Genomic DNA, 115343 nt, shown 5'->3' with positions numbered 1-115343 from the left:
CCGGAACAATAATACGGCAGGCGTAAACGCTCAGATGCTCATAGTCGGCGATATACACTTCTTTATCTTCAGCATTGAAGATAGCCATCAGGGTGGCGAACTCTTCTTCCGTAGTGCCGGAGAAATTCCAGTCAACGAACGGGTAGTCGGCATCCTGCTTGAACAGATCCCAGGAGATCAGGCCGCTGGAATCAATGAAGTGGGTTTCAAGGTTAGTGTGTTCCGCCACTTCTTCATCGTCGAACGTCGGCGGGGTGAAGACATCAAGATCTTTCAGACCACGGCCCTGCAACAGTTCAGTGACGGTACGCTCCAGCGCAACACCGAAATCCGGGTGCGCGCCGAAGGAAGCAAAGCAGGTACCGTTGGCTGGGTTGAACAAGACAACGCAAATCACCGGGTACTTGCCGCCCAGCGAGCCATCGTAGGCGAAAATTGGGAAACCTTCCGCTTCCAGTTTGGCAATGGACTCCACCACTGCTGGATAGCGCGCCATCACTTCAGCCGGGATTTCCGGCAGGCTGATGCTTTCCGCGATAATGCGGTTCTTCACATGACGTTCAAAGACTTCAGACAGGCCCTGAACACGCGCTTCGTTACGCGTATTACCCGCAGACATGCCGTTAGAAACATACAGGTTGCCGATAATGTTCATCGGAATATAGACAGTCTGGTTATCCGACTGGCGGGTAAACGGCAGGCCGCAGACGCCACGTTCTTCATTACCAGACTGTAGATCGATAAGCATGCTGCCGGTCAATTCGTTATCTGGATCGTAAAACGCACGCAGACGTGTATCCAGCAGACCTTCTGGTACGTCGTCATTTTCAGTCAGCGGGAACCATTTTTCGTTCGGGTAATGTACGAACGGGCCGTTGGCGATAGTTTCACCCAGCCAGAAATCCGCAAAGAAATAGTTAGTCGACAGACGCTCAAAATATTCGCCCAGCGCGGAAGCCAGCGCCGCTTTTTTCGTCGCACCTTTACCGTTGGTGAAGCACAGCGCGCATTCTTTGTCGCGAATATGTACCGACCAGACGTTAGGAACGGGATTCAACCACGAGGCTTCTTCAATTTGAAAACCGAGGTCGAGCAATTTTTGCTGGAAGCGAGCGATGGAGTCTTCCAGAGCGGCATCTTTGCCGGGGATAAATGTTTGCGTCATGAAAATCACTTTTGTCGTACGGAAAGCGCGCAATGATACGGGTTTTCAATGAACGGCGCTATCGTCGCCGGAGTTCAGGCGTAAATAAAAGTATTAGCTATGCTTTCCTACAGCCAACCACGTTTAGAGCATAATAATGAAAGCTTTCGATTTACACCGTATGGCGCTTGATAAGGTGCCCATGGATTTTCTGGGAGAAGTCGCGCTACGCAGCCTCTATACCTTTATATTGGTTTTTCTGTTTTTAAAAATCACCGGACGTCGCGGCGTACGCCAGATGTCGCTTTTTGAAGTCTTGATAATCCTTACGCTGGGTTCTGCGGCGGGAGACGTGGCATTTTATGACGATGTTCCAATGTTGCCGGTGCTGGTGGTCTTTATTACTCTTGCCGTGCTGTATCGGCTGGTGATGTGGCTGATGGCGCATAGCGAAAAAATGGAGGATTTGCTGGAGGGGAAACCCGTCGTGATCATTGAGGACGGAGAGCTGGCATGGTCAAAGCTCAGTAGCGCCAATATGACGGAATTCGAATTCTTTATGGAACTGCGTTTGAACGGTGTGGAGCAACTGGGGCAGGTGAAACTGGCTATTCTGGAGACGAACGGGCAAATCAGCGTCTACTTCTTTGCCGATGAAGACGTAAAACCGGGGCTCAGTATTCTGCCTAAACGCTGTACGCAACGATTTAAAGTCATACCTGAAGCAGGGGACTATGCCTGCATACGTTGTAGCGAAGTGGTGCACATGAACGCCGGAGATCACCAATTATGTCCGCGCTGTGCAAATCCAGAATGGTCGAAGGCCAGTCGGGCAAAACGGGTCACCTGACAGCGAAAATCTCGGTTTTTACCCGTCAATCCGATAGATTCTGTTGTGTGACGGATGACACATTTTTACCCTGGTCAGTTTTACCCATTGCGGCGCGTGTCACTGAATGATAAAACCGATATCCACAGGAATAACTTATACCAATGTCTGTCACCGGATTATCGTCAATGACAGGATGTTGATTGGACAACAACACAACGTGGTGAGGGGAAATGGCTCAGGTCTTCAATTTTAGTTCAGGTCCGGCAATGTTACCGGCAGAAGTTCTTAAACTGGCTCAACAGGATCTTCGCGACTGGAACGGTCTTGGCACGTCGGTGATGGAAATTAGCCATCGTGGCAAAGAATTCATCCAGGTCGCAGAAGAAGCGGAGCAGGATTTTCGCGATCTTCTCAGCATCCCCTCCAACTATAAAGTGTTATTCTGCCATGGCGGTGGTCGCGGACAATTCGCCGGTATCCCGTTAAATATTCTCGGTGATAAAACAACTGCGGATTACGTCGATGCCGGTTACTGGGCCGCCAGCGCAATTAAAGAAGCGAAAAAGTACTGCACGCCAAACGTTATCGATGCCAAAGTTACCGTTGACGGACTGCGCGCTGTTAAGCCAATGAGCGAATGGCAGCTTTCTGACAACGCGGCGTATCTGCACTATTGTCCGAATGAAACCATCGATGGTATTGCGATCGAAGAAACGCCGAATTTTGCCAGCAACGTGGTGGTCACGGCGGATCTGTCCTCTACCATTCTTTCCGCACCGCTTGACGTTAGCCGCTATGGCGTAATTTACGCCGGGGCGCAGAAAAACATCGGCCCGGCCGGGCTGACAATTGTTATCGTACGCGAAGATTTGCTGGGTAAAGCCCATGTGTCCTGCCCGTCAATCCTCGACTATACCGTGCTGAACGACAACGACTCCATGTTCAATACGCCGCCAACCTTTGCCTGGTATTTATCTGGCCTGGTCTTTAAATGGCTGAAAGAGCAGGGCGGTGTTAACGCGATGGATAAAATTAACCAGCAAAAAGCGGAACTGCTGTACGGCGTCATTGATAACAGTGATTTCTATCGTAACGATGTGGCGAAATCCAACCGTTCACGCATGAACGTCCCGTTCCAGTTGGCTGACAGCGCACTGGATAAACTCTTCCTGGAAGAGTCATTCGCTGCGGGTCTGCACGCGTTGAAAGGGCACCGTGTGGTCGGCGGTATGCGCGCGTCCATCTACAATGCAATGCCGCTTGAAGGTGTAAAAGCGCTGACCGATTTCATGGTCGATTTCGAGCGTCGCCGCGGTTAATCTGCTGTATTTTTCATCCCCACAGCCTGTCTGTGGGGTTTTTATGTCTGTTTTTGAGAGTCGAGTTTCATGGAATCCCTGACGTTACAACCCATTGCGCGGGTGGATGGCACCATCAATCTGCCTGGATCCAAAAGTGTTTCTAACCGCGCTTTGCTGCTGGCTGCATTAGCAAATGGCACCACTGTCCTGACCAACCTGCTGGACAGCGATGATGTCCGCCATATGCTTAATGCTCTGAATGCGTTAGGGATCAGCTATACCCTTTCTGCCGATCGCACGTGTTGCGAGATAATCGGTAACGGCGGTGCGCTGCACGCAGAAGGTGCAGTAGAGCTGTTCCTTGGCAATGCCGGAACCGCAATGCGCCCGCTGGCCGCAGCGTTATGTCTGGGCGCCAATGACATCGTGTTGACGGGTGAACCGCGCATGAAGGAGCGTCCGATTGGTCATCTGGTTGATGCGCTGCGCCAGGGTGGAGCGAATATTGAATACCTGGAGCAGGAAAACTATCCGCCTTTACGTTTGCGCGGTGGCTTCGCCGGGGGACAGGTTGAGGTAGACGGTAGCGTATCCAGTCAATTCCTGACTGCGCTATTGATGACTGCGCCGCTGGCGCCGCAGGATACGACGATCGCAATCAAAGGCGAACTGGTATCCAAACCTTACATTGATATCACACTGAACCTGATGAAAACGTTTGGTGTTGAAATTGAGAATCAGAACTACCAGCGCTTTGTCGTACAAGGGCAGCAGCAGTATCAGTCTCCTGGGGCATATCTGGTCGAAGGCGATGCTTCTTCCGCTTCCTATTTCCTCGCGGCGGGGGCCATTAAAGGCGGTACGGTAAAAGTAACCGGGATTGGTCGCAACAGTATGCAGGGCGATATTCGCTTCGCTGATGTACTGGAAAAAATGGGGGCGACTATTACCTGGGGCGATGACTTTATTGCCTGTACCCACGGTGAGCTCAATGCGGTAGATATGGATATGAACCATATTCCCGATGCGGCGATGACTATTGCCACGGCTGCGCTATTCGCAAAAGGGACGACCACATTGCGTAACATCTACAACTGGCGCGTCAAAGAGACCGACCGCCTGTTCGCGATGGCGACTGAGCTGCGTAAAGTGGGCGCGACCGTTGAAGAGGGCGAAGACTATATTCGCGTCACGCCGCCAGTGACGTTACAGTTTGCAGATATCGCGACCTACAACGATCACCGCATGGCGATGTGTTTCTCGCTGGTGGCGCTCTCTGACACGCCGGTGACCATTCTGGATCCGAAATGTACGGCCAAAACCTTCCCGGATTATTTCGAACAGCTGGCGCGTATTAGTACTCCTGCCTGATTCTCCCGGAACGCCGGTCCTCCAGGACTGGCGTTCCGAGGTCCGTAACCGCACTGTTTTTATGCTTTCAACTAATGCTAATTTGTTGATGATTTAACTTATTTATTTGTTTTTACTATAAATATCAACGGAAGATTAGCATGAAGCATAAATCACTCTTTTTGGCGTTAGCAGTTTCCGCCACGTTGCTGGCTGGTTGTAAAAATGGTGTGAATGGCGACCTTGTTGCCAGTTCCGGTATGGCTGCTTATAAAGCAGCGACACTTTCTGATGCTGATGTCAAAGCCCTCTCTAACAGTTCATGTAAGCAGATGGATAGCGAAAATCAGCTGGCGGGCGCGAAAAGCAAGTACACTAAGCGCCTGAATAAAATTGCGAAAGCGTTGGGGAATAACATTGATGGAACGCCGGTTAACTATAAAGTTTATATGACCAGTGATATCAATGCCTGGGCAATGGCGAATGGATGCGTACGTGTTTATTCGGGCTTGATGGACCTGATGACCGACAATGAAATAGAAGGCGTGCTGGGTCATGAGCTGGGCCATGTTTCTTTAGGGCACTCGCGTAAAGCAATGCAGACCGCGTATGCCACTCTGGCTGCGCGTGATGCTATTTCTGCGACCAGCGGTGTCGCTTCTCAGCTTTCCCAGTCTCAGTTGGGCGATTTGGCAGAAGGCGTGATTAATTCAGCGTTCTCCCGTAGTCAGGAATCAGATGCGGATGACTTTTCCTATGACTTGCTGAAAAAACGCGGTATTGACCGTCAGGGCTTAGTGACTGCGTTTGATAAGTTTGCCACGATGGACGCAGGCCATGCCAAATCGCTGATGGATTCTCACCCAGCATCTGACGATCGCGCTCAGCATATGCGTGAACGCATCGCTGCAGATAAAAAGTAAATCAGTGTCATCTTCCGGGCTGGTTTCTCACCAGCCCGCTATAATTGCGCAATTCTTCCTCATATCGTTACAGACTAATCGGGTTTTTACACTCTGTGTTAACGATTATTTGCGTTGGCGCGTATAATGCGCGGCGTTCACGTTAACGTATGCCCGTTTAAGGAGAAAAAGATGACGGCAATTGCCCCGGTTATTACCATTGATGGCCCAAGCGGTGCAGGTAAAGGCACCTTGTGCAAGGCAATGGCGGAAGCATTGCAGTGGCATCTGTTAGATTCAGGCGCGATCTATCGCGTACTGGCGCTCGCAGCGTTGCATCACCATGTTGATGTCACATCTGAAGATGCCCTGGTACCGCTTGCCTCACACCTGGATGTGCGTTTTATCTCAACGGACGGCAACCTTGAAGTCATTCTGGAAGGTGAAGATGTCAGCGGCGAAATCCGCACCCAGGAAGTGGCGAATGCCGCCTCTCAGGTCGCTGCGTTTCCTCGCGTACGTGAAGCGCTGTTACGCCGTCAACGCGCGTTTCGTGAAGCGCCCGGTCTGATCGCCGACGGACGTGACATGGGGACCGTGGTGTTCCCGGATGCGCCGGTGAAAATTTTTCTGGACGCCTCCTCGCAAGAACGTGCGCATAGACGTATGCTACAGTTGCAGGAAAAGGGCTTTAGTGTTAACTTTGAACGCCTTTTGGCCGAGATCGAAGAACGCGATTATCGCGATCGTAACCGTGCTGTAGCGCCGCTGGTTCCCGCTGCTGATGCTTTAGTTTTGGATTCAACCCGATTAAGCATTGAGCAAGTGATTGAAAAAGCGTTACAATACGCGCGCCAAAAACTGGCACTCGCTTAAGTGCGACCGAATTTGCAGTACCCCCGTTGCAATGGATTGACAGCGGGTATGTTAAACAACCCCATCCGGCATGGAGCCAGGTGGACGTTAAATATGAAACCTGAAGATTAAACATGACTGAATCTTTTGCTCAACTGTTTGAAGAATCCTTAAAAGAAATCGAAACCCGTCCGGGTTCCATCGTTCGTGGTGTTGTTGTTGCTATCGACAAAGACGTAGTACTGGTTGACGCTGGTCTGAAATCTGAGTCCGCCATTCCGGCAGAGCAGTTCAAAAACGCCCAGGGCGAGCTGGAAATCCAGGTTGGTGACGAAGTTGACGTTGCTCTGGATGCAGTAGAAGACGGCTTCGGTGAAACCCTGCTGTCCCGTGAAAAAGCTAAACGTCACGAAGCTTGGATCACGCTGGAAAAAGCTTACGAAGAAGCTGCAACCGTTACTGGTGTTATCAATGGCAAAGTCAAGGGTGGCTTCACTGTTGAGCTGAATGGTATTCGCGCGTTCCTGCCGGGTTCCCTGGTAGACGTTCGTCCGGTCCGCGACACGCTGCACCTGGAAGGCAAAGAGCTTGAATTCAAAGTAATCAAGCTGGATCAGAAGCGCAACAACGTTGTTGTTTCCCGTCGTGCCGTTATCGAATCCGAAAACAGCGCAGAACGCGATCAGCTGCTGGAAAACCTGCAGGAAGGCATGGAAGTTAAAGGTATCGTTAAGAACCTCACTGACTACGGTGCATTCGTTGATCTGGGTGGCGTTGACGGCCTGCTGCACATCACCGACATGGCATGGAAACGCGTTAAGCATCCGAGCGAAATCGTAAACGTTGGCGACGAAATCACTGTTAAAGTGCTGAAGTTCGACCGCGAGCGTACTCGTGTATCTCTGGGCCTGAAACAGCTGGGCGAAGATCCATGGGTAGCTATCGCTAAGCGTTATCCAGAAGGTACCAAACTGACTGGTCGCGTGACCAACCTGACCGACTACGGCTGCTTCGTTGAAATCGAAGAAGGCGTTGAAGGCCTGGTTCACGTTTCCGAAATGGATTGGACCAATAAAAACATCCACCCGTCCAAAGTTGTTAACGTTGGCGATGTAGTGGAAGTTATGGTTCTGGATATCGACGAAGAACGTCGTCGTATCTCCCTGGGTCTGAAACAGTGCAAAAACAACCCATGGCAGCAGTTCGCGGAAACCCACAACAAGGGCGACCGTGTTGAAGGTAAAATCAAGTCTATCACTGACTTCGGTATCTTCATCGGCCTGGACGGCGGCATCGACGGCCTGGTTCACCTGTCTGACATCTCCTGGAACGTTGCAGGCGAAGAAGCAGTTCGTGAATACAAAAAAGGCGACGAAATCGCAGCAGTTGTTCTGCAGGTTGACGCAGAGCGTGAGCGTATCTCTCTGGGCGTTAAACAGCTCGCAGAAGATCCGTTCAACAACTGGGTTGCACTGAACAAGAAAGGCGCAATCGTAAACGGTAAAGTCACTGCAGTTGACGCTAAAGGCGCAACCGTAGAACTGGCTGACGGCGTTGAAGGTTACCTGCGCGCTTCTGAAGCTTCCCGCGACCGCGTTGAAGATGCAACTCTGGTTCTGAGCGTTGGCGACGACGTTGAAGCTAAATTCACCGGCGTTGATCGTAAGAACCGCGCAATCAGCCTGTCTGTTCGTGCTAAAGACGAAGCTGATGAGAAAGATGCAATCGCAACTGTTAACAAACAGGAAGATGCTAACTTCTCTAACAACGCAATGGCTGAAGCTTTCAAAGCAGCTAAAGGCGAGTAATATCGAGTGCTCTTAAATCCTTTGTGCTGTTAACAGCACAAAGGGTGACGAGTAGCTTGACAGATTACAGGATTCGTCCTGTAATCAATGACAAAGGGCGGCTAAGGCCGCCCTTAATCAATGCAGCAGCTAATTATGCCTTTAAGGAACCGGAGGAATCATGACCAAGTCAGAATTGATTGAAAGACTTGCAACCCAGCAACCTCATATTCCCGCGAAAGCGGTTGAAGATGCAGTGAAAGAAATGCTGGAACATATGGCCTCGACTCTTGCGCAGGGCGAGCGTATTGAAATCCGCGGTTTCGGCAGCTTCTCTTTGCATTACCGCGCACCGCGCACCGGACGTAATCCGAAGACCGGTGATAAAGTGGATCTGGAAGGAAAATACGTTCCACACTTTAAACCAGGTAAAGAACTGCGCGATCGCGCCAATATTTACGGTTAAGTTTTTAGCGAGACTTAACGCCGAGAAAAGCACCCGCATGGGTGCTTTTTTCATTTCTGCCTGCCCATCCTGGAATCCTCCTCCCAGTTAATTTGTACGTTACATGCGCTGTTAAATACCAGCGGAACACACGCCGTATAACGCTAAATTGGCACCAGACAACCGGCGCATATTACCGCACACTTCCTGTTACAGGGAGGTGACTGATGAAAATAACAACGGTTGGTACGTGTGCATTATTCGGCATTCTCCCGCTTATGCTCTTACCTGGGCTACCTGACATGCTGTGCATCAGCGTCGTATTTTGCCTGTCATGCTTGCTCTGTCTTATTTCTCGCAGGCCTGTACGTTTCGCCGGAGTAACCCTGCTGTTTTTTCTTTGGGGCGTTCTCGCCGCGAAAGATGCGCTGTGGGCCGGTAATACGCTGCCTGCGAAAACCCAGCAGGCTATCGTGCGGATAACCGCAACCGATAACATGACAACGCACTACGGCCAGATCACGCATCTGCAGGGGAAGCGGATATTTCCCGCCATCGGAATTATTCTGTATGGACAGTACTTACCCGACGGCGTTTGCGCGGGTCAGACATGGGCGATGACGCTGAAGGTTCGTGCTGTACATGGCCAATTGAACGAGGGCGGGTTTGATAGCCAGCGTTACGCGTTGGCGCAGCACCTGCCGCTGACGGGAAGATTTTTGCAGGCTTCGGTTATCTCACCACAATGCAGTTTGCGTTCGCGGTATCTCTCCTCGCTGAAAACTGCGCTCGCCGATTATCCCTGGCAGCAAGTCATATTGGGTCTGGGAATGGGTGAGCGTTTATCGGTGTCACAAGAGGTGAAAACCATTATGCGTGATACCGGTACGACCCATTTGATGGCGATTTCCGGGCTGCATATTGCGTTTGCCGCACTTCTGGCTGCAGGGTTAGTTCGCGCGGGTCAATTTTTTATGCCAGCCAGTTGGATTTGCTGGCCGGTTCCTTTAGTGGGTGGGGTTGTCTGTGCAATATTCTATGCCTGGCTAACGGGACTACAGCCCCCGGCATTACGGACGGTTGTTGCGCTGCTGGTCTGGGGGGCGCTAAAACTCAGTGGCAGGCAGTGGAATGGATGGTCGGTTTGGGTCTGCTGTCTGGCAGCCATTCTGGTGGTGGATCCTGTCGCCGTTCTTTCACAGAGTCTGTGGTTGTCTGCTTTTGCCGTTGCGGCACTGCTGTTCTGGTATCAATGGGTTCCAATGCCAGATTGGCCGCTATCGCGCGTTGGACGCCAATTTCTGGCGCTTGCTCATTTGCAATTGGGAATTACGCTTCTGCTTCTGCCAGTGCAAATCGCGATGTTTCATGGTTTCAGCCTGACCTCATTTCTGGCGAATTTATTTGCCGTACCTCTGGTCACCTTTGTTTCCGTACCGTTGATATTAGCAGGCATGATCGTGCATTTAACCGGGCTGGCGATGATTGAATCGGGCTTGTGGTATTTAGCAGATCGCTCGCTGGCGCTGTTATTTTGGGGGCTCAGGAGCCTGCCTGAAGGGTGGATCAATATTGATGCACGTTGGCAATGGCTTGCATTTTTACCCGCACTCCTGCTCATCGTATATCGATTGAACGTCTGGCGAACGCTACCGGTAGTTTGTGTCACAGTGCCCCTTTTATTGAGCAGCCCGTTCTGGCAAACGTCACGTACTGACGTGTGGCAAGTGCATATGCTGGATGTCGGGCAGGGGCTGGCGATGGTGATTGCGCGTAATGGGAAAGCGCTGCTTTACGATACTGGTCTGGCATGGCCTGAAGGCGATAGCGCGCAACAGCTGATTATTCCGTGGTTACGCTGGCACAATCTGGAGCCGCAAGGGGTAATTTTAAGCCATGAGCATATGGATCACCGGGGCGGGTTGCGCTCGCTGCAGCAAGCCTGGCCGTCGTTATGGATAAGAAGTCCATTAGGTTGGGAAGGGCATCTTCCGTGCTTTCGTGGGGAGCGCTGGCAGTGGCAAGGGTTAACCTTCACTGCGCACTGGCCGGTACGTGGAAGCACAGATGCGGGGAATAACCACTCCTGCGTGGTAAAGGTCGATGATGGGAATCAGAGTATTCTGCTGACCGGCGATATTGAGTCTCCCGCTGAACAAAAAATGCTAAGTCACTATTGGCAGCATCTGCAGTCTACGGTGGTGCAGGTTCCGCATCATGGCAGCAATACCTCATCATCACTGGCGCTGATTCAGCGGGTGGGCGGACAGGCCGCGTTAGCCTCTGCATCCCGTTATAATGCCTGGCGTCTACCGTCCTGGAAAGTGGAGCAACGTTATCGACAACAAAATTATCAATGGCTGGATACACCACATCAGGGGCAGATTACGCTGGATTTTTATCCAAAAAACTGGCGAGTACGTAGCTTGCGGGATCAGATTTTACCTCGTTGGTATCATCAGTGGTTTGGCGTGTCGGATGATAACGGGTAGAATATGCGGCTATTCTAACAAATGCTGGTTTTTTGAATGCATAACGATAAAGATCTCTCTACGTGGCAGACGTTTCGCCGACTATGGCCAACCATAGCGCCTTTTAAATCGGGTCTGATCGTGGCGGGTATAGCGTTAATACTTAACGCGGCCAGCGATACCTTCATGCTATCGCTCCTTAAGCCATTACTGGATGATGGTTTTGGTAAAACGGATCGCTCGGTGCTGCTGTGGATGCCGCTGGTGGTCATTGGACTAATGGTTCTCCGCGGCTTTACCAGCTATGTTTCTAGTTACTGCATCTCATGGGTGTCAGGCAAAGTGGTCATGACCATGCGTCGCCGCTTGTTTGGTCATATGATGGGTATGCCGGTCTCCTTTTTTGATAAGCAGTCTACAGGTACGCTGCTGTCACGTATTACCTATGATTCAGAGCAGGTAGCGTCCTCGTCTTCCGGCGCGCTGATCACCGTGGTACGTGAAGGGGCTTCAATTATTGGCCTGTTTATCATGATGTTTTATTACAGCTGGCAACTGTCGTTGATCCTGATTGTACTGGCGCCAATTGTTTCAGTGGCTATTCGTATAGTTTCTAAGCGCTTTCGTAGCATCAGTAAAAACATGCAAAACACCATGGGGCAGGTTACGACCAGTGCGGAGCAGATGCTAAAAGGGCACAAAGAAGTTCTGATTTTTGGTGGTCAGGAAGTCGAAACCAAGCGCTTCGATAAAGTCAGCAACAAGATGCGCTTGCAGGGCATGAAGATGGTTTCTGCCTCTTCTATCTCCGATCCTATCATCCAGCTGATCGCGTCTCTGGCGCTGGCCTTCGTGTTGTATGCAGCCAGCTTCCCAAGCGTGATGGAAAACCTGACAGCAGGGACAATTACGGTTGTCTTCTCGTCAATGATCGCGCTGATGCGTCCATTGAAATCGCTGACCAACGTCAACGCGCAGTTCCAGCGCGGTATGGCGGCATGCCAGACCTTATTTACGATTCTGGATAGCGAGCAGGAAAAAGACGAAGGTACACGCGTAATCGAACGTGCTACCGGTAATCTTGAGTTCCGCAACGTGACTTTCACCTATCCAGGACGTGAAGTGCCTGCGCTGCGCAATATCAACCTGAACATTCCAGCGGGCAAAACCGTTGCTTTGGTTGGGCGTTCGGGTTCAGGGAAATCCACCATCGCCAGCCTGATTACGCGCTTCTACGATATTGATGAAGGGCAGATCCTGATGGACGGACACGATCTACGCGAATATACCCTGGCATCCCTGCGCGATCAGGTTGCATTGGTTTCGCAGAATGTGCACCTGTTTAACGATACGGTTGCCAACAACATCGCCTATGCGCGTACCGATTTGTACAGCCGCGAGCAGATCGAAAAAGCGGCGCAAATGGCCTACGCCATGGATTTCATCAACAAGATGGACAATGGCCTCGATACGGTGATTGGCGAAAACGGCGTCCTGCTTTCCGGTGGTCAGCGCCAGCGTATCGCTATCGCACGCGCCTTGTTGCGTGACAGTCCGATTCTGATCCTTGATGAAGCAACGTCGGCACTCGATACCGAATCTGAACGCGCGATTCAGGCTGCTCTGGATGAGTTACAGAAAAACCGTACTTCTCTGGTGATTGCCCACCGCCTTTCTACCATCGAACAGGCGGATGAAATCATCGTGGTGGAAGACGGTATTATTGTTGAGCGCGGAACCCATAGCGAGCTGATTGAGCAGCGTGGGGTGTATGCGCAATTACACAAAATGCAATTCGGTCAATGATCGCACGAATCTGGTCTGGTGAGTCGCCGCTGTGGCGACTGTTACTCCCACTCTCCTGGTTGTATGGCCTGGTGAGTGGCGGGATCCGTTTATGCTACAAGCTTGGGATTAAACGCGCATGGCGTGCGCCAGTGCCGGTTGTGGTGGTCGGAAACCTAACCGCCGGCGGCAATGGCAAAACACCGGTGGTGATTTGGCTGGTTGAACAACTACGGCAACGTGGGATCCGCGTGGGCGTGGTGTCGCGTGGTTATGGCGGGAAAGCGCCTGCTTATCCGCTGTTGCTGACCGCTGATACTACTACCGCAGAAGCGGGCGATGAACCGGTGCTGATCGCCCAACGTACCGGCGTGCCGGTGGCGGTATCCCCGGTAAGATCGGATGCGGTAAAAGCCATTTTGGCCCAACATGACGTGCAGATTATTGTGACAGACGATGGTCTACAGCACTATCGTCTGGCGCGAGATGTTGAAATCGTGGTTATTGATGGCGAACGTCGGTTTGGCAATGGCTGGTGGCTTCCCGCTGGTCCTATGCGGGAGCGCGCAGGTCGGCTTAAATCGGTTGATGCGACTATCGTTAACGGTGGCGTTGCGCAGCCAGGGGAAATCCCTATGCGACTTGAACCGGGGCTGGCCGTTAATTTACGCACGGGTGAACGCCGCGATGTGGCGCAGTTGACCAATATTGTCGCCATGGCGGGCATTGGCCACCCACCGCGTTTTTTTGCCACGCTGCAAGCGTGTGGTGCCAGCATACAAAAAAGCATTGCGCTGGCAGACCATCAGTCTCTGACCTACAGTGACGTCAGTGCGTTTGTAGACGCCGGACAAACGCTGGTAATGACGGAAAAAGATGCGGTTAAGTGCCGGGCATTTGCCGATGAAAACTGGTGGTATTTACCTGTTGACGCTCATTTGTCAGGCGATCGGCCTGATGTGTTGTTGGATAACTTAATCTCGCTGACTCGCTAACTGATTCACGCTGCGGCAGCGAATCATTTATGAGGCCATAAATGTCGTTGCCGCGTCTTTCTTTGACGGATGCCCGTCATCTTCACCTTGCCGCTCAAGGGCTGCTGAAAAAAACACGCCGTCGGGCAACCCCAGCAGATATTCTTACCACCATTTCTCGCATGTCGTTACTGCAAATCGATACCATCAATATTGTGGCGCGCAGCCCTTACCTGGTGCTGTTTAGTCGTTTGGGCGATTATTCCCCCCAGTGGCTGGATGACGCATTGCAGCAGGGCGCATTGATGGAATACTGGGCGCACGAGGCCTGCTTTTTGCCGCGCAGCGACTTTATGCTGATACGCCACCGCATGCTGGCCCCGGAGAAAATGGGCTGGAAATATAAAGCGGCATGGATGAAAGAACATGCGCATGAAATTGAGCAACTGCTCCAGCACATCCAACATAACGGACCAGTACGCTCTGCCGATTTTGAGCATCCGCGCAAGGGGGTCAGCGGCTGGTGGGAATGGAAGCCGCATAAGCGTCATCTTGAAGGGCTGTTCACTGCCGGGAAAGTCATGGTGGTGGAACGGCGTAATTTCCAGCGAGTGTATGATCTAACCCATCGCGTCATGCCGCACTGGGATGATGAACGCGACCTGCTTTCGCAGGAAGATGCTGAAAGCGCCATGCTGGATAACAGCGCCCGTAGCCTGGGGATTTTTCGCGAACAGTGGCTGGCAGACTACTACCGTCTCAAGCGCCCGGCGCTAAAAAATTGGTGTAACGTGCGCGCGCAGCAGCAACAAATTATTCCTGTCGACGTCGAAGGGCTGGGAACCCTGTGGCTGCACAGTCACTTTCAGCCGCTGCTGGAGCAGGCGCTGGCGGGTAAATTAACGGCGACCCATAGCGCAGTATTATCGCCCTTTGATCCGGTGGTCTGGGATCGTAAACGGGCAGAACAGCTATTCGATTTTAGCTACCGGCTGGAATGTTATACACCGGCGCCGAAACGTCAGTATGGTTATTTCGTCTTGCCGTTGCTGCATCGCGGGCAATTAGTTGGGCGGATGGATGCCAAAATGCACCGTAAAACGGGCGTGCTGGATGTGATTTCATTGTGGTTACAGGATGGCGTCAAACCTGGGGTTACTCTGCAAAAAGGATTGTTTCAGGCGATTGATGATTTTGCCCGCTGGCAGCAGGCAACACGCGTGACGCTGGGACGCTATCCTGAAGGTTTATTTGCTGATGTACGCCATGGTTGGGAAATAGACCCAGCCCTTTAAGCGATTATGTTAATATTTACGGATTCACAATCCGGTCCATCTGGAGGAACTATGGATCATCGTCTGCTTGAAATCATTGCCTGCCCGGTATGCAATGGCAAACTCTGGTTTAACCAGGAAAAACAGGAATTGATTTGTAAACTGGATAACCTTGCTTTCCCACTGCGTGATGGTATTCCCGTTTTACTGGAAACTGAAGCCCGCGTTCTGACTGCTGATGAGAGTAAATCATGAGTTTTGTGGTCATTATTCCTGCGCGATATGCGTCCACACGTTTGCCGGGCAAGCCGCTGTTGGATATCAACGGCAAGCCGATGATCGTGCATGTTCTGGAGCGTGCGCGTGAATCTGGCGCTGAACGTATTATCGTTGCGACCGATCACGAAGATGTCGCTCGCGCGGTAGAAGCGGTGGGTGGCGAAGTATGCATGACTCGCGCCGATCACCAGTCCGGTACGGAGCGTCTGGCGGAAGTCGTTGAGAAATGTGGTTTTAGCGATGATACCGTTATTGTGAACGTACAGGGTGATGAGCCGATGATCCCGGCGGTCATTATTCGCCAGGTCGCAGAGAATCTGGCGCAGCGCCAGGTCGGTATGGCGACACTTGCGGCCCCGATTCACAGTGCGGAAGAGGCATTTAACCCGAATGCGGTAAAAGTCGTTCTGGACGCCGAAGGGTATGCGCTCTATTTTTCACGCGCGACCATCCCGTGGGATCGGGATCGTTTTGCCAGGAGCCTGGAAACGGTGGGTGACACTTTCCTGCGCCATCTGGGTATTTACGGCTATCGCGCCGGTTTTATCCGCCGCTATGTTAACTGGCAGCCCAGCCCGCTTGAGCATATTGAAATGCTGGAGCAGCTACGTGTGCTGTGGTACGGCGAAAAAATTCACGTTGCCGTCGCCAAAGAAGTACCCGGTACCGGCGTAGACACTGCCGAAGATCTTGAGCGCGTTCGCGCCGAAATGCGTTAGTTTTTCTCACGACACTCCCCCTGGTAACGCGAATTTTTGGGAGGAGTGTCGTATCGTTACGCTTTCCCCCCACTTTTCTTTTCATCAATTGATCTCATCCGGGTGACATCTGTCTGCACGACGCTCATTATGAAAGCAGTAGCATTTATGAGGGCAATCTGAAATGGAACAGTTGCGTGCCGAACTCAGCCATCTGTTGGGTGAAAAACTCAGTCGTATAGAATGCGTGAATGAAAAAGCGGATACGGCCCTGTGGTCGCTGTATGACAGCCAGGGAAATCCGATGCCGCTGATGGCGAGGAGTTTCACCACGCCGGGTATGGCGCAGCAGCTGGCATGGAAAACCTCTATGCTGGCGCGCAGTGGTACGGTTCGAATGCCAGTCATTTATGGGGTCTTAACGCACGAGGAGCATCCCGGTCCTGATGTGCTGCTGCTTGAGCGTCTACGCGGCGTACCAGTGGAAGCGCCAGCCCGAACGCCTGAACGCTGGGAACATTTGAAAGATCAGATAGTAGAAGGTCTGCTGTCATGGCATCGGCAGGATAGCCGTGGCTGCGTGGGAATGGTGGATAACACGCAAGAGAATATCTGGTCATCCTGGTATCGTCAGCGCGTTGAGGTGCTGTGGACTACGCTAAATCAGTTCAACAATACCGGGCTGACGATGCAGGATAAGCGGATCCTGTTTCGCACCCGTGAGTGTTTGCCCGCCTTATTTGAAGGGTTCAATGATAACTGCGTGCTGATCCACGGTAATTTCAGTTTACGTAGCATGCTCAAAGACGCCCGCAGCGATCAGCTTCTGGCGATGGTGGGACCGGGGTTGATGCTGTGGGCGCCAAGAGAATATGAACTGTTTCGCCTGATGGATAATGCGCTGGCCGAAAGCCTGCTTTGGCAGTACCTGCAACGCGCGCCAGTGGCGGAGTCATTTATCTGGCGGCGCTGGTTGTACGTGTTATGGGATGAGGTCGCGCAACTGGTCAACACCGGACGTTTTAATCGCTCCAACTTTGACCTGGCGACAAAATCATTGCTGCCGTGGCTCGCCTGATGAACACGTGAACATCTTACGTGGCCTACAATTTTGCGCTGAACACGTAGGCCTGATAAGACGCGTCAGCGTCCCCATCAGGCAAAAATGCTATCAATGTTCCGATCCTTTTAGCCACTGCCAGATGCGTCCCAGGGTTTCATAACCCACACGATCGCTATGCATTAGCCAGACAGGTGAAGGAATTGCGCGCTCCCACGGATTAAGCGGTGAATCAATCGCTAACTGATTGGCCGGTGCTGGCAGCGGATGTAGCCCGGCCTGCTGGAAGAAAATCATGGCACGCGGCAAGTGCGAGGCAGAGGTTACCAGCAGGAACGGCGCGTTGCCGATGGCCTGCTTTACCGCTGCGGCTTCTTCTTCGGTATCTTTGGGTTGATCCAGGGTGATGATGTCATCGACTGGTACCCCCAGCGACTGCGCTACGCGGGCTCCCGCTTCTGCAGTACTGACGTTATTGCTCTTTGCCGCAGCACCGGTAAAGATAAGCTTCGATCCCGGGTTAGCACGCCAGAGGCGAATACCTTCATTCAGACGCGGAAGGCTGTTGTTGATCAGGTTAGAACTTGGCGCCCACTGAGGATTCCAGGTATACCCTCCGCCCAGCACTACAATGTATTCCACTTTTTGCGTATCCTGCCATGTTGGATAACTGTCCTCAATTGGTTTCAGCAGACTGTCGGCGACGGGTTGTAAGCTAAGAAGTAACAGCGCCAGCCAACTCAGGCTAATACACACTTTCCCCGTTTTCTGAAAGCGGCTGAACCAGACCAGCGCCAGGCCGATGCCCATCACAAGCAGCATCAACGGAAGCGGCAGCATCATACCGCCAATCACTTTCTTCAGCGTAAAAAGCATTCTTTTTGGTTCCTTTTTTAACCATACAGCAGGGGATCTGCAGGGATATTACACCAGGAAGGTTCATTCTCGGCGTGGGTGTGACAAAATAGCGGTTTTACTTAGTCACCCTAAAGCCAGTATGTGGAGAGCCCGATGCGGGACCGCAATTTTGATGACATTGCAGAGAAGTTTTCCCGTAACATTTACGGCACCACCAAAGGTCAGCTTCGTCAGACGATCCTCTGGCAGGATCTGGACAAACTTCTTGTCGGCTACGCGGGTCAAACATTGCATGTGCTTGATGCGGGTGGCGGAGAAGGGCAGACAGCTATTCTGATGGCGCAGCGGGGCCATCACGTTACCTTGTGCGATCTTTCTGCTGAGATGGTGGCGCGAGCGCAACGGGCGGCAAAAGAGCAAGGTGTGAGCGACAACATGCATTTTATACATTGTGCCGCTCAGGACATCCCACAGCATTTGGATTCTCAGGTTGATCTGATATTGTTTCATGCTGTGCTGGAATGGGTGGCCGACCCGCAAGCCGTCTTAAAAACACTGTGGTCGATGTTACGCCCGGGCGGTGCTTTATCGCTGATGTTCTACAATGCAAACGGTCTGTTGATGCGTAATGTGTTGGTCGGTAATTTCGGCTATGTACAGCAGGGAATGTATAAAAAGAAACGGCGCACGTTGTCTCCCGATTTTCCGCGCGACCCTCAGCAGGTCTATGGCTGGCTGGAGGAGATTGGCTGGGAGATAACCGGTAAAACGGGCGTGAGGGTGTTTCATGATTATCTGCGTGATAAACAAAAACAGCATGACTGTTTTGACGCTTTAACAGAAATAGAAACGCGCTATTGTCGCCAGGAGCCGTTTATCAGCCTTGGACGTTATATTCATGTCACCGCGCGCAAACCGCAGATGCAAGGATAATTTATGAGTGAATTTTCCCAGACAGTCCCCGAACTGGTTGCCTGGGCCAGAAAAAATGACTTCTCCATCTCTCTGCCGGTAGACAGACTTTCGTTCCTGCTGGCGGTTGCCACACTAAACGGTGAGCGACTCGACGGCGAGATGAGTGAAGGTGAACTGGTGGATGCGTTCCGCCATGTGAGTGATGCGTTTGAGCAAACCAGCGAAACCATCGGCGTACGCGCCAACAACGCGATCAACGATATGGTACGTCAACGTCTGCTGAACCGCTTTACCAGCGAGCAGGCGGAAGGCAACGCCATTTACCGTTTAACGCCATTGGGAATTGGCATCACGGATTACTATATTCGTCAGCGTGAATTCTCTACGCTACGTCTTTCGATGCAGTTGTCGATTGTTGCAGGTGAACTGAAACGCGCGGCGGATGCGGCAGCGGAAGGCGGCGATGAGTTCCACTGGCATCGCAACGTCTATGCGCCATTGAAATACTCGGTGGCGGAGATTTTCGACAGTATTGATCTGACCCAGCGCATCATGGATGAACAGCAGCAGCAGGTAAAAGACGATATTGCGCAACTGCTGAATAAAGACTGGCGGGCGGCTATTTCCAGCTGTGAACTGCTGCTTTCTGAAACGTCTGGTACGCTGCGTGAACTGCAGGATACGCTGGAAGCGGCGGGGGATAAGCTGCAGGCTAACCTGTTACGCATCCAGGACGCTACGATGACGCATGACGATTTACATTTCGTCGATCGGCTGGTATTTGACTTACAAAGCAAGCTTGACCGTATTATCAGTTGGGGTCAGCAGTCTATTGATTTGTGGATCGGCTACGATCGTCACGTGCATAAGTTTATCCGTACCGCGATCGATATGGATAAAAACCGTGTCTTTGCCCAGCGTCTGCGTCAGTCCGTGCAGACCTATTTTGACGAACCGTGGGCGCTGACCTATGCCAACGCCGATCGTCTGCTGGATATGCGTGACGAGGAGATGGTGCTGCGTGACGAAGAGGTCACCGGTGAGCTTCCGGCAGATCTGGAATATGAAGAATTTAACGAGATCCGTGAACAGCTGGCGGCGATCATCGAAGAACAGTTGGCTATCTACAAATCCAGACAAACACCACTGGATCTCGGTTTGGTAGTGCGCGAGTATCTGGCGCAATACCCACGTGCGCGTCATTTCGACGTCGCGCGTATTGTTATCGATCAGGCGGTACGCCTTGGCGTAGCGCAAGCAGATTTCACCGGACTGCCAGCCAAATGGCAGCCGATTAATGATTACGGAGCCAAGGTACAGGCGCATGTCATTGACAAATATTGAACAAGTGATGCCGGTAAAGCTGGCGCAGGCGCTGGCGAATCCGTTATTTCCGGCGCTGGATAGCGCCTTACGTTCGGGCCGTCACATCGGTCTGGATGAACTGGATAATCATGCCTTCCTGATGGATTTTCAGGAATATTTTGAAGAGTTTTACAGCCGCTATAACGTGGAATTGATCCGTGCGCCGGAAGGGTTCTTCTACCTTCGCCCGCGTTCAACGACGCTCATTCCCCGTTCGGTCCTGTCTGAACTGGACATGATGGTCGGTAAAATTCTTTGCTATCTCTATCTCAGCCCGGAACGCCTGGCGAATGAAGGGATTTTTACTCAGCAAGAGCTGTACGACGAACTGCTAACGCTGGCTGATGAAGCGAAGCTGCTGAAGCTGGTGAACAACCGTTCAACCGGTTCAGACGTTGATCGTCAGAAGCTCCAGGAAAAGGTTCGTTCTTCGTTAAACCGCCTGCGCCGTTTAGGCATGGTGTGGTTTATGGGCCACGACAGCAGCAAATTCCGGATTACGGAATCCGTCTTCCGCTTTGGCGCGGACGTGCGCAGCGGTGACGATCCGCGCGAAGCGCAGCGTCGCTTAATTCGTGATGGCGAAGCGATGCCGGTCGAGAACCGCCTGCAGCTCAACGATGAGCCTGAAGAGAATCAGCCGGACAGTGGAGAAGAAGAATAATGATTGAACGCGGTAAATTTCGCTCACTTACGCTGATTAACTGGAATGGTTTTTTTGCCCGTACGTTCGACCTTGACGAACTGGTTACCACGCTGTCCGGTGGTAACGGTGCGGGTAAATCCACCACCATGGCGGCATTTGTTACGGCACTCATCCCGGACTTAACGCTGCTGCATTTCCGTAACACCACCGAAGCCGGGGCAACCAGCGGTTCACGTGATAAGGGCCTGCACGGTAAGCTGAAGGCGGGTGTCTGTTACTCAATGCTCGATGTCCTCAACTCGCGCCATCAGCGCGTGGTCGTGGGTGTGCGTCTGCAACAGGTTGCCGGTCGCGATCGCAAAGTGGATATCAAACCGTTTGCCATTCAGGGACTGCCGATGTCGGTGCAGCCAACCCAATTGGTGACAGAAACGCTGAATGAACGCCAGGCGCGCGTGCTGTCCCTCTCTGAGCTGAAAGAGAAGCTTGATGAGATGGAAGGCGTGCAGTTTAAGCAGTTCAACTCAATAACTGATTATCACTCGCTGATGTTCGATCTGGGCATCATTGCCCGCCGCCTGCGCTCCGCGTCTGACCGTAGTAAATTCTATCGTCTGATTGAAGCCTCGCTGTACGGCGGGATCTCCAGCGCCATTACCCGTTCACTGCGTGACTACCTGCTACCAGAAAATAGCGGCGTACGTAAAGCGTTCCAGGATATGGAAGCCGCGCTGCGTGAAAACCGTATGACGCTGGAAGCGATTCGTGTAACCCAGTCTGACCGCGACCTGTTTAAGCATTTGATCAGCGAAGCGACCAACTATGTGGCCGCGGATTATATGCGCCACGCCAACGAACGTCGTATTCATCTCGATAAAGCGCTGGAATACCGTCGTGAGCTGCATACTTCACGCAAACAGCTGGCGGCAGAGCAGTATAAGCACGTGGATATGGCGCGCGAGCTGGGTGAGCACAACGGGGCGGAAGGCGATCTGGAAGCTGATTACCAGGCCGCGAGCGATCACCTTAATCTGGTGCAAACCGCGCTGCGTCAGCAGGAAAAAATTGAACGCTATGAAGCGGATCTCGAAGAACTGCAGATCCGGCTTGAAGAACAAAATGAGGTGGTTGCGGAAGCCGTTGACCGCCAGGATGAAAACGAAGCCCGCGCAGAAGCCGCCGAACTGGAAGTGGATGAGCTGAAAAGCCAGCTTGCTGATTACCAGCAGGCGCTGGACGTCCAGCAAACGCGAGCCATCCAGTATACTCAGGCGATCCAGGCGCTGAATCGGGCGAAAGAGCTTTGCCACTTACCGGATCTGACCGCCGACAGCGCTGCCGAATGGCTGGAAACTTTCCAGGCCAAAGAGCAGGAAGCTACTGAAAAACTGCTGACGCTGGAACAAAAAATGAGCGTGGCGCAAACTGCGCACAGTCAGTTCGAACAGGCTTATCAGCTGGTGGCGGCTATCAATGGCCCACTGGCGCGTGGTGAGGCCTGGAACGTGGCGCGTGAACTGCTACGGGAAGGTGTTGAACAGCGCCATCTGGCGGAACAGGTTCAGCCGCTGCGTATGCGACTCAGCGAGCTGGAGCAGCGTCTGCGCGAACAACAAGACGCCGAGCGTCTACTGGCTGAATTCTGCAAACGTCAGGGTAAACAGTTCGATATCGATGAGCTGGAAGCCCTGCATCAGGAGCTGGAAGCGCGTATCGCCGCCTTGTCGGACAGCGTTTCTTCTGCCAGCGAACAGCGTATGACGTTGCGCCAGGAGCAAGAGCAACTTCAGTCTCGTATCCAGCATCTGATGAAACGCGCGCCTGTCTGGCTGGCCGCGCAAAATAGCCTGAACCAGCTTAGCGAGCAGTGCGGCGAAGAGTTTACCTCAAGCCAGGACGTAACCGAGTATCTGCAACAACTGCTGGAGCGCGAGCGTGAAGCCATTGTTGAGCGTGATGAAGTCGGCGCGCGCAAAAATGCGGTTGATGAAGAGATTGAACGTTTAAGTCAGCCCGGTGGGGCGGAAGATCAGCGCCTGAACGCGCTCGCGGAACGCTTCGGCGGCGTGCTGCTGTCAGAAATCTATGACGACGTTAGCCTTGAAGATGCGCCGTACTTCTCAGCGCTGTACGGACCTTCGCGTCATGCTATCGTGGTGCCGGATCTGTCTCTGATTACCGAACAGCTTGAAGGGCTGACGGATTGCCCGGAAGATCTCTATTTCATTGAAGGGGATCCGCAGTCGTTTGATGACAGCGTGTTCAGCGTCGATGAGCTGGAAAAAGCGGTAGTGGTGAAAACCGCCGAGCGTCAGTGGCGTTATTCCCGCTTCCCGACGGTGCCGATTTTTGGTCGTGCAGCGCGCGAAAGCCGTATCGAAACTCTGCATGCCGAGCGTGAAGGGCTGTCTGAACGTTTCGCCACGCTCTCCTTTGACGTCCAGAAAACCCAGCGTCTGCATCAGGCGTTCAGTCGCTTTATTGGCAGTCATCTGTCGGTGGCGTTTGAAGACGATCCTGAAGCGGAAATTCGCCAACTGAATGGCCGTCGCGTTGAACTGGAACGTGCGCTGACCAATCATGAAAATGATAACCAGCAAAGCCGTATGCAGTTTGAACAGGCGAAAGAGGGAGTATCAGCGCTTAACCGCCTGCTGCCGCGTTTGAATCTGCTGGCGGATGACACGCTGGCCGATCGCGTGGACGAAATTCGCGAGCGTCTGGATGAAGCTCAGGAAGCGGCGCGTTTTGTGCAGCAGCACGGCAATCAGTTAGCCAAACTGGAACCTATCGTTTCTGTTCTGCAAAATGACCCTGAGCAGTTTGAACAGCTGAAGGAAGACTACGCGTATTCCCAGCAAATGCAGCGCGATGCGCGTCAGCAGGCTTTTGCCCTGACCGAAGTGGTGCAGCGTCGGGCGCATTTCAGCTATTCCGACTCTGCCGAAATGCTTAGCGGCAACAGCGATCTGAACGAAAAACTGCGTGAGCGCCTGGAACAGGCGGAAGCGGAACGTACTCGCGCCCGTGAAGCGCTACGCAGCCACGCCGCACAGTTAAGCCAGTACAACCAGGTCATGGCGTCACTGAAAAGCTCCTATGACACCAAAAAAGAGCTGCTTAACGATTTACAACGTGAACTGCAGGATATCGGTGTTCGTGCGGACAGTGGTGCCGAAGAGCGCGCGCGTATTCGTCGTGATGAACTGCATGCGCAGCTCAGCAATAACCGTGCGCGCCGTAACCAACTGGAAAAAGCTCTGACCTTCTGCGAAGCGGAGATGGACAACCTGACTCGCAGGCTGCGCAAGCTGGAACGTGATTATTTTGAGATGCGCGAGCAGGTGGTTACCGCAAAAGCTGGATGGTGTGCGGTGATGCGGATGGTGAAAGATAACGGCGTTGAACGCCGCCTGCACCGTCGTGAGCTGGCGTACCTTTCCGGTGATGAACTGCGTTCGATGTCGGATAAGGCGCTCGGTGCGCTGCGTCTGGCGGTTGCGGATAACGAACACCTGCGCGATGTGCTGCGCATGTCTGAAGATCCAAAACGCCCAGAGCGTAAAATTCAGTTCTTTGTCGCGGTTTACCAGCATCTGCGTGAACGTATTCGCCAGGATATTATCCGTACCGACGATCCGGTTGAAGCCATCGAACAGATGGAGATTGAGCTGAGCCGTCTGACGGAAGAATTGACTTCCCGCGAACAGAAGCTGGCGATCAGCTCTCGCAGCGTGGCAAATATCATCCGTAAGACCATTCAGCGCGAACAGAACCGTATTCGCATGCTGAACCAGGGACTGCAAAGCGTGTCGTTTGGCCAGGTAAACAGCGTTCGTCTGAACGTCAACGTACGTGAGACGCATGCTACCTTGCTGGACGTACTTTCCGAACAGCATGAACAGCACCAGGATTTGTTTAACAGTAATCGCCTGACCTTCTCTGAAGCGCTGGCGAAGCTGTATCAGCGTCTGAATCCGCAAATTGATATGGGGCAACGTACGCCGCAAACCATTGGTGAAGAGCTGCTGGATTACCGTAACTATCTGGAAATGGAAGTTGAGGTTAACCGTGGCTCTGACGGCTGGCTGCGAGCTGAATCTGGCGCGCTGTCAACGGGTGAAGCGATCGGGACCGGGATGTCTATTCTGGTGATGGTTGTACAAAGCTGGGAAGACGAAGGGCGTAGATTACGCGGGAAAGATATTTCTCCTTGCCGTCTGCTGTTCCTTGATGAAGCTGCGCGACTCGATGCGCGCTCTATCGCGACCCTGTTTGAACTGTGCGAGCGTCTGCAAATGCAGCTGATTATCGCCGCGCCGGAAAACATCAGCCCAGAGAAAGGCACTACCTATAAACTGGTGCGTAAAGTCTTCCAGAACACCGAACACGTTCACGTGGTGGGTCTGCGCGGGTTTGCGCCTCAGTTACCTGAGCCGTTACCTGGCACCGAAGATGCTTCCTCGCAGGCAAGCTAAACAAAAAGGCGGCTAAATGGCCGCCTTCTTTTTTTCCGAAAATTCTCAATACCTGGTGTAATTTCTTTAGACTTCTTTACATTAGGTTAGGCAAAAACTTTTTCATGTTTATATACTAAAGGTAAGCCTAACGCGTCACAGGCTTGCTCGTCATACTTCAGCTTGTATTGGCGTTTTACAGGTCCGACCCCGTTAAAATAAAAGGGGAATACATACGGCCTGGCTACTCAAAGTATGATAAAGAAAACAGGGGGCAAGGGATGTTGCTTAATAAAATGTGTGGTCGTCGGCTGTCGGCAATCAGTTTGTGCCTGGCCGTAACATTCGCTCCACTGTTCAATGCGCAGGCCGATGAGCCTGAAATGATCCCTGGCGATAGCTCAGCGACCGTCAGTGAACAGCCAACAGCGTTATCACAGCCGCAGGTTCAATCTTCCGCGACGGCTATCATGGCGGGTATTCAACCGCTGCCTGAGGGGGTGTCAGTTGATAACGCCCGCGCTGAACTACAATCTCAACTTCCAGCGGGCTATACGCCGGTGTATATGAGCCAGTTGGAACTGCTGTATGCCGCACGCGAAATGAAACCGATGTGGGAAAATCGTGATGCGGTAAAAGCCTTTCAGCAACAGTTAGCCGAGGTGGCGATTGCCGGTTTTCAGCCGCAGTTTACTACCTGGGTCGCACTTCTGACTGATCCGGCAGTTACGGGCCAGGCGCGGGACATCGTCCTCTCTGATGCGATGATGGGCTATCTGCACTTTATCGCCAACATCCCCGTCAAAGGTAATCGCTGGCTCTATAGTAATAAGCCCTATGCGCTGACGACCCCGCCAATTTCCGTGATCAATCAGTGGCAGGTGGCGCTGGATAATGGTCAACTGACTTCGTTTATTGCCAACCTGGCGCCTCAGCATCCACAGTATGCGGCAATGCATGAATCGCTGCTCAAGCTGGTGGGCGATACGCGCCCCTGGCCGCAGTTAACCAGTACCGCAACGCTGCGCCCGGGAGAGTGGAGTAACGACATCCCTGCGCTGCGTGAAATTTTACGCCGCACCGGGATGCTGGAATCCGTTGTCAGTCCGGCTGCCAAAGAAGGTCGTAGCGCTTACGATCGTGAACTTGTTGACGCGGTAAAGCGTTTTCAGACGTGGCAGGGGCTTGGAGCCGATGGTGCGATTGGCCCTGCGACGCGTGACTGGCTGAACGTGACGCCGGCTCAGCGTGCGGGGGTGCTGGCATTAAATATTCAGCGCTTGCGCCTGCTGCCTGGTGAGTTGTCTACCGGTATCATGGTGAACATTCCTGCCTACTCGCTGGTTTATTATCAGAACGGCAATCAGGTGCTGGCCTCGCGCGTGATCGTCGGGCGTCCCGATCGTAAAACGCCAATGATGAGCAGCGCGCTGAATAACGTAGTCGTTAACCCGCCGTGGAACGTGCCGCCAACGCTGGCCCGAAAAGATATCCTGCCTAAGGTCTGGAATGATCCGGGGTATCTTGAGCGTCACGGTTATACCGTGATGCGCGGCTGGAACAGCAAAGAGACGATAGATCCGTGGCAGGTAGACTGGGCTACCATCACCGCCTCCAATCTGCCGTTCCGCTTCCAGCAGGCTCCGGGAGCGCGTAACTCGCTCGGACGCTATAAATTCAACATGCCGAGTTCGGACGCTATTTATCTGCACGACACGCCGAACCACAATCTGTTCCAGAAGGATACGCGGGCATTAAGCTCCGGCTGCGTGCGGGTGAATAAGGCCTCTGAGCTGGCAAATATGCTGCTACAGGATGCGGGCTGGAATGATACGCGCATCTCGGATGCCCTGAAGCAAGGGGATACGCGGTACGTGAATATTCGCCAGAATATCCCGGTCAACCTCTACTATCTGACTGCATTTGTTGGCCCCGATGGTCGTACGCAGTATCGTACAGATATTTACAATTACGATCTGACAGCGCGATCCAGTGCACAAATTGTGTCAAAAGCCGAACAATTAATCAGATAAATGAAGCAGTTCGAGGAAAATGATTGTCGTAAGTTATGTTGGAAACGGGGCGAAATGGCTGCAAGCCCCGTATTTCCTGGGGTTGGGAGCCTTGACGTGGACTACTTAGCCAGATAAGGTTTCCTGCGTGCGCTAGAGCATACATACGATAACATTGACCTTGTAGACCTTAATACCATGGACAAATTTGACGCTAATCGCCGCAAACTGCTGGCGCTTGGTGGCATTGCCCTCGGCGCTGCCATCCTGCCTACGCCTGCGTTTGCCACACTCTCTACCCCACGTCCGCGTATATTGACTCTGAATAACCTGCATACTGGTGAGTCAATAAAAGCAGAGTTTTTTGATGGCAGGGGCTATATTCAGGACGAATTAGCAAAACTTAACCACTTTTTCCGTGATTTTCGGGCCAATAAAGTGAAATCCATTGACCCGGGACTGTTTGATCAACTCTTCCGTCTGCAGGGCCTGCTGGGCACGCGTAAACCCGTACAGCTTATCTCAGGCTATCGCTCTATCGATACCAATAACGAACTCCGTGCGCGCAGCCGCGGTGTGGCAAAGAAAAGCTACCACACTAAAGGCCAGGCCATGGATTTCCATATCGAAGGCATCGCATTAAGCAATATTCGCAAAGCTGCGTTATCTATGCGCGCAGGTGGTGTAGGATACTACCCCAGCAGTAACTTTGTGCATATCGACACCGGGCCTGCACGGCACTGGTGATCCATAAGCTTAATGAAACAGGAGCTGTATGAACTATCGTATTATTCCGGTCACTGCATTCGCCCAGAACTGCTCGTTGATCTGGTGTGAGCAGACTCGTCTGGCCGCGCTGGTCGATCCTGGCGGAGATGCCGAGAAAATCAAACAGGAAGTGGATGCCAGCGGTCTGACGCTTATGCAGATCCTGCTTACCCATGGTCATCTTGATCACGTAGGCGCGGCGGCTGAACTGGCACAGCATTATGGTGTACCAGTTATTGGCCCGGAAAAAGAAGATGAGTTCTGGCTACAAGGACTCCCTGCTCAGAGTCGCATGTTTGGCCTGGGCGATTGTGAGCCGCTGACGCCGGATCGCTGGTTGAATGAAGGCGACCGGGTAAGCGTGGGCAATGTAACGTTACAGGTGCTGCATTGTCCGGGTCATACGCCAGGACATATGGTCTTCTTTGATGAACAATCAAAGTTACTGATTTCAGGTGATGTGATTTTCAAAGGTGGCGTAGGGCGCAGCGATTTTCCTCGCGGGGATCACAGCCAATTGATTGATTCGATTAAACGTAAACTGTTGCCGTTGGGTGATGACGTGACGTTTATTCCGGGTCACGGCCCTCTTTCTACGCTGGGTAACGAACGGCTACATAACCCGTTCCTGCAGGATGAAATGCCCGTCTGGTAACACACAGATTAATAAAAAGGCCGCTATTGCGGCCTTTTTTGTGCGCGATAGATTACAGTACTGCGACAATCGCTTCGCACAGCGGCGCCATATTGTCTGGCGTCATCCCTGCCACGTTTACGCGTCCGGAAGCGACGGCATAGACACCAAACTCTTCACGCAGGCGCAGAACCTGCTCTTTGGTCAGGCCGCTGAATGAGAACATGCCGTTCTGTTTGATGATAAAGCTGAAGTCGCGGTTTGCACCTTTCTCCTGCAGCGTATTCACGAACAGTAAACGCATGCGCTGAATGCGTTGGCGCATATCAGTCAGCTCTTGTTCCCAGATGGCGCGCAGTGCGTCGTTGCTCAGAATTGTGGCGACTACGGATGCGCCGTGTGCTGGTGGGTTGGAATAGTTAGCACGAATGGCGGATTTCATCTGGCTAAATGCACGGTCGACGGTTTCAGCATCGGCAGCCACCAGCGTACAGGCACCTACGCGCTCATTGTACAGACCAAAGTTCTTGGAATAGGAACTGGCGACGATCAGCTCTTGGTGCAGCGCTGCGAATGCGCGCAGACCTTCTGCATCTTCTTCCAGACCGCGGGCAAAGCCCTGGTATGCGAAGTCAAACAGCGGCAACCAACCTTTTTCGACAGAAAGCTGAGCCAGCGTTTGCCACTGCTCCAGCGTAGGATCGATACCGGTTGGGTTATGGCAGCAGCCGTGGAATAACACCACGTCGCCAGCCTGCGCTTCGCTGAGGCTTGCCAGCAGCGCATCAAAATCTAATGAGTGATTCGCCGCATCGTAATAGTTGTATTCACGAACCTCCAGACCGGCAGAGTTAAAGACACTCTTATGGTTTGGCCAGCTAGGATTGCTTACCCATACGCGTTTAGCTGAGGTGTTTTTAGCCAGGAAATCAGCTGCCACACGCAATGCGCCAGTGCCGCCAGGGGTCTGAGCTGTACGTGCGCGTTTGTCGTTGATAAGCGAACTCTCTTTACCAAACAGTAATTCCTGAGTGCAGCGACCAAACTCTGGAATACCGTCGATGCCAAGGTAATTTTTGGTGGTTTCATTTTCCAGTATATATTGCTCGGCTTTTTTAACGCTGGTCAGTACCGGCGTTTTGCCTGTCTCATCTTTATATACACCGATCCCCAGGTTTATTTTTCCAGGGCGGTCATCGGCACGAAACAAATCAGCCAGACCCAAAATGGGGTCGGCAGGAGCGGCAGTAATGTTCTCAAACATGACGAGGTTCCATAGTGATAACAGAAGGGAAGTCCGCTATCAGGTTAACGGTAGATTTACAAAATGCCAACCGTTACTGACGAAAAGCTGAGGTGTTTTTTTAAGACGCAAGAATCCGCTAGCAGAGATAAAAAAACAGGACCGAAGTCCTGTTTTTTAGGCATTTAACAAAGAGGTCTGCTATTAGAACTGGTAAACGATACCCACTGCAACGGTGTCGTCAGAGCCTACGCCCAGTTTGTTGTCAGAATCGATCTGGTTGATGATGTAATCAACATAGGTGGACATGTTTTTGTTGAAGTAGTAAGTCGCACCCACTTCGAAGTAGTTCACCAGATCTACGTCGCCGATTCCTTCGATGTCCTTACCTTTAGATTTGGTATAGGCGAGGGACGGACGCAGGCCGAAGTCGAACTGGTACTGAGCAACCAACAGCACGTCTTCAGTTTTGTTAGCATAACCGTTAGAGATACGGGTTGCGTTACGGGTTTCGCTGTAGTTCGCTGCCAGGTAAATGTTGTTCGCATCGTACTTAACACCGGTCGCCCACTGCTCAGCTTTCGCGCCGCGGCCATAGGCCAGCTGCTCTTGCGCGTTGGTACGGTCAGCTGCACCGTAAGCACCGACGATACCGAAACCATCCATTTCGTAGCTTACGGAACCGCCAACGCCGTCGCCGTTAGAACGGGTTGGGCTGCTAGAGCGTTCGTTTTTACCCAGGTACTGTACAGCGAAGTTCAGGCCTTCAACCAGACCGAAGAAGTTAGAGTTACGGTAGGTTGCGAGACCGCCGTTACGCTGGGAGAAGAACTGGTCAGAAGCAGCGGTATCACCGCCGAATTCTGGCAGCATATCGGTGTAACCCAGAGCATCGTATACAACGCCGTAGTTACGACCGTAATCGAAGGAGCCTGCGTCACCAAATTTCAAACCAGCAAACGCCAGACGGGTTTTGTTGCCTTTCTGGGCATCGTCACCGCCTTCTGCGTTATTGCCGCTGAACTGGTATTCCCACTGGCCGTAACCGGTCAGTTGGTCGTTAATCTGAGTTTCCCCTTTGAAACCAAGACGGGCATAGGTCTGATCGCCGTTAGGCGCGTAGGCGTTATCACCGTTGTGCTTGGAAAAATAGTGCAGACCCACAGCTTTACCGTAGATGTCTACTTTGTTGCCATCTTTGTTATAAACTTCTGCAGCGTTAGCTGCCCCGGCTACCAGCAGAGCAGGGATAACCACTGCCAGAATATTGCGCTTCATCATTATTTATTACCCTCATCGGTTTTTATATGACACCTGCCACTGCCGCCAATAAATTCCGTCAATAAAAATTTACGGAACTATTGATGAGAGTTTGGTGTCTTTATGTGTCTGACAGGCATCTTTCCATTCAAACTAACGTTTCGCTACCGTCAAAGTGCTACAAAGATAAAGATTTAGTTTCAAAAAGAAAAAATGTGTAACTAAATGTTATTTTTGTGCAACTTTGTGAACAACTTCAAACTTCAGATGTCTCTGCGCTAAAAATCACCGCTTCTATTTCTATTTATATGATTTTCTTATGTTTAATTTAGATAACCCCCATTTTTCTCTGATCTGACAGGAAGTTTCTGTTTTACAGATGGCTATTTTTGGACGTCCGGAGCGCCGTGCAAATGGTTAGAAAATGTACTATTTAGTCAGAAGATGCTAATCCACAATAAAAATACTGATTATTTTTTGTTCAAATGTGTTGCGGTGAAATATTACGTAACAGGAAGGGAGAAGAGGAAGGGTTGTGTTTAACGCGGGAGGGGGATCCCAAAATGTGATGTGGCTATAAAAAAGGCCAGCAATGCTGGCCTTTGTTTCTAAATGCAGGTTTAGAACGTAGCGTTACGCGGGGTGCGCGGGAACGGAATAACATCACGGACGTTCTGTACGCCGGTAACGTAAGCGATCAGACGCTCGAAGCCCAAACCGAAGCCGGAATGTGGCACGGTACCGTAGCGACGCAGGTCGCGATACCACCAGTAATCTTCTTTGTTCAGACCCATCTCCAGCATACGGGCATCCAGTACGTCCAGACGCTCTTCACGCTGAGAACCACCGATGATTTCACCGATTCCCGGAGCCAGTACGTCCATTGCTGCAACGGTTTTACCGTCTTCGTTAAGGCGCATATAAAACGCTTTGATATCTTTCGGGTAGTTTTTAACCACCACCGGCGCTTTAAAATGCTCTTCAGCAAGGTAACGTTCGTGTTCAGAAGACAAGTCCACACCCCAGTAAACTGGGTTTTCAAACTGTTTGCCGCATTTTTCCAGGATGCTAACCGCGTCGGTGTAATCCACCTGAGCGAAGTCTGCGTCAATGAAACGTTCCAGGCGCGAAATCGCGTCTTTGTCGACACGTTCAGCGAAGAATTTCATGTCATCTGCACGCTCTGCCAGTACGGCTTTAAACGCGTACTTCAGCATCGCTTCAGCCAGAGCTGCAACATCGTTCAGGTCGGCGAAAGCCACTTCTGGCTCCAGCATCCAGAACTCTGCCAGGTGACGGCTGGTGTTAGAGTTTTCTGCACGGAACGTCGGACCAAAGGTATAAATTTTGGACAGGGCGCAGGCATAGGTTTCACCGTTCAACTGACCAGAAACGGTCAGGAAGGCTTCTTTACCAAAGAAGTCTTTATCGAAGTCGACTTTGCCCTGATCGTTACGCGGCAGGTTTTCCAGATCCAGCGTAGACACTCGGAACATTTCACCGGCACCTTCCGTATCGGAAGCGGTGATCAACGGAGTCGATACCCAAAAGAAACCCTGCTCGTGGAAGAAACGATGCAGAGCTTGCGCCAGCGTATGGCGTACACGCGCGACTGCACCAATCATGTTGGTACGCGGACGCATGTGCGCCACTTCACGCAGATACTCAATGCTGTGACGCTTAGCTGCCATTGGGTAGGTGTCAGGATCTTCAACCCAGCCCGTTACTTCAACCTCAGTGGCCTGAATTTCAAAGCTCTGTCCTTGTCCAGGTGATGCAACGACTTTACCCGTTACGATAACTGAACAACCCGTCGTCAGGCGCAGTACGTCCTGATTGTAATTGGGCAGAGAATTATTGATGACGGCCTGTACAGGATCAAAGCAGGAACCGTCATAAACGGCGAGGAAGGAGATGCCAGCTTTTGAATCTCGGCGGGTACGCACCCATCCGCGCACGGTGACTTCGCTGTCAACGGCTACGCGGCCCTGGAGTACGTCGGCTACAGGCACAACGCTCATAATATTCTCTCTGTTAATAGTCGGATATATAAACACATGTCCACCCGTAATGGGGGGATACCTATGTTACCTGGCATCTGCAATCAGACAAGCAGAATTCGTAGCTGGAGTGAAAGATTTCGGAAATAAACGCGAATAAGGGAGCCAAAATGGCTCCCTGGAAGGCTTAACTGGCTTTTTTGATATGCGGGAGATCGAAGGCTTTGCGCAGTGCGCGAACAAACGCTTTATCATGGCAGATGGTTTTACCCGGGCTGTCAGATAACTTCGCTACTGGTTTGCCGTTACACTCCACCAGTTTGATAACGATATTGAGCGGCTTAACCTGGGGAATATCGCAGGTTAGTCGTGTCCCAATGCCAAAACTCAACTGCACGCGAGAAGAGAAGTGGCGGTATAGCTCAATCGCTTTTTTCAGATCGAGATTATCTGAAAACACCAGCGTTTTGCTCAGCGGATCAATACCCAGTTTTTCATAATGGGCGATGGCTTTTTCACCCCATTCCACCGGGTCGCCAGAGTCATGGCGTAAACCCTGATAGCGGGTAGCGAACTCAACGCCAAAGTCGCGTAAAAACGCGTCCATGGTGATGCAGTCGGTCAATGCAATGCCGAGTTGGTCAGGATATTCATTTAACCATGCGGCCAGCGCAACGCGCTGGCTGGTGGCAAGCTCAGGGCTGATTTGCTGATGAGCCTGGAACCACTCATGCGCCTGCGTACCCATTGGGGTTAATGACAGGCGGCGGGCCAGATCGTAGTTACTGGTGCCGACAAACCAGGACTCTTGCTGCAGGCGTTTAACGATAGCTTGCTGCACTTCACGCGAAAAACGCCGGCGCGTACCGAAATCCATCAGATGGAAGCGAGACATATCGACATCTTTCGTTAAAGCAGAGAATTCTACTAGTTTGCTTTCCAGCTCATCGAGTGCCTGCGGGACGCCTGATTCAGGTGAACGGTAACGGTGTACCAGCTCACTAATCACCGCCAACAGCGGGACTTCCCACATGATCACTTCACGCCACGGACCGGTTAAGCGGATGTTTAGCTTACCGTTATCATTAGTGACGCAAACCTGTTCCGGGTTATAGCGGAAATCACGTAACCAGGTGAGGTAATCAGCTTTAAAGAAAGGCAGGCCGGAGAGCCACTGGTACTCGTCCTCCTGCAGTCGCAGGTGTTGCATAGCATTCACCTGCTCACGAATAGAATCGGCATAAATACCGAGCAGGTCATCGCCACGGCAACGAAATTCAGCCGCTACTTGTACATCATAGTAGTGGTGAAAAACGGCTTGCTGCATATGCAACTTATAAGCGTCTGTATCCAGCAGCGAGTGCAGAACAGGAGAAGCGAATTGTGTCATAGGTGCGCAGTAGCATCCTCTCACGGGAGCGTTTAGTACAATAAACAACTAAGAAAACCGCTGAAGTATACCCTGTTTAGCGATTTATTGAACCCCGATCACACCATAAGCTGTCTTTCTGGTCGAGGGCATTTCGTGCCGCGTGTTATAAAAATGTAGCAAAAAGGGTGTTTGTGCCTGAAAAGATGAACATTCTGCGTAGCGCGATTTACGCAACAGGAATAGACTGAAGCCGAGACTCTACCAAAGATGCTAAAGGTTTTTTATGACACAACAGCCACAAGCCAAATACCGTCACGACTATCGTGCGCCGGATTACCAGATTACTGATATTGACTTGACCTTTGACCTGGATGCTGAAAAAACCGTGGTCACCGCAGTGAGCCAGGCTGTCCGTCATGGCGCGCCTGATGCGCCTCTGCGCCTGAATGGCGAAGATCTGACTCTGGTGTCGATCCACGTGAACGACGAGCCGTGGACAGAGTATAAAGAAGAAGAGGGCGCTCTGGTCATCAGTCAACTGCCGGAACGTTTTACGCTGCGTATCGTGAATGAAATTAGCCCAGCGGCCAATACCGCGCTGGAAGGACTGTACAAGTCCGGCGACGCGCTGTGCACCCAGTGTGAAGCGGAAGGTTTCCGTCATATTACCTGGTATCTCGACAGGCCTGATGTCCTGGCGCGTTTTACCACCAAAATTATCGCCGATAAAACCCAATATCCGTTCCTGCTCTCCAACGGTAACCGCGTGGCGCAGGGGGAACTGGAAAATGGTCGTCACTGGGTACAGTGGCAGGATCCGTTCCCGAAACCGTGCTATCTGTTTGCGCTGGTAGCCGGTGATTTCGACGTTCTTCGCGACACCTTTACTACCCGTTCCGGGCGTGAAGTAGCGCTGGAACTGTACGTCGATCGCGGCAACCTTGACCGCGCGCCGTGGGCGATGACCTCGCTGAAAAACTCCATGAAATGGGATGAAGAGCGCTTTGGCCTCGAGTATGACCTCGATATCTATATGATTGTCGCCGTGGATTTCTTCAACATGGGCGCGATGGAGAATAAAGGTCTGAACATCTTTAACTCCAAATATGTGCTGGCACGTACCGATACCGCCACCGACAAAGACTACCTCGATATTGAGCGCGTCATCGGTCATGAGTATTTCCACAACTGGACCGGCAACCGCGTGACCTGTCGCGACTGGTTCCAGTTGAGCCTGAAAGAAGGGTTAACCGTGTTCCGCGATCAGGAGTTCAGTTCCGATCTCGGCTCACGTGCGGTAAACCGGATCAGCAATGTGCGTACCATGCGTGGCCTGCAGTTTGCCGAGGATGCCAGCCCAATGGCGCATCCTATCCGTCCGGATATGGTCATCGAAATGAACAACTTCTATACCCTGACCGTGTACGAAAAGGGCGCTGAAGTGATTCGTATGATCCACACCTTGCTGGGTGAGGCTAACTTCCAGAAAGGGATGCAACTGTACTTTGAGCGTCACGACGGCAGTGCTGCCACCTGTGATGATTTCGTGCAGGCGATGGAAGATGCGTCCAACGTCGATCTCTCGCATTTCCGCCGCTGGTACAGTCAGTCCGGTACGCCGATTCTGACCGTGCGTGATGACTACAATCCGTCAACTGAGCAGTACACGCTGACTATCAGCCAGCGCACGCCGGCCACGCCGGATCAGGCCGAAAAACAGCCGCTGCATATTCCTTTCGCCCTTGAGTTGTATGACAACGAAGGGAAAGTGATCCCGTTACAAAAAGGCGGGCATCCGGTGAATTCCGTACTCAACGTCACTCAGGCAGAGCAGACGTTTGTCTTTGATAACGTCTACTTCCAGCCGGTTCCGGCGCTGCTGTGCGAATTCTCCGCGCCGGTCAAACTGGAATACAAATGGAGCGATCAGCAACTGACCTTCCTGATGCGTCATGCGCGTAACGATTTCTCTCGTTGGGACGCGGCGCAAAGCCTGCTGGCGACCTATATTAAGCTTAACGTTGCCCGGCATCAGCAGGGTCAGCCGCTGTCGCTGCCGGTACACGTGGCCGATGCCTTCCGCGCAATTCTGCTGGATGAGAAAATCGATCCGGCGCTGGCGGCAGAGATCCTGACGCTGCCTTCAGTAAATGAAATTGCAGAACTGTTTGATATCATCGATCCGGTGGCGATAACCGAAGTACGCGAAGCGTTAACCCGCACGCTGGCAGCCGAGCTGGCGGATGAATTCCTCGCCATCTATAACGCTAATCATCTTGATGAGTACCGCGTTGAGCATGCCGATATTGGCAAGCGTACGCTGCGTAACGCCTGCCTGCGTTTCCTGGCCTTTGGCGAAACCCATCTGGCTGACACGCTGGTAAGCAAGCAGTACCGCGAAGCCAACAACATGACCGATGCGCTGGCGGCGCTGTCGGCGGCAGTGGCGGCACAACTGCCTTGTCGCGACGCGCTGATGCAAGAGTATGACGATAAGTGGCACCATGACGGCCTGGTGATGGACAAATGGTTTATCCTGCAATCCACAAGCCCGGCGAGAAACGTGCTGGAAACGGTTCGTGGCCTGCTGAAGCATCGCTCTTTCAGTATGAGTAACCCGAACCGAATCCGTTCTCTGATCGGTGCCTTTGCGGGTAGCAACCCGGCGGCATTCCATGCGGAAGATGGTAGCGGCTATCAGTTCCTGGTCGACATGCTGACTGAACTCAATAGCCGTAACCCTCAGGTGGCATCACGTCTGATTGAGCCGCTGATTCGCTTAAAACGTTATGATGCAAAACGTCAGGCGAAGATGCGTGCGGCGCTGGAACAGCTGAAAGGTCTGGAGAATCTCTCCGGCGATCTGTATGAGAAGATTGACAAAGCGTTAGCCTGAAACGTTGACCTGTAGTTTAGTAGGCCGGATAAGGCGGTAACGCCGCCATCCGGCAAAAGGCCCGGTAAGCGCTACCGGGCCTTGTTTTCTGAGTGTTTATCCATGTCGACGGATCGGTTGTTCCGTCTCGCCGCGTTTCATGACCCGGTTCAACACTTCCGCTTCCAGCTCGGCTAACCGCACCGATCCCAAACGGCGGGGGCGCTGAATATCCACCGTCAGATCCAGCCCGATTTTTCCATCCTCAATCAGCAATACGCGATCGGCCATTGCCACCGCTTCGCTGACGTCATGAGTGACCAACAGTACGGTAAAGCCGTGCTCTTGCCATAAAGAAACAATCAGATCCTGCATTTCAAGGCGGGTTAGGGCATCCAGAGCGCCGAGGGGTTCGTCCAGCAGCAGCAAACCGGGGCGATGAATTAATGCCCGCGCCAGGGCCACACGCTGTTTTTGTCCACCGGACAGCGCAGCCGGCCATTCGCGAGCACGACTCTCCAACCCAACTGCGGCCAGCGCATCTCGGGCCGCATCGCGCCACTGACCTTTCAGACCCAGGCCCACATTATCGATAACCGTCTTCCATGGCAGCAGACGCGCATCCTGAAACATCATTCGCGTATCATCCTGAATATCCGCCAGTGGGGTGGTTCCGGCAAGTAATGCGCCTGAGGAGGGGGACTCCAGTCCAGCCAGCAGACGCAGCAACGTGCTTTTACCACCGCCGCTGCGGCCAACCACGGCAACGAATTGTCCGGCCGGAATGTGCAAATTTAACTGATTGAGCACCGTATTGGCGGCGTATTGTTTCGTCACGGCGCTCAGCAGCAGCGGCGTGCCCTGGTTCAAGCGAGCGGTATTCATACGGTAGCCTCCTTCACATGGTAAGCCGGGTTCCAGCGCAGCCAGATTCGCTCCAGCAATTGGGCGCTGACGTCGGCCAATTTGCCGAGCAGGGCGTAGAGAATAATGGCCACCACGACCACATCGGTTTGCAGAAATTCGCGGGCGTTCATCGCCAGGTAACCGATACCGGCATTGGCTGAAATGGTTTCTGCGACGATAAGCGTCAGCCACATCAGTCCGAGAGCAAAACGTACGCCGACCATAATTGAGGGCAGGGCTCCTGGGAGGATCACATGAAGGAACAGTGAAAAGCCGGACAACCCATAGCTGCGTGCCATTTCTACCAGCCCACGATCGATATTACGGATCCCATGCCAGGTGTTAATGTAAATCGGGAACAGCGTGCCCAGGGCGACGAGAAAGATCTTGGCGGATTCATCAATACCGAACCACAAAATTACCAGCGGGATCAGCGCCAGATGCGGTACGTTACGTAGCATCTGCACCGAAGTATCCAGCAGACGTTCTCCCCAACGCGAAAGACCGCTGATCAGTCCCAGCGTCAGGCCAATCGATCCACCGATGGAGAATCCGATCAGCGCGCGCCATGAGCTGATTGCCAGATGCTGCCAAAGCTCGCCGCTGGCGGAAAGCGTCCAGAAGGCTTCGACAACGCCCTCCGGTGAGGGCAGGATGCGGGTGGACAGCCAGCCCATTGATGATGCGAGCTGCCAGAGCGCCACCATACCTACCGGTAAAAACCAGGGCGCGAGGCGCAATAACCATCTGTTTTTCGGCGTTGTCATTCGCAGCTCCTTAGCTTTGCGCGACTTTGCGCGGGATAAATTCGTTTGCCACCGCTTCGCCTTGTTGTTGCAGGCGTTGTGGCTGCGGAATTTCTGGTATAGCGACATCCAGGTGAGGGAACAGCAGCTCGCCAACCTTGTACGTCTCTTCCAGATGCGGATACCCGGACAACACAAAGCTGTCGATTCCCAGTGCGGCATACTCGTTGATACGCGCCGCGACGGTAGGACCATCTCCGACCAGCGCGGTACCCGCGCCACCGCGAACCAGTCCAACACCTGCCCACAGATTCGGGCTAATTTCCAGTTTGTCGCGTTTACCGTTGTGCAGTGCCGCCATTCGCTGCTGACCAACTGAATCCGTTCTTGAGAAGGCGGCCTGGGCTTTGGCAATGGTGTCGTCATCCAGATGGGCTATCAGACGATCCGCCGCCTGCCATGCCTCTTGCGTTGTCTCACGTACGATCACATGCAGACGAATACCAAAGCGGATCTTGCGCCCGAGCGCCGCCGCTTTGGCTCGCACCTGTTCAATCTTCGCTTTCACCTGCTCAGGGGGCTCGCCCCAGGTCAGATAGAGATCAACCTGCTCGGCAGCAAGGTCTTGTGCGACATCAGACGAGCCGCCGAAATAAAGCGGTGGCCGGGGTTGTTGTACGGGAGGGAAAAACAGCTTCGCGCCGCGAACATGAATATGTTTGCCGTTGAAATCCACCGTTTCACCTTGCAGCAGGCGCCGCCAGACCTGAGTAAATTCAGCAGAGGCTTCATAGCGCTCGGTGTGATCGAGGAATACACCGTCACCAGCCAGTTCCTGTGGATCGCTACCGGTCACCAGGTTAAATAACGCCCGGCCGTTTGAAAGTCTGTCGAGCGTAGCAGCCTGACGCGCGGCGACCGTCGGCGAGGTTACGCTTGGACGCAACGCGACCAGGAACTTTAATCGCTGGGTAACCGGGATCATCGAGGCGGCGACCAGCCAGGCATCTTCGCAGGAGCGACCGGTTGGGATGAGAACACCGGTAAATCCCAGGCGATCGGCCGTTTGTGCAATTTGTTGCAGATATCCGTAATCGACCGGGCGCGAACCTTCTTCTGTCCCCAGATAATGGCCGTCACCGTGGGTGGGTAAAAACCAGAACATGTTCAGACTCATAATTTTTCTCCTGCCTGTTGAGTGGGTTGCCAGATACGCTGGCGAATATCGATTTTTTTCGGCAGCAACCGGTTGTCATAAAACAGATCGGCGGTTTGTTGTTGCAGAGCGGCAACAGAAGCGCTGACGGGCGTGATGGTGGTTGGCGGGCGGTGATCCAGATAAGACGCAATGACCGGCTCGGGCAGGCCCATGGTTTTAGCCAGCAGGGAAATGCTTTGTTGGCGCTGGCTGAGGGTTAACGCATCGGCCTGGCTAAAGGTATCCAGCACGCCAAGTACAAAAGCACCATTTTTCTCGGCATAAGGACGTGCTGCGAGATAAAACGAACCGGTCTGTTTGAGGTCTGAACCGTCTTTTAGCACGCGTACATCGCCTTGCAGTAATGCGGCGGAATAGTAGGGATCCCAGATAGCCCACGCATCCACGTTTCCTTGCTGGAAGGCCGCTCGCGCATCTGCAGGAGTCAGATAAGTCGGCTGAATATCGGTAAATTTCAACCCGGCTTGTTGCAGCGCACGGAGCAGTAAATTGTGGGCGCTGGAACCTTTCTGAAAGGCGACTTTATGTCCTTTAAGCTGCTCGACGCTCTGGATCGGGCTATTTTTCGGCACCAGAATTACTTCGGCTTTTGGTTTAGGCGGTTCAACGCCCACGTAAACCAGATCGGCTCCGGCGGCCTGGGCGAAAATCGGCGGAATGTCACCGGTACTGCCGAGATCGATACTGCCGATATTGAGTGCTTCCAGCATTTGCGGCCCAGCCGGGAATTCAACCCACGAGATTTTGGTCTGCGGATAGCGTTTCTCCAGTAGCTGATGGCTTTTAGCCAGCACCATACTGACGCTTCCTTTTTGATAACCAATGCGCAGGGCATCGGGGGCCGATTCTGCGGCATGCCCCAGGGTTGACAGTGACAACAGCCCGGTCAGCGCCAGCCAGGACGTGTGACGCTTGAGAAGATCAAGCATGGGCGGCACCTCGCAGGGTGTTCAGTTGAGGGAGTTGGATATCGCGACGATGCAACGCCAGCCAGAAGGTGTCGAGCGCACTGTCCAGACGCTGCTGCAGGTTGGGCGTAAACTGCGGTATATGTTGATAATCGATGACCTGCGAATCATCGGCAAACACGCCGTGCAGGATCTCCTGAGCTTTTAACGCGCTCAGGACCGGTTTCAGGGCGTAATCGACGGCCAGTAAATGCGCTACGCTGCCGCCGGTCGCCAGCGGCAAAACCACTTTTCCTTCCAGCGCCCGCTCGGGGAGCAAATCGAGCAGCGTTTTCAGTGCGCCAGAGTAAGCGGCTTTATAGACCGGGGTTGCGACAATCAGCCCGTCAGCATCCTGCAGTTGTTCGATAAATGTCTTTAACGCCGGACTGTCGAAACGGGCATAGATCAGGTCTTCCGGGGTAAAGTTGTGCAGATTCCAGTGAAAGATTTCGACATCCTGATCGTTTAGTTTTTCTCGGGCATATTCCAGTAACGCACTGGAGCGAGAAGGAAAGCGAGGGCTCCCCGCCAGAGTGATGACGCGCATAATTTCATTCTCCCCTTATAACCAATTGTTTGCTTTTAATTAACATTGATAACAATTTATGCAGTCTGGCAGAGAGGCTTTGTTTATCGAAATGATTTATACGGGATAGAAAAGTTGGAAATTGAATAAAAAGGCAGGGGCGAGGAAAACGATTGCTATTTATTGCCGCAGGTCAATTCCCTTTTTGCTCGCGATCGCACATAATACGCCCCCGGTTTGCACACCGGGAATCCAGGAGAGTTCATGTACTACCCCTTCGTTCGTAAAGCCCTTTTTCAGCTCGATCCAGAGCGCGCCCATGAATTGACATTCCAGCAATTACGTCGCATTACCGGCACGCCGCTCGAAGCGCTTGTCCGCCAGAAAGTACCCGCAAAACCGGTTACCTGTATGGGGCTGACGTTTAAAAATCCACTCGGGCTTGCTGCCGGACTGGATAAAGACGGGGAGTGCATTGACGCACTCGGCGCGATGGGATTTGGCTCCATTGAGATTGGTACCGTGACGCCGCGGCCTCAGCCGGGTAACGATAAACCGCGTCTGTTCCGTCTGGTCGATGCGGAAGGTTTGATCAACCGCATGGGGTTTAATAACCTGGGGGTTGATAACCTGGTTGAGAACGTTAAAAAATCGCATTTTGACGGTATTCTGGGGATTAATATTGGTAAGAATAAAGATACTCCGGTAGAGAATGGCAAAGATGACTATCTGATTTGTATGGAAAAAGTCTATGCTTACGCCGGTTATATCGCGATTAATATCTCTTCACCAAATACGCCGGGATTACGTACACTGCAATACGGCGAGGCGCTGGACGATCTCCTGACGGCAATTAAAAATAAGCAAAATGATCTGCAAGCGATCCACCATAAATATGTTCCGGTGGCGGTAAAGATCGCGCCGGATCTTTCTCTGGAAGACCTGATCCAGGTTGCTGACAGTTTAGTTCGTCATAATATTGATGGCGTAATTGCAACTAACACTACTCTCGATCGTTCTCTCGTTCAGGGAATGAAAAATTGCGATCAAATGGGGGGCCTGAGCGGTCGACCATTGCAATTAAAAAGTACAGAAATTATTCGCCAGCTGTCTCAGGAATTAAAAGGTCAACTGCCGATTATTGGTGTTGGCGGTATCGACTCGGTGATTGCCGCGCGTGAGAAAATAGCTGCCGGTGCAACCCTCGTTCAGATTTATTCAGGCTTTATTTTTAAAGGCCCGCCGTTGATTAAAGAAATCGTCGCCAATATCTGAATGCTACCTTAATCACAATCCAGGGCTTTATTTCTGGCCCTGGTTGTTTTATATTCCTTTACTGTTGCTTATTTAAACATTCTGAGCTTTTATTATTAGGGCAATAAACGAAGCGGCAAAAGGATACTGTCGTAACGGCGATGATTAAGGAAAGGAGAGAAACTGATGCGAATTAAACCCGACGATAACTGGCGCTGGTATTATGATGAAGAGCACGATCGTATGATGCTCGATTTAGCCAATGGCATGTTATTCCGTTCGCGTTTTGCTCGTAAAATGCTCACTCCTGATGCATTTTCTCCGTCGGGTTTTTGTGTCGATGACGCCGCGCTTTATTTTTCCTTTGAAGAAAAATGTCGCTACCTTGATTTAGCCAAAGAGCAAAAAGCGGAACTGGTGCTTAATGCGCTGGTGGCGATTCGTTACCTTAAACCGCAAATGCCAAAAAGCTGGCACTTTGTCGCACACGGTATTAACTGGTCGCCGGTCGTGGGTGACGCTGCCTGTGTTGATTTAAGCGATACCGATGAACAGGTTAACCTGTTAGTGGTTGAGCCGGGGGAAAACGCCGCGCTTTGTCTGCTTGCACAACCTGGTGTGGTTATTGCCGGGCGCACAATGCAACTTGGCGACGCGATTAAAATAATGAATGACAGACTGAAACCGCAGGTTATTGCCGACAGTTTCAGCCTTGAACAGGCGGTTTAACTCTCCAACCTGATTGTCGTTTTGGGAACGCAACTGCAGCACAGAATCGTCCCGTCATCACCAATCGCTGATTTTTTCAGTGGACTAACTTCGCCTTCCAGCAGTCGAATTCGACAGCATCCGCAAATTCCAGCCCGGCATGAATAGGGAACCCGGATACCTTGGTTTTCAAGCTGTTCAAGCAATACCTGCTGATTATTTCCGCGAAAAGTCTGTCCCTGCCAGTCAATAAGCACGGTGGCGTCAGGCTGTTGTTGCTGTACAGTATCGTCTGATTCAGCCGCGCCATACGCTCTCGCAGGACCAGTAGCCAAAATTTCTACTTCATCGCCTACGCGAATAACACCACTGTTGCGCGCGATAAGATTCTGGCCGAAATCAACGTCGCCGTTATCCACCGCAGTTCGGAAGGTTTGCAGCGTGGCGAGCGGCTCACCGGACGGATGTTTCAGGCCTTTTTCTGGGCTAACTGTCGTGAAAATGCAGCGGCTACAGGGTTTTGCCACATCAAAAATGACCTCGCCAATGCGAATCACTTTCCAGGTATCTTCTTCCCAGGCGTCAGCCCCCGAAACTACCAGATTGGGGCGAAACTGTTCCATTTTGACACTTGCCGGACATCGCTGTTGCAGATCGCGCAGAGATGCTTCGTTGGCCAGCAGGTAGGGATAGCCATCGGCGAAGGACAAAGGAATATCCGCGTGACGCTTCACCCGGCGCGTCAGTTGCTGACCGACCCAGCGTAGTTGTACGTCACGGGAGAAAAAGCCGCTAAGCCACTGGTTGATAGCCGCAGGCGCAATACGCGCGGTAAAATGGTTTCCCCACACTTCTGTCGGCGCATCCTGGGTCGCGAAGTCGGCAAATCGCACGAGCGCGCTGCTGCCGTCTGGAGCCGTAAGATGCAGTCCATCGTGGAAAGGGGAAGGCGTAAAGCGGACCATTTGTGGGAACTGTCGGGCGGTAATGAACGTCCCGTCAGTTTCGGTAATCATAAATATACGATCAAAGGCAAGACCGCTAACGTCTGCCAGGGCGTGCGTGAGTCCAATTCCACGCATTGATTTAACCGGATGAATAAAAAGTCGGGTCAACGTTACCACTGCACAGCCCCTTGAACGAAAATAAGCCTTCAACTTTATGACATACAGCCCATATTAGCTATAATGCGCAGCAATTTTCCAGGAGTAAAAGTGACATTATGAATTCTCTGTTTGCCAGTACGGCCCGTGGGCTGGAAGAGCTGTTAAAAACTGAACTTGAAAACCTCGGCGCGCTGGAGTGTCAGGTCGTTCAGGGTGGGGTCCATTTTAAGGGCGACACGCGGCTTGTTTACCAGAGCCTGATGTGGAGCCGCCTGGCCTCGCGCATTATCCTGCCGATGGGAGAGTGCAAGGTCTACAGCGATCTTGATCTGTACCTCGGCGTTCAGGCAATCGACTGGACAGAGATATTTAATCCCGGTGCTACCTTTGCCGTTCATTTTAGCGGCCTGAACGAAACCATTCGTAACAGCCAGTACGGCGCGCTGAAGGTCAAGGATGCGATTGTCGATGCCTTTACCCGTAAAAATCTGCCGCGTCCGAATGTGGATCGTGAATCTCCGGATCTGCGCATCAACGTCTGGTTGAACAAAGATACCGCCAGCATTGCGCTCGATTTGAGTGGTGATGGTTTGCATCAGCGCGGTTATCGCGATCGCGCGGGTCAGGCGCCGATTAAAGAGACGCTGGCCGCCGCTATTGTTATGCGTTCTGGCTGGCAGCCGGGCACGCCGTTACTCGACCCGATGTGCGGCTCCGGCACGCTGCTGATTGAAGCGGCGATGTGGGCAACCGATCGCGCGCCGGGCCTGCACCGTGGGTACTGGGGCTTCAGCGGTTGGGCGCAGCACGACGAAGCCGTCTGGCAAGAAGTTAAAGCTGAGGCGCAGGTGCGCGCGCGTAAGGGACTGGCTGACTATACCTCGCATTTCTACGGCTCTGACAGCGATGCGCGCGTGATTGAAAAAGCGCGTAGTAACGCTCGCCGCGCCGGGATTGCCGATCTGATGACGTTTGACGTGAAAGATGTCGCCAAATTGAGTAATCCGCTGCCAAAAGGACCGTACGGGACGGTTATCAGTAACCCGCCATACGGCGAACGTCTGGATAGCGAACCGGCGCTGATTGCCCTGCACAGCCTGCTGGGCCGTACGATGAAAAACCAGTTTGGCGGCTGGAATTTGTCGCTGTTCAGCGCTTCTCCGGATCTGCTCAGCAGTTTGCAATTACGTGCCGACAAGCAGTTCAAAGCGAAAAACGGCCCGCTGGATTGTGTCCAGAAGAACTATCACGTTGCAGAGACCACCGCGGACAGCAAGCCTGCCACGGTAGCGGAAGATTATGCCAACCGCCTGCGCAAGAATATTAAGAAGCTGGAAAAATGGGCGCGTCAGGAAGGGATTGAATGCTATCGCCTGTATGACGCTGACCTGCCGGAATACAACGTTGCAGTGGACCGTTACGGTGAGTGGGTCGTGGTTCAGGAATATGCCCCACCGAAGACGGTTGATGCGCAAAAAGCGCGTCAACGCCTGTTCGACATCATTGCCGCAACGCTGTCGGTACTGGAAATCGCGCCAAATAAACTGGTGCTGAAAACCCGTGAACGCCAGAAAGGGAAAAATCAGTATCAGAAGATGAATGAGAAGGGTGAATTCATTGAGGTAAGCGAGTACAACGCGCGCCTGTGGGTTAACCTGACAGACTATCTTGATACGGGCTTATTCCTCGATCATCGTATTGCGCGCCGCATGCTGGGACAGATGAGTAAAGGTAAAGATTTCCTTAACCTGTTCTCCTACACCGGCAGCGCCAGCGTACATGCCGGACTCGGTGGTGCGCGTAGCACCACGACGGTTGATATGTCGCGTACCTACCTGGAATGGGCGGAACGCAACCTGCGTCTGAATGGCCTGAGCGGTCGCGCTCACCGTTTAATTCAGGCCGATTGCCTGGGCTGGCTGCGCGATGCCAATGAACAGTTTGATCTGATTTTCATTGACCCGCCGACGTTCTCTAACTCAAAACGTATGGAAGACTCGTTTGATGTGCAGCGCGACCATCTGGCGCTGATGAAAGATTTGAAACGTCTGCTGCGTAAAGACGGCACGATAATGTTCTCTAACAACAAACGTGGGTTCCGTATGGATCTCGACGGTCTGGCTGAACTGGGATTGAAAGCACAAGAAATTACCCAAAAAACGCTTTCCCAGGACTTTGCCCGTAACCGACAGATCCACAATTGCTGGCTGATTACCGCAGCCTGAAAGGATAAATAGATGTCATTGATCAGTATGCATGGTGCATGGCTGTCGTTCAGCGATGCCCCGCTTCTTGATAATGCAGAACTGCATATCGAAGATAACGAACGCGTCTGTCTGGTAGGCCGTAATGGCGCAGGCAAGTCGACGTTGATGAAGATCCTGAACCGTGAACAGGGTCTTGACGACGGACGTATTATTTATGAGCAGGACCTGGTTGTAGCGCGTCTGCAACAGGATCCGCCGCGTAATGTCGAGGGCAGCGTCTATGACTTCGTTGCCGAAGGTATTGAGGAACAGGCCGAGTATCTGAAGCGTTATCACGATATTTCGCGTCTGGTGATGACCGACCCGAGTGACAGAAACCTGAATGAGATGGCGCGGGTTCAGGAAATGCTCGATCACCACAATCTGTGGCAGCTCGAAAGTCGCATTAATGAAGTGCTGGCGCAACTGGGCCTGGATCCTAACGCCGCGCTTTCTTCGCTTTCGGGCGGCTGGCTGCGTAAGGCGGCGCTGGGCCGCGCGTTAGTGAGCAACCCGCGCGTATTGCTGCTGGATGAACCCACGAACCACCTGGATATTGAAACCATCGACTGGCTGGAAGGGTTCCTGAAAACGTTCAATGGGACGATTATTTTTATTTCCCACGACCGTTCATTTATTCGCAATATGGCGACACGCATTGTCGACCTCGACCGTGGCAAGCTGGTGACCTATCCGGGGAATTACGATCAATATCTGTTGGATAAAGAGGAAGCGCTGCGGGTAGAAGATCTCCAAAACGCGGAATTTGATCGCAAGTTGGCGCAGGAGGAAGTCTGGATCCGTCAGGGCATCAAGGCGCGTCGTACCCGTAACGAAGGCCGAGTGCGTGCGCTGAAAGCCATGCGTCGCGAGCGTGGCGAACGTCGCGAAGTGATGGGCACGGCGAAGATGCAGGTCGAAGAGGCGAGCCGTTCTGGCAAGATTGTCTTCGAAATGGAAAATGTTGATTACCAGGTTGACGGAAAGCAACTGGTGAAAGATTTCTCCGCGCAGGTGCAGCGTAGCGACAAGATTGCGCTAATCGGACCTAACGGCTGCGGCAAAACGACGCTGCTGAAGCTGATGCTAGGTCAGCTTCAGGCTGACAGCGGACGCATTCATGTCGGAACCAAGCTGGAAGTCGCTTATTTCGATCAGCACCGCGCCGAGCTGGATCCGGACAAAACCGTGATGGACAACCTGGCTGAAGGTAAGCAAGAGGTGATGGTTAACGGCAAACCTCGCCACGTGCTGGGTTACCTGCAGGACTTCCTGTTCCATCCGAAACGCGCGATGACACCAGTGCGTGCGCTCTCTGGTGGGGAACGAAATCGCCTGCTGCTGGCGCGTCTTTTTCTGAAACCCAGTAATCTTTTGATTCTCGATGAACCAACCAACGATCTGGACGTCGAAACGCTGGAACTGCTTGAAGAGCTGATTGATAGCTACCAGGGCACCGTGCTGTTGGTGAGCCACGACCGTCAGTTTGTGGATAATACCGTTACTGAATGCTGGATCTTCGAAGGCGGCGGCAAAATTGGTCGTTATGTCGGCGGTTACCATGACGCGCGTAGCCAGCAATCTCAGTATGTGGCGTTTAAACAACCGATCGCTAAAAAAACAGAGGAAGCTGTTGCTCCTAAAGCAGAAATTGTCAAACGTGGCACGAGCAAACTAAGCTATAAACTGCAGCGCGAACTGGAGCAGCTCCCCGCGCTGCTTGAAGAACTGGAAGCTAAACTGGAAGCATTACAAGCTCAGGTCGCTGACGCCGCTTTTTTCAGTCAGCCGCACGAGCAAACGCAACAGGTATTAGCTAACCTGAACGAAGCAGAACAAGAACTTGAGCAAGCCTTTGAGCGCTGGGAGTATCTTGAGTCTTTGAAGAGTGGCGCATAATTTAAAGGAGCACATATGTGCGAACATCACCATGCCGCGAAGCATATTCTGTGCTCGCAGTGTGACATGCTGGTGGCGTTACCTCGCCTTGAGCATGGTCAGAAAGCGGCATGTCCACGATGTGGCACTACATTAACGGTTGAGTGGGACGCGCCACGGCAGCGTCCTACCGCCTATGTGTTAGCAGCATTGTTCATGCTGCTTTTATCAAACCTCTTTCCCTTTGTGAATATGAATGTCGCAGGGGTGAGCAGCGAAGTCACGTTGCTGGAGATCCCAAGCGTTCTCTTTTCGGAAGACTACGCCAGTCTGGGCACCTTCTTTTTATTATTTGTGCAATTGGTTCCCGCGTTTTGTCTGCTGACTATTCTGCTGCTGGTGAATCGGGTGCAGATGCCCGGCAGACTTAAAGCGGGTCTTGCGCGCGTTCTGTTCCAGTTAAAAAGCTGGGGGATGGCGGAAATCTTCCTCGCTGGCGTGCTGGTCAGCTTCGTTAAGCTGATGGCCTACGGCGATATCGGCGTGGGCAGCAGTTTTATTCCGTGGTGCTTCTTTTGCGTTCTGCAACTGCGCGCATTCCAGTGCGTTGACCGCCGCTGGCTGTGGGATGATATTGCGCCAATGCCGGTGATTAAGCAGGTCTTGAAACCTGGCGTACCCGGCATTCGACAGGGGCTGCGTTCCTGCTCCTGCTGCACTGCTATTCTTCCCGCTGACGAACGGGTATGCCCGCGCTGTCAGACGAAAGGTTATGTGCGGCGTAAAAACAGTCTGCAATGGACATTGGCATTACTGTTTACGTCGATCATGCTTTATCTTCCGGCCAATATTCTGCCAATCATGATTACCGATCTGCTCGGGTCAAAGCTGCCGTCAACAATACTCGAGGGCGTGGTTTTAATCTGGAGCGAAGGCTCTTATCCGGTGGCTGCGGTTATTTTTATCGCCAGTATTATGGTGCCGACGTTGAAAATGATCGCCATTGCCTGGCTATGCTGGGACGCCAAAGGGCATGGCAAACGCGACAGTGAACGTATGCACCTGATTTATGAAGTTGTGGAATTTGTCGGTCGCTGGTCAATGATTGACGTTTTTGTGATTGCGGTACTCTCTGCGCTGGTGCGCATGGGAGGGTTAATGAATATTTATCCTGCGATGGGTGCTTTGATGTTTGCTTTAGTCGTCATTATGACAATGTTTTCTGCGATGACATTTGATCCGCGTCTGTCGTGGGATCGTGAACCAGAACCAGGCCATGAGGAGTCCTGACAGCATGGAATCTAAAAGTGGGGAAGCCAAAGTGCAAAAGGTAAAAAACTGGTCGCCCGTGTGGATATTTCCTATCGTCACTGCACTTATTGGCGCTTGGGTTCTGTTTTATCACTACAGCCATCAGGGGCCACAAGTCACGCTGATTACCACCAATGCCGAAGGTATTGAAGGGGGTAAAACGACGATTAAGAGCCGCAGCGTTGATGTCGGTATCGTCGAGAGCGCAACCCTGACGGATGATTTGACCCATGTGGAGATTAAAGCGCGTCTTAACTCCGGTATGGAAAAACTGCTGCATAAAGATTCGGTCTTTTGGGTGGTGAAGCCGCAGGTTGGACGTGAAGGTATCAGTGGGCTCGGCACGCTATTGTCCGGGGCTTATATTGAACTGCAGCCTGGCAATAAAGGAAGCAAGCTGGAGAATTACCACCTGCTGGATTCACCGCCGCTTGCGCCGCCAGATGCGAAAGGGATCCGTGTGATTCTGGACAGCAAAAAAGCCGGTCAGTTGAGCCCTGGTGATCCCGTCCTGTTCCGTGGCTATCGTGTGGGTTCGGTTGAAACCAGCACATTTGATGCGCAAAAGCGTACGATCAGCTACCAGCTTTTCATCAATGCGCCTAACGACCGTCTGGTGACCAGCAATGTACGTTTCTGGAAAGACAGCGGGATCGCCGTGGATCTTACTTCGGCAGGTATGCGTGTGGAAATGGGATCGCTCTCCACGCTGTTTGGCGGTGGCGTAAGTTTTGATGTGCCGGAAGGCTTAGAGCAGGGCGAACCGGTCGCGCAACAGTCCGCGTTTAATCTTTATGACGATCAAAAAAGTATTCAGGACTCCCTGTATACCGATCATATTGATTACCTGATGTTCTTTAAAGATTCGATTCGTGGCCTGCAGCCTGGCGCGCCGCTGGAATTCAGAGGCATCCGTTTGGGTACGGTAAGTAAAGTACCTTTCTTCTCACCGAATATGCGCCAGGTATTCAACAATGATTACCGTATTCCGGTGCTGGTTCGTATTGAACCAGAACGTCTGAAGGCGCAACTGGGAGAGGACACTGATGTTGGCGCTCATCTGGAGCAACTGCTTAAACGCGGATTACGGGCATCGCTGAAAACCGGGAACCTGGTGACCGGCGCGCTGTATGTTGATCTCGACTTCTACCCGAAAGAACCGCCAATTACCGGCGTGCGCGAATTTAATGGCTATCAAATCATTCCGACCGTGAGCGGCGGTCTGGCGCAGATCCAGCAACGTCTGATGGAAGCGCTGGATAAGATTAACAATCTGCCGTTGAATCCGATGATTGAGCAGGCGACCAATACGTTGTCCGAAAGTCAGCGCACGATGAAGCATCTGCAGACCACACTGGACAACATGAATAAGATCACGTCCAGCCAGTCGATGCAGGATCTGCCAGCGGATATGCAGAACACGCTGCGTGAACTGAATCGTAGCATGCAGGGCTTCCAGCCGGGGTCCGCCGCCTACAACAAGATGGTAGCGGATATGCAGCGTCTGGATCAGGTGCTGCGTGAACTGCAGCCGGTACTGAAAACGCTGAACGATAAGAGCAACGCGCTGGTATTTGAAGCGAAGGACAAAAAAGATCCAGAGCCGAAGAGGGCGAAACAATGAAAAAGTGGCTAGTGGTGATGATGGCGGTCTGGCTGACGTCATGCAGCTCCAGCGGAGAAAATAAAAGCTATTACCAGCTTCCTATCACGCAAGGGGGCGTACAAAGCTCTGCCAACCAGGGTAATCGTCTGCTGTGGGTTGAGCAGATTGCTGTCCCGGACTATCTGGCGGGCAATGGGGTGGTTTACCAGACCAGCGATGTGCAATATGTGATAGCGAATAATAATCTCTGGGCCAGTCCATTAGATCAGCAACTGCGTAATACGCTGGTGGCGAACCTCAGTATGCAGTTGCCTGGTTGGGTGGTCGCTTCGCAGCCGCTGGGAAGCACTCAGGACACGCTGAACGTTACCGTAACCGGGTTCCACGGTCGGTACGATGGTAAGGTTATCGTCAGCGGTGAATGGCTACTGAATCACCAGGGACAGTTAATCAAACGTCCATTCCACATCGAAGCTGTGCAGACCAAAGACGGCTACGATGAGATGGTGAAGGTTCTTGCCAACGCCTGGAGTCAGGAAGCGACGGCTATTGCTCAAGAGCTGAAACGCATCCCTTAAGCTTAAATAATTGTAAATTATGCCGCCCCTGGTTCTTTGCCAGGGGCGGTTTTTTTTATTTTTTTAGCCGTGGAGATAGCTGTTCTGACTGATTATTTTTGTACAAATGATTTTGCGGGTAGCTCACAAATATGACACTGGCGTGAATTTTGCGCATTGACGAGCCTGATGTTTAGGGGTATTCGTTTTAGTGTGATTGCACACTTAGTAATCACTGTTTTCTTTTCCACCAGACCCAAAGATGAGGGAAACGAGGCATGAAGAGACAAAAACGAGATCGCCTGGAACGGGCACATCAACGTGGATATCAGGCCGGCATTGCCGGACGCTCAAAAGAAATGTGTCCCTATCAGACGCTGAATCAGAGGTCATACTGGCTGGGAGGCTGGCGAGAAGCCATGGGGGATAGGGTTTTAATGGCCTGATTCTGTCTCTTTAGATAAAAGAAACCTCCGCAGAGCGGAGGTTTCGCCTTTTACAGACCTGATTAGTATCTTAGGCCGACGCCAGGCGTCTTGTCAGGCCTATAGCCAGTCTGCAAATTAGAACGCGGAAGTGTCCTGGAACAGACCCACTTTCAGATCGTTAGCGGTGTAGATCAGACGACCATCAACCAGCACTTCACCATCAGCCAGGCCCATGATCAGTCGACGGTTGACGATGCGTTTGAAGTGAATGCGGTAAGTGACTTTCTTCGCGGTCGGCAGAACCTGGCCGGTGAATTTAACTTCGCCTACGCCCAGCGCGCGGCCTTTACCTTCGCCGCCCAGCCAGCCGAGATAGAATCCAACCAGCTGCCACATGGCATCCAGACCCAGGCAGCCTGGCATCACAGGATCGCCGATAAAGTGGCATCCGAAGAACCACAGGTCCGGGTTGATATCCAGTTCAGCTTCAACATAACCTTTGTCAAAGTTGCCGCCGGTTTCGGTCATTTTGATGACACGGTCCATCATCAGCATGCTTGGTGCAGGCAGTTGTGGCCCTTTTGCGCCAAACAGCTCACCGCGACCAGAGGCAAGAAGGTCTTCTTTTGTATAGGATTCGCGTTTATCTACCATGTTCTCTGTAAGCCTTATTTTATTGAAGCACGCAGGATAGCTAACACGTGTACGCTGAACAAGTCCGATCAGTTCGGAATAATCCAGTTCAGCCAGCGTAGCGGCCAGGGAAAACGGTGACGACCTTCCTGTTGCGTTGCCGTAGCAATACGCTCCTGGATAGTTTGCATCAGCGTTGTCTGGCCTTCGCCATCCCACACCAGATTTAATAACAGCGGCAGCGCATCGGTTACGTCGTCCACCGCCCAGATAGTGAATTTTTCTTCTTCTATGGCCTGTAGCAGTGCGGGCTGCAGGCTCAGATGTCTGACGTTCGCTGAAGGAATGATAACGCCCTGCGTCCCTGTTAGCTCACGCTGTTGGCAGATGGTGAAGAAACCTTCAATTTTCTCGTTCAGACCGCCAACAGGTTGCGCCCGACCAAACTGATCGACAGAACCGGTAATGGCGATGCTTTGATTAACAGGAACGTCGGCGAGGGCGCTAATTAATGCGCACAGTTCGGCCATGGACGCACTGTCGCCATCCACTTCGCTGTAGGATTGCTCAAAGGTCAGCGAGGCGGAGAAGGGGATTTGCTGCTCAAGCTGGAGTTCCGACATCAGGAACGCCTGCATAATCATCATCCCCTTCGCGTGAATATTTCCGCCGAGCTCGGCTTTGCGCTCAATATCCGTAAATTCGCCATCGCCAATGTGAACCACACAACTGATGCGTGAAGGTTCTCCAAATGCGCGTGGGTGGCCAGGAAATTCAATCACCGACAGGGCGTTGATTTGGCCGATACGCTCGCCTTCCGTCTCGATCAGGATCTGTTCCTGCAAGATCTCATCCTGCATACGTTCGGCGAGGAAACCTTCTCGCCATTCGCGCTGGGCCAGCATCAGGCTGAACTGCTCAGCATTGCAGGTTTCGCTCTTGCATAACGGTGCTACTTCTTTGAACTGCCGGGTTATCCACAGCGGATTAAGCGGCAATGTATCCTGTTCACCGGTATAGCGAACAGCTTCACGGATTAGCACTTGCCAGGCATCAGGGGCTGGGTAGGGTAAATTATTGCGCGTCGCGGTATGCGTTACCCACTGACACCACTGCGTCATGGTTTCGGCATCCACAATCTGCAGATTATCTTCAAACTCGCTATAAATAGCCTGCTCAGCCAGCTCAGGTTCCATGTCCTGGAAATCTGCCAGTGATTCACGCTCACCGACTAATACCACTTTCAGTTTAAGGGGCATAGATGGAACGGAGACGGGCAGTGGGCGAGACTCATCAAAAGCTACCCAGTCAAAACGCTCGTGGCTGACAATGGCTTTCAGGCGCATCCACAGCAATGGTTGGGCCAGCAGGGTGCGCAATGAAATAACCAGCACACCACCGTTGGCCTGGTGCACAAGACCTGGCTGCAGGGTAACTTCGCCGTTGAACTGGCGCAGACAGCCAAACAGTTGTTCGGCTTCAACCCAGTCAGCGCTGACTACCTGAGTTAACGTGGCAAAATTGTCTTCTGCTCTCTCAGCCGCACGATAGCGGATAGTGTGACCGGAGATATCATAATGCCCCCCGGTGAGACTTCCTGCATCTGAATGCAGAGGCCGTGCAGCCTTTGCGATAAGGTCGATATACTCAAGCTCTTCCGGCGCTTTTACCAGCATAAACGAGGACGTCGTCCAGTGCTGTAGAAGCTGCTCTAGCGCAAATTGTAAACGTGGCTGAGTCTCACTAAGTAAGGTATCGGTGTCGTCAGTGACGTGCGGCTGTGCAAATACTTCCTGATAACTATCGGTATCAGGAACCAGATCACGCCATGCAAGTTTCGTAATGGTCAAAGTTGATGTTTTTTAGTCTGTTGTAAAAAACGAGATTATACCGTAACCATCATCACTGCACACGTGGAAAGCGCCGTGAAACGGATGTGATGGCACGCGACAGTTCACAGGCTGGATATTCTTTTCTTCAGATGCCGAAAAAGCTGATATTCTGATAAGAGTTACACGGTAACATTGAGATCGCAATGAAATATCAACAACTTGAAAACCTTGAAAGCGGCTGGAAATGGAAGTATCTGGTGAAGAAGCATCGTGAGGGGGAATTAATCACCCGTTACGTAGAGGCCAGCGCTGCCGAAGAAGCCGTTGATTTGTTGCTAACCCTCGAAAATGAACCGGTTCGGGTTAACTCCTGGATTGAAGAACACATGAACTCTGCGCTGCTTAATCGTATGAAACAAACCATACGAGCGCGGCGTAAGCGGCACTTTAACGCTGAGCATCGGCATACGCGAAAGAAATCAATCGATCTGGAATTTATGGTCTGGCAGCGCTTAGCAGGACTTGCGCAGCGGCGTGGAAAAACGCTTTCTGAAACCATTGTGCAACTGATTGAAGATGCGGAGCATAAAGAGAAGTACGCGAACAAAATGTCGACATTGAAGCAGGATTTACAGGCGCTGCTGGGAAAAGAATAACGACAGAATGGCGATATGTTTGTTTACAGTGATGCTTTGACTGATAAAAGGTGAAAAAAAACCCCGCAAAGCGGGGTTTTTTATAAGACGATAACTTAAGCCTGAGGCTGAGTTACAACGTCTTTGATACCTTTAACTTCGATCTCAACACGACGATCCGGAGCCAGGCAGTCGATCAGTGCAGCGCGAGCTTTCACGTTGTCACAGGTGTTGCCAGTAACCGGGTTGGATTCGCCCATGCCACGTGCAGAGATTTTGTCAGAAGGAATACCTTTAGAGATCAGGTAATCAACAACGGACTGAGCACGTTTCTCGGACAGACCCTGGTTGTAAGCGTCAGAACCGATGCGGTCAGTGAAGCCCAGAACAACTACGGAACCGTCTTTCGGATCCAGGTTGCTCAGCTGGCTGTACATCTGATCCAGAGCCTGCTGGCCTTCTGGTTTCAGAGTAGCTTTGTTGAAGTTGAACAGAACGTCAGACTTCAGAGTGAAGTGCTTGGTCTGTACTTCTGGAGCCGGAGCCGGAGCAACAACTACTGGAGCTGCTTCTTCCTGCTGACCGAAACGGTAAGAAACACCAACGCTCAACAGACCGTTATCCGGACGACCACCAACGGTGTTCGCGTCACCGATGTTGTTGGTCCACTGGTATTCCAGACGGGTAGCGATTTCAGGAGTAATTGCATACTCTACGCCACCAGCGAATACTGGGGATACACCAGTGTCGTGGTCTTTGAAGCCTTCGTTGTTTTTAGCGTCTGCACGCCAAACCATACCACCCAGACGGGTATAAACGTCCAGATCGTCAGTGATTGGGTAACCCAGTTTAGCGGTCAGTTGAACGCCCTGAGCTTTGAAAGCGCCGTTATTGTGGGTAGCATCAGTAGCGCCTTTGTACGGCATACGACCTAACCAGTCGTAACCCATTTCGAAACCAACATACGGGTTAACCTGGTAACCACCGAACGCACCAGCACCAAGTTGACTTTCGTGGGTAGGACCGGAGTTGTTGATCTGGTTGTTGCCAATATCATGGTACTGAGACCAGCCCAGTTTAGCACCAGTGTACCAGGTGTTATCTTTCGGAGCGGCCTGCGCCACGGTAGCGAAACCAGCCAGTGCCACTGCAATTGCGATAGCTGTCTTTTTCATTTTTTGCGCCTCGTTATCATCCAAAATTCGCCATGAATATCTCCGAAGAGAGATAACACGGTTAAATCCTTCACCCGGGGACCAGTTCAATAGTTACTCTACCGATATCTGCGGCTTACGCCGAGCACCCCTGGCGATGTAAAGTCTACAACGTAGTTGAAAACTTACAAGTGTGAAGTCCGTCAGGCATATGAAAAAAAAAGGCTTGTATACACAATATTTAACATTTATAGATGAATAAATGTACTGAGGATTTCCTGAAAACCGCTTCAGACAGGCCTTCAGCCGGAAAACACGTTATAGCTCAACGGCAATTTAAAACATGAAAAAAAATTCCAGGATAAATCCTAATTTTACTCAATGATACAAATTCGAGTGAATTTTTAGCCCGGAATGCTGTCTCCCCGCAAGTGTCTGAGCGCGAACAGGACGCATGATAAACCCCATCGCATTACCTTCATCTGCCGCTTTTACCAGCTCGGCATGTTCATCTTCGGTTAATTCTTCCGTCAGCCAGCCGATGACAACGCTGTAGTTACCTGTGCGCAGCGCTCGAACCATCGATTCCAGCGTATTGCAGGGGGAGAGCTGGCTGATTTGCATGACTTTGGTCAATGGAAGCCCAGCCGACTGTACCCACTCACGGCTTAATTTTTGCTGAGGGGTCAGCCACAGCTGCCAGCGTGATTGCTGCCCTAACTGTTGCAGCAGGGGCAGCAGCAGAAGCTGCGTCATCATGGGCTGGTCTTCGCGATAGACCACTTCACTGATAAGCCCAGCGGTAGCATTCTCTGATGAAACGCGCGCAATACTGCTTGATGCGGAAGAGAACGACGAAGAACGATTTGCATAGCCTGAAGTGTACATAATCAATCCAGCCCTGTGAGTTACTGTATGGATATACAGTAACCCTGCCATCAATAAAGATCAACCTTATTTTCGGAAACAGGTTCGCAATTTTTAGTCGTCGTCACGGGAAACATTAAATTCATCTTGCCCCATACGCATAAGTTGCCTATTTTCGTCATTAACGGATCAGTTACTGCAAATTATTTGCTTACGTTATGATTTAAAAGGATTTTTATGAAAGAGCTTTCTTATGCAAGGATCTATAAATCACAAGAATATCTGGCTTCTCTGGGAACAATTCACTATCGCTCACTGTTTGGTGGCTACAGTCTGACGGTTGGCGATACGGTCTTTGCCATGGTCGCCAGCGGTGAGTTATATCTGCGCGCCTGTGAGCAGAGCGCACAGTACTGTGTGAAAAATTCTCCTGTCTGGCTGACATTTATTAAGCGCGGACGTCCGGTTGTGCTCAATTATTACCAGGTGAACGATGCCCTGTGGCAAAACCAGCAGCAGTTGGTATCGCTATCACGATATTCACTGGATGCAGCCGTTAAGGAAAAACAGAGCCGCTTTGCACAACATCGTCTGCGGGAATTACCGAATATGACGTTTCATCTGGAGACCTTGCTAAACGAAGCAGGTATTAAGGACGAGGGGACATTGCGATCGCTGGGAGCCCAGATGTGCTGGTTGAAACTGCGGCAGAATAACCCGGCGTTGACGGTAAAAATTCTCTATGCCCTTGAAGGGGCGGTCGGCGGAGTGCATGAAGCCGCGCTCCCGGCGACGCGTCGCCAGGAGCTGGTTGAGTGGGTGAGTTCTCTTACGCCGGAACCGGGGTATTAGATGGCAGCACGGCAATTTGTTGCTGTAAACGCCGAATTTCAGGGAGCAGGGCAATCAGTAACCCAACTTGCTGTACGACCAGTGGCTCCTTACTGTCCGGACGTGGCTCGAGATGCTGAATTCGCTGCTTCAGACCGTCCAACGCCTGGTATACGCGCTGTTCGTCGGCAGGTTGATGGTGAAGCGCATCATCTACATAACAGACGGCATCATCCAGCAACGCCAGAACGTCCGGATTAGTTAACTGCTCACGGTGTGCGCCCAAAGCGGAAATGTAGCTGGTAAACGTATGGTTAAGACACAGCAAGCGAAACGCCGTTTCGCGCGTCTGGGCCGTGACATCCGGTTCACTCGACATATTCGACACCACCGAAGCAAGTTCCGCATCACGATTGTGCGCGTCACGACGGGCGATACGGTATGCCAGACGATTGTCACGCCCCTGATGGTATTGCTCGAGAATAGCATCAAGATAACGACAGTTAGCGTCGGTAGCCCGTTCAATCACCCGCGGCAGATTACGAAAACGCCAGTCTGGCCAGATAAAACTAACAGCAGCCCACGCGATGGCACAGCCGATCAGCGTATCTATCACGCGCGGTAGCGCAACCTCGAAACCTTCACCGAGCAGGTTAAAACACAGCAGTACCAGCAGCGTGATAAACATGGTGGCATGCGCGTACTGAACGTTACGAAAGGCAAAAAACAACACGCCGGTGATCACCAGGAGTATCAGTTGCCCTTCGAGAGAAGGTACAAACCACAGGATCGGTAAACCAATGGCGATCCCGACTAATGTGCCGATAATCCTGAGTGCCAGGCGATGCCGGGTGGCGTTGTAGTTTGGCTGGCAGACAAACAGGCTGGTTAACAGGATCCAGTACCCGTGGTTCATGCCGGTTATCTGGATAATGGCATAGCCGACGCAAAGTACCAGCGACATGCGGACAGCATGGCGAAACAGGGCCGACTCAGGCGTGAAATTACGGCTCAGCCGTAACCAGATATCGCTGAATCCATGCGGACTGTCATCGGCAAGCTGGTTTTCAGACTCATTACGAGAAAGGACCTGGGCCTGTTCGGACTCAATGGTTGCCAACTGGGCATCGATGGCCCGTAGGTTTGACAGCAAAAATCCCAACGTGTTGAGCAGGTCGGCAGGCTCGCCACTCGCGCGCATGCGCTCAAGCGCAGCATCAATATGGGTGAAGACGCGCTCAAAGTGTGGATCGTGCTGATAAGGCGTACGTAATAAAATACAACGAGACAGTTGTGAACACGCCTGTCCCTGCATCGACATCAGGCGCTGGAAGCGAAACATCACGTCGCTGTGGCGGAAATGGTCGCGCAGCGTTTGATACTGAATATGCGAGGAACTTGCGCGTTCGTGAATATCCTGCGCCACAAAATAGTAATGTAGCGTGCGACGTGTTCCCCGCTGTCCGCGATCGCCACGCAGGCGAGTCAGCAACGATACCTTCGTCTGGTTTAACGTCGCCATCAGTTGCCCATTCGCAAGGGCCAAATCATACAACGGCGCCTGGCTTTCATCTTCTATATCGGGATCAAACAGACGCGATTTCAGTTCCAGGTAGTGCGCTAACTGTTCGTAGCTACGCGCCAGATTGTCCTGCAAGGGGCGGATGGGAAACAGAAGATGGCCGGTCAGGGTTAACAGGTTGTACCAAATGGCGCCAGCCAGCAGCAGGATCGGCTGCTGATACCACTGATCGTAAAGCGAGGTGCCCAGCATCGTGTAAATGGCGATCAGCAACGCGCCAAAGGCGATGGTTGCATAGCGCTGGCCTAAACCCCCGAGCAGTATAAAGCCGCTGGTGGAAAGCGTTAATCCAATAGCAAACAGCCATGGCCATGGGAAGAGCAATTCGACCGAGGCCGAGGCAATGAAAAAGCACACCAGCGTGATGATTAAATTGCGCAGGCGGCCTGCAAGACGATCGTCCAGGTCGGTAAGCGCGGCAGCGACCATGCCCAGCGTGAGCGGAATGGTCAGCTTAACGTCGCCCAGCCACCAGGGCAGCGCCGTTGTGCCGCAAAGTGCGATAAAAATTCGCACGTAGTACAGCCAGGTGCTGTTCCAGGTATAGCGTTTGAGCAGAGGACTTAACATAAAGGCCATCGGTCCTGATTATTCGAAGCGACGACGCGCATTAGCTTCACGCGCTGCGCGAGCTACTTCTACGGATACCACCCGGCGACCAACTGGCCACAGTGCAATCGCCGCGATTTTGAAATTCGCAATGCCTACCGGGATACCAATAATCGTAATGCACTGGGCAATACCGGAGACTATGTGCATCAGGCACAACCACCAGCCGAAAAAAATCAGCCAGAAAATATTGAGCACCGTGCCGCCGGTATTCAATAGGACGTTTTTGCCCGCTGGATTAAGCTCATCGACATGAATCGCTTCGTTGCCATAAGGAAACAGCGAGAGCCGGGTTATTTCCCAGCAGGAGCGGGTCAGGGGGAGAGTAAAAATAAGCACGATACTGACCAGCGTAGCCAGTAGCCAGGCTAAGGTGGTGGCGAATCCACCGAGCACAAAATTTAAAATATTCAGAACAGTACGCATAAACCCTCGGTTAACTCTGGTTTTCTGTGAATTCGGCAATTGTAACGTTTTTTTGGGCTGGAGCACGTTTTCTCTGGCGGTTACACTGATAAGCAAATCTCTTCGTGTGGATCCGCTTGAGTCTTATGGAACTGAAAGCAACTTCTCTTGGAAAACGTCTGGCACAACACCCTTACGATCGGGCCGTTATTCTTAATGCCGGGATTAAGGTTTCCGGCGATCGTCACGAGTATCTTATTCCCTTCAATCAGTTACTGGCTATCCATTGTAAACGCGGTCTGGTATGGGGCGAGCTGGAGTTTGTACTCCCGGACGATAAAGTGGTACGTCTTCACGGTACGGAATGGGCGGAAACCCAGCGCTTTCATCACCATTTGAATTCGCTCTGGCAGCAGTGGAGCCAGGAAATGAGCGACGTCGCTGCGGGAGTTTTACACCAACAACTCGAGGCGATTGCGGCGCGTACCAGTGAAAATAAATGGCTGACGCGCGAGCAGACGTCAGGACTACAGCAGCAGATCCGTCGTACTTTTGCCGCACTGCCGCTCCCGCTCAATCGGTTGGAAGAATTTGAAAATTGCCGTGAAGCGTTACGCCAATGCCAGGCATGGTTGAAGGACATTGAAGCTTGTCGCTTACAGCACAACCAGGCGTACACCGATGCCATGCTGGAAGAGCATGGCGAATTTTTTCAGCAAATTGAATCCTCGCCGTTGAATCCGGCCCAGGCGCGGGCGGTGGTGAATGGTGAACAATCATTATTGGTTCTTGCGGGTGCCGGAAGCGGAAAAACATCCGTCCTGGTCGCCCGTGCGGGCTGGTTACTTGCGCGAGGGGAAGCGGCAGCTGAACAAATCCTGCTGTTAGCGTTCGGACGTAAAGCGGCCCAGGAGATGGACGATCGCATCCGTGAACGTCTGCATACGGAAGAGATAACCGCACGGACGTTTCATTCACTGGCGCTACACATCATTTCGCAGGGGAGCAAAAAAGTCCCGACGGTCAGCAAGCTGGAAAATGATGCCTCTGCTCGCAGCAAACTTTTTATAACGACATGGCGTCAACAGTGTAGTGAGAAAAAGGCGCAGGCCAAGGGCTGGCGGCAATGGTTAGAAGAAGAGATGCAGTGGTCTGTACCTGAAGGTAACTTCTGGGATGACGAAAAATTGCAACGCCGGCTGGCTTCCCGGCTGGATCGCTGGGTCAGCCTGATGCGTATGCATGGCGGAGCGCAGGCGGAGATGATCGCCAATGCTCCGGAGGAGATCCGCGATCTGTTCAGTAAACGCATAAAACTGATGTCACCACTGCTCAAGGCCTGGAAGGGCGCACTGAAAGATGAGAATGCCGTCGATTTTTCCGGATTGATCCATCAGGCAATTGTCATTCTGGAAAAAGGCCGATTTATCAGTCCGTGGAAGCACATTCTGGTTGATGAATTTCAGGATATTTCTCCTCAGCGTGCCGCTTTGTTAGCCGCACTGCGCAAACAAAACTCACAGACTACGCTGTTTGCCGTAGGTGATGACTGGCAGGCAATATATCGATTCAGTGGGGCTCAGCTTTCGTTGACCACCGCATTCCAGCAAAACTTCGGCGAGGGTGATCGTTGTAATCTGGATACCACTTACCGTTTTAATAGCCGTATTGGCGAAGTTGCAAACCAGTTTATCCAGCAAAACCCCCATCAGCTTACGAAACCGCTCAACAGTCTGGTGACTGGCGATAAAAAAGCCGTCACGTTGCTCGATGAAAGCCAACTGGATCTGCTGCTGGATAAGCTGTCGGGATTTGTAAAGGCAGACGAGAGAATTCTGGTGCTGGCGCGATACCATCATCTCAAACCGGCCAGTCTGGAGAAAGCAGCCACTCGTTGGCCCAAGCTACAGCTGGAATTTATGACTATCCATGCCAGTAAAGGACAGCAGGCGGATTATGTTATTGTTGTGGGGCTTCATGAAGGGAATGACGGTTTTCCAGCCCCGGCCCGCGAGTCGATTATGGAAGAGGCATTGCTCCCGGCGGTGGAAGATTTCCCGGATGCCGAAGAGAGACGCTTGCTGTATGTGGCGCTAACGCGCGCGCGTCATCGGGTATGGCTACTGTTTAACAAAGACGCGCCATCATGCTTTGTTGATGAGCTTAAGCAATTAGACGTTCCGGTGATCCGGAAACCCTGAAAAGCAGGCGGTAATTACCGCCTGCTTAGCGTTTATTTGAGGCGTTCTGCCAGATAACGGGCGTAATCCGGGATCAGGATGTCCGTTGCATCGTTGAAGTTTGGCGACTGGATAATAAAATCAGCAGTCGACACGTTGGTGGCAACGGGAATGTTCCATACCGTCGCCAGACGCAGCAGGGCTTTGACATCAGGATCGTGGGGTACGGCGTTAAGCGGGTCCCAGAAGAAGATCAGCACATCAATTTTCCCTTCTGAAATCAGCGCACCTACCTGCTGGTCACCGCCCATCGGGCCGCTCAGCATGGCGTTGACGTCCATTCCTGTCGCGCGTTGGATCAAGTTTCCTGTTGTTCCTGTGGCGTACAGAACGTGCTTTTCCAGCAACGGCTGGTGGCGTTCTACCCAGCTCATCAGCATCTTTTTACAGTGATCGTGTGCAACCAACGCAATGTGTTTACGCGCTGGCAATGTGCGAGTCGTTAATTCCATAGTACAGCTCCCAAGTTAACCTGGTTACAGAGTACTGGAAGCTCTTGACGCTGCAAGAGAAAGACCAAAAAAATGCGTATGCGAACATAAATGTCATGAAGGCGGCTGTTTCTGAGCCCATTGCAAAAAGTTACTTCGCGTTTGTGCGTCGGCCTGCTGGAACCAATATTTTAAGCGCTGCTCGGTCAGCGTTTGCGACTGGGGCGGCACGCGATCCAGTTCAGATACCCCGGAAAGTAGCGAACTGTCATCGGCCATCATCGTAGCAAACTGCGGTAATGAAGCATGTTTAGCCGCTTTGTTATAGCGTTCAGTCTCCATTTCATAATCCACGATTTTTGCCGTAGAGGTGATAGACAAAATATCCAGCTTGACGGGGATAGGCATGGCGTCCCCATCCAGCAGTTCCACGCGTGGAGCGTCATCGAAATGCGTTGCGTCCCGCTCATTGTTCAGCCGCGGAAGGTGGAAATTAACCTGGCTGACGAGTTGGGTATCAAAGCTGATGACCAGCGGAGGCGAAATGTACAGACGTTCTTCGTGACTGGATAAACGAATGGTTTTTTCTACACGAAATACAAGCTGGTGCCGACCATTTTCCAGCTCAATACTTTCGGCACCACGCAGTAATGAGCTGGAGACTTTTTTTCCGTCCAGCACCAGAAGGTCAATATCATTAGACAGGCGTAAAGAGGTAGCAAAAACGGTTACCGGCAAACACAGGGCAATTAAGGCTGTCACAATGCCGGCTTTCATAGGTTTCTCCTGTCCAGAAAATATCTGCAAACATGTATCTAAATTTTTCGATAATCATGTTTACTAACATATAGACATATTTTTGAGTTTAGCTCTCATGCGCCAGTATGGGATGAATGGTTGCAGGGGCAGGTTTGTCGTACACTTTGCTAAACAGCCTGGAGGAAAATGATGAAAGAGACCGATATTGCTGGCATTTTGACATCTACCCGTACGATTGCACTGGTTGGCGCAAGCGATAAACCCGATCGCCCAAGCTATCGCGTGATGAAATATTTACTCGATCAGGGCTATCACGTTATTCCCGTTTCACCGAAGGTTGCCGGGAAAACGCTGCTGGGGCAGCAGGGCTATGCAACGCTGGCGGATGTGCCAGAGAAAGTGGATATGGTCGATGTCTTCCGTAATTCTGAAGCGGCCTGGGGCGTTGCTCAGGAGGCTATCGCCATTGGTGCTAAGACGCTGTGGATGCAGCTTGGCGTCATTAACGAGCAGGCGGCCGTGCTGGCGCGTGATGCGGGGCTGGCGGTAGTGATGGACCGCTGCCCGGCGATCGAGATCCCGCGACTGGGGCTGGCGAAGTAGGATTGGGCTGTAGCCGTATGAAATGCACAGGCCCGATAAGCAAAGCGCCATCGGGCCTGTGTTAGGATCAATTACGCAGGCGCGGAGCCTGAAGCTGTTTACGGATTGTTCGCGCCAGTTCATCCATCGACGGTTGCTCCGGATGTTCTTCCTGCAGTTCGCTACTCAACTGTGCTTCGGCCAGATACGTATGCACTGGCAGACCATTATCGTCTTCCATCACCACGTGATACCAGGGAGCGGCGCGAAGTTCGTCGTTAACCGCCAACTCATCGGCTGACGGCTCATCAAGCGAATATTCCGGGTCGATATCCACGACCACTCCGAGGTAACCTAACAGGGAATGGCGGACCTGCTGGCCGATACCGAATTTGCTGGCAATCATAGTCACCTCCCGGGAAATAGATACCCTCTATGTAAGGGTAATATTCCACTTTTCAAGTTACATGATGCGACAGGCAAACCCTTTCAGATACAGCCCTTCCGGGTAGGTAGCGATCACCGGATGATCGGCGGCCTGACGGAACTGCTCTATAAATTGTACATCACGACCAGCATCTATTGCGGCATCAGCGATGATTTTCTGAAATAAATCGGTGGTCATCAGTCCAGAGCAGGAAAATGTCAGCAGTACGCCGCCAGGGTTGAGCAACTGAATTGCCAGCATATTGATGTCTTTATAACCGCGGCAAGCGCCCATCAACTGGCTTTTGTTTTCGACAAATTTCGGCGGATCCATCACGATGACATCAAATTTCTCACCGCGATCGCGATAGGCGCGCAGCAGTTTGAACACATCATCACGCACAAATTCGGCTTTACTCAGATCCAGCTTATTCAGTTCAACGTTCTGGCGGGCAATATCGAGCGCTTCCTGAGAGGTGTCCACGCTGACCACCTGACGGCATCCGCCCATTAATGCTGAGACCGCAAAACCGCCGGTATAAGAGAAACAGTTCAGCACACGCTGGTTCTCCACATAACGGCGCGTGGCCAGGCGGCTGTCGCGTTGATCGAGGTAATAGCCGGTTTTGTGACCATGCTGAATATCAACCAGCAGCTTCATTCCGTGCTCTTCGATAGGCAGCAGGGCAGGAGGCAGTTCGCCCGTTACTGGCCCTTGGGTCAGCTCCATACCTTCTTTTTTACGCACGGCCACATCGCTACGGTCATAAATGGCACAGTCAGGGAAAACAATTTGCAGGGCGCTAATTAGTGCGGCGCGTTGATATTCAGCACCGGCGCTGAGCAACTGCAACACCAGGAAGTTGCCGAAGCGGTCAATAGTGACACCCGGCAGACCATCGGATTCTCCGGCGATCAGACGATAGCTGTCCAGACCGTCTTTTTTCGCCAGCCAGTCACGCCATGTCTGAGCCTGCTGCAGACGACGGGTAAAGAAATCAATATCGATGGATTCAGACTTGTCGAAGGTCCAGACGCGTGCACGGATCTGTGACGCCGGTGAGAATGCACCGCGTGCTAGCCATTTACCCTGGTGGTCAACAATATCAACGGTTTCACCAAGGTTGGCTTTACCTTCCATACGGGCGATAGCACCGGAAAATACCCACGGATGGCGGCGAAGTAATGATTTTTCGCGCCCCTTGGCTAACACTAAACGAGGATAATGTGGAATTGTACATTCAGTCATGCGGAGCAACCTCTCACAAACAGTGACGCGGGCTGGAGTAAAGTACCAACCTGAAACCATTAAAATAAAATGGCGCGTAGAGTAGCACAGATGGTGAGGTCAATCATCAGCGTATGGCGTTGAGCGTTTCGGCACAAAACGCTATCACAGAGGCACAGTTTCTTTTATGCCCACCGTTTACATTGCTATTTCTTAATCAGAAAAAGGAAATGCAATGAAAGCTGTCTACTCATTGGCTACCGCTGCCATTGTCGCGTTGAGTTTTAATGCCTCTGCCGCCTCGACGTTTCGCCTCAACAGCACCGACATACCCGCTAACCTGCAGTTAACGCAAAAACAGGTGTTTAAGGGATTTGGCTGCAGTGGCGACAATATCTCCCCGCAACTGAGCTGGCAAAATCCCCCAACTGATGCCAAAAGTTTTGCCATTACGCTGTTTGATCCTGATGCGCCAACGGGAAGCGGCTGGTGGCACTGGACCGTCGTAAATATTCCTGCTCAGATCCACACTCTTCCTGGCGGGGCCAGCATGGATAAGTTACCCGCAGGAGCAGTTCAGGGACGCAATGATTTCGGTTATGCTGGATTCGGTGGTGCCTGTCCACCGCCGGGCGATAAACCTCATCGCTATCAGTTTACCGTGTGGGCGTTAAATACAGACGCGTTGCCGATTGACAGTAACGCCAGCGGTGCCCTGGTCGGTTTTATGCTGAACAGCCACGTGATTGCCAAAGCTGAATTAACCGCCACTTACGCAAGAAAATAAAGAGGATAATCTGGTGCAGGATGTACATTTTCGCCATAACAACCTTACCACCGCTGAGGTGCGTTCCGGCCACCTGCACCGCTTGCATCGGGTTAAACTGTTTTCTGCTGCTATTTGCCATATTACGCAGGGAAGTAAGGTCATTATTCAGGATGAAAATCGTCTGGTTGCAGGACCGGGTGAGCTGATTATCATCCCGGCGAATACGCCTCTGGAGATTATTAATCAGCCGGAACAGGGAGCATTTCGCTCGGATTTGCTGTTGCTATCGACGAGCATCATTACCGCGTTTAAAAATAACTGGGTCGAGGATTTCCCTCCGGCAAAATTGACGTCGCTATGTACGCCAATGAGCAACGGACTGGCATTTATGTGGGAAAGCCTGCTGGATGCAGTACGCCAGGACTTACCTGCAAAATTGCAGGAGCATCAGGCGATGGGATTATTGCTGGCGCTACTGCATGATGGTGTGGCAGGGCCTCTGCTTATCGAGCGACGGTTTAATCTTACTGAACAGGTGCGACAACTTATTATGTTATCCCCTGCTAAGCTATGGACAGCCCAGGAGATTGCCGGTCACCTGTCTATCGGTACCTCGACGTTACGCAGACGATTACAGATGGAATCGCAGAGTTACCGGCAGATAGTCGAGGAGGTGCGCATGTCCTGTGCGCTCTCTCAACTACAGTCGACCACGCTGCCGATTGGCGAAATTGCGTTACGCTGTGGCTATCTGTCAGGTTCACGATTTACTGCAAGATTTCGCCAGCATTACGGATGTCTGCCGAAACAGGTGCGATGAGGCCTCGGTACCTGTTCCTTCATTTACGTTGATAAGGAGAACCGCAATGTCGAAAGTTTGCATCATCGCCTGGGTCTATGGCCGGGTTCAGGGGGTAGGATTTCGCTACACCACCCAGCATGAAGCGCAACGGCTGGGGTTGACCGGTTACGCGAAGAATATGGATGACGGCAGCGTAGAGGTTGTCGCCTGCGGTGAAAGCGACCGGGTGGAACAACTGATGAAGTGGTTGAAAGCTGGGGGACCGAGCAGCGCCAGGGTTGATCGGGTTCTCAGTGAACCGCACCGCCCTGGCGACGAGCTAAAGGGATTTAGTATCCGCTATTAAATACATTTCACCGGTTTCGGCAGGCCGGCAATTTTAGTCGCCTGCTTAGCCGGACCTTTCGGAAACAGGCGGTAGAGATAACGACTGTTGCCTTTCTCTTCGCCAAACTTGTTGGCCATCGCCTTTACCAGCATGCGGATAGCAGGGGAGGTATTAAACTCGAGATAAAACTCGCGTACGAAACGCACCACTTCCCAGTGCTCGGGGGAGAGGACGATACCTTCGTTTTCGGCGATTTTCTCCGCCAGCGGCTCGTTCCACAGCGTGGTATCTTTCAGATAGCCTTCGCTATCGGTACTGATTTCTTTCCCTTCAAAGATCAACATAATTCGTCACTGCGTTAGTCAAACTGGTGGCAGTTTACCAAAAAAGAAAGCCCCGCATAAGCGGGGCTGGATAATGCGAGTGGACATCTTAATCGCGGCTCGCAAAGCCCAGAATGCTCAGCAGGCTGACGAAGATGTTGTACAGCGAAACGTACAGGCTGACGGTGGCACGGATGTAGTTGGTTTCACCGCCACGGATGATATTGCTGGTTTCAAACAGGATTGCGCCTGAAGAAATCAGAATAAATACCGCGCTGATCGCCAAATGTAACGCCGGCAGTTGCAGGAAAATATTTGCAACCATACCAATCAGCACCACCACGATACCTGCCATCAGCATACCGCCGAGGAAGGACATATCCTTACGTGTGGTCAGTACATAGGCCGAGCAACTGAAGAAGACCAGCGCCGTACCACCCAAAGCCATGGCGATAACATCACCCATGCCCGCAGACAGGTATGTGTTCAGTATCGGTCCCAGAATGTAGCCCAGGAAGCCGGTGAAAGCGAAAGCTGACAGAATACCAACCGGTTTATCAGCCGTTTTATAAGTCAGGAACATAAGACCATACATACCCACCAGCGTCAGGATAAGTCCCGGAGAAGGCAACATCAGTACGGTACTGGCAGTCGCAGTGATCGCCGAAAACGCCAGCGTCAGGCTGAGCAGGAAATAGGTATTGCGCAGCACCTTATGCGTGCTGAGTAGCGATGTACGATCGCGCGAAGAACTAATAATACGATCCATGAGTCACTCTCTTATGACAGATGTAATTAATGATGGAGGATAATGAAATCAAGGGGAATGACACAGCGGTTTTACCCATCTTTACGCATTTTAACCCGCCGGGCTTAAGCATATTATTTCAACAAAAGCTCCCGAATCAGATGTTAGCACTGTATGTGCAAAAATGTCAGATCCACATCTGCCAGGTAACTGAAAAATATTGCGTTATTCCCGAATCTCTCTGACAGTGACAACGGTGTCTACATAAAACAGAGCAATAAGGTAAAGGGAATGATTCAACATAAATCGAAGATATTGACGTTTACGCTGTTAGCTGTCTGTTTGATGTCTATTAACGGCGCGGCGAGAGCGGCTAATGTTCCCGCAGGAACACTACTTGCAGAAAAACAGGAACTGGTCAGAAATAACGGCAGCGAGCCAGCGTCGCTGGATCCGCATAAAGTTGAAAGCAACGTTGAGTTTAATTTAATCAGCGATATGTTCGACGGACTGGTGGCAGTTAAGCCCGATGGGTCTATTGAACCCCGTCTTGCCGCGTCCTGGGAGAACAAAGACAATACCGTCTGGACCTTTCATTTGCGCCCGGGCATAACCTGGTCAGATGGTTCTGCTATTACCGCGCAGGATGTTGTCTGGAGCTGGCAGCGCCTGGTCTCGCCGCAAACGGCTTCACCTTATTCTTCGTATTTGGGCAATATGCATGTTGCAAACGCCCTCGATATTGCTCAAGGGAAAAAAGATCCCGCCACGCTGGGGGTAAAAGCCCTCGATGACAACACGCTGGAGATTATCCTGACGCAGCCGACGGCGGCGTTTCTGGCGATGCTGGCGCACCCGTCGCTGGTCCCGCTGGATAAAGTGCTAATAGGCCGCTTTAGCGATAAGTGGACCCGACCAGAACATTTTGTCAGTAGCGGACCGTACAAATTATCGCAGTGGGTGGTCAATGAGCGCATTGTTGCCGAGCGTAACCCACATTATTGGGACGATCGGCACACGATTATTAATAAGGTCACCTATTTGCCCATCAGTTCCGAGTCCGCTGACGTTAACCGCTATAAGGCTGGTGAAATCGACATTGTGTATAGCGTACCGGTCAATCAGTTCGCGCAGTTGAAGAAGACGATGGGCGATGAACTCCATGTTTCACCTCAGCTTTCGACTTATTACTATCAGTTCAATACGACCCGAGCGCCGTTTAATGACCCGCGCGTGCGCCGGGCGCTAAATATGGCGTTAGATAAAGACATCATTGCGCAAAAGGTGATGGGGCAGGGGCAACGCGCGGCGTGGGTTATCAGCCAGCCGGAAATAGGGGGAGTTCAACTGCATGCGCCGGAATATGCGTCGTGGCCGCTCGAAAAACGTATTGCCGAAGCGAAGAAACTGCTGGCTGAAGCCGGTTTTGGCCCTGAACATCCGCTTAACGTAAATCTGCTCTACAACACCTTCGAAACGCACCAGCGTATTGCCATTGCCGCATCGTCAATGTGGAAGAAAAATCTTGGCGTAGAGGCGAAACTGCAAAATCAGGAATGGAAAACCATGCTGGATACTATGCATACCGGTAATTTTGACGTCGTGCGCTATGCGTGGATAGCCGATTATGATGATGCCTCAAGCTTCCTCAATATTTTCCGTACCGGTGATAGTGAAAATACAACGAAGTACAGTAATCCCGCCTTTGACGAAGCGATGCGAAATGCAGCGAAAGCAACTTCGCTCCAGGAGCGAGGCAAATACTACCAGCAGGCTGAAGACCTTTTAGGCGAGGATGTGCCAGCGATTCCTGTTTACCACTATGTCCGTACGCATCTCGTGAAGCCGTGGGTGGGGGGATTTGCGCCGGATAACCGGGGAAACTACTACACCAAAGATATGTTCATCAAAAAACATTGAGTGCTGCAGTCCTGCATTTGTGCTGAATAAACGGTCAATTTGTTGTTATTTCAGTCGATTAATAACATTTTGGCTGTTTTTCAGGCAAACGAACACATTGGTGCTTTACAGGTCCGTTCGGGATGTTTATAGTGCGCCTCATTGGAAGCGTGGCCGAGCGGTTGAAGGCACCGGTCTTGAAAACCGGCGACCCGAAAGGGTTCTAGAGTTCGAATCTCTACGCTTCCGCCAAATTTGTAATAAAATCAATAACTTGAAGCATGGTTTTGATTTTATGGTGCATCAGATGGTGCAAAAAAAGCCCGTGTAAACGGGCTTTTTTTGCATCTGAACTTCTTCATTTTGCTACCTTTCCCACTGAGAAGATTGTTTTTAGCGAGATCTGAATCTTCTGCTCTTCTTGATCTGCTTCTGAAACTCTAATCCGGTTCTGATCCGATAATAGGAAGGATACCCTAATAATAAATGGAAATTACCCATCTTGTCTTTGGTAATACTCACGAAGATTATCTGTCTTTTTACTCACAATCTGCAAATTATCATCGCCTTAGGCTGACCAATTCAAACTACGTATATCAATAACAGCAGTTGACAATGGTGTTCAGAGGGTTTCTTATTGTTAGGATATTTACAAAACTATTATTGCAATAAAGGATGCAGATATGGCAATAAACCAGAAAGATATCAAACTGTTATGGGGCCGCTCTGGCAACCGCTGCGCTGTTTGCCAGATCGAGTTGACACAGGATAAGAATGCTTCAACGGCTTCATTCACTCTTGGAGAGCAGGCACATATTGTTGGGGAGAAAGGAACTGCAGCAAGAGGTAAGTCACTTCTAAGCTTGGAAGACAGGAATAGCTACCATAATCTCATTTTACTTTGTCCAAATCATCATACAGAAATAGATAGCAATGAAGATGATTGGCCAATTGAAAAATTACATAAAGTTAAATCAGCACACGAATTATGGGTGTCAGAAACCCTCAGCAGCGTTAAAGATATATTTGAAATAGCAAAACAAGTTTCAGTTACAACGATCATCGATGCTGCAGTTAATGATTGTCGCTTAGAAAATTGGCAGAATTGGACTAGCTTTGCTTTATCACCAGATCCAACATGGCCGAGTGATTTACCTGATAAAATATTCGAATTTAGACAAAAGGTTATTGCTACAATATGGCCTGATGAATTTCAAGAACTAAAACGAGCGACGGAAACATTTTCTATTACTCTAAATATAGCCGCTCAAACGTTTATGGAACATGCAGAACTTCATGGAGATATTTATTACCCGCACAAATTTTATAAAACTGGGGGTTGGAATGAAAACTATGATAAAGACGCTGACAAGTATATAGAATGGATCAAGTTTTGCCATAGGATGCTACGAGAAGCTACAAAATCAGCAAATTGGTTTGCAGATATTGTCCGCAGAGATATAAACCCTATGTTTTTTGCTGAGAAAGGCAGGTTCCTTACAATGGAAGGGGATGTATTAGGTTTTGAAACTAAGTTACACACTTACACAGCTGAACAGCGCGATTCATTACCAGAATCATTAAATCTTGAATACTAAATGAATCTATTTAAGAGGTTGGGATATGTTTAATTTCACAGAAAGCAATGTGCGAAAAGTGACATCTATAATAAGTATTTAATTGTAAAATATTGATCATTATGGCATTGATACAACTTTAGTGAAGCATATTCTAGTTTATTTTCGTAGCATTATTTTTGAATAAGGTTATTTAAATGGATTTTTTAAAAATCAGTAATAATAAAGACACTGTTAATGATCTCAATTTATTAATAAATAAGGACTTCGATGAAAATTCAATGCTAAGAATAATGGAGTTATACAAGTTAAGAGATACGGTAATGGGCTATCTTGAGGAGCAGGAAAACTTAACCCCTCGACCACTGGATGGATTAATTTATCGGCAGCACTCCATATATTCCTCTTTATTACATAGCATTGATTTATTGATATATAACTTTATGAATGACGAGTCTCTAGTTGTTCTAAATGGCAGGGATCCCATTAGACTCACTATGAGTGTATGTGTCAAGGGATTGATAGAAGAAAAATATAATTTTCCTCGAAAGGATAATGCAATAAAAGAAATCCAAGATTTATATGTCAATAGAAATGATGAAATCATTGGAAGTATGATTTTAGACTTTTCAGTTGCTATTTTTTCTGCTCTTGAAATGTTCCTCTCTGATGTTTATTATCTTAAGGAAAAAAAAGAAAAAATAGCTAAAAAAACAAAGCATTATCGAGGTAATATACCTGCTAAAGAAAAGATAAATGCAGTATTAAATCTTTGTATTAATGCTAAAAGCCCAATAACAAAGCAGGATAAAATTAAGTATATCGAATGCATTGATGTCCTCAGGGAAATAAGAAACACTATTCACACATTAGGGTTCTATACAAAAGATAAAGATATAACTTATACAATAGATGGCGTTAGCGTATTTTTAAAAAAGTCTATCCCGGTCACGACAGATGATCACCGGTTTCACTTTTTGATGTGCAAGAAAGTTGTGGATATATATAGAAAAATTTGTGAAACATTGAATGCTGAACAAATAAGATATATAGAAATAAGTATGTAATTATATTGTTAGTTGGTTAGTTTTGAGTATCAAATAACTGCAGATATAAATAATATTTGCAGTTTCACTGATCTATATTGAAAATATTAAGAGTAAATATAAAACCCCGCATTGTTGATAGATATATCTTCAGATATAACCAATCTGACCCTATTATGGTCTATAATATCTTATTTTTAAGTTTTTATCCATTTGTGAGGTTTTTTGCTCTGTAGTTCTACTATTAATATATTCATTTAATCTGATTTTAAATCTACTCTCATAACCAATCATATATGATGGTTTAGTCTTTATTTTTTCATTTATGATTTTTTCTTTGTTATTCGGGTGAATAACGGTTTTTTTAATACCTAACTTTACTCTTACCTCTTCGATCTTAGTTGCTCTACTATTGAAACTGCTACGGCCTTTGAGTCTAAATTGATGGGTTGCTGCGTTGGCTGTTTCTGCGTGATCAAGTATCCTACCAATAGAACCGCCGCTAAATTTATCCCACCCATGATTAAAGCTACTTTTATTATAAGTCTTGATTGATTCTTTATTGTATTGTTTTTTAACTCTGTTGAGTATTTGTGTAGCTTTTTGTGTTGTTCTTCTAACTTTAGAGCTTGCTGATCTATTATATTTTTCGCTGAGTTTAAAGCTGTTATTGTTGTTTCTAATGAGTTGTTCACTCTTGTTAGTGTCTGTTGCGTCTGGTTTAATGCTGTACTGACCGACTCTGATAATATCATCATCGATTCCGTCAGAGGTTCTAATGTCATTGATATTTGGTTCAATAGGTGATCGTCCAATACTATTTGGTTCATCATCTTTTCTTGCTGAGAATCTCCTAACGAGTTCATCATCTCTATTTTTGTCATATTTCACCTTCTCTTTGATAGTGTTCCAACTGTATTTTTTACCCAACTGTGAGCCTTTAAATGCCACATCGTCCACACTGAAAGAACAGCCCGCCACGTTGCCAGTGCTGGCAACATTGAACCTTGGTTCAATGCCTACGGCCTGCAGACGTTCTACGAACGTCTCTAAGTCTGGTTTTCCTGTCATAGCCGCCTGTAAGGCGTTCTGTAGCACGATACGAGCTGGTTTTTCATCTGTACGAAGAGCTTGCTCGATCTCGTTCTTGGTTGGTGCTGATACGTCTGATTTTTGACCTTTAAGTCCCTGTGTAATGGTTAAGCCGTGCTTTACTTCTAAACGTTCACAAGCTGCTATTGTATTAAATGCTGAGTGCTGACCGTGCCATACAGAACCATCAAGGCCGACACGATTCGCTACTAAATGGATATGGTCTTTATCAGTATCTTTATGACGCACACAAATATATTGATGTTTGTCTATATCGATATTCATTTCTTTCAAATAGTCTTTTGCTATCTCTTGCCATTGTTCATCTGTGAGCTTCTCATCTTTTGGAAGAGATAAAAACGCATGAAAAGTTGGTTTATTTATATCAGGTCTAAAATTGCTTACAGCTTTGAACTCATCAGTTAAATCACTAACATTATTTTTATCTGCTGACATATTGCTACAAATGAAATCATGATCATCTTTTAATATATACTTAACTCTGTTTTTAAATGATTTACCTGACTTCGCTACGTATCCCTTCATAATTTAGATCCTTGTTTATTTCTATTATCCTTCTGCTAACTTGCTTTATATTAAAATTAAGCTTATCAACTTCATTTTTATCAAAGTATTCATTGCTATTTAGTTTTTTTGTTGCTTGATTTATATTGTTTCCTAACGATGAAAGTTGTATATAAGTTTTTTGATTAACTTCGGGCATTTTTCTTCTTACAACAGGTTCAGACTTTAATATTTCTCTTCGGATGTAATGGCCTCTTTCAAGGCCAGATGCTGAAACTAATGATTTTAGATATTCAAACTCTGCTTTGTTTACTCTGAACTGTATAGATATATCCCTTCGTTCCTCCGAGGTTAAATTTATACGACCTCTTTTTCTATCTGTATTTAACATATGTAATCCTTAATTGCTTTTATATAGTCTTCATCATTTTCCTTAATCAATGTTTTTAGAAGATCACCAGCTTTATTTTCTTGTATATACCTGTGAGCCACGAAATAGCATAGTCTTTGTTCATCAATATTAATTTCATTGAAAGATATATCTTTATCTTGTTCTATGTAATAAAAAAATCTTGCTAATAACTCAAATTTCATTTTTAAACTTATTTGTTTCTCTAAGTCATCATTATTCATATTCTATTAATCCTCTTATATTTAATCAGTGCTTTTTTATCTATCATTTTTCTAACATCTGATATTGATTGCTTTGCTTCGCTTGAAGAGTCTTTTTTACCCATACAACTACGGATCATGAAGCCGCCAAGCATTATACAAAGAAGCATCATTGCTATTGCTATAATCATCTATTAATTTCCTCAACTAAAGTGAATATAAAACTCATCTTCTTCTTTTGATTTCAAAACAACATTATTATAAAAATCTGTAATGTCATTGATACGTTCAGGATCTGGATAGTTCTTTATTTCCTCGCTATTTATTATTTTATTCAATGCGTTTTCCACTCCCTTTTTACTTATTGTTTTACCTTCATTGCTACCTGAAAAATGATTATTATACTCTTCACAATGAAAACTCTTATAAAAAACAGCGTCAGCATAACCAAAAAAGAAAGCTACTTTTTTATCTTTTTTTCTTTCAATACTAAAATCGTGCGACATATGTATAACTCCTAATATTATTTATAATATCCAAAGTAAATCTTTGGGGTTTGATTTACCGCCTCCCATTTGATAAGGGGAACAGGCGGAAGGGTAGATCTTTTTCAACCCTACGAGCAAAGCGAGATAGGGCAATCCGAAGGATTGGGTAAATAGCGGATACGCTATTACACCTTGCCTCAGTTTCCGAAAAACAAAAATAAAGCTGAACTCAATCTATATTTAGATAAATAACCGATCTAACATACTTGTCAATAGCGGCTACATAAATAAATACTCTACACAGAAAATAAAATGCAAATAAAATATTATGGTAGCTGTGCGTAAAAATTGGAGCGGAGGTCAAATCGTCAAGAAATAAATCGCGGGGTCCCGCTGAAGGTTTCTACATCAGTGGGTTCCGATTTATTTCTTGATGACGCAATGGAGAGAAAAACTTTAGATAGGTGATGGTTCACACTGTGAGCCATCACCTTAGAAGACAGCTTTACATTCTGCGTCTAAAAGAAATTCTGTCAGAAAAAGATATTTTACTGACAATAAAAGCTAAAATGCCAACTATCGGTAAACTTATAGTCCCTGCCGCTATTCCAGCAATCATAGTGATCAAAATGGACATTATAAAAGTGCCAAATATAACTAAAAATACACACCAACCCGGAGGGGCACCGTATAATACAGTTGCTTGACAGCCAGTGCATACGTGAACCCCTTTCTGGCTTTCTTTTAAACAGTAGGGGCATTGAATGGTATTGCTTTCCATTTCCTAATCCTCTAATCTTTCTTAAAAACTGCACCTTGGTAAACTACACCGCCTTTGACTTTTTCTATTTTAAAAGTCCAAGAACCGAGATCTTTATTTTGAGTTCTTGCGATATAAACAGGCTTTTGGCTTTCATCCCAGCTTTTAACAGTAAAAACGCCATTTCTGAACTTAATCACGTCTTTCTGAATATCAAGTCTGACGCCATACTGTTGATTGATATAGTTGCCATAGATGCCATCATCACCGCATCCTGTTAGCCCTGTTAGCAGGGCGGCAAGACCTGCCACTAACATAAATTTGCGCATACCTTTTCCTTCACAAATAGCACAGATCTACGATTGACCTGTAAACGCCTTAGAATTCAATTATTTTTATGTCTAGTCATATCGTTTGTACCGATCGAAAATCACATCATGATAGTTAATGGCTATCATAATAAAACAATCGATCGTTTAAACCAATTAAACAACGATCGATCCAATGGTGTTTGATTGATAAAACCTATCGATATTTATCTATCGATCTTTTATATCGATCTGTTCCTGTTAAGGATTTGGATCTCGAACGGACAACAGCGGGAAAATTTCTATGATGGGATATCTGGCACGCGGGATATTTTGATATTTTAGATCTAGTTATACTTTTTACTTTATCCGGCTTCGCCCTATATATTTTATAGTTCTAGATTTACTGTGTTTGTTATTAGTGCCATAGAATAAAAGGCACCCTGTTATTTATTTTAACCAATAATCTCATAATATCTGATATGGTTAAGAGTGCCACTTGACTAGAATATAATATCTGTTATTTATTATAAATGAATGTAAAATCAAAACAAAAAATAAAGCCCCTATTATTCACAGTCGACTAAAACGAAAATAAAAAGGAGCATTACTTATAAGGATTGTTTAATATGATATTGAATCAAAATATTTATAATATAGAAAAATACAAAAGTCAAATACAAGAATATGCTTTATGCTGTGATGATTTTAATGATGGTGTGTATCGAAACCCTAAAGAGAAGGCACTACTGAAGAAATATATTGGATTTAATAATCGTTCTTTCGTTAACGGTCTTGTATTCGATGTAGACCACGAATACGGAGCAATAGCGTGGGATTTAGTAGGTTTACCGAAGCCGAATATTATTATTCAAAATACAAATAATGGTCATGCACATCTTCTGTATGCGTTAAAAAGTCCTGTATTGAAAACTGATGCAGCGAAAATAAAACCGTTGAAATTTGCGGCGTATGTTCAGGCGGGACTAACTGAAAGATTAAAAGCAGATAAAGCATATGCTGATATATTGATGAGAAACCCACTAAATAAAAACGAATCAAGAACAATATGTAATGATATACCAGAATATGAGCTTAATTATTTATCTGATTTCGTCCGCGAAGATTTTTCAAACCAAAATAAAAAGCAGAATCGAAGTGATATATATGGATTGGGTCGCAACGTTAATTTATTTGAAGATTTAAGACAAATAGCATATAAAGATGTTTTGAGATATAAATCAAATAAATCATATAATGATTTTTTTAATGATATATTTTCAAAAGCTATTGTATTAAATAACGTTAACAATGCTACTGATCCACTTTCTCACAATGAAATAAAACAGATCTGTCAAAGTATATGTAAGTGGACTTGGATGAATTTTTCGAAAGAAAAATTTTCTGAGATACAATCTAATCGTGGAATGAAAAATAAAGGAAAGAAAAAAATCACAAATTTAAAAACAAAACTAGATAAGATATGGGAGATATTATGATTATTAACGGAAAAAAGATAAAAGCAAAAGATTTTGCAAAAATGGCTGGCGTGTCTCGTAAAACGATAGTGAAATATTATGCTATGTCTCGTGAACAGTATGAAAAAGAAGCGGCAGAAAAAAGACAGCTTGCTTTTGAATTGAGATCATCTGGTCTTAAGTGGCGTGAGGTAGCTGAAAAAATGGATACCACCATAGATAGTGCTATGGCTTATTATCGTAGATATTTAGCATTACAAGAAAAAATATAGGCCACTCTGTGGCTTATGCGGCTTTATTACGTGAATAATAAATCTTATCATTAATCCACTCGTCGATCTCACTTTCAATAAACGCAATAGCACGAGGGCCGAGTTGAATCTGAGTCGGAAACTCATGAACTTTAATAAGTTCATAGATCCAAGAGCGGCTATAGCCTGTACGGTTCATTACTTCTTTAAGTCTGATCAGTCGTGTTGTCTTATCCATATATGCTCCTTTTATTGTGTTGATGAGGCTATTATTCGAATATCGCTTATGACGATCAACATATTTTTGATAAAAAATCATTTATTTTTATGAAATATCAATCCATAAAAATAAATTAATTAAAATCAGTTAGTTATAAAGACAACAATAAGTTGACCAATCATTCATTAAATCAACCCGTTTAGGCCATAGCGTGCCACGTTGGTATGCTGCCTCTGCTTTATCAGCTAACTGATGGGCTAACGCATGTTCAATAACTTCACGTTGATGTGATGTTGCTTCACCTGCCCATTCCCTGAATGTAGATCTGAATCCGTGCTGAGTTAATCCAGCATGTCCCATTCGTTTCAGGACTGCTAATAATGACATGTCAGAGAGTATTTCGGCTCTTGGTGCTGGAAAGACATGATTATTGTCTTTGATATGTGGTAAAGCCTTTAGAAGGTCAATAGCAGCGTCAGATAGTGGGACACGATGTTCTTTATTGGCTTTCATGCGTTCAGCCGGAATAGTCCATGTTTTTGCTTTGAGATCTATTTCATTCCATTCAGCGCCACGGACTTCACCTGAACGGGAAACTGTTAGAATGGAAAACTCTAACGCACGAGCTGATATTCCTTTTTTCTTTCTCAATTCAGACATGAAAGAGCTTATTTCTTCATATGCTAAAGCTGCATGATGATTTTTATCTTGGACTTTACTTGGAAGAGGGAGAAGGGGTTTAAGTGAGCCTTTCCATGCTGCCGGATTATCACCTTCAAAAAATTCTTTTGCTTTAGCATAATCAATGATGGCTTCGATACGACCACGTAAACGGCTTGCTGTTTCATTCTTTGTTAACCAGATTGGTTCGAGTATCGTTAACAGATCAATTTTTGTGATAGCACTGACAGCTTTATCAGCAATGATAGGATAAGCATACGTTTCAAGAGTAGATCGCCACTGTGCTACATGCTTTTTGTTCTTTAGCTCATTGCTCTTGATTTCTATCACCGCTTCGGCGCATTCACTAAAGGTCTTTTGCTTACGTGCTTGAGCTTCCTGAGCAGCTTTACGAGCATGTTTTGCTTCCAATGGATCAATACCGCTTTTGATCTGCTTACGTATCTCACGAGCTTTATCACGAGCTTCTGCTAATGAAAGTTCCTGATAAGCACCCAGCCCCATATTCAAACGACGAGGAACTGTTTTACCTGCTTTGTTGATACGGGTTCCCATAGCAAGACGTAAACACCATACACGGGACTGTTTAACGATTCGTAAGTATAAGCCGTCTGCGCCCCCCACATAGTAGTCACCATCTGCTTTAAGTTTAGAAACAGCAAGCGCGGACAGTTCTTTAGCTTTCTTTGTCATAAATAAAATATCCAATGGTGCATTAAGTGGTGCATAAAATGACAGATTTCAATCAAATATACAAGACGTTACTGGACACTAAATAATGACAACATATTGTTTTATATTGGATAATTAAATCGATAATGGATTTTTGTGGACACTAACATGGCGGACTACGCTTCCGCCAAACATGAAACCCAAGTCGTTATGCGACTTGGGTTTTTTCTTTTTTATTGGTTTCCAGTATGCCATTGCCGTCTGGTTCGCACTGCCGATCACGACCCGCCATATACCGCGATCGAGGTTGCGGGTGATGACTTTCATAGCAGTTTCAGTTTTTTCCAGTAACCAGCCGCCGCAGCGAAAGTCCTGCTTCATAGCCCAGTCCAGAGCCGTTTTGCCACCGATACTTCGGTGATATCGTTAAGCTGGCGTATCTGTGTCTCAATCTGTGTCAGTGCAGCATTACGCCCTGTCACAATGGGCTCAACGCTGGTGGAGTAAATGACATCAGTATGATCGGTTAAGATTTCGGCGTCAGTAGGGGCTTGTTCAATATGGGGCAGCAGTACTGTAGAGTCGGTCGTATCTTCGTCGTTGTTGAATATACCAATTCAGTTGTAATAGGGATGCGGTTGCTGCATCCCTTTATAAACTATTAGAAGAAATCAATACGCGTATTGATTCCGATGGTGCGCCCCATATTGACCTGCGCGACGGCGCTGCTGCCGTTCATGTAACCATAGGTACGGTAACGACGGTCGAACAGATTATCGACATAGACGGAAATGTTCAGCCGTTCAGTCGCCTGCCAGCCCAGGCTGCTGTCCAGGGTGGCATAGGTGCCCTGCCGCAACTGGTTATCGCCATCGAAATAATGCGGCCCGACCAGATTAACCGCCAGTCGGGGCATCAGTGCGCCATAGCGCGTATCAATTACGCCGTTCACACTGCTACCTGCGCCATAACGTGGTACGAACGGTACCCGGTTGCCGTGATACAACTCACTGTCATTGGTGAATTCGGAACGGATCACGTTGCCATTGATATCCCACGACCAGCCTGGCGCAAACCGCCATTTCGCTTCAAGCTCAACGCCGGTAGCGTCGGCTTTCCCCGCATTGCTTAATGTCTGCATCCCAACCGGGCCAGAGTAGAGCTGCATGTCTTTGGTGTGGGTATAAAACGTCGCGGCTTGCAGCGTGACGTCTGCGGTTTCGTAGCGAGTGCCAAGTTCATAGTTGATGGATTTTTCTGCGACGAACGGTTTGGCATCAAGACCGGCAGTAGGCACGATGTTGTACCCGGAAGGTTTATATCCCTGGGCTACACGGGTATACACTCTCCAGTCGTCGGTCAGCATATAGCCTGCGGATAGCTGTCCGAGCACCTGATCGTCATTGCTCTTGCCCTGGTCGCCAAACGGGTTGCCGAGCATGCTGCCGTGATATTGTGTACTGGCCTTATCATGCGAGAAGCGCACGCCACCGCCGATATCAAATCGCTCGGTCAAATGCCAGGTCAGGTCACTGTATACGGCCAGGGTTTCAGCGGTGGTATAGCCGGTACTGCTTAAATAAGGCATTGTCGGCATATCGTAGGCTGAATTTAACTTCTCGCGGGTGTTCTGCCGGTACAGCCCAAACACCATATCAACGGTACGCGCATCGCCCAGGGTAGCGGCGCGTAGCTCCTGTACATCCTGATTCCAGCGCTGAGGCATATTGACGATTAACGAACCGGAAGGGAAGGTGCGCGAATAATGCTGCTGCTGCCAGGCGCTGATCAGATTGAAAACCCACTCATCGGTGGTGTATTTTCCACTCAGGGTCTGGCTGTCAGTGCAGCGCCGCATGTACGGGTCTGGTGAACCATCGCTAAGTGAGAGCTTACGGCCCTTAATATCATTCCATCCCACATAGGCGTCCTGGGTAGCGCGGGTACATTCGCGTGAGGTGGCAAAGCCCATTTCCCAGGGCTGGTCGTCTGGGGCGAGACGCAGTTTCACATTCCCTATGCTGGCGCGGGTGCCGCCTAAGTCATCGCTTCCCGTCGCGGGGTTAATCATGTCGCCGTCATCAACCTGGCGTAACAGGGTGACGCTGCCGTACAGCAGGCCATCCTGAATAGGGCCACTCAGATTGAACTTACTTCGATAACTGTCGCGGCTGCTGACGCCGCCTTCAATATAGCCGCGCGGCGTGCTGTCCGGCTGCTGGGTGACGATGTTGATGATTCCGCCCTGAGCGCTTTTGCCATATAACGTTCCCTGTGGGCCACGCAGCAACTCCACGCTTTGTACATCGGTAAGCGCCTGGATGGTGTTGGTGGAAAGCTGAGGAACGCCATCGACATACAGGGTGACGGCGGGGTTATAGAAGTCCTGCGCCGAAGAGATGCCGCGTAGCGAGATCGTCGAAAAAAGCATGTTGCCGCTGTTTTCTATATTAAGCCCAGGCAAAACTCTGGGGAGTTTGTCGCTGGCGGTAACGCCGGCGTCGCTTAACTGCGGCGCGCTGACAACGGTAGACGAGACATTGTTGGCTGATGCCGAGCGGGAAGATTGTTTACTGGCGGTAACCACCAGCGTGCTTTCGTCTTGCTGTGAAGTCTGGGCATTAGCAATGGCGGGGAGCAATAATCCCCCCAAGGCCAGAGGATAAAGCCGTGTCATTTTCATTGTTGTGAGTCCCTGTAAGACGGCGAAACGCCAAAAATACCGACAATAGTGAATTGAAAATGATAACTATTTCTAATAGAGGTGCTACCCGAAACGGGTTTATTTATGCCCGTTTCGGGTTGGTGACTGGTGGAAAGAGCAGAGGCCCGGATGGGGTATCCAGGCCTCCGTCAGGGAGCAATTTATGGGGCGTGACCCCGGTTAAATCAAGCGTTTAAAGGTCGAGGGGGTTACGCCAAACTGTTTCTGGAAGGCGGCAGAGAAATGGCTGGCGTTGGCATAGCCCAGATCGGCCGCCACCGTCATGACTGAGGTATTGCCGTTAGCCAGGCGTTTTCTGGCCTCCTGCATTCGTTCAGCCTGAAACAGGCCATAGACGCTATTGTTGAACAGAACGCGGAAGCCTCGCTTAATTTTGAGAACGCTCAGACCGGATTCTCTGGCCAGTTCCGCGACGCCCGGCGCTTGCGTTAGATCAGCCAGCAGCAGATCCTTCGCCCGCAGTAGTTTCTGGCGTTCCATCGGGTTGAAGTGGCAGGAGAGGCAACTGGCGTCTTCACGATGTTCATCCAGCACCAGACTGAGCATGACCAGACTTTGCCCCTGCAACCATAGCGTCGACGGCTTTTGTTCATGGCTGAAGCCGTCGTGCATGCGCATCAGCGCGTGACGCAAGGCCTGAGCCGTTAAGTGGGTTTCAGCATTACAACGCTGCTGCTGGCAACAGCAGTGGGAATCGATCTTATTCTTAATGGGCGCGCTAATATCCGGTACCCACTGCGCGAGAGTTTCTGGACTGAAGGAGAGGGTAATGCTCTCGAATCGGCCACAATAGGAGGCGCTGCCGCGGCAGTCTGGCGTATGGGTAATGTAATGGCGATTGCGCGTAAGCTCCCATTCGGTGCGGCGCCTGAGTCCCTGAATCGCAAATCGCGATGTGCCTTCCAGGATGCACGAGAAGTTAATCCTGCCCAGATCATCGTGTAGCTGCAACGTCTCAGGCCGCGCAAAATGGCCCCTCCAGAGCAAAATATCCATACCTTCCTGCAACGAATAGCGCAGCAGTTCACACTGAGCAGGAATATTGCCATCGTTTGCAGGTTTTCCGACCACCAACTGGTGAATAGAGATTTCAGATTGCGTTTGCGGTGACTCCGTCATGACCGGGTTATCTCCCTGTGGCTTAGACCAATGCGGGTAAAAAAAGAACTGAATGGGGTAGATGAGTTATTGATAATGGTTATTATTCACATTAATTATCAGAACGCCACCATGAATTGCCGTTTTTGGTGTCTGTAAAAATTCATCAGGAAATTCAGTTACTCCCATGTCATCTCAATCATCCAATACTGAATCACCGTCCCGATTTCCTCTCTGGCAGGTGATTACCCCGGTTCGCAGGAAGGTTATTTTAGCTATGGCGCTGGCAGGACTGGCGGCATTAACCAGCCTGGGGGCTCTTCTTTTTCTGGCGTGGAGTTTGCGCGATATTCGTGCGACGCCAGACGATCTTCCGGTCTGGACGCTGGGCGGCTTGATCGGCTGCGTGGTCTTAACTTTTGTTCTGCGCCTACTGGCGTTTAACACTTCTCATTATGCGGCTTTTCATCTGGAGAATATTCTGCGCAGCAGGCTAGCCCGTAAAGCATTGCAGCTTCCGCCTGGTGTGTTACAGCAAATGGGTAGCGGGGCAGTGGCGAAAGTGATGCTGGATGACGTGAAGTCGTTACATATCTTTGTCGCCGACAGTACGCCGCTCTATGCCCGCGCGATCATCATGCCGCTGGCGACAATCGTTATCTTGTTCTGGCTGGACTGGCGGCTTGCAATCGCGACGTTGGGGGTACTGGCATTTGGCTTAATTGTTCTCGTGCTGACCCGCCAGCGTTCGGAAGATATGGCTCAGCGTTATCATAAGGCGCGTGAGCAAGTCAGCGCGGCGGTTATTGAGTTCGTACAGGCCATGCCCGTAGTGAGAATGTTTGATAGCGGCAGCACCAGTTTTTTGCGTTATCAACGCGCTCTTGAAGAGTGGGCCGATGTGCTCAAAACCTGGTATCGCAAAGCCGGTTTTTCAGCGCGTTTCTCATTCTCAATTCTGAATCCTCTCCCGACCCTGTTTGTCCTGATTTGGTCGGGGTACGGCCTGTTGCATTATGGCAGTCTCGATTTTATCGCGTGGGTAGCCGTTTTACTGCTGGGCAGCGGAATGGCCGAAGCTGTGATGCCAATGATGATGCTCAATAATCTGGTCGCACAAACACGTTTAAGCATTCAACGTATTTATCAGGTTCTCGCGATGCCGGAGTTATCGCTGTCGCTGTTTGACCAGCAACCGAAAGAGGCGAGCATTACCTTCGATCAGGTGAGCTTTCATTATCCGCAAGCGCGTACTGGCGCCGCGTTGCAGAAGGTAAGCTTTCATGTGCCCGCCGGGAAAATTGTGGCGCTGGTTGGGCCAAGCGGTGCCGGAAAAAGCACAGTGGCGCGCTTGCTGCTGCGTTACGCCGATCCAGACAAAGGCCATATCCGTATTGGCGGTGTGGATCTGCGCGATATGCAGACGGACACCTTAATGAAGCAACTCTCGTTTGTGTTTCAGGACAACTTCCTTTTTGCCGACACGATAGCCAATAACATTCGTCTGGGTGCACCGGATACGCCGCTGGAGGCGGTAATCGCCGCGGCCAGAGTGGCGCAGGCCCATGATTTTATTAGCGCGCTGCCAGAAAGTTACAACACGCGAGTTGGGGAACGCGGCGTATTTCTCTCAGGTGGCCAGCGGCAGCGCATCACCATCGCCCGGGCGCTTTTACAAGATCGCCCCATTCTGGTACTCGATGAGGCGACGGCGTTTGCTGACCCGGAAAACGAGGCGGCGCTTATCAAGGCGCTCGCGGCAGCCATGCGCGGCAGGACGGTCATCATGGTCGCGCATCGACTCTCAATGGTGACTCAGGCCGATGTGATATTGCTGTTTTCCGACGGACAGCTCAGGGAAATGGGGAGCCATACGCAACTGTTGGCGCAGGGGGGGCTGTATCAACGGCTCTGGCAACACTATCAGCAGGCGCAGCATTGGCTGCCGGGTGGAACACAGGAAGAGGTGGCGGAAAATGAAAGACAATAATCCTGCGGATAACCTCGCCTGGCGCGTCATCTGGCGCCAGCTTATCTCCAGCGTTGGCAGCCAGGCCAGGATGCTGCGACGCTGTATGCTAGCCTTGTTGCTGGCGGCATTTATGCAGGGGATCTCCTTTGCCTGTCTTTATCCGATCATTGATGCGCTGTTACGGGGATACGCGCCGCAACTTCTCAACTGGGCTGTGGCCTTCAGCGTTGCTGCATTTGTGACGCTGGCGCTACGCTGGTATGGCCTGGGCTTTGAATACCGTGGTCATCTGGCGCAGGCCACCCATGAGTTACGCCTGCGAATAGGGGAGCAGTTACGTCGCGTGCCGCTGGAAAAGCTCCAGCGCGGCAGGGCGGGCGAAATGAACGCCTTACTGCTGGGCAGCGTGGATGAAAACCTCAATTATGTTATTGCGATAGCCAATATTTTGCTGCTCACCATCGTCACGCCGCTGACGGCGTCACTGGCGACTTTGTGGATAGACTGGCGGCTGGGGCTGGTGATGTTGCTAATTTTCCCTCTGCTGGTGCCGTTTTATTACTGGCGCCGCCCGGCGATGCGGCGACAAATGCAGACGCTGGGGGAAGCGCACCAGCAGCTGAGCGGAGATATCGTTGAGTTTGCTCAGGGGATGATGGTATTGCGTACCTGCGGCAGCGATGCTGAAAAAAGCCGGGCGCTGCTGGCGCATTTCAATGCGTTGGAAAACTTACAGACCCGCACCCATCGTCAGGGCGCAGGCGCGACGATGCTGATCGCCAGCGTCGTGGAGTTGGGCCTGCAGGTGGTGGTGTTATCCGGGATCGTCTGGGTGGGGACGGGTACTTTGAACCTCGCCTTTCTGATTGCCGCCGTCGCGATGATTATGCGCTTTTCAGAACCGATGGCGATGTTTATCAGCTACACCTCAGTTGTGGAACTGATCGCCAGCGCCCTGCAACGGATTGAGCAGTTTATGGCGGTAGCGCCGCTTCCCGTTGCAGAGCAAAGCGAGATGCCGGAACGTTACGATATCCGCTTTGACAACGTCAGCTATCGCTACGAAGAAGGCGACGGCCACGCGCTTAATCATGTTTCTTTGACGTTCCCGGCAGCCAGTATGAGCGCGCTGGTGGGTGCCTCCGGCGCAGGCAAAACCACAGTCACTAAACTGTTAATGCGCTATGCCGATCCACAGCAAGGGCAGATTTCAATTGGCGGCGTCGATATTCGTCGCCTGACTCCGGAACAGCTCAATAGTCTGATTTCTGTTGTTTTCCAGGATGTCTGGCTGTTCGATGACACACTGCTGGCGAATATCCGTATCGCGCGCCCGCAGGCGACGCAACAGGAGGTGGAAGAGGCCGCCCGCGCGGCACAGTGCCTTGAGTTTATTTCCCGTCTTCCGCAAGGCTGGCTGACACCAATGGGGGAGATGGGCGGTCAGCTTTCGGGCGGCGAACGCCAGCGAATTTCTATTGCCAGGGCGTTATTGAAAAACGCGCCGGTCGTCATTCTCGATGAACCGACCGCAGCGCTGGATATTGAAAGTGAGCTGGCGGTGCAAAAAGCGATCGATAATTTGGTTCACAACCGAACGGTGATTATCATTGCTCACCGTTTATCCACCATCGCCGGGGCCGGAAACATTCTGGTGATGAAAGAAGGGCAGGTGGTTGAGCAGGGTACCCATGCGCAATTGCTCTCTCAACATGGACGTTATCAGGCAATGTGGCAGGCGCAATTGGCCGCGCGCGCGTGGCGCGACGTAGGGGTTTCCGCGCCTGGAGTATGGGAACATGAGTGATGTTCAGTCGAATGTGAAACCACTGACGTTGACGGCCGGACGGGTGATTTTTGCTATTGCCGGCGTCTATGTGACACAAAGCCTGGTATCGGCGCTGTCTATGCAGTCATTACCCGCGCTGGTGCGAGCTGCAGGCGGTTCGCTGGCGCTGGCCGGTGCGACAACCCTGTTCATGCTGCCCTGGGCGCTGAAGTTTATTTGGGCGCCGTGGATCGAACGCTGGCGGCTTCCGCCCGGCAGCCAGGAACGCCGTTCCCGCATGTTAATTCTGCGTGGTCAGGTTGTGTTAGCGGCGATCCTGACGATTGCCGCAGCGATTGGCTGGTTCGGGCGAGAAGGGGGATTTCCCGATACGCAAATCGTCGCGTTATTTGTTCTGTTTATAGTGGCAGGCACGGTTGCCTCCACCATTGATATCGCCAGCGACGGCTTTTGCGTCGATCAACTTACCCGTGCGGGTTACGGCTGGGGAAACAGCGTGCAGGTTGGCGGTAGCTATCTGGGAATGATGTGCGGAGGCGGGGTGTTCCTGATGCTGTCGGCATCATCCGGCTGGCCTGTCGCCATGCTAATGATGGCGGTGTTGATTATGGCGCTGTCATTCCCGTTGTGGCGTATTAAAGAGCCGAAGCGAACAGCGACTATCCCGCATGTTCCGGCCTTAGGTTATGCGCTAAGCAGGGAACAGACGCGCCTGGGCTTACTGCTGGTATTAATGCTGAATTCAGGCATGCGATTTGTGCTGCCCCTTCTGGCTCCGCTGTTGTTGGATCATGGGTTAAGCATGTCAGCGTTGGGCGCGCTGTTCAGCGGCGGCAATATTGCAGCGGGAATAGCAGGAACGCTGGCCGGCGGATTACTGATGCAATACACCTCACCCGGCAGAGCGCTGTTGACGGCTTATGGCATCCAGGGGATCGCGCTGCTGGCGGTGGTGATGACGCTCCTGATAACGCCGGGTCATCTGCTGCTGTCGATTCTCCAGTGTCTGGTTATTGTCCAGTCCATTTCGCTGGCCTGCGCGCTGGTCTGTCTTTACGCCACGCTGATGTCGCTTTCATCGCCTTTGCAGGCCGGGGTCGACTTCACCCTCTTTCAATGTACTGACGCGGCAATCGCCATTCTGGCAGGCGTTATCGGCGGCGTTGTTGCTCAACATTTTGGCTATGTTGTCTGCTTCCTGTTTGCCGGGGGATTAACGTTGCTGGCGGCGTGGATTGCTTATATCCGGCTGCATTCGGCAAAAGAATTGATGACAAGCGCAATTGATTGATCCGGGAATAACACAGAGAGTTAAGGGTTAAAAATCAGTGAATTTTTACACCTGACGTTACCAGAGGAACAATGGCTGCCGACGAATTTCTGGTGTCTTACGCCAGTTTGCAGAAGAAGAGTGTTATGTCTATGAGAGTCAGCCTTGTGGGTATTTAGGCAAAGGCTGCCAGGCTCGGTTGCACATAAATGCCAACGGAACGCAGCTATTTTTCGGGTTCCACATTGTTCTGAGGGTAGGTGTCGACCGGCGAGGACAACCCCGCCGCGTTTCCACAACCACTGTCGGAATCCGGGAACAGCCAGTTTATTTAGCCCACAACCACGCACCTTAAAGCGTTTTCGGCGATGTTATTGATTTCCATCTAGCCAGTACTGCAGTATGCGTACATGACATTAATGTTGAAGATGATTAATCTGCCCGGATAGCTTTAGTCAGCGCTCTGGACTTTTGGCCTGCCTTGTAGGCGATCCCTAATTTCCTCATGAATATAATCCAGCAAAGCATATCTTTTCCTGTATTCTGAGCGTTTTTTACTGGGAAGCGCATTAAATGACTTACGCTCGACATTCACCGGTAACTGATACCAGTTACTATATGGACGGCCAGCAATCGATTCCCAAAAATCACTGTATGTGGCAACAAAGGACTTACGTTTCTTATACCGGTATCTCAGTTGCCTGAAAACATGACTTTGTTCGCTGACTGCTAAAACATCAGAAATATCACAGCAACTCATTAATGAGCACAGAGCCTCATAAACGATCCGCTTAGGAAATAGTCCATAGCAGGCCTTAGTTGCATCCCTAATAACATCAGGTCCAATATTTTTTGGAGCACCCTGTAAACCACCAATAAACGCACAATGCCCTTTTGGCGTTGGGATAATAGAGAATGACAAACGAGCGACCGGGATCGTGTTATAATAGAGCGACAACATCAGTTCTCCCTCGCGATCAAAACCGCCAGAAGAGCAATAAATATTAAGCTCCTCACCATTTTTTCCATTAAACTGAGTCAATAATACATCACTGTCCGGAAATAAAAATTCCTGATATTTTACTGGCAGACTCTGGATAAAACGGTAATGTCCAATGATATTTTTACGTCGAGTCTTGGTTAGTCCACCTTTATGTAAATAAGGGCGATGAATTTTGGCCGGCAACGTAGGTTGTATTTCCAGGATCTTATTCGCTTCACTAAGTGAACATAACTCATAAAAATAAAGAATACTGGAGGCAGGATTGATTATGCACCGTAAAAGATACATGAATCGAAATTTCTTGTTCTTCCATTTTCCATGCAGAGAACCACGAGCCAGTACGATGTTTGTCAGAAATTTTAAAAATGATACATTTTTCATAAATATCGCGTGTTAATCTGTTATTTAGTGTTAAAGTTTGTTCGCTGGTAAATCATAACCCTTGATTGGCACATTCAGAATGAATAATAGCTTCATTTCTGGGCGCAACACTTTTCCATTTGGACAGGAGAGAGTTATAAAACCCAAATCTCTGAAGGAAATGGACAGGCATTAACTAATTTTTAATTATACAGGGTGAAACCTATATATTTATTAAACAAAGTGCTTTTACAGGCATTGCGATATTCTATGAGATGATGGGTGTATTCTTAAGATAGAGATGGGGACATTAAACTTCAGTTTAAACAAGGTATTACAGCCTCTACCGTAAGCTGCTTAACAGAACCGTATAGATATTTATTTTTCAGTCAGATCAACTGCTTAATTGGGAGTGTTTGGCGATCCATGATGGAAAGTCGCTGAAAGGCGAGGATGTGGTCGGTGTGATGGAGCGGGGGCGGGTGCTGGGCAAGCGCCTGCCGGTATGTATTCATTCTCAAATGACATGGCTCCGGCTGAATTTATCCAAAGTCTCTGGAAAGACAAAGATCTCTGATTTAGCACTGCAATGATTTAGGTCAGGGTCAATTTGGCCAAGATCTCAAAAAATGCTTGGAACTAAAACGGGTCTATTAACAGAATCAACAAGTCAACTAAGATTAGCTTAACTGACTTGTTACTCGTCCCATCCTTTTTTAAAATGGTTCTAGCTATCCATACTCTCCGGATACGGATAGCCAGCACTATTTAAAATTTCGGTAAGAGTGAATGCTTCACCAATGTTAGGCCACTCAATACTGTTTTTTGTTATTCTATAGTTTTTTAAATCTTTTATATTTGCCTGCTTAAGCAATGGGAACCAAATGAAAGGGACCGATATAATGAGTCCATTTTGTAACTCAAGACAAATATGATGGGCGGAATACCGTATTTTTTTAACTTGTAACATAAGAGACCTTAAGGTAAGTTAATGTATGGAACACGCTTCATTGAATTGTTGTCAGATAATTTGATTATTTTCCATAAATATCTTTCGATAGTATCCAGTATTGGTAACGTCGATTCCCTTGGGCGGTGATACGTATCGAATGAAGATTAACATGCCATCCTCCGTCACTGTCAGGTGATTCATCAAAGATAACAGTACCAGTAAGAAAACCTTCATCGATTAAAAGAGCCATATACGCATAGGTTTCTTTTGTACTACCAATTGATTTAACTAATTGATTCCACTCGTGATGATTTATTCTTGAGGGAAGTGCTGTTTTGAAAGCATTTAAAATATGCATTTGTTTATTTTCATCTATAATCATTATGGCTACTCCTGTTGATTATTAATGTAATTACTTATTGAGTCTTAGATGGATTTTACCAAAACCAATAAAAATCAAAACAATAAAAAATAAATGCTGCAATTAATATCACCCAGCATAATGCTAACATGATATTTTGTGTTTTTTTATTTCTCTCTAGCGGTTGCATATTTCTTGCCTTTTCATTGATACGTGTACTTACACCTTGTAGTATCTAACCTTCCTAAATACCCTTAGTAAAAATGAACTGCAAAAGTTGTATTTTCCTTGCACGAACAGCACCTGCACAAGAGTTAAGGTAGTAATCGAACGTTCTTCTAAATATAGGGGGGTAATCATCTTCCAAAAGATGCCATGAAGAGTTAAAGCGTTGCTCCCATGCTATTAAAGTCTTGTCATAATCTGTACCGAAATTGTGTAAGTCTTCTGTAACAAACCAAGTTTCACTCGCACTCGATATTTGAGAAATTGACGATAAACTGTCATGTTGGAAAATATACTTGTTTATCCATGGATCTACATTGTGGTCAGTTTTGTTGGAACAGATAGTATGGAGTAAAAATAATCCACTTTTTTTTAAAAGCTGATTAATAATATTAAAATAAGTCAGATGGTTTTTAGCTCCAACATGTTCAAACATACCTATCGAGACAATGCGATCAAAGGTTTGTGTAAGTGTTGGGAGATCTTGATAATCAATTAACTTAAAATCTATATCTAATGAGCTACAACGGATACTGGCCATTCTTATTTGCTCGGCTGAGACGGTTACTCCCGTTACTCTAACTCCATAATTTTCAGCCGCATACGCAGCAAGCCCCCCCCAGCCACAACCGATATCTAATAACGTCATTCCTTTTTTAAGCTGCAATTTTTCACAAATAAGTTTTAACTTATTCTGTTGCGCTGTATGTAAATTTTCCGCATTACGCCAATAACCACAAGAGTATTGCATATAAGGATCGAGTATTAAACAGAACAGGCGATTACCAAGATCATAATGATCTGTACCTGCTATCCAGGCCCACTTATTTGATTGCATGTTGAGCAATTTTTCTCCAGCAAGCCTGACCATGTTCTTCATGTTCCTTTTTATTATCCCGTCCAGGTCAGCGCGGAGAGTTTTGGTAACCATTTCATCCAGCTTTTCACAATCCCACCAGCCATCCATATAGCTTTCACCGAGGCCAAGAGCGCCTTGCTGTAAAACTCGCTTGAAAAAACGGTTATCATGTACCTGAATGTCGAATGGTCGAGAACCATTAATTTTGATATCAGCTTCATAAAACAGTCGCTGAGCCAGATCATACCATTGATCATGTTGGCCTTTTCGTACTGTGTTCAATGGATATTTATTCCTGGAATAATAATTATTATTATTCATGAATTAACTCTCTTGTAACTTTTTTTTACAGCTGTAAATAAAAGAAGTCGACCTCCACGTTAACATCTCAATTTCTCGCGGAGTCTTACCATTTTTAAGATGTTGAAGGATTGATTCACGGTCTTCGTTGATGTTTTTACGACAGTTATACTGGTTTCTTTCTGCATCTTTCAGTCGACTACTAAGGAGTGTGGTCAGTTTTCTCTGTTTCATTATAGCAGTTGACTTCATATCCCCATCACTAATTGACTGAATTTCTCGCCAGACCGATATCGCACGGCGTAACAATCCCATGGATTCAAGTTCATTGGCTTTATTCATCAGTTCCAACGTTTTCTTCATAGTAGGAAGATACCTTTTTATATTCTGTCATTTGTAATACAAATCTGCTTGATGTTTATTTGAAAATATAATGAATTATAAGAATAATGATCATTGATGAATGGAATGAGTTTTTTAAGTGGTTGTTTTATAATCGATTATCGTTGTTTTTTATATGGTGTGATTGCTATGATTTGTCAATTTTTAAGACGGCAAATATGTTTCAATATATTAATCCGAACTACGCCTGAGAAAATTTTTATTACTTGTTGTTCGTATATGTTTTGTTTAGTTTTTCAATGCTAATTTTGGATTGTGAATCACTGCGTTAATGTAATAACTAACGTTATATTTTCCAGGTTGTATTGTTCATGCCAGCAGTGGATTGCTTTTTTTTACGATAACCAATCGCAACCTATAAGGTTTGCCTTTGCTATGTCACAAGTATATGCTTCTTCATAGATATATAGACATCAAGATAATTATTTTTTAAATATAGGTTTGTTAAAATGAAATCAAAAGAAATTCTGGCTGGAATAATGATGGCCTCAACGATGCTGATGTCAGGTTGTTCAACTTATGATTCGGTGCAGGTGAAACCGAAAAAGCTTGAGAATAATTACTCTTATTACCTTCTCAATCCCCCTCTGTACGAAGGTGATGTTGTACAGTACAAATTAAAAGATGGTAGCCATGATACTGTTACTGTTCAGACAACCACACCGCGGGCGCTGCTTACAAGTACCGGGCAGGCGGTTTCCTTTGATGATATGGTTTCGCTTGATAAAAAAGACATATCGAAAGGAAAAACAGCAGCAGCAATAGGGGCTGGCGCTGGAGTAACCGCAGTTGTCATCGTTGCTGTATTTGCTGTAGCACTCGGTGCGGGCTTTGCAGCTATAGCTGCCGGAGGTTAAAACTATTCAAGTCACGTCGTGACTCAGCCGCTCCCATTTAACAATATGTTATGTAACCTATGGCCTGAGCTCACATTGCTATCGAATTCATGAAGCCTAAGCACACAGTTGGTTGTCAGCAGGCAATTTTGTGTAGCGAGATCCGTCTGAGCATCGACAGAGTGACCCATCAAGTCATGCAGGGCATCTGAGGCGAACTGATATCCCATCCGGGTAATGAATTTAGCGACAATAAATACGACCAGTAAATCCATAAAGTGCAGCCCCAGCAAATTCCCGGTGATACCGAACGCCACCACTACGGATGATGCAGCATCGGATCGCGCGTGCCAGGCATTCGCAATAAGTAGTGAAGAGTTATGCCTCGGCCGGTCGCAAGCATATATCTAAAGAGAGTCTCCTTAATCGCTAGAGCCAGTAAAGCAATCCATAATGCGATCGTTTTACTTCCTGATGAGACTGTCCGTGAAAGAGCTTATTACCGGCAGACCACAGCATCCCTGGACCAACAAAAAACAGAATGTCCCCGATAATAAATTTCGCACCATTCTCGAAACGCAGATTTCCGTAATGGTGGTCATCATCAGAGTCTCGCTGGATTTATTATTTTCTACCATGATAACAAAGTCAGAAATAAGTCTAAAAATGAGTGAAGGCCATCAGAAATCAACCCTTGAGAACCAAGGGGCATGCCAGCAACGAATTGAACAATTTAAAGAAAAAGCTCTAATCATTACACTTGTACGATAGTGAGGTAGCAGAGGCTCTGGTCAGTGTTTTGGGTTGAACAGAATGACTGAGGCAGGCATGTCAGAAAACATGCTTATTGCCTGAAAATGGACTTTCTTTTGCCAGCAGGCTTGAACTGAACCCGATGTATTCAACAAAGCCCATTGTTATTAAAAGGAATAAATATGCATAACAACTGTAATGATTAGCTCGTCCATGAGGTAATCATTATCCCCCTTAAATTACGCGCTGGCGGCAATCAGCCCATTGAGAGTGTCGCTTATCTTCTCAACCATCGTAGAAATACTTTCCTTGGTTCTCTGATTGCGCTCGATGTTAATGCTGAAAATATCTGTTATTGTGCTGGGATGCCCGCCAAGAAGACATACCCGGTCTGATAGCATTACCGCTTCTTCAACGCTGTGGGTTACCAGGAGCATCGAGCGTGTTTTAATAACCCTATTTTCCCACATTTCGATGAGATCCTGGCGTAGCTTGTTGCCGGTGAATATATCCAACGCGGAGAAAGGTTCATCCATCAGTAAAAGATCCGGCTCAACCGCCAGTGCGCGGGCAAACCCGACACGCTGGCGCATCCCCCCCGAGAGCTCCCGTGGATAAGATTTTTCATAGCCGATGAGGCCAATCAAATCCAACATGTCCATCGTCCTTTTACCGACTTCATCAGACGAAAGTCCCAGTGCTTGCAGCCCAAGAGCCACACTATCGAACACATTTAACCATGGGAATAGCGCAAATGATTGAAAGACCATACTGGTATTTTTTCCCGGCCCATTAACTGGCTGATCGCAGCACACGATGGAACCAAAATCAGGTTCGACAAGACCGGCCACCATTCGCAGCAGCGTGGATTTACCCGAACCAGAACGCCCAAGTAATGCAACAATCTCATTCTCCTTAACCTCAAGATTAATATGTTCTAGCACAACAACTTTTTGTTCCCGGTCTTTTTTGAAAGATTTAGAGATGTTTTTAACTTCTAATACAGCTTTTGAATGCTTCATAACATGTCCTGATGGCTGATTATTAATCATTAGTCGAATTTGAAACGGTTTTCTGCATAGCGATACATGGGTTGCCAGATGAAAATAATGCACAGTAGAACCATGAAACACATTGCCAGGCATCCCAGTGCTTCTTGCTGATTTAGGCCGGCATCGCTGGCGAGAGAGATAAAGGCACCGAGCCCATGAGTTTGTAATGTAATTTTTCCCCAGTTCAGTACTTCAGCGGCAATTGCGGTATTCCATGCCCCCCCTGCTGCTGAAATAACTCCAGTGACGATATAAGGGAAAATTGCCGGAAGTGTGAATTTACTCCACCACAGCCATCCACGAAGATGACAAACTTTACTCGCTTCAACCATTTGGCTGGGGATCATCGATGTGCCCGCGATGACGTTAAAAAGCACATACCATTGTGTACCCAGCATAATCATCGGGATGGTCCAGCTCCCCAGGTCCTGGTGCCATACCACAATCATAAAAGCAATCAACGGGTAAAAGACGTTGGCAGGAACCGCGGCTAAAACCTGGATAATCGGCTGGAAAAAACGTACCAGTTTAGGCCGTAGACCGATCCAGACGCCAAGCGGCGTAAAAATAATGACGCTGAGCACCATGGCCGCAATGACCCTCGCAGCAGTCAACCCCATCCAGCCGGGAAGTGAAGCCAGATATTCCTTAGGAATGAATAACCACAGCTGGTGGCCGTAATAAATGCATCCAACAACGATAGCCAGATACCATAGATTTGACCAAAGCCAGTTCATTTGTCCCAGGAAAGCAAACAAACGATGAAGTCGTAACCCGTACCATGCTTTTGGTAATACAAATAACCAGAATAGGGAGATCCGTTTGCAGGCGAGCCCCAGTCCTCGCCCTGTCATTGAATTGCTCAGGCATTGATAGAACCATGAACTTGGTATCTTTCTGTCACTCACATCCTCGTACTTAAACTGATGGGCATAGCGGACCAGCGGACGGAACAGTAATTGGTCAAAGATGATGATATTAACGATTAGAGCTAATACTCCTCGGACGACGCCAGAAGGACTACCTTCCTGAAGCGCAATACCAATATAAGAGCCAACACCCGGTAAATTTGTACTGCCTCCTCCTACTGTCAGCATCTCTGAGGCAATCAACGCAAACCAGGCGGCAGACTGCGATACCATCGTATTCCACAGTAACCCCGGGAACGAATAGATGAATCCCAGGCGCCAGAATTTCTGCCAAGGGTTATAGCGGAATACTTCCGTCGCTTCTGCCAGCTCGTTGGGTACCACTCTGAGTGTCTGGTACAGCGTCAGCATCATATTCCATGCTTGTGCGGTAAAGACTGCGAATATCGCTAAACCTTCAAGCCCCATAACGCTGTGCGGATAAAGACCGAGGAAAAAGGCGGTGGTGAAAGTCAGGAATCCAACTAACGGGACAGATTCCATAAAGTTGACTAAGGGCAAAATGACGCGTCTCATAGGCGCAAATTTTGCTGCCAGCACCGCAAAGACGATTGAAAATAGCATTGAATAAAATAGCCCGATTACCAGGCGCATGGTGGTGCGAAGCGTGTAATAAGGAAGAACATGATAATCGAGGCTTAGTGCGGGTAAGTCGTGCCCATTGAATGCGCTATGCATCCCCCGCCAACCGTAGATAAAGAGGACAATACTTGCCACAAGAATAAAACAGACAACCATATCGTTAAGCACAGAAGTCGTCTTGCTTCTATGTTTTGTCAAAGCATGCATAATAAGAATCTCCGCTCATTATTCACGCTCAGGGGATGACCTTCACTGAACATGAGTGAATAATGCAGGATGAAATTTATAAACCCAAAATGGCCATAGAGGCGCGTCAGCTTAACTCAAGCCTCTATGGTACATTACGAATTAAGGCAGTAACGTGTTGATATAATCCTCAACAGCACGCTGTCTTTTATTTGCAAGTTTTTGCAGGAACCCACTGACGAAAGACTTTCCGCTAGCGAGCTTTTTATTGATGGCGAGTGGTGATGAATTCCGGACGGGCAGACAGGCATCCGCCAGAGTTGAAAAATGAATGGTGCTATTAGCATCAACATAAAAAATATAACGTTTGGTTGTGAGCAACATGCTACACCTCACCTAAGTGCATTAAATGAAAGGCCATTAACCGACAGTTTCAAGGCAACTGTCATGACCACCTCCATTGCATACACCTGATTTCAATGCAGATAGTCAGCCTGTGCTTAGCCCTCTCGATGGAGGTTCATCAGAAATGTTATGCGTCATAACGCTTCTCCTCTTGAAGATACGGGGTTAATTTAGTTATGGCGGGATGATTTTCGATAAGAACATCACGCTAATTAGTAGTTATTTTGAGGCGCAATCACATGTTAGGTGAAATTACTGCCCACCGGGACCGGCAAGCAGCGACAGGAACATTTTCGCTAGCTTGCCTTGTTATTTAATTTAGGGTAACTGTCCAACGAATAACTCCTGTTTGAAAGATGCCTTATTATAGCTATGTGGCTTGAACGGTAAATTAAAAAATCACTTCTGGTTATGAATTGTTTAGCTATGACAAGGTAAGAGTTAATGTTTCAAAATAATACGGATTGAATCGCTATGGATAATCCAGACACTCCCTGCCGTTAATGGACTGACCCCACCATCACAGCCGGGTAAACGAGGATACAACAAACCCATACATTGTCGAAAATATCGTTACATCGATGATCTGCAACAGTCATGATTCGTTTCATTGTGATTAGAGGGGCCATCATTAATGATTTTTAGACTATTGATGAGTCTATCTGGTTCTGTTGACTTAAAAACTGAAGTTCAGGAAAAACTGTGATGCCGGTTTTTCAGATAGCCAGCAGGAATATGCACCGGTCTAATAAACTCAGACCGTGTTGATTGCGCGTTACGAATAATCCTTAGTCAGCAAATGATTAGAATTGTATATTGATTTTGATCAATTTTACGGCGATTTAGTTCAATGTAAATATCGATCGATTACGCCTTTTGTGATAGTCAATGACTATCAATAATAATTAATTGATCGTTTTTGTTGATCAATATGTCTACGCATACTATCCTCGGCTTGTTTTCTGCACAAATTTGGTTCTTTTTTTGTTCAATTGGGCCGAGGTCTTTATGAAGTAACTTGAGTTCCGTGAACCGACGCAGAAACAGCGGCCGATGATGCGTGCTCTTATCGAACAGGGTAGGAGCATCTACCGCCTCAGGTTAAGTTGGCTGAATAAGCTGGGTCTGCGAATACGGATACGACTCGATGGAACGCTGATCCCGGCATTTCCTTGAGGATGGTGAACCTGCATGTTGGATAATTCATTCTCTTAATTAAACGAGGTTTTTACATGATATTAAAACTGATTCCGATTGCTTCGCTAGTTTTTCTGGCGGCCTGTTCATCCTCTGGCGCGGCTCATTCCCCGGACAATAAGGCAGTCAGTAAAAATATGACTCCGTCAGTAAAGTACGCCAGCGGAAGAAACTCCCTGACTCCGGTTTATGCTATTACTTCCAGCAACAACAGTTGTGTGGATAACTTTAATTTTCTGCGGCGGGCCGGAAGTGAGCAGTATCAAAAATATTCACAGGACTATATAAAAATTGGCAACGGGTATACGTTTCTGAACACCAATAAAAATATTATGGGGGACGATGCGAAAGCAGTATATACCATGAAGCTTGATATGAAGCTGGATACCTTATGTAACCGCGTTAATTATGCTGGATATCAGGTTGTTAAAGCAAAAATAAAAGAGCTATACGGAATTTAAGCTATTTCCTTGGCTGTCTGTCCGGAAATAAATGGTGCCGGGTGCATACTACATGAGGCACTAATGCCGGGTTGTGGAGATAATCATAAAAATACTGAAAGGGTAAGAGAGGCTTGTGATGGAAATGGCACTGACTCTTTTTCTTACGCTGTTATGCATCCTGTTTTATATTGGATGCCTGACCGGTTTTTTTTTGTAATCTGCAGAATGATATTATATATCTCCTGTCCGTTTTTTTAATCTGTGTTTATTATTCTAATGATGGAATAGTCCATGTCCCCTGACATCAGACGTAATGCTTTTATTGCATGGCTGCTTATTATTATACAGTTTATTACACCCGTACTGACGCTGCTTCCGGCACCGGTTCGTGCGGATGTGGATATGTCTGCAGATATGCAGGGGACAATTCATGGACTGAACTCACTTATATTTGGAGAACCGGCGGGGCATCACGACTCCCCGCCAGTAGTTTCTGGCGAAGGGCAAACTGTAGCGCCTGTGGTCCCACTCTCTGCCGGCCCGCAAGGTCAGCGGGCAGTCCCCGATGCCAGACTGATTCCGGAGCCCAGGGTATCACCCGGTCTGCCAGATCTGACCCGGCCGGTACTGGGGCAGGGGAGGCCGCTGAAGGTTCCGTCAGAAAACATGTTGGAGAGGCATGTTGCGGAACGGTCGTCTGAACCTGAAGGGACGCTGGCGTCCGGTGCCATGCAGATGGGGTCCATGTTCTCCAGCGAGAACAGAACGGATGCTGCCATTAATTATGCCCGGGGAGTTGGCGAAGGACTGATTAACCAGAGAGTAAACGACTGGCTCAATCAGTTCGGTAACGCTAAGGTCTCGCTGGGGAGCGACGGGCAGTTTTCCGGTGATATGCTCATTCCTCTTCACGACACCGATCAGAATCTTATTTTTACCCAACTGGGCGTTCGCCGGGGCCAGGAGAGAAATACAGTTAACCTCGGTGCCGGCTACCGGACGTATATGGACGACTGGATGCTGGGTGAAAACGTTTTCTATGACTATGACTATACGGGTAAAAACCGGCGTCTTGGTGGCGGTGCAGAGCTGTGGCGCGATTACCTGAAGCTGGGGGTTAACGGTTATATTCGGCTGACGAACTGGCACCAGTCAGTACTTTCAGAGATGGAGGACTACGATGAGCGTCCGGCAAACGGTTTCGACATACGTGCTGAGGGATATCTGCCCGCCTGGCCCTATCTCGGCGGTAACCTGAAATACGAGCAGTATTTCGGCAGGGGCGTCTCCGTCAGTGACAGCACCAGTCCTGACACCCTGAAGGACAATCCTGCCGTGCTGACTGCGGGCCTGAGTTACACCCCTTTCCCCCTGATGACCCTTTCTGCCAGCCGCTCGGTTGGTGACTCAAATGATACCCGAATGGCCCTGGATATTAACTATCGGCTGGGAGTGCCGTGGTATCAGCAGGTCAGCCCCGATAACGTGGATTTAATGCGCAGTCTGGCCGGTAACAAATACGATTTTGTTGACCGCAATTACAACATTGTTATGCAGTACCGTAAGCAGGAGTTGCTGCGCATAGGGCTGCCGGAGCGGCGTAGGGCACAGGCGATGGAAACCATCACCATTCCGCTGACGATCGCAAAGGTCAAGTACGGCCTGAAGGGGGTTGACTGGTCGGTTTCTCCGGAGCTGATGGCCCGCGGTGGACGCTACAGAATACTGACTCCCACGGAAATTGAGGTGATGCTGCCGGCCTATATATTCAGCGGTGATCAGAAAACGCCGCAGACGTATCAGATCAGCGCGATGGCGACGGACAACCATGAAAACCAGTCCAATACGGCAACGATGCAGATTGACGTTGTGCCATCCGATAACGGGGTGACTATCAAGTCGGACAAGAATAATGCGAAGGCGGACGGTCAGGGTACGGACAGCGTGCTGGTGCAGGTGACGGACAAAAAGGCGGGTCAGGTGGTGGCGCTGACGGCGGACAACGGGGCGGTCATCGCGAAGACGGTGACCACGGACGAGAAAGGCCAGGCGACGGCACCACTGACCAGTATGGTGGCAGGCGTCAGCACGGTGACGGCGACGATGCTTAACGGTAACTACGATACAACTGAGGTTCACTTCGTAGCAGACAGCGCGACGGCGCAGGTGAAGTCGGTTCTGCTGCAGGGGGATGAGGTCAGCAGGGTTGCCGACGGCAGCAGCAGCTTCCGCTACGCGGTGACGGTGACGGACGCGAACGGCAACCCGGTGGCGGACCAGACGGTGACGGCGCAGGCGGACAAGCCTGACCATGTGACGGTGGCGGCGGACGGTGTCACCAATGCCGCTGGTCAGACAACGGTGACGCTGACGAGCACCACGACGGCGGTGTCGGACATTCAGGTGAGCGTGAGGGCGGGCAGCACCGGCAGGATGGTGGACGCGGATAAAAAGGTCAGCTTCGTGGCAGGGGCCGTGTCGCCGGACAAGTCGGACTTTGTTGCCGCCCCCGATCACATTGTGGCGGACGGTCAGGCGGTCTCGACGCTGACGCTGACGCTGCGGGACGGCAACGGCAATGCGGTGTCGGGCCAGGCCGCGACGCTGAGCGCGAAGGTGGCGGGCGCGGGTGACACGCAGGTGACGGGGTTCACGGAGGGGACGGCGGGAAGCTATACGGCCGGGCTGACGGGGACGGAAGCGGGGCAGGCGACGGTGCAGGCGATGCAGGGGGCGCGTTCGGCGAGCAACGATAAGCCGGCGGTGACCCTGACGGCGGACGCGGGCACGGCGCAGGTGAAGTCGGTTCTGCTGCAGGGGGACGAGGTCAGCAGGGTTGCCGACGGCAGCAGCAGCTTCCGCTACGCGGTGACGGTGACGGACGCGAACGGCAACCCGGTGGCGGACCAGACGGTGACGGCGCAGGCGGACAAGCCTGACCATGTGACGGTGACGGCGGACGGCGCCACCAACGCCGCTGGTCAGACAACGGTGACGCTGACGAGCACCACGACGGCGGTGTCGGACATTCAGGTGAGCGCGAGGGCGGGCAGCACCGGCACGATGGTGCCTGCGGATAAAAAGGTCAGCTTCGTGGCGGATGTTTCAATAAAAGACATTGCAGTCAATGGTTATATCTTTGGAAAGGATGAAGGCTTCCCAACGACAGGTTTTAAAGGGGCGATGTTCACCATTGAGCTGAAAAACGGTAACGCTTCAGACTTTAACTGGAAAGCCGATGCTCCTTGGGTGACAGTAAAGGATGGAGTGGTTTCATTTAACGATACAGGAACCGGAAGTAAAGTTACTATTACCGGCACACCAATTAGTGGTGAGGGTAAAATTATCAGTTGGGATTTTACGCTGAAAAATTGGTTCATCAATAATGGTACAACTACCGGGACCGACATGGATGAAGCTAGTTTTTGCGGTTCGAATTTTTCTAAAGTACCGACAATACAACAACTTAATGGGAGTGAAAGAAGTGATGGTAAACGTGGAACTCTCGGTGGGCTTTGGAGTGAGTGGGGTAATCTGACTGCTTTCAACGGATCAGGTTTTGTGTCGACGAATCCTATCACAGATTATACTGGTTACTGGACATCTCAATATGCCGCTGCCACATACATTGTCAGTCTAAGTAATGGAAAACTCGGTACTATTATTGGTAACTTTAGTGAATATATGGTGTGTCGAAAGTCGATGTAGTGATAGAAACCTGTAAGTTATTCTGTGTAACTGCCACTACGCCGAAGGTGATCGTGTAAGTATTCTGCATAATCGTGCCATTCATCTTTAGAGATCCTCCGGCATAATCAAATTAGTTTTAGCGGAAGCGGGCTACGCTTCCGCTAAATATGGACTCCAGGCTATTTAATAGCTTGGTTTTTTTGTTTAGCTCGGTTTATATTTTGCCTTCCTTTACTTGTCTTAGTCGTGCAAGGCAACAGCGCGGCTGCCCGGTTGAATGCTGGTGAACTGAGTAATCGCCCCACCTCGCGAGACCTACATTAGCGAACGCCTCTTCATTCGTCGTAATAGCCATAGCAAGCCCAACATAATAGCCAGATAGCCCATAACGTAATTTCCCTGTTGCTTTCGTTCAGAGAGCGCCGGGTCGGCAGCCCATGCCAGAAAGGCGGTAACATCCCTGGCGTATTGCTCCTCAGTTTCAGCTTTTTTCGATGCCGGGCTCCATTGGATCTCTCCACTCGTCAGTGGTTTTGGCATGTTAATCACGCCGCCTGGAAAATAACGATTAGCCTTCAGTTCAGGATCGGCAGGCAGATAGCCGGTTAGCAGTGCGTAAACGTAATCTGCCCCCTGGTCCGTGTAGGGCAGAAAAGCATCTAACAAAAATTGTGGGAAACCGCGATCGTATGAGCGGGCACGGACGATATAGCTCAGGTCAACGGGTTCAGCGCCATTGTTAAGGTATCGTGCTTCACGTTCATTAAGATATGGCGATATAAAGCTGTCATTTAGCGTACCGTCCCGCTCACCAATCTGGCCGTCATCCTGAATCTCAGGAAACTGATAGCCGCTGGCGATACTTCTTGCTTCTTCAGCCGTGAGTTCTGGACCGCCGGGTCTGGTCAGCGTCCGAAAGGTTAGGTGTTTCATGCCGTGACAAGCGCGACACTTCTCTTCATAAACCTGCAGGCCACGTCTAAGCTGCTCTTTATCATATTGGCCAGTAATGCCGCTAAAGCTCCATTCCTGGCGTTCAGGCCTGGCTTCCTGCGCATATGAGGAACTCAGCCCCAACAGAGAGAAGGACAAGACGCTGAATTTCAATAGTTGTTTCATCATCAGTCCTGTTTTTCAAGAAAACGACGGCAAGGTAAGACGATTAAAAACCAGGCAAACCAAATCAGCGTCGAAAGCTGGGATGCGGCACGGATCCAGCCCTCATCATTACGAAAACCGTCAAGAAGATCCGGGCCAACCAGCGCTTTCGACCCTAACCAGCCTAAAAAGCAGGCATTAATAACCCATAGCCAGAATCCGCACTTAACCAGTTTGCTGTAATGGCGAAAACGAGCCCGGGAAGTATCAAGCCAGGGTAGAAAATAGAAAATCAGTATTGAGCCGCACATCGCGGCTAGCCCCACGAATTCATTCGGGAAGCAGCGCAAGATGGAGAAAAAGGGAAGGAAATACCATTCTGGCGCAACAATCGCGGGTGTAATCGTTGGGTCAGCAGCAATAAAGTTGTCGGCGCTGCTCAGATAGTGCGGCGCGAAGAATAAAAACCAGGCGAAAACCATCAAAAAAAGAGTGATTTTTATAGCATCGAGATCGGTGATTTTGTAATCGAACAACAGGCTCCTGGACTCTTTCTCGCTAAACCTCTTTTTCATCGCCTGGGCAAAAGCCGACTGTACTGTACGTATATGGAAAACCGTGGCGACGACAATCACGAAGGGAAGAATAAAGTGGATAACAAAAAAGCGGCCCAGCATCGGTGTCCCCGGAGTATGGCTGCCGACTAAATATGCGTAAATTGAATCACCCACCAGCGGGATGGCCTGGGCAAATCGGGTAATCACCGTTGCCGCCCAGTAGCTTTTTTGTCCCCAGATCAGGCTATAACCAAGAAACGCGGTCATCATCAGCAGGATATACAGCGTGACGCTAACCATCCACATTGTCATCCAGGGCTTACGGTAAACGTTGTAGTACATGCCACGAAAAATATGCATGTAGCAGGCAAAGAAAAAGAGCGACGCGCCAATAGCATGCATGTTACGTAACAGCTCTCCATGGCGAACCGCGCGCATAATATGAATAATGGAGTCAAATGCCAGCTCAGCCGTCGGTACGTAAAACATCGCCAGCACGATACCCGTAAAGATTTGCACGCCGAGCATAACCAGCAGGATAGCGCCGATCGCAAATACCCAGAGTCCGGCAATTGAGCGAGGGAAAGGAATACGCCAGCGAAGCGAATAGACGCTTTCATTCTTCATTTCAGACTTCCTTCGCGCCGATACGCACGACCTGACCATCGGAATGAATAACGTAGTCTGGGATTGCCAGGTTGGTCGTTGCGGGCCCGCGCGTCACGCGCCCGGAGGTATCAAACTCTGAGCCGTGGCACGGGCAAATCCAACCCAGCCCACCCGGTCGGGCGTTAGGTACACACCCGGCATGTGGGCAATAACCTTGAACCACCAGCCATTGAGGATGGGCTGCAGAGACCCTGGCGCTGTCTGGCTGTGGGTCGATAAGCGTATCCAGGTCGGCACTTCTGGCAGTAATAATTTCATCCGGGGTGCGATGGTGAATAAGAATCAGTTTTCCCTGCCATACACGTCTGACGGTTTGTCCAGCAGCGACCGCTGCAAGAGAGACATCAATCGGTTCATTTTCCCCAAGCGTTTTTTCATCCGGGCCCAAGGCCGAAACCAGCGGCCAGACGGCAGCAGCGACGCCTGCCGCACCGACAAATTTTGTCAGTTTACACAGGCATTCCCGACGCTGTTCCTGGATTTCGCCATCTGGACGTTTATTATCTGCCACCTCGTATACCTCCTTAAGTGTCGCGGATTAATGTTTGTCGATACGCGCGTAAATTTCCTGAAAGCGCTTGTCAGCAATACCCGGCGCTTTGAACGCACGGTAGCTTTCTGGTAACGAGGCATCTCCAACCTTAATCAGCATCACCATGCCCTGAGCGTAATGCGGTGTACATTTGATGCCGTAAAACCCGGCATTGTCATAAGTAACTTCGATCTCTTCATCTATTTTGCCCATAAATCCAGGATAGCCAGCCGGAGACAACTCAGCGATTGAGGCCGCGTTGTGGCTTTTATGTTTACGGATAAACTTCACCGTATCCCCAGGCTGGATCTCCAGATAATCCGGCTCATAGACCATTGGCCCCGCAGACCCACGATTCTTCATCAACACTTCGTGAGTTTGTGCGAAGGCTGAAGAGGCGAAAGCGAGTAAACACAAAATTTGCAGACTCTGTTTGAGGTATTTCATTGATTCTTCCTTAAAATTCATCAGGCCGTTGATAACGAATAAAACAGTTTGCACCACTTGCATCCCTTTCAATGATGGCGTCGATTCCAAACCAGGTGTGGAGGTTTTCGCGGGTAAAAACAGCGCATGGTTTCCCTTGCATCGCCATATGTCCGGACGTCATTACGATGACGCGATCGCAGAACATCGCGGCATGATTGAGGTCGTGCAGAGCAGCAATCACCGTGAGCTTTTCACGTTTCACGAGACTCAGCAGGCCAATCTGATGTTGAATGTCGAGATGGTTGGTGGGTTCATCCATCAGCAACAACTGTGGCTGCTGCGCCAGCGCCCGGGCGATATGCAGGCGCTGTTTTTCTCCACCAGAAAAGGTATGCCAGCAGCGGTGCTGTAATTCACTGAGATCAACCTTTTCCAGCATAGTCTGCACGATAACGTCATCTTTGGCGGACCAGGGGGAGAGCAGGCTAAGCCAGGGGGTCCGCCCCAGAGAAACGGCTTGTAAAGCAGTAAGACGCTCGCTGGTTTCAGCCTGTTGTTCGACCAGCGCCACCTGTTGAGCAAGATGACGCCGCGAATAATGCTGGAGCGCTTTTTGCTGCAGAGTGATTCGTCCTGAAGTCGGCTTCAGCAAACCAGCCAGGAGTGAAATCAGTGACGTTTTGCCCGAGCCGTTGGGGCCGATGATGCCGACAAACTCGCCAGGCGTTACGCTGAGTGAAATATCATCAACAATCGTCTTACCTTTTACCTTCCAGCGCAGATTACAGGCTTCAATAACGGCTTGTGTAGAGGTAATAAAGGGGTTTACGCGGTTCACCGTCATTTGTTCTGGTTTCCTCTAATCAGAATGATTGAAAACGCAGGGGCGCCAACCAGAGCGGTGATCACACCTATTGGTAGAACCTGGCCGGGGAGTAACGTGCGGGAAATAACATCAGCGATAATGAGGAAGATCGCGCCGGTAAGCGCACTCACTGGCAGCAGTCGATGATGCTGGTTGCCGACCAGTAGACGAGCGGCATGCGGGATAACCAGACCGACAAAGCCGATCGCACCAACAATAGAGACCATAATTGCCGTCATGCCGGTGACGGCGGCAATCAGTACTGCACGGGTACGTTTTACCGGAATACCCAACGATGCCGCAGACTCAGCGCCAAAGGAGAACGCGTCGAGATGGCGGGCATAACAGAAGCACAGCACGATACCGACCAGAGCGGTTGGAATGGCTAAGACAACATCGGGCCAGCGTACACCGCTCAAATTGCCTAACAACCAGAACATAATACCGCGCGCTTGCTCGGCGTTTGCTGAGCGGGTAATGATAAGCGACGTAATCGCATTGAAAAGCTGTGAGCTGGCGATCCCGGCAAGGATGATTTGGGTTGTTACACCTCCGCCTTGTCTACCGCCAGCAGCCATTGCTAATAGCGCAACGAACATAAATGCTGTCAGCGCACCAATAAAAGCTCCCAATGACATACTGATGATCCCTGCCCCAAGCCCGGTGAGAGCAATCAGCACCGCTCCGGTGGATGCTCCGGCAGAAATCCCCAATAGATAAGGTTCAGCGAGCGCATTGCGTAGCAACGACTGCAGCACTACGCCGGAAACAGCCAGGCAGGCACCGCAGCTGGCGGAGACCAGCGCTCGGGTCAGGCGATAGTTCCAGACGATCCCTGCATCCAGCGCATCGACAGGGTAGTGTGCATCAAAAAGATGATTTGCCAGCGTGCTGAGTACGTGCTGCCAGGGAATCAGCGTTTCGCCGATGGAAATACCCGCCAGCAGTACGCAGCACATCAGCGCACTGACCCAAACGGCATGTCCACCTATTCTCATCGCAAGTTGACCAACGGCACGACGCATCCTGCGTGAATCACTCATGATTATCTGCGTTCCTGAGTAACGGAGATGCGCTATACCGTCCGAGGATATAGCGCAAAACGTAGATTAATGAGCAGCCTGCGGATGCGCTAAGCCATATTCAACAAGGGCATCCGCCAGTTTTTCCACCCCATCAATAGTTCTGATCCCGGCATTCATTGTCTGTACGTCAATGACCGGCAGATGGTTTTCCTTGACGGCAGGAACCAGTTTGGTGACAGGGTCGGACTTGAGGTATTCCATCTTGACCTTCCAGTCATCTGCCGGGAAACGCCGACGGCTCATCTCTCCGAGCACAATGACCGAAGGATTAGCTTTAGCGATGGTTTCCCAGCCCACTGTTGGCCATTCTTCGGCAGAATCAATCACATTCTTCACACCCAGCGTTTGGGCTATCCATGCAGCTGGGCCAAACTTTCCGGCAACGTAAGGATCGAGCTGCAAATCGGCGCTTGAGAACCAGAACACCGCGGAAACATTCTTATCCATTCCGGTAATTTTATTTTTCGCTGCGGCTTCACGTGCTTTAAGGCTGGCAATCAACGCTTCGCCTTTATCCTGAACATCGAAGATTTTCGCCAAATCGGCGACTTCCTGATACACCATGGCAATATCAAACATACCCTTACGGACACCATCACCACCATCTTCGTTATCTTTCGCACAGTCAGCCGGCGCGGTATAAACGGGAACCTTCAGTTCACTAAACTGTTCATAAGAGGCAACCGTGCCTGCTGGGCCGATTTGCCATTCAAACTGGCTGGCGACCAGATCCGGTTTTTTAGCCACAATCCCTTCAAAGCTGGGAATATTTTGCGCAATAACGGCAACTTTTTCATTAGCTGTTTTATAAGTATCCAGTACCGGGCCAAACCACAGTGAAGTGCCCACGACGCGATCGGCCAGCCCTAATGAATAAAGAATCTCGGTACTATTCTGTCCCACCGTTGCCACGCGCGTTGGTGCCTGGTTGAAGGTAATATCGCGGCCACAGTTTTTAATCGTCAGAGGATATTCGGTTTTTGCCGCGGCAGAAAAACCGGAAGTAAGCAGCAGAGCAGTCGTGCCCAAAATAGCCAGAAGCGTTTTTTTAGAGGAGTAAAAGGTAGAATTAGCGTGCATTATCATCGTCCCGTTGATGCCAGAATCTGAAGATCTGGTCATGGCTCATTTCATTCCATATATCGGGAGGAGACATGAAGATAGATGACATTCAATCGTGAAATTTAAGAATGAAGATATGCAAAAAATGCAAATAAGCGTTACTTAGCCGAAATCTTATTCATAAATACACTACTGCATTTGTCAAATAATTCATCCCATGGACCATCCCGTCCACTCAATGGTATACACCTTTGACAGCAGGTCTCCTGACTCACGGTAACCAGAATATCAGCCTTCCCATAAAGATAAACTTTACAGTGACCTGTGGCTTATTAACCACACAAGGATATTCTGCATCCGCCTACAGTTGCGGGGGCAGTTATGGAATTGAATTAAATAATTCTTACCATATTCCTATTCATATACAAAAATGTAATGAAATGCTGTCGAAAGCGACTCTAACGGCAATTGTTAACAAGGTCAACCATAGGGGGTAAGAGGCAAAAGAGAGTGGGCAACTAAAAATAATCAATAAATACAAATGGTTGTGTGTTTGTTTCTTTGCGTGATGCTGTAAATGAAAATAACAACGGGAAGCTAAATGATAATTGGTTGATGTTGATCAAATTACGAACATAATTCAATCTCCGCGTATGAAACATATTGATCACCATCAAAAATGCTGCGTATTAGCAGTTGAATCTTTTTTTTGTGAACTCTCCATGTGTACCAACTGCCATTCATCCTGCATATCCATAATCACGTTAAAATTGTTACGCAACCAGAAATGATAACCGCCGGGTAAAAAATGATGTGTGTGAAGATACAAAACTTTATATTGATGTTGCTGACAAAATACCTCAGCTAAGGAAAACAATTGACTGCCGATCCCCTGTCTGTGATAGCGTTCATCCACGTAGCAACGACAAATTTCCGCTGTTTCAGACAAGTTATAGCGTCCGCGCAGTTCAGCAATCCGATCATTATATTGACATACCGCCAGTGTAGCGATTAATTCTTGTTTTTCGCTCCATGCGCAAAGTAATGAATTCCTTTCCTGTAACAGATACTGTCGTTCGAGATCAAAGAGATCTTCTTCGTCAGAAGGCATGGATCTACCAGCATTGAAGAACAGATTAAGATGTTCAATAAGGAACGACTGAACAGCAGGAATATCGGCGTGAGTCATCTCACTAAACCTAAATGGGATCATGGCATGCATAACTCAATCTTAGAATGGAAAACGATAATAACAATAAGACTACTTTAAAAACAATATTGAGCGACCTGAGACAGACATGCAATTGTCAATGTTGCTATTCTGCACACAGATTATAAATGGGAAATATTGAGTTCAGGCAGGAATACTTCCTACCATTCTGCACAATGAAGACCCGCCATGGCGTACGCTTAAATTTTCAGCGTCTCAATGACCATTCGCAGGGCAGGGGAGACGTTGCGATGAGGATAATAAAGAAATAATCCTTCCATTCGCAGGCTGTAACGCTGCAACACCCTGATAAGGTTACCGTGTTCTAAATCATCCGCGACCAGTTCGACAGGGACATAGGCCAGCCCAAGACCCAGCCGGGCGGCTTCTGCTTCCATATAGCTGTCGGATAAAGCCCATTGCCCTTCAGGCTGATGGGTGATTTTTTTATCATTCTGAATGAGTTCCCACTGATATACGCTGCCATCGGCAAACTGATAGGCGATGCAGGGATGCGCCTTTAAATCCGCCGGGGTTTGTGGAAAACCGAAGCGGTGAAAATGTTCAGGCGTACCCACAACCGCCATCTCCATATCCGGCGTAATGCGCACCGCGACCATGCCCTGGCCGACTTCAGGCCCCAGACGAACGCCGGCATCGAATCTTTCCTCGATGATATCGACGAACCTGCTCTCATTCATCAGTTCTAGCCTGATATCAGGGTAGCGCTGTTTAAATACCGCCAGCTTAGGCAGCAGGCATTTATCAATGGCGTGCTGGCTGGCATTGATACGCACCGTACCGGAGGGCGTCTCTCGATAATGCGCCAGCGTGGCAAGCCCACGATCTAACGTATCAAATCCAGATGCCGTCTTCTGATAGAGCTGCTCGCCTGCTTGCGTCAGCGACAGTTTACGCGTGGTACGCACCAGCAGTTGGACGCCCAGCCTTTCTTCAAGCTCACGAACAGAACGACTGACTCCTGACTGAGCAAGCCCCAGCCGCTGAGCAGCCGCGGTGAAACTGCCTTCCCGTACAACCTGCATAAACAAGTACAGCTCGTTGTAATTCTCCCTTTTCGCCATTGAATAATTCCTCTGAATGACAGCAATCTTAATATTAATTTATAACATTATGGTATTAATCTTAGCACTAATCGCCCTCTAATCAGCACTAATTCTGCTCACTATAATGAGCCCATCAAAACAAAGCACCGCAGCGTTGTCCGTCGGAAACCTGTATTTCTCAGTTGTTTTTCATGGGGATTTTTATGAAAGCCTTCACCCGAACGCTAAAAACCGCGATGCCGGCCATGCTGTTATTCGCATCATTAAGTGGAGCCTCAACAATGAGTTTTGCTGATTCAACCAATCCTAATGCCCCTGTTTCCATGACAGATAAGTGGGACAAGACCTTCGCTGAGAGCCTGAAAGTCGAACATCGTAAAGTCTCGTTCCAGAATCGATATGGCATCACCTTAGTGGGCGATCTTTACCTGCCCAAAGATCGTGGCGATCGCAAGCTGGCAGCGATTGCGGTCAGTGGGCCTTTTGGCGCGGTGAAAGAGCAATCCAGCGGTCTGTATGCGCAGACGCTGGCGGAACAAGGATTTGTTACCCTGGCATTCGATCCCTCTTACACGGGGGAAAGCGGCGGCTATCCGCGAAACGTCGCCTCACCGGATATCAACACTGAAGATTTCAGCGCGGCGGTGGATTTCTTAGGGCTGCAAAAAGAGGTGGATCGCAACCGTATCGGGCTGCTCGGTATTTGTGGCTGGGGCGGCATGGCGCTGAACGATGCCGCGATGGATACCCGCGTTAAAGCGGTGGCTACCAGCGTGATGTACGACATGAGCCGGGCGATGGGCCATGGTGTGGGGGATGGCAAAGACCGTTATTCCACCGCCGACCGTCGTGCTGTTCTGCAATATCTGAATGAACAGCGCTGGAAGGATGCGCAGAGCGGCACGTTCGCACACGGTGCTCATGATATTAACGTCGACAGCAACGGCAAGGCCAGCGCGGGCGAGCGCGTTCTGCCAGAAACGCTGCCGGCAAATCCGCATCCGATACTGAAAGAGTTCTTCGATTACTATCGCATGCCGCGCGGCTTCCACGAGCGTTCCGTTAACTCGACCGGGGCGTGGACGGCAACGATGCCACTGTCGTTTATGAATATGCCGCTGCTGAGCTACGCCAGTGAAATCACCATCCCAACGCTTATTGTGACCGGTGAGAAAGCGCATTCACGCTATTTTGCTGAAGATGCTTTCAAGGCGATTGGCAGTAAAGACAAAGAACTGGTAGTGGTGCCAGGGGCAAATCATGTGGACCTCTACGATAACGTGGCCGGAAAAATACCTTTCGCGAAGTTCGAACAATTTTTCCAGACCAAACTGAAATAAACCCTCTCCTGAATTGATGCAAAGCCACCGGCCTCTGGCGGGTGGCTTTTATCCTGATCTTCGTGAAATTTCACTATGTCGACGCTAAACCAAACACCATCACATCCTCATCAGCGCGCATACTGGGGCGGTATTTTTGCCATGACCCTGTGCGTGTTTGTGCTGATTGCTTCTGAATTTATGCCCGTCAGCCTGCTCACGCCGATTGCCCGCGATTTAGGCGTGACGGAGGGGCTGGCAGGCC

General features: G+C 49.7%; 103 protein-coding genes, 1 tRNA gene, 4 pseudogenes and 1 riboswitch (1 of these 109 running past the window's edge). Of the genes and pseudogenes, 53 read left to right on the top strand and 55 right to left on the bottom strand.

Annotation, left to right across the window (positions count from 1 at the left end; translation table 11 throughout):
- Positions 1–1165: the 5' portion of a 30S ribosomal protein S12 methylthiotransferase accessory factor YcaO gene (gene ycaO, locus OGW16_RS11170; RefSeq protein ID WP_080626331.1), read on the bottom strand. Its footprint begins 596 nt before the window's first position; 1165 of the gene's 1761 nt are visible here — the first part of the coding sequence; its start codon is at positions 1163–1165; its stop codon lies beyond the left edge, outside the window.
- A gap of 136 nt (positions 1166–1301) precedes the next feature.
- On the opposite strand from ycaO, the gene OGW16_RS11165 reads away from it, so the two are divergent.
- The 14 genes from OGW16_RS11165 to OGW16_RS11100 all read left to right on the top strand — a co-directional run bounded on the left by OGW16_RS11165 (position 1302) and on the right by OGW16_RS11100 (position 17175).
- The gene (locus tag OGW16_RS11165) at positions 1302–1994 is read left to right on the top strand and encodes a DUF421 domain-containing protein (protein WP_043015756.1); all 693 of its coding nucleotides are present in this window, start codon (positions 1302–1304) and stop codon (positions 1992–1994) included.
- Between the two features lie 212 nt (positions 1995–2206).
- Positions 2207–3295: a 3-phosphoserine/phosphohydroxythreonine transaminase gene (gene serC / locus OGW16_RS11160; RefSeq protein WP_043015757.1), complete on the top strand. Its 1089-nt coding sequence runs from the start codon at positions 2207–2209 to the stop codon at positions 3293–3295.
- A gap of 69 nt (positions 3296–3364) precedes the next feature.
- A complete protein-coding gene (aroA, locus tag OGW16_RS11155; RefSeq protein WP_080625456.1) occupies positions 3365–4648 on the top strand; it encodes a 3-phosphoshikimate 1-carboxyvinyltransferase in 1284 nt (427 codons plus the stop codon).
- A 140-nt stretch (positions 4649–4788) separates the two neighbouring features.
- Complete coding sequence (gene loiP, locus OGW16_RS11150) at positions 4789–5550, top strand: metalloprotease LoiP (RefSeq protein WP_048225883.1); 762 nt, start codon at positions 4789–4791, stop codon at positions 5548–5550.
- A gap of 171 nt (positions 5551–5721) precedes the next feature.
- Positions 5722–6405: a (d)CMP kinase gene (gene cmk / locus OGW16_RS11145; protein WP_005123561.1), complete on the top strand. Its 684-nt coding sequence runs from the start codon at positions 5722–5724 to the stop codon at positions 6403–6405.
- Between the two features lie 113 nt (positions 6406–6518).
- Positions 6519–8192: a 30S ribosomal protein S1 gene (gene rpsA / locus OGW16_RS11140; RefSeq protein WP_003035776.1), complete on the top strand. Its 1674-nt coding sequence runs from the start codon at positions 6519–6521 to the stop codon at positions 8190–8192.
- A gap of 160 nt (positions 8193–8352) precedes the next feature.
- Positions 8353–8637 (top strand): integration host factor subunit beta, encoded by a 285-nt coding sequence (gene ihfB / locus OGW16_RS11135; protein WP_003035780.1) that lies wholly within the window; start codon positions 8353–8355, stop codon positions 8635–8637.
- A gap of 206 nt (positions 8638–8843) precedes the next feature.
- Positions 8844–11108 (top strand): ComEC family protein, encoded by a 2265-nt coding sequence (locus OGW16_RS11130; protein ID WP_286518434.1) that lies wholly within the window; start codon positions 8844–8846, stop codon positions 11106–11108.
- Positions 11109–11144: 36 nt separating this feature from the next.
- Positions 11145–12893, top strand: coding sequence for a lipid A ABC transporter ATP-binding protein/permease MsbA (gene msbA / locus OGW16_RS11125; protein ID WP_043015761.1), 1749 nt, complete (start codon positions 11145–11147; stop codon positions 12891–12893).
- Entirely contained in the window at positions 12890–13867 is a 978-nt protein-coding gene (lpxK, locus tag OGW16_RS11120; protein ID WP_087051461.1) for a tetraacyldisaccharide 4'-kinase, read from the top strand. The genes msbA and lpxK overlap by 4 nt, the downstream gene beginning before the upstream one ends.
- 41 nt (positions 13868–13908) lie before the next feature.
- Positions 13909–15141, top strand: coding sequence for a winged helix-turn-helix domain-containing protein (locus OGW16_RS11115; protein WP_087051462.1), 1233 nt, complete (start codon positions 13909–13911; stop codon positions 15139–15141).
- A 51-nt stretch (positions 15142–15192) separates the two neighbouring features.
- Positions 15193–15375, top strand: coding sequence for a protein YcaR (ycaR, locus tag OGW16_RS11110; protein WP_003035793.1), 183 nt, complete (start codon positions 15193–15195; stop codon positions 15373–15375).
- Positions 15372–16118 (top strand): 3-deoxy-manno-octulosonate cytidylyltransferase, encoded by a 747-nt coding sequence (gene kdsB, locus OGW16_RS11105; protein WP_043015764.1) that lies wholly within the window; start codon positions 15372–15374, stop codon positions 16116–16118. The genes ycaR and kdsB overlap by 4 nt, the downstream gene beginning before the upstream one ends.
- A gap of 163 nt (positions 16119–16281) precedes the next feature.
- Positions 16282–17175, top strand: coding sequence for a YcbJ family phosphotransferase (locus OGW16_RS11100; protein ID WP_080625454.1), 894 nt, complete (start codon positions 16282–16284; stop codon positions 17173–17175).
- A 93-nt stretch (positions 17176–17268) separates the two neighbouring features.
- Here OGW16_RS11100 and elyC read toward each other — a convergent pair whose 3' ends face one another.
- Positions 17269–18033, bottom strand: a complete 765-nt coding sequence (gene elyC / locus OGW16_RS11095) for an envelope biogenesis factor ElyC (RefSeq protein WP_047412313.1) — start codon at positions 18031–18033, stop codon at positions 17269–17271.
- Positions 18034–18168: 135 nt separating this feature from the next.
- Here elyC and cmoM point away from each other — a divergent pair, with 135 nt between their 5' ends.
- The 7 genes from cmoM (at position 18169) to OGW16_RS11060 (ending at position 28833) form a co-directional block, all read left to right on the top strand.
- Entirely contained in the window at positions 18169–18948 is a 780-nt protein-coding gene (cmoM, locus tag OGW16_RS11090) for a tRNA uridine 5-oxyacetic acid(34) methyltransferase CmoM (protein ID WP_087051463.1), read from the top strand.
- A gap of 3 nt (positions 18949–18951) precedes the next feature.
- Positions 18952–20274, top strand: a complete 1323-nt coding sequence (gene mukF / locus OGW16_RS11085) for a chromosome partition protein MukF (RefSeq protein ID WP_043015768.1) — start codon at positions 18952–18954, stop codon at positions 20272–20274.
- Positions 20255–20959 carry a chromosome partition protein MukE gene (gene mukE, locus OGW16_RS11080; protein WP_016152457.1) on the top strand — a complete coding sequence of 235 codons (705 nt, stop codon included), beginning with the start codon at positions 20255–20257 and terminating at the stop codon, positions 20957–20959. The genes mukF and mukE overlap by 20 nt, the downstream gene beginning before the upstream one ends.
- On the top strand, positions 20959–25419 hold the full coding sequence (gene mukB / locus OGW16_RS11075) for a chromosome partition protein MukB (RefSeq protein ID WP_286518433.1): 4461 nt from the start codon (positions 20959–20961) through the stop codon (positions 25417–25419). Before mukE ends, mukB begins: the two co-directional genes overlap by 1 nt.
- Positions 25420–25679: 260 nt before the next feature.
- A complete protein-coding gene (gene ldtD / locus OGW16_RS11070; RefSeq protein ID WP_043015770.1) occupies positions 25680–27431 on the top strand; it encodes a L,D-transpeptidase in 1752 nt (583 codons plus the stop codon).
- 177 nt (positions 27432–27608) lie between these two features.
- Positions 27609–28157 (top strand): peptidoglycan L,D-endopeptidase MepK, encoded by a 549-nt coding sequence (gene mepK, locus OGW16_RS11065; RefSeq protein ID WP_003831948.1) that lies wholly within the window; start codon positions 27609–27611, stop codon positions 28155–28157.
- A gap of 28 nt (positions 28158–28185) precedes the next feature.
- Positions 28186–28833 (top strand): MBL fold metallo-hydrolase, encoded by a 648-nt coding sequence (locus tag OGW16_RS11060; RefSeq protein WP_286518431.1) that lies wholly within the window; start codon positions 28186–28188, stop codon positions 28831–28833.
- A 52-nt stretch (positions 28834–28885) separates the two neighbouring features.
- Here OGW16_RS11060 and aspC read toward each other — a convergent pair whose 3' ends face one another.
- The 4 genes from aspC to pncB form a co-directional block, all read right to left on the bottom strand.
- Positions 28886–30076, bottom strand: coding sequence for an aspartate transaminase (gene aspC, locus OGW16_RS11055; RefSeq protein ID WP_286515415.1), 1191 nt, complete (start codon positions 30074–30076; stop codon positions 28886–28888).
- A gap of 183 nt (positions 30077–30259) precedes the next feature.
- Positions 30260–31336, bottom strand: coding sequence for a porin OmpF (gene ompF / locus OGW16_RS11050; protein WP_075144922.1), 1077 nt, complete (start codon positions 31334–31336; stop codon positions 30260–30262).
- A 599-nt stretch (positions 31337–31935) separates the two neighbouring features.
- Positions 31936–33336 carry an asparagine--tRNA ligase gene (asnS, locus tag OGW16_RS11045; RefSeq protein WP_043015773.1) on the bottom strand — a complete coding sequence of 467 codons (1401 nt, stop codon included), beginning with the start codon at positions 33334–33336 and terminating at the stop codon, positions 31936–31938.
- Between the two features lie 166 nt (positions 33337–33502).
- The gene (pncB, locus tag OGW16_RS11040) at positions 33503–34705 is read right to left on the bottom strand and encodes a nicotinate phosphoribosyltransferase (protein ID WP_043015774.1); all 1203 of its coding nucleotides are present in this window, start codon (positions 34703–34705) and stop codon (positions 33503–33505) included.
- Positions 34706–34970: 265 nt separating this feature from the next.
- Between pncB and pepN the strand changes: the two genes are divergently transcribed.
- On the top strand, positions 34971–37583 hold the full coding sequence (gene pepN / locus OGW16_RS11035; RefSeq protein ID WP_043015775.1) for an aminopeptidase N: 2613 nt from the start codon (positions 34971–34973) through the stop codon (positions 37581–37583).
- Between the two features lie 96 nt (positions 37584–37679).
- On the opposite strand, the gene ssuB is transcribed toward pepN, so the two are convergent.
- From ssuB to ssuE, 5 genes are read right to left on the bottom strand one after another with little or no spacing between them, the layout of a single operon-like run.
- Positions 37680–38447 carry an aliphatic sulfonates ABC transporter ATP-binding protein gene (gene ssuB / locus OGW16_RS11030; RefSeq protein ID WP_043015776.1) on the bottom strand — a complete coding sequence of 256 codons (768 nt, stop codon included), beginning with the start codon at positions 38445–38447 and terminating at the stop codon, positions 37680–37682.
- A complete protein-coding gene (ssuC, locus tag OGW16_RS11025) occupies positions 38444–39235 on the bottom strand; it encodes an aliphatic sulfonate ABC transporter permease SsuC (protein ID WP_047412294.1) in 792 nt (263 codons plus the stop codon). Before ssuC ends, ssuB begins: the two co-directional genes overlap by 4 nt.
- 10 nt (positions 39236–39245) lie before the next feature.
- A complete protein-coding gene (gene ssuD / locus OGW16_RS11020; protein WP_286518430.1) occupies positions 39246–40391 on the bottom strand; it encodes an FMNH2-dependent alkanesulfonate monooxygenase in 1146 nt (381 codons plus the stop codon).
- Positions 40388–41362: a sulfonate ABC transporter substrate-binding protein gene (locus OGW16_RS11015; protein WP_043015779.1), complete on the bottom strand. Its 975-nt coding sequence runs from the start codon at positions 41360–41362 to the stop codon at positions 40388–40390. The genes ssuD and OGW16_RS11015 overlap by 4 nt, the downstream gene beginning before the upstream one ends.
- Complete coding sequence (gene ssuE, locus OGW16_RS11010; RefSeq protein ID WP_286518427.1) at positions 41355–41930, bottom strand: NADPH-dependent FMN reductase; 576 nt, start codon at positions 41928–41930, stop codon at positions 41355–41357. The genes OGW16_RS11015 and ssuE overlap by 8 nt, the downstream gene beginning before the upstream one ends.
- 243 nt (positions 41931–42173) lie before the next feature.
- On the opposite strand from ssuE, the gene pyrD reads away from it, so the two are divergent.
- Positions 42174–43184, top strand: coding sequence for a quinone-dependent dihydroorotate dehydrogenase (pyrD, locus tag OGW16_RS11005; protein ID WP_286518426.1), 1011 nt, complete (start codon positions 42174–42176; stop codon positions 43182–43184).
- Between the two features lie 165 nt (positions 43185–43349).
- A complete protein-coding gene (gene zapC, locus OGW16_RS11000) occupies positions 43350–43892 on the top strand; it encodes a cell division protein ZapC (protein WP_016152473.1) in 543 nt (180 codons plus the stop codon).
- Here the strand turns inward: zapC and OGW16_RS10995 are convergent.
- Positions 43889–44995, bottom strand: coding sequence for a YcbX family protein (locus tag OGW16_RS10995; protein ID WP_087052632.1), 1107 nt, complete (start codon positions 44993–44995; stop codon positions 43889–43891). The genes zapC and OGW16_RS10995 overlap by 4 nt on opposite strands.
- A 98-nt stretch (positions 44996–45093) precedes the next feature.
- On the opposite strand from OGW16_RS10995, the gene rlmKL reads away from it, so the two are divergent.
- The 6 genes from rlmKL to rmf all read left to right on the top strand — a co-directional run bounded on the left by rlmKL (position 45094) and on the right by rmf (position 53021).
- On the top strand, positions 45094–47202 hold the full coding sequence (rlmKL, locus tag OGW16_RS10990; protein ID WP_016152475.1) for a bifunctional 23S rRNA (guanine(2069)-N(7))-methyltransferase RlmK/23S rRNA (guanine(2445)-N(2))-methyltransferase RlmL: 2109 nt from the start codon (positions 45094–45096) through the stop codon (positions 47200–47202).
- Positions 47203–47214: 12 nt separating this feature from the next.
- A complete protein-coding gene (locus OGW16_RS10985; RefSeq protein ID WP_043015784.1) occupies positions 47215–49122 on the top strand; it encodes an ABC transporter ATP-binding protein in 1908 nt (635 codons plus the stop codon).
- Positions 49123–49137: 15 nt separating this feature from the next.
- A complete protein-coding gene (gene pqiA, locus OGW16_RS10980) occupies positions 49138–50391 on the top strand; it encodes a membrane integrity-associated transporter subunit PqiA (protein WP_043015785.1) in 1254 nt (417 codons plus the stop codon).
- A gap of 4 nt (positions 50392–50395) precedes the next feature.
- Positions 50396–52036, top strand: a complete 1641-nt coding sequence (pqiB, locus tag OGW16_RS10975) for an intermembrane transport protein PqiB (RefSeq protein ID WP_286518424.1) — start codon at positions 50396–50398, stop codon at positions 52034–52036.
- On the top strand, positions 52033–52596 hold the full coding sequence (pqiC, locus tag OGW16_RS10970) for a membrane integrity-associated transporter subunit PqiC (protein WP_043015787.1): 564 nt from the start codon (positions 52033–52035) through the stop codon (positions 52594–52596). Before pqiB ends, pqiC begins: the two co-directional genes overlap by 4 nt.
- Positions 52597–52853: 257 nt before the next feature.
- On the top strand, positions 52854–53021 hold the full coding sequence (gene rmf, locus OGW16_RS10965) for a ribosome modulation factor (protein WP_003035871.1): 168 nt from the start codon (positions 52854–52856) through the stop codon (positions 53019–53021).
- Positions 53022–53138: 117 nt separating this feature from the next.
- On the opposite strand, the gene fabA is transcribed toward rmf, so the two are convergent.
- Both fabA and OGW16_RS10955 read right to left on the bottom strand, forming a co-directional pair.
- Positions 53139–53657: a bifunctional 3-hydroxydecanoyl-ACP dehydratase/trans-2-decenoyl-ACP isomerase gene (fabA, locus tag OGW16_RS10960; RefSeq protein WP_003035875.1), complete on the bottom strand. Its 519-nt coding sequence runs from the start codon at positions 53655–53657 to the stop codon at positions 53139–53141.
- Positions 53658–53725: 68 nt separating this feature from the next.
- Positions 53726–55486 carry an AAA family ATPase gene (locus OGW16_RS10955; protein WP_181230579.1) on the bottom strand — a complete coding sequence of 587 codons (1761 nt, stop codon included), beginning with the start codon at positions 55484–55486 and terminating at the stop codon, positions 53726–53728.
- Positions 55487–55671: 185 nt separating this feature from the next.
- Between OGW16_RS10955 and matP the strand changes: the two genes are divergently transcribed.
- Positions 55672–56124 carry a macrodomain Ter protein MatP gene (gene matP, locus OGW16_RS10950; RefSeq protein WP_286518422.1) on the top strand — a complete coding sequence of 151 codons (453 nt, stop codon included), beginning with the start codon at positions 55672–55674 and terminating at the stop codon, positions 56122–56124.
- A gap of 95 nt (positions 56125–56219) precedes the next feature.
- Here matP and ompA read toward each other — a convergent pair whose 3' ends face one another.
- Both ompA and sulA read right to left on the bottom strand, forming a co-directional pair.
- Positions 56220–57278 carry a porin OmpA gene (gene ompA / locus OGW16_RS10945; protein ID WP_016156137.1) on the bottom strand — a complete coding sequence of 353 codons (1059 nt, stop codon included), beginning with the start codon at positions 57276–57278 and terminating at the stop codon, positions 56220–56222.
- Between the two features lie 357 nt (positions 57279–57635).
- Positions 57636–58145 (bottom strand): SOS-induced cell division inhibitor SulA, encoded by a 510-nt coding sequence (sulA, locus tag OGW16_RS10940; protein WP_043015790.1) that lies wholly within the window; start codon positions 58143–58145, stop codon positions 57636–57638.
- Positions 58146–58361: 216 nt separating this feature from the next.
- On the opposite strand from sulA, the gene OGW16_RS10935 reads away from it, so the two are divergent.
- On the top strand, positions 58362–58976 hold the full coding sequence (locus OGW16_RS10935) for a TfoX/Sxy family DNA transformation protein (RefSeq protein WP_043015791.1): 615 nt from the start codon (positions 58362–58364) through the stop codon (positions 58974–58976).
- Here OGW16_RS10935 and yccS read toward each other — a convergent pair.
- Both yccS and OGW16_RS10925 read right to left on the bottom strand, forming a co-directional pair.
- Entirely contained in the window at positions 58954–61107 is a 2154-nt protein-coding gene (yccS, locus tag OGW16_RS10930; RefSeq protein WP_200000409.1) for a YccS family putative transporter, read from the bottom strand. The genes OGW16_RS10935 and yccS overlap by 23 nt on opposite strands.
- A gap of 18 nt (positions 61108–61125) precedes the next feature.
- Positions 61126–61572, bottom strand: a complete 447-nt coding sequence (locus OGW16_RS10925) for a YccF domain-containing protein (RefSeq protein ID WP_016152485.1) — start codon at positions 61570–61572, stop codon at positions 61126–61128.
- 125 nt (positions 61573–61697) lie between these two features.
- Between OGW16_RS10925 and helD the strand changes: the two genes are divergently transcribed.
- The gene (gene helD, locus OGW16_RS10920; RefSeq protein ID WP_200007396.1) at positions 61698–63752 is read left to right on the top strand and encodes a DNA helicase IV; all 2055 of its coding nucleotides are present in this window, start codon (positions 61698–61700) and stop codon (positions 63750–63752) included.
- 32 nt (positions 63753–63784) lie between these two features.
- On the opposite strand, the gene mgsA is transcribed toward helD, so the two are convergent.
- A complete protein-coding gene (gene mgsA / locus OGW16_RS10915) occupies positions 63785–64243 on the bottom strand; it encodes a methylglyoxal synthase (RefSeq protein WP_016152487.1) in 459 nt (152 codons plus the stop codon).
- Between the two features lie 93 nt (positions 64244–64336).
- Positions 64337–64999, bottom strand: a complete 663-nt coding sequence (csgI, locus tag OGW16_RS10910; RefSeq protein ID WP_043015793.1) for a curli synthesis inhibitor — start codon at positions 64997–64999, stop codon at positions 64337–64339.
- Positions 65000–65170: 171 nt separating this feature from the next.
- Here csgI and OGW16_RS10905 point away from each other — a divergent pair, with 171 nt between their 5' ends.
- Positions 65171–65584, top strand: a complete 414-nt coding sequence (locus OGW16_RS10905; RefSeq protein WP_006685217.1) for a CoA-binding protein — start codon at positions 65171–65173, stop codon at positions 65582–65584.
- A 67-nt stretch (positions 65585–65651) separates the two neighbouring features.
- On the opposite strand, the gene hspQ is transcribed toward OGW16_RS10905, so the two are convergent.
- Both hspQ and rlmI read right to left on the bottom strand, forming a co-directional pair.
- A complete protein-coding gene (hspQ, locus tag OGW16_RS10900; protein WP_043015794.1) occupies positions 65652–65969 on the bottom strand; it encodes a heat shock protein HspQ in 318 nt (105 codons plus the stop codon).
- A gap of 57 nt (positions 65970–66026) precedes the next feature.
- The gene (rlmI, locus tag OGW16_RS10895; RefSeq protein ID WP_286518421.1) at positions 66027–67238 is read right to left on the bottom strand and encodes a 23S rRNA (cytosine(1962)-C(5))-methyltransferase RlmI; all 1212 of its coding nucleotides are present in this window, start codon (positions 67236–67238) and stop codon (positions 66027–66029) included.
- A gap of 214 nt (positions 67239–67452) precedes the next feature.
- Here rlmI and OGW16_RS10890 point away from each other — a divergent pair, with 214 nt between their 5' ends.
- From OGW16_RS10890 to yccX, 3 genes are read left to right on the top strand one after another with little or no spacing between them, the layout of a single operon-like run.
- The gene (locus OGW16_RS10890; RefSeq protein ID WP_075144915.1) at positions 67453–68004 is read left to right on the top strand and encodes a YbhB/YbcL family Raf kinase inhibitor-like protein; all 552 of its coding nucleotides are present in this window, start codon (positions 67453–67455) and stop codon (positions 68002–68004) included.
- A 13-nt stretch (positions 68005–68017) separates the two neighbouring features.
- Positions 68018–68806: an AraC family transcriptional regulator gene (locus tag OGW16_RS10885; protein WP_043015797.1), complete on the top strand. Its 789-nt coding sequence runs from the start codon at positions 68018–68020 to the stop codon at positions 68804–68806.
- Positions 68807–68852: 46 nt separating this feature from the next.
- Positions 68853–69134, top strand: a complete 282-nt coding sequence (yccX, locus tag OGW16_RS10880) for an acylphosphatase (protein ID WP_020996508.1) — start codon at positions 68853–68855, stop codon at positions 69132–69134.
- Here the strand turns inward: yccX and tusE are convergent.
- A complete protein-coding gene (gene tusE, locus OGW16_RS10875; protein ID WP_087052637.1) occupies positions 69131–69460 on the bottom strand; it encodes a sulfurtransferase TusE in 330 nt (109 codons plus the stop codon). The genes yccX and tusE overlap by 4 nt on opposite strands.
- Before the next feature lie 88 nt (positions 69461–69548).
- Positions 69549–70208: an FtsH protease modulator YccA gene (yccA, locus tag OGW16_RS10870; protein ID WP_043015806.1), complete on the bottom strand. Its 660-nt coding sequence runs from the start codon at positions 70206–70208 to the stop codon at positions 69549–69551.
- 270 nt (positions 70209–70478) lie between these two features.
- On the opposite strand from yccA, the gene OGW16_RS10865 reads away from it, so the two are divergent.
- From OGW16_RS10865 to OGW16_RS10850, 4 genes are all read left to right on the top strand, one after another.
- Entirely contained in the window at positions 70479–72107 is a 1629-nt protein-coding gene (locus OGW16_RS10865) for an ABC transporter substrate-binding protein (protein WP_075144909.1), read from the top strand.
- Positions 72108–72250: 143 nt separating this feature from the next.
- Positions 72251–72338 (top strand) — tRNA-Ser (locus tag OGW16_RS10860).
- A 431-nt stretch (positions 72339–72769) separates the two neighbouring features.
- Positions 72770–73684 carry an HNH endonuclease gene (locus OGW16_RS10855; protein WP_286518420.1) on the top strand — a complete coding sequence of 305 codons (915 nt, stop codon included), beginning with the start codon at positions 72770–72772 and terminating at the stop codon, positions 73682–73684.
- A gap of 176 nt (positions 73685–73860) precedes the next feature.
- On the top strand, positions 73861–74730 hold the full coding sequence (locus OGW16_RS10850) for a hypothetical protein (RefSeq protein ID WP_286518419.1): 870 nt from the start codon (positions 73861–73863) through the stop codon (positions 74728–74730).
- A 153-nt stretch (positions 74731–74883) separates the two neighbouring features.
- On the opposite strand, the gene OGW16_RS10845 is transcribed toward OGW16_RS10850, so the two are convergent.
- From OGW16_RS10845 to OGW16_RS10815, 7 genes are all read right to left on the bottom strand, one after another.
- A complete protein-coding gene (locus OGW16_RS10845; protein WP_286518418.1) occupies positions 74884–76347 on the bottom strand; it encodes a relaxase/mobilization nuclease domain-containing protein in 1464 nt (487 codons plus the stop codon).
- Complete coding sequence (locus tag OGW16_RS10840) at positions 76319–76717, bottom strand: plasmid mobilization protein (RefSeq protein WP_286518416.1); 399 nt, start codon at positions 76715–76717, stop codon at positions 76319–76321. The genes OGW16_RS10845 and OGW16_RS10840 overlap by 29 nt, the downstream gene beginning before the upstream one ends.
- On the bottom strand, positions 76711–76959 hold the full coding sequence (locus OGW16_RS10835; RefSeq protein ID WP_286518415.1) for a hypothetical protein: 249 nt from the start codon (positions 76957–76959) through the stop codon (positions 76711–76713). The genes OGW16_RS10840 and OGW16_RS10835 overlap by 7 nt, the downstream gene beginning before the upstream one ends.
- Positions 76956–77129, bottom strand: coding sequence for a hypothetical protein (locus OGW16_RS10830; protein ID WP_165755345.1), 174 nt, complete (start codon positions 77127–77129; stop codon positions 76956–76958). The genes OGW16_RS10835 and OGW16_RS10830 overlap by 4 nt, the downstream gene beginning before the upstream one ends.
- A 12-nt stretch (positions 77130–77141) precedes the next feature.
- A complete protein-coding gene (locus OGW16_RS10825; protein WP_286518413.1) occupies positions 77142–77444 on the bottom strand; it encodes a hypothetical protein in 303 nt (100 codons plus the stop codon).
- Positions 77445–77931: 487 nt separating this feature from the next.
- Positions 77932–78207, bottom strand: a complete 276-nt coding sequence (locus OGW16_RS10820) for a hypothetical protein (protein ID WP_286518412.1) — start codon at positions 78205–78207, stop codon at positions 77932–77934.
- A gap of 11 nt (positions 78208–78218) precedes the next feature.
- On the bottom strand, positions 78219–78515 hold the full coding sequence (locus tag OGW16_RS10815) for a hypothetical protein (protein ID WP_286518411.1): 297 nt from the start codon (positions 78513–78515) through the stop codon (positions 78219–78221).
- A 608-nt stretch (positions 78516–79123) separates the two neighbouring features.
- Here OGW16_RS10815 and OGW16_RS10810 point away from each other — a divergent pair.
- On the top strand, positions 79124–79993 hold the full coding sequence (locus tag OGW16_RS10810) for a replication initiation protein (protein ID WP_286518410.1): 870 nt from the start codon (positions 79124–79126) through the stop codon (positions 79991–79993).
- Positions 79990–80244 carry a plasmid replication protein gene (locus tag OGW16_RS10805; protein WP_102752319.1) on the top strand — a complete coding sequence of 85 codons (255 nt, stop codon included), beginning with the start codon at positions 79990–79992 and terminating at the stop codon, positions 80242–80244. Before OGW16_RS10810 ends, OGW16_RS10805 begins: the two co-directional genes overlap by 4 nt.
- Positions 80245–80257: 13 nt before the next feature.
- On the opposite strand, the gene OGW16_RS10800 is transcribed toward OGW16_RS10805, so the two are convergent.
- The 5 genes and pseudogenes from OGW16_RS10800 to ybtA form a co-directional block, all read right to left on the bottom strand.
- On the bottom strand, positions 80258–80461 hold the full coding sequence (locus OGW16_RS10800) for a helix-turn-helix transcriptional regulator (protein ID WP_102752318.1): 204 nt from the start codon (positions 80459–80461) through the stop codon (positions 80258–80260).
- 129 nt (positions 80462–80590) lie between these two features.
- Positions 80591–81817 carry a tyrosine-type recombinase/integrase gene (locus tag OGW16_RS10795; RefSeq protein ID WP_286518409.1) on the bottom strand — a complete coding sequence of 409 codons (1227 nt, stop codon included), beginning with the start codon at positions 81815–81817 and terminating at the stop codon, positions 80591–80593.
- 264 nt (positions 81818–82081) lie between these two features.
- Positions 82082–82356: pseudogene (locus OGW16_RS10790) on the bottom strand (DUF4942 domain-containing protein); the annotation flags it as partial.
- 101 nt (positions 82357–82457) lie between these two features.
- Positions 82458–84479, bottom strand: a complete 2022-nt coding sequence (gene fyuA, locus OGW16_RS10785; protein WP_286518407.1) for a siderophore yersiniabactin receptor FyuA — start codon at positions 84477–84479, stop codon at positions 82458–82460.
- Positions 84480–84680: 201 nt separating this feature from the next.
- Positions 84681–85640 (bottom strand): yersiniabactin transcriptional regulator YbtA, encoded by a 960-nt coding sequence (ybtA, locus tag OGW16_RS10780; protein WP_043015810.1) that lies wholly within the window; start codon positions 85638–85640, stop codon positions 84681–84683.
- Positions 85641–85896: 256 nt separating this feature from the next.
- Here ybtA and ybtP point away from each other — a divergent pair, with 256 nt between their 5' ends.
- From ybtP to OGW16_RS10760, 4 genes and pseudogenes are all read left to right on the top strand, one after another.
- Positions 85897–87609, top strand: a complete 1713-nt coding sequence (ybtP, locus tag OGW16_RS10775) for a yersiniabactin ABC transporter ATP-binding/permease protein YbtP (protein ID WP_286518570.1) — start codon at positions 85897–85899, stop codon at positions 87607–87609.
- Positions 87596–89398, top strand: coding sequence for a yersiniabactin ABC transporter ATP-binding/permease protein YbtQ (gene ybtQ, locus OGW16_RS10770; protein ID WP_286518406.1), 1803 nt, complete (start codon positions 87596–87598; stop codon positions 89396–89398). The genes ybtP and ybtQ overlap by 14 nt, the downstream gene beginning before the upstream one ends.
- Complete coding sequence (gene ybtX, locus OGW16_RS10765) at positions 89391–90671, top strand: yersiniabactin-associated zinc MFS transporter YbtX (protein WP_286518405.1); 1281 nt, start codon at positions 89391–89393, stop codon at positions 90669–90671. Before ybtQ ends, ybtX begins: the two co-directional genes overlap by 8 nt.
- A gap of 33 nt (positions 90672–90704) precedes the next feature.
- Positions 90705–90885 (top strand): annotated as a pseudogene (locus OGW16_RS10760) (salicylate synthetase); the annotation flags it as partial.
- Here the strand turns inward: OGW16_RS10760 and OGW16_RS10755 are convergent.
- The 6 genes and pseudogenes from OGW16_RS10755 to OGW16_RS10735 all read right to left on the bottom strand — a co-directional run.
- Positions 90880–91053, bottom strand: a pseudogene (locus OGW16_RS10755) (IS66 family transposase); the annotation flags it as partial. The pseudogenes OGW16_RS10760 and OGW16_RS10755 overlap by 6 nt on opposite strands.
- Before the next feature lie 48 nt (positions 91054–91101).
- Positions 91102–92034, bottom strand: coding sequence for a VirK/YbjX family protein (locus OGW16_RS10750; protein WP_043015814.1), 933 nt, complete (start codon positions 92032–92034; stop codon positions 91102–91104).
- Positions 92035–92740: 706 nt separating this feature from the next.
- Positions 92741–92983: a DUF2442 domain-containing protein gene (locus tag OGW16_RS26365; protein ID WP_043015815.1), complete on the bottom strand. Its 243-nt coding sequence runs from the start codon at positions 92981–92983 to the stop codon at positions 92741–92743.
- A gap of 64 nt (positions 92984–93047) precedes the next feature.
- A complete protein-coding gene (locus tag OGW16_RS10745; RefSeq protein WP_043015816.1) occupies positions 93048–93347 on the bottom strand; it encodes a hypothetical protein in 300 nt (99 codons plus the stop codon).
- Between the two features lie 223 nt (positions 93348–93570).
- Positions 93571–94731 (bottom strand): cyclopropane fatty acyl phospholipid synthase, encoded by a 1161-nt coding sequence (gene cfa / locus OGW16_RS10740; protein ID WP_080625433.1) that lies wholly within the window; start codon positions 94729–94731, stop codon positions 93571–93573.
- Between the two features lie 3 nt (positions 94732–94734).
- Complete coding sequence (locus OGW16_RS10735) at positions 94735–95073, bottom strand: hypothetical protein (protein WP_047412242.1); 339 nt, start codon at positions 95071–95073, stop codon at positions 94735–94737.
- Positions 95074–95561: 488 nt separating this feature from the next.
- On the opposite strand from OGW16_RS10735, the gene OGW16_RS10730 reads away from it, so the two are divergent.
- A complete protein-coding gene (locus OGW16_RS10730) occupies positions 95562–95969 on the top strand; it encodes a hypothetical protein (RefSeq protein WP_047412240.1) in 408 nt (135 codons plus the stop codon).
- A 23-nt stretch (positions 95970–95992) separates the two neighbouring features.
- Here OGW16_RS10730 and OGW16_RS26360 read toward each other — a convergent pair whose 3' ends face one another.
- On the bottom strand, positions 95993–96355 hold the full coding sequence (locus OGW16_RS26360; protein ID WP_082197559.1) for a cation efflux transmembrane domain-containing protein: 363 nt from the start codon (positions 96353–96355) through the stop codon (positions 95993–95995).
- Between the two features lie 79 nt (positions 96356–96434).
- Here OGW16_RS26360 and OGW16_RS10725 point away from each other — a divergent pair, with 79 nt between their 5' ends.
- Positions 96435–96719, top strand: coding sequence for a hypothetical protein (locus tag OGW16_RS10725; protein ID WP_125461427.1), 285 nt, complete (start codon positions 96435–96437; stop codon positions 96717–96719).
- 221 nt (positions 96720–96940) lie between these two features.
- On the opposite strand, the gene OGW16_RS10720 is transcribed toward OGW16_RS10725, so the two are convergent.
- From OGW16_RS10720 to OGW16_RS10710, 3 genes are all read right to left on the bottom strand, one after another.
- On the bottom strand, positions 96941–97723 hold the full coding sequence (locus OGW16_RS10720) for an ABC transporter ATP-binding protein (RefSeq protein ID WP_043015819.1): 783 nt from the start codon (positions 97721–97723) through the stop codon (positions 96941–96943).
- A 29-nt stretch (positions 97724–97752) separates the two neighbouring features.
- Positions 97753–99471: an ABC transporter permease subunit gene (locus OGW16_RS10715; RefSeq protein ID WP_286518404.1), complete on the bottom strand. Its 1719-nt coding sequence runs from the start codon at positions 99469–99471 to the stop codon at positions 97753–97755.
- 141 nt (positions 99472–99612) lie between these two features.
- Positions 99613–99834 (bottom strand): hypothetical protein, encoded by a 222-nt coding sequence (locus OGW16_RS10710; protein ID WP_043015821.1) that lies wholly within the window; start codon positions 99832–99834, stop codon positions 99613–99615.
- 1253 nt (positions 99835–101087) lie between these two features.
- Here OGW16_RS10710 and OGW16_RS10705 point away from each other — a divergent pair.
- Both OGW16_RS10705 and OGW16_RS10700 read left to right on the top strand, forming a co-directional pair.
- Positions 101088–101513, top strand: coding sequence for a YuaE family lipoprotein (locus OGW16_RS10705; RefSeq protein WP_075144875.1), 426 nt, complete (start codon positions 101088–101090; stop codon positions 101511–101513).
- A gap of 273 nt (positions 101514–101786) precedes the next feature.
- Positions 101787–105203, top strand: coding sequence for an inverse autotransporter beta domain-containing protein (locus tag OGW16_RS10700; protein WP_286518402.1), 3417 nt, complete (start codon positions 101787–101789; stop codon positions 105201–105203).
- A gap of 297 nt (positions 105204–105500) precedes the next feature.
- On the opposite strand, the gene OGW16_RS10695 is transcribed toward OGW16_RS10700, so the two are convergent.
- The 9 genes from OGW16_RS10695 to OGW16_RS10655 form a co-directional block, all read right to left on the bottom strand.
- Positions 105501–106304 (bottom strand): cytochrome c1, encoded by an 804-nt coding sequence (locus OGW16_RS10695; RefSeq protein WP_075144873.1) that lies wholly within the window; start codon positions 106302–106304, stop codon positions 105501–105503.
- A 2-nt stretch (positions 106305–106306) separates the two neighbouring features.
- The gene (locus OGW16_RS10690) at positions 106307–107467 is read right to left on the bottom strand and encodes a cytochrome b (protein ID WP_181230565.1); all 1161 of its coding nucleotides are present in this window, start codon (positions 107465–107467) and stop codon (positions 106307–106309) included.
- A 1-nt stretch (position 107468) separates the two neighbouring features.
- On the bottom strand, positions 107469–108020 hold the full coding sequence (petA, locus tag OGW16_RS10685; protein ID WP_051642642.1) for a ubiquinol-cytochrome c reductase iron-sulfur subunit: 552 nt from the start codon (positions 108018–108020) through the stop codon (positions 107469–107471).
- A gap of 27 nt (positions 108021–108047) precedes the next feature.
- Positions 108048–108488 carry a pseudoazurin gene (locus OGW16_RS10680; protein ID WP_043015827.1) on the bottom strand — a complete coding sequence of 147 codons (441 nt, stop codon included), beginning with the start codon at positions 108486–108488 and terminating at the stop codon, positions 108048–108050.
- Between the two features lie 10 nt (positions 108489–108498).
- On the bottom strand, positions 108499–109314 hold the full coding sequence (locus OGW16_RS10675) for an ABC transporter ATP-binding protein (protein WP_181230564.1): 816 nt from the start codon (positions 109312–109314) through the stop codon (positions 108499–108501).
- Complete coding sequence (locus OGW16_RS10670; protein WP_047412228.1) at positions 109311–110378, bottom strand: FecCD family ABC transporter permease; 1068 nt, start codon at positions 110376–110378, stop codon at positions 109311–109313. The genes OGW16_RS10675 and OGW16_RS10670 overlap by 4 nt, the downstream gene beginning before the upstream one ends.
- Before the next feature lie 66 nt (positions 110379–110444).
- Entirely contained in the window at positions 110445–111500 is a 1056-nt protein-coding gene (locus OGW16_RS10665; RefSeq protein ID WP_087052647.1) for an ABC transporter substrate-binding protein, read from the bottom strand.
- A 221-nt stretch (positions 111501–111721) separates the two neighbouring features.
- Positions 111722–111945, bottom strand: a riboswitch (cobalamin riboswitch).
- Positions 111946–112155: 210 nt separating this feature from the next.
- A complete protein-coding gene (locus OGW16_RS10660) occupies positions 112156–112695 on the bottom strand; it encodes a GNAT family N-acetyltransferase (protein ID WP_181231535.1) in 540 nt (179 codons plus the stop codon).
- Between the two features lie 197 nt (positions 112696–112892).
- Positions 112893–113777 (bottom strand): LysR family transcriptional regulator, encoded by an 885-nt coding sequence (locus OGW16_RS10655; RefSeq protein ID WP_043015831.1) that lies wholly within the window; start codon positions 113775–113777, stop codon positions 112893–112895.
- 263 nt (positions 113778–114040) lie between these two features.
- Between OGW16_RS10655 and OGW16_RS10650 the strand changes: the two genes are divergently transcribed.
- Both OGW16_RS10650 and OGW16_RS10645 read left to right on the top strand, forming a co-directional pair.
- Positions 114041–115099: an alpha/beta hydrolase gene (locus OGW16_RS10650; protein ID WP_286518569.1), complete on the top strand. Its 1059-nt coding sequence runs from the start codon at positions 114041–114043 to the stop codon at positions 115097–115099.
- 75 nt (positions 115100–115174) lie between these two features.
- A pseudogene (locus tag OGW16_RS10645) lies at positions 115175–115343 on the top strand (MFS transporter); the annotation flags it as partial.

Source organism: Citrobacter sp. Ce104, from assembly GCF_030334595.1.
GTDB lineage: Bacteria > Pseudomonadota > Gammaproteobacteria > Enterobacterales > Enterobacteriaceae > Citrobacter > Citrobacter europaeus.
Note: the sequence above shows the minus strand (reverse complement) of the source record. Positions and strands in the feature narration are given on the sequence as shown.

Excerpts from the sequence above, each read along its gene's own strand:
- OGW16_RS11165 (WP_043015756.1), top strand. The coding sequence starts at position 1,302 with ATGAAAGCTTTCGATTTACACCGTATGGCGCTTGATAAGGTGCCCATG.
- serC (WP_043015757.1), top strand. The coding sequence starts at position 2,207 with ATGGCTCAGGTCTTCAATTTTAGTTCAGGTCCGGCAATGTTACCGGCA.
- aroA (WP_080625456.1), top strand. The coding sequence starts at position 3,365 with ATGGAATCCCTGACGTTACAACCCATTGCGCGGGTGGATGGCACCATC.
- loiP (WP_048225883.1), top strand. The coding sequence starts at position 4,789 with ATGAAGCATAAATCACTCTTTTTGGCGTTAGCAGTTTCCGCCACGTTG.
- cmk (WP_005123561.1), top strand. The coding sequence starts at position 5,722 with ATGACGGCAATTGCCCCGGTTATTACCATTGATGGCCCAAGCGGTGCA.
- rpsA (WP_003035776.1), top strand. The coding sequence starts at position 6,519 with ATGACTGAATCTTTTGCTCAACTGTTTGAAGAATCCTTAAAAGAAATC.
- ihfB (WP_003035780.1), top strand. The coding sequence starts at position 8,353 with ATGACCAAGTCAGAATTGATTGAAAGACTTGCAACCCAGCAACCTCAT.
- OGW16_RS11130 (WP_286518434.1), top strand. The coding sequence starts at position 8,844 with ATGAAAATAACAACGGTTGGTACGTGTGCATTATTCGGCATTCTCCCG.
- msbA (WP_043015761.1), top strand. The coding sequence starts at position 11,145 with ATGCATAACGATAAAGATCTCTCTACGTGGCAGACGTTTCGCCGACTA.
- lpxK (WP_087051461.1), top strand. The coding sequence starts at position 12,890 with ATGATCGCACGAATCTGGTCTGGTGAGTCGCCGCTGTGGCGACTGTTA.
- OGW16_RS11115 (WP_087051462.1), top strand. The coding sequence starts at position 13,909 with ATGTCGTTGCCGCGTCTTTCTTTGACGGATGCCCGTCATCTTCACCTT.
- ycaR (WP_003035793.1), top strand. The coding sequence starts at position 15,193 with ATGGATCATCGTCTGCTTGAAATCATTGCCTGCCCGGTATGCAATGGC.
- kdsB (WP_043015764.1), top strand. The coding sequence starts at position 15,372 with ATGAGTTTTGTGGTCATTATTCCTGCGCGATATGCGTCCACACGTTTG.
- OGW16_RS11100 (WP_080625454.1), top strand. The coding sequence starts at position 16,282 with ATGGAACAGTTGCGTGCCGAACTCAGCCATCTGTTGGGTGAAAAACTC.
- elyC (WP_047412313.1), bottom strand. The coding sequence starts at position 18,033 with ATGCTTTTTACGCTGAAGAAAGTGATTGGCGGTATGATGCTGCCGCTT.
- cmoM (WP_087051463.1), top strand. The coding sequence starts at position 18,169 with ATGCGGGACCGCAATTTTGATGACATTGCAGAGAAGTTTTCCCGTAAC.
- mukF (WP_043015768.1), top strand. The coding sequence starts at position 18,952 with ATGAGTGAATTTTCCCAGACAGTCCCCGAACTGGTTGCCTGGGCCAGA.
- mukE (WP_016152457.1), top strand. The coding sequence starts at position 20,255 with ATGTCATTGACAAATATTGAACAAGTGATGCCGGTAAAGCTGGCGCAG.
- mukB (WP_286518433.1), top strand. The coding sequence starts at position 20,959 with ATGATTGAACGCGGTAAATTTCGCTCACTTACGCTGATTAACTGGAAT.
- ldtD (WP_043015770.1), top strand. The coding sequence starts at position 25,680 with ATGTTGCTTAATAAAATGTGTGGTCGTCGGCTGTCGGCAATCAGTTTG.
- mepK (WP_003831948.1), top strand. The coding sequence starts at position 27,609 with ATGGACAAATTTGACGCTAATCGCCGCAAACTGCTGGCGCTTGGTGGC.
- OGW16_RS11060 (WP_286518431.1), top strand. The coding sequence starts at position 28,186 with ATGAACTATCGTATTATTCCGGTCACTGCATTCGCCCAGAACTGCTCG.
- aspC (WP_286515415.1), bottom strand. The coding sequence starts at position 30,076 with ATGTTTGAGAACATTACTGCCGCTCCTGCCGACCCCATTTTGGGTCTG.
- ompF (WP_075144922.1), bottom strand. The coding sequence starts at position 31,336 with ATGATGAAGCGCAATATTCTGGCAGTGGTTATCCCTGCTCTGCTGGTA.
- asnS (WP_043015773.1), bottom strand. The coding sequence starts at position 33,336 with ATGAGCGTTGTGCCTGTAGCCGACGTACTCCAGGGCCGCGTAGCCGTT.
- pncB (WP_043015774.1), bottom strand. The coding sequence starts at position 34,705 with ATGACACAATTCGCTTCTCCTGTTCTGCACTCGCTGCTGGATACAGAC.
- pepN (WP_043015775.1), top strand. The coding sequence starts at position 34,971 with ATGACACAACAGCCACAAGCCAAATACCGTCACGACTATCGTGCGCCG.
- ssuB (WP_043015776.1), bottom strand. The coding sequence starts at position 38,447 with ATGAATACCGCTCGCTTGAACCAGGGCACGCCGCTGCTGCTGAGCGCC.
- ssuC (WP_047412294.1), bottom strand. The coding sequence starts at position 39,235 with ATGACAACGCCGAAAAACAGATGGTTATTGCGCCTCGCGCCCTGGTTT.
- ssuD (WP_286518430.1), bottom strand. The coding sequence starts at position 40,391 with ATGAGTCTGAACATGTTCTGGTTTTTACCCACCCACGGTGACGGCCAT.
- OGW16_RS11015 (WP_043015779.1), bottom strand. The coding sequence starts at position 41,362 with ATGCTTGATCTTCTCAAGCGTCACACGTCCTGGCTGGCGCTGACCGGG.
- ssuE (WP_286518427.1), bottom strand. The coding sequence starts at position 41,930 with ATGCGCGTCATCACTCTGGCGGGGAGCCCTCGCTTTCCTTCTCGCTCC.
- pyrD (WP_286518426.1), top strand. The coding sequence starts at position 42,174 with ATGTACTACCCCTTCGTTCGTAAAGCCCTTTTTCAGCTCGATCCAGAG.
- zapC (WP_016152473.1), top strand. The coding sequence starts at position 43,350 with ATGCGAATTAAACCCGACGATAACTGGCGCTGGTATTATGATGAAGAG.
- rlmKL (WP_016152475.1), top strand. The coding sequence starts at position 45,094 with ATGAATTCTCTGTTTGCCAGTACGGCCCGTGGGCTGGAAGAGCTGTTA.
- OGW16_RS10985 (WP_043015784.1), top strand. The coding sequence starts at position 47,215 with ATGTCATTGATCAGTATGCATGGTGCATGGCTGTCGTTCAGCGATGCC.
- pqiA (WP_043015785.1), top strand. The coding sequence starts at position 49,138 with ATGTGCGAACATCACCATGCCGCGAAGCATATTCTGTGCTCGCAGTGT.
- pqiB (WP_286518424.1), top strand. The coding sequence starts at position 50,396 with ATGGAATCTAAAAGTGGGGAAGCCAAAGTGCAAAAGGTAAAAAACTGG.
- pqiC (WP_043015787.1), top strand. The coding sequence starts at position 52,033 with ATGAAAAAGTGGCTAGTGGTGATGATGGCGGTCTGGCTGACGTCATGC.
- rmf (WP_003035871.1), top strand. The coding sequence starts at position 52,854 with ATGAAGAGACAAAAACGAGATCGCCTGGAACGGGCACATCAACGTGGA.
- fabA (WP_003035875.1), bottom strand. The coding sequence starts at position 53,657 with ATGGTAGATAAACGCGAATCCTATACAAAAGAAGACCTTCTTGCCTCT.
- matP (WP_286518422.1), top strand. The coding sequence starts at position 55,672 with ATGAAATATCAACAACTTGAAAACCTTGAAAGCGGCTGGAAATGGAAG.
- ompA (WP_016156137.1), bottom strand. The coding sequence starts at position 57,278 with ATGAAAAAGACAGCTATCGCAATTGCAGTGGCACTGGCTGGTTTCGCT.
- sulA (WP_043015790.1), bottom strand. The coding sequence starts at position 58,145 with ATGTACACTTCAGGCTATGCAAATCGTTCTTCGTCGTTCTCTTCCGCA.
- OGW16_RS10935 (WP_043015791.1), top strand. The coding sequence starts at position 58,362 with ATGAAAGAGCTTTCTTATGCAAGGATCTATAAATCACAAGAATATCTG.
- yccS (WP_200000409.1), bottom strand. The coding sequence starts at position 61,107 with ATGTTAAGTCCTCTGCTCAAACGCTATACCTGGAACAGCACCTGGCTG.
- OGW16_RS10925 (WP_016152485.1), bottom strand. The coding sequence starts at position 61,572 with ATGCGTACTGTTCTGAATATTTTAAATTTTGTGCTCGGTGGATTCGCC.
- helD (WP_200007396.1), top strand. The coding sequence starts at position 61,698 with ATGGAACTGAAAGCAACTTCTCTTGGAAAACGTCTGGCACAACACCCT.
- mgsA (WP_016152487.1), bottom strand. The coding sequence starts at position 64,243 with ATGGAATTAACGACTCGCACATTGCCAGCGCGTAAACACATTGCGTTG.
- csgI (WP_043015793.1), bottom strand. The coding sequence starts at position 64,999 with ATGAAAGCCGGCATTGTGACAGCCTTAATTGCCCTGTGTTTGCCGGTA.
- OGW16_RS10905 (WP_006685217.1), top strand. The coding sequence starts at position 65,171 with ATGAAAGAGACCGATATTGCTGGCATTTTGACATCTACCCGTACGATT.
- hspQ (WP_043015794.1), bottom strand. The coding sequence starts at position 65,969 with ATGATTGCCAGCAAATTCGGTATCGGCCAGCAGGTCCGCCATTCCCTG.
- rlmI (WP_286518421.1), bottom strand. The coding sequence starts at position 67,238 with ATGACTGAATGTACAATTCCACATTATCCTCGTTTAGTGTTAGCCAAG.
- OGW16_RS10890 (WP_075144915.1), top strand. The coding sequence starts at position 67,453 with ATGAAAGCTGTCTACTCATTGGCTACCGCTGCCATTGTCGCGTTGAGT.
- yccX (WP_020996508.1), top strand. The coding sequence starts at position 68,853 with ATGTCGAAAGTTTGCATCATCGCCTGGGTCTATGGCCGGGTTCAGGGG.
- tusE (WP_087052637.1), bottom strand. The coding sequence starts at position 69,460 with ATGTTGATCTTTGAAGGGAAAGAAATCAGTACCGATAGCGAAGGCTAT.
- yccA (WP_043015806.1), bottom strand. The coding sequence starts at position 70,208 with ATGGATCGTATTATTAGTTCTTCGCGCGATCGTACATCGCTACTCAGC.
- OGW16_RS10865 (WP_075144909.1), top strand. The coding sequence starts at position 70,479 with ATGATTCAACATAAATCGAAGATATTGACGTTTACGCTGTTAGCTGTC.
- OGW16_RS10855 (WP_286518420.1), top strand. The coding sequence starts at position 72,770 with ATGGCAATAAACCAGAAAGATATCAAACTGTTATGGGGCCGCTCTGGC.
- OGW16_RS10850 (WP_286518419.1), top strand. The coding sequence starts at position 73,861 with ATGGATTTTTTAAAAATCAGTAATAATAAAGACACTGTTAATGATCTC.
- OGW16_RS10845 (WP_286518418.1), bottom strand. The coding sequence starts at position 76,347 with ATGAAGGGATACGTAGCGAAGTCAGGTAAATCATTTAAAAACAGAGTT.
- OGW16_RS10840 (WP_286518416.1), bottom strand. The coding sequence starts at position 76,717 with ATGTTAAATACAGATAGAAAAAGAGGTCGTATAAATTTAACCTCGGAG.
- OGW16_RS10835 (WP_286518415.1), bottom strand. The coding sequence starts at position 76,959 with ATGAATAATGATGACTTAGAGAAACAAATAAGTTTAAAAATGAAATTT.
- OGW16_RS10830 (WP_165755345.1), bottom strand. The coding sequence starts at position 77,129 with ATGATTATAGCAATAGCAATGATGCTTCTTTGTATAATGCTTGGCGGC.
- OGW16_RS10825 (WP_286518413.1), bottom strand. The coding sequence starts at position 77,444 with ATGTCGCACGATTTTAGTATTGAAAGAAAAAAAGATAAAAAAGTAGCT.
- OGW16_RS10820 (WP_286518412.1), bottom strand. The coding sequence starts at position 78,207 with ATGGAAAGCAATACCATTCAATGCCCCTACTGTTTAAAAGAAAGCCAG.
- OGW16_RS10815 (WP_286518411.1), bottom strand. The coding sequence starts at position 78,515 with ATGCGCAAATTTATGTTAGTGGCAGGTCTTGCCGCCCTGCTAACAGGG.
- OGW16_RS10810 (WP_286518410.1), top strand. The coding sequence starts at position 79,124 with ATGATATTGAATCAAAATATTTATAATATAGAAAAATACAAAAGTCAA.
- OGW16_RS10805 (WP_102752319.1), top strand. The coding sequence starts at position 79,990 with ATGATTATTAACGGAAAAAAGATAAAAGCAAAAGATTTTGCAAAAATG.
- OGW16_RS10800 (WP_102752318.1), bottom strand. The coding sequence starts at position 80,461 with ATGGATAAGACAACACGACTGATCAGACTTAAAGAAGTAATGAACCGT.
- OGW16_RS10795 (WP_286518409.1), bottom strand. The coding sequence starts at position 81,817 with ATGACAAAGAAAGCTAAAGAACTGTCCGCGCTTGCTGTTTCTAAACTT.
- fyuA (WP_286518407.1), bottom strand. The coding sequence starts at position 84,479 with ATGAAAATGACACGGCTTTATCCTCTGGCCTTGGGGGGATTATTGCTC.
- ybtA (WP_043015810.1), bottom strand. The coding sequence starts at position 85,640 with ATGACGGAGTCACCGCAAACGCAATCTGAAATCTCTATTCACCAGTTG.
- ybtP (WP_286518570.1), top strand. The coding sequence starts at position 85,897 with ATGGCGCTGGCAGGACTGGCGGCATTAACCAGCCTGGGGGCTCTTCTT.
- ybtQ (WP_286518406.1), top strand. The coding sequence starts at position 87,596 with ATGAAAGACAATAATCCTGCGGATAACCTCGCCTGGCGCGTCATCTGG.
- ybtX (WP_286518405.1), top strand. The coding sequence starts at position 89,391 with ATGAGTGATGTTCAGTCGAATGTGAAACCACTGACGTTGACGGCCGGA.
- OGW16_RS10750 (WP_043015814.1), bottom strand. The coding sequence starts at position 92,034 with ATGAAAAATGTATCATTTTTAAAATTTCTGACAAACATCGTACTGGCT.
- OGW16_RS26365 (WP_043015815.1), bottom strand. The coding sequence starts at position 92,983 with ATGTTACAAGTTAAAAAAATACGGTATTCCGCCCATCATATTTGTCTT.
- OGW16_RS10745 (WP_043015816.1), bottom strand. The coding sequence starts at position 93,347 with ATGATTATAGATGAAAATAAACAAATGCATATTTTAAATGCTTTCAAA.
- cfa (WP_080625433.1), bottom strand. The coding sequence starts at position 94,731 with ATGAATAATAATAATTATTATTCCAGGAATAAATATCCATTGAACACA.
- OGW16_RS10735 (WP_047412242.1), bottom strand. The coding sequence starts at position 95,073 with ATGAAGAAAACGTTGGAACTGATGAATAAAGCCAATGAACTTGAATCC.
- OGW16_RS10730 (WP_047412240.1), top strand. The coding sequence starts at position 95,562 with ATGAAATCAAAAGAAATTCTGGCTGGAATAATGATGGCCTCAACGATG.
- OGW16_RS10720 (WP_043015819.1), bottom strand. The coding sequence starts at position 97,723 with ATGAAGCATTCAAAAGCTGTATTAGAAGTTAAAAACATCTCTAAATCT.
- OGW16_RS10715 (WP_286518404.1), bottom strand. The coding sequence starts at position 99,471 with ATGCATGCTTTGACAAAACATAGAAGCAAGACGACTTCTGTGCTTAAC.
- OGW16_RS10710 (WP_043015821.1), bottom strand. The coding sequence starts at position 99,834 with ATGTTGCTCACAACCAAACGTTATATTTTTTATGTTGATGCTAATAGC.
- OGW16_RS10705 (WP_075144875.1), top strand. The coding sequence starts at position 101,088 with ATGATATTAAAACTGATTCCGATTGCTTCGCTAGTTTTTCTGGCGGCC.
- OGW16_RS10700 (WP_286518402.1), top strand. The coding sequence starts at position 101,787 with ATGTCCCCTGACATCAGACGTAATGCTTTTATTGCATGGCTGCTTATT.
- OGW16_RS10695 (WP_075144873.1), bottom strand. The coding sequence starts at position 106,304 with ATGAAACAACTATTGAAATTCAGCGTCTTGTCCTTCTCTCTGTTGGGG.
- OGW16_RS10690 (WP_181230565.1), bottom strand. The coding sequence starts at position 107,467 with ATGAAGAATGAAAGCGTCTATTCGCTTCGCTGGCGTATTCCTTTCCCT.
- OGW16_RS10680 (WP_043015827.1), bottom strand. The coding sequence starts at position 108,488 with ATGAAATACCTCAAACAGAGTCTGCAAATTTTGTGTTTACTCGCTTTC.
- OGW16_RS10675 (WP_181230564.1), bottom strand. The coding sequence starts at position 109,314 with ATGACGGTGAACCGCGTAAACCCCTTTATTACCTCTACACAAGCCGTT.
- OGW16_RS10670 (WP_047412228.1), bottom strand. The coding sequence starts at position 110,378 with ATGAGTGATTCACGCAGGATGCGTCGTGCCGTTGGTCAACTTGCGATG.
- OGW16_RS10665 (WP_087052647.1), bottom strand. The coding sequence starts at position 111,500 with ATGCACGCTAATTCTACCTTTTACTCCTCTAAAAAAACGCTTCTGGCT.
- OGW16_RS10660 (WP_181231535.1), bottom strand. The coding sequence starts at position 112,695 with ATGATCCCATTTAGGTTTAGTGAGATGACTCACGCCGATATTCCTGCT.
- OGW16_RS10655 (WP_043015831.1), bottom strand. The coding sequence starts at position 113,777 with ATGGCGAAAAGGGAGAATTACAACGAGCTGTACTTGTTTATGCAGGTT.
- OGW16_RS10650 (WP_286518569.1), top strand. The coding sequence starts at position 114,041 with ATGAGTTTTGCTGATTCAACCAATCCTAATGCCCCTGTTTCCATGACA.